We start from the raw sequence: 109,461 nt of genomic DNA on the forward strand, positions 1-109,461 counted from the left end.
CGGGGAAAGCCGGGATGTCTCGGCTGTACCTGTCAAACCCGTGTGCATTTTCTTTCGCTACAGATCGCACACGGCGATGCGGGTGCCGCCGGCACCCGGCTTTCCCTGCGCCCTCAGTCAGAGAGAGGGCCAACGAGATGCAAAGCTCAGGCGAAAATCGCGCCGTGAGAATGAGGACGCATGTCTTTCCCCGCCATTCAAGGAGCGTCAGCGACGACCCGTCTACGCTTGCTGCGCAAGCCGCGCCGGACTGGGAGTCCGCCGTAGCTCGCAGCGCGAAGGCGGAAGCAATCCATGCATCGATTCGTGGATAGATGGATTGCTTAGTGGAGCCCGTCATCGGGCGCGCGTTCGCGCGACCCGTTGGCTCGCAGTGACGGTGCTGCCCACCCCGCGGTTCCCGGCCAAGCCGATCTTTTGTCCAACCCCGGCATTTCCCGGCGCAGGAAAACCCATTATGGTGCCCGCTTCGTTCGCTTGCGGCGACGCATATTACTATAACAATCTCAAAGGCTTATGTTGTTTCCTGGGCCTTTGGAGGGCAGCTTGACGCGGTATATTTCGACCCGGGGCGAGGCTCCGGTATTGGGCTTTTGCGATGTGATGCTGACCGGGCTTGCCCGCGACGGCGGCCTCTACGTGCCCGAGGTCTGGCCGCTTTTCTCGCAGGAGACCATCGCGGGCTTCTTCGGCCGGCCCTATTGGGAAGTCGCCGTCGACGTCATCAAGCCTTTTGTGGCCGGCGAAATCTCCGATGCCGATCTCGGCCGCATGGCCAATGAAGCCTACGCCACCTTCCGCCATCCCGCGGTGGTGCCGCTCGATCAGATCGGCCCGAACCAGTTCTTGCTGGAGCTGTTCCACGGCCCGACGCTCGCCTTCAAGGACGTGGCGATGCAGCTGATCTCGCGGCTGATGGATCACGTGTTGGCGCAACGTGCGCAGCGCACCACCATCGTGGTCGCAACGTCAGGCGATACCGGCGGTGCCGCGGTCGACGCCTTTGCCGGCCTCGACAATGTCGACCTCGTCGTGCTGTTCCCCAACGGGCGCATCTCCGAGGTGCAGCGGCGGATGATGACGACATCGGGCGCCGCCAATGTGCATGCGCTCGCTATCGAGGGGACCTTCGACGATTGCCAGGCGATCGTGAAGGCGCTGTTCAACCATCACAAGTTCCGCGACGCGGTCGCGCTGTCCGGCGTCAACTCGATCAACTGGGCGCGCATCGTGGCGCAAGTCGTCTACTACTTCACCTCGGCGGTGGCGCTCGGCGCGCCCGCACGCACCGTCGATTTCACCGTGCCGACCGGCAATTTCGGCGACATTTTCGCCGGCTACGTCGCCAAGCGCATGGGCCTGACGGTGCGCTGGCTGCGCATTGCGGCGAACGTCAACGACATCCTGCCGCGCACGCTGAAGACCGGCATCTATGAAGTGCGCGACGTGCACGCCACCGCCTCGCCGTCGATGGACATCCAGGTGTCCTCGAATTTCGAGCGGCTGCTGTTCGAGGCCTGCAAGCGCGACGCCGAGACCGTGCGCCGCCTGATGGCCTCGCTGAAGCAGTCCGGCCGCTTCGTGCTGCCCGACGCCATGCTGGCGGCGATCCGCGAAGAGTTCGATGCGGGCCGTGCCGACGAAACCGAGACTGCGGCCGCGATCCGCGCCGCCTGGCGCGAGGCCGGCGATCTCGTCGATCCCCACACCGCGGTGGCGCTGGCCGTGGCGGACCGCGACACCTCGGATTCCCGGATACCCAATATCGTGCTGTCGACCGCGCATGCCGCAAAATTCCCCGATGCGGTGGAGGCGGCCTGCGGCGTGCGTCCGCAACTGCCGGCCTGGCTCGACGGGCTGATGAGCAAACCCGAGCAGATCAAGGTGATGAAGAACGATTCCGCCGAGGTCGAGCGCTTCATATCGTCGGTTAGCCGCGCCGCCAAGCAGGGAGTGGCCGGATGAGCGTCGAGATCTCAAAGCTCCCGTCCGGCCTCACCGTCATCACCGACACCATGCCGCATCTGGAGACGGCCGCGCTCGGCGTCTGGGCCGGCGTCGGCGGCCGCGACGAGAAGCCGAACGAGCACGGCATCTCGCATCTGCTCGAGCACATGGCTTTCAAGGGCACCACGAAGCGCAACGCGCGCGAGATCGTGGAGGAGATCGAGGCGGTCGGCGGCGACCTCAACGCCGGCACCTCGACCGAGACGACCGCCTATTACGCGCGGGTGATGAGGGCCGATGTGCCGCTGGCGCTCGACGTGCTCTCCGACATCCTGGCCAATCCCGCCTTCGTGCCCGACGAGCTCGAGCGCGAGAAGAGCGTGATCGTGCAGGAGATCGGCGCCGCCCAAGATACGCCCGACGACGTCGTGTTCGAGCACCTCAACGAGCTCTGCTTTCCCGAACAGCCGATGGGTCGCTCGCTGCTCGGCACGGCGAAGACGCTGAAATCGTTCAGCCGCGACATGCTGCGCAATTATCTCTCGACGCATTATCGCGGCCCCGACATGGTGGTGTCCGCGGCAGGCGCGGTCGATCACCGTCGCGTGGTCGACGAGGTCGCGCAGAAATTCGCAAGCTTCGAGGCGACGCCGGCGCCGAAGCCGCAAGTGGCGATGTTCGGCAAGGGCGGCTCGCGCGTGGTGCACCGCGACCTCGAGCAGGCGCATCTGACGCTGGCGCTGGAGGGCGTGCCGCAGAGCGACCTGTCGCTCTACTCGCTGCAGGTGTTCACCAACACGCTGGGCGGCGGCATGTCGTCCCGGCTGTTCCAGGAGGTGCGCGAGAAGCGCGGGCTGTGCTACTCGATCTACACCTTCCACGCGCCCTATGCCGACACTGGCCTGTTCGGGCTCTACACCGGCACCGATCCGGCCGATGCGCCGGAAATGATGGAGGTGATCGTCGACGTCATCAACGAGGCGGCTGCGACGCTCTCCGAGGCCGAGGTGGCCCGCGCCAAGGCGCAGATGAAGGCGGGGCTGCTGATGGCGCTGGAAAGCTGCTCCTCCCGCGCCGAGCAACTGGCCCGCCATGTGCTGGCCTATGGCCGTCCGCTGGCGGTGGACGAGCTGGTGGCCCGGATCGATGCGGTCAGCGTCGAATCCACCCGCAAGGCGGCCCAGGGCTTGCTGTCGCGCAGCCGGCCCGCGGTGGTCGCACTCGGCGGCGGCAGGGGTCTGGACACGGCGGTGGCTTTTGCGGAAGGATTGACGCGGTCGAAGGCAAAGACCCTGTTGCACTGAGGCGCGGGGATATTGCCATCGACGGGGAGGTTGGCCATGGCGCTGTTTCGATTGCCATCCAGCGGGCCGGCTGCGCTGATCCCGCGCGGCAATGGCCTCCTGCTGCGCGCACCGCAGATGTCCGACTTTCCGCAATGGTCGCATTTGCGCGAATCGAGCCGCGCCTATCTCACGCCATGGGAGCCGATCTGGCCCTCCGACGACCTGACCCGCGCGGGCTTCCGGCGCCGGCTGCGGCGCTATGCCGAGGATATCGCGGCCGACCGCAGCTACCCCTTCATCATCTTCCGCGAGGCCGACGGCGCCATGATCGGCGGGGTGACGCTCGCCAATGTCCGGCGCGGAATCGTGCAGGCTGGCACCATCGGCTACTGGATGGGCGAGGCCCATGCGCATCGCGGATACATGACCACGGCGCTGCGGGTGCTGTTGCCGACGCTGTTCGGCGAGCTCAATCTGCACCGCATCGAGGCCGCCTGCATCCCAACTAACGCGCCCTCGATCCGGGTGCTGGAGAAATGCGGTTTTGCCCGCGAGGGGCTGGCGCGGCGCTACCTCTGCATCAACGGCGTCTGGCAGGACCACCTGCTGTTCGGCCTGCTGCACGAGGATTTCAGGGGGTAGGCATGATCCCGGAAAGGATCATGCCCAAAGGTGAGGGTCCATGCCTGCCATAAAACCAAAGCGTGAATTCATGCGCATGCGCCGTGCCTTGGGTTCGCCGCCATTGCCTTGCTATAAGCCCGTCCCGGGGGGGACGTTGATGCTAGGGATATCCATGGGTGACAAACCTGTGATCGGCCGGGCGCTTGGTGCTGCAGCCGTGATCGCCGTCGGCTTGAGCCTCGCCGCGGCACCGGCGGACGCGCAGTCGCTCACCGACCGTTTCAAGGGCCTGTTCGGCGGCGGCAGCTCCGAGCAGAAGCCCGCTTCCGGTGCGCAGCCCGAGGCGACCGGCGAGAGCGATCTCACCTGCCCGCCGGTCACCGTGCGCGCCGGCGCCTCCACCTTTAAGGTGGGCGCGCCCGGCAAGGAAGCCGTCGGCAACGATTTGCGCTATCAGGCCACCATCACCAAGATCGCGCGCGAGTGCACCATCAATGGCGGCGAGATCACGGCGAAGATCGGCATCCAGGGCCGCGTGATCGCCGGGCCCGCCGGCGCGCCGCCGAGCGTGCAGGTGCCGGTGCGCGTCGCCGTGGTGCAGGCCGGCATCGGCGAGAAGGTGATCGCCACCAAGGCCTACCAGACCACGGTGTCGATGACGGAAGACGCCAGTGTCCCCTTCGTGCTGGTCGCCGAGGATCTGGTCTATCCGGCGCCGCAGGGCGCGGCTGCCGACAGCTACGTCTTCTATGTCGGCTTCGACCCGCAGTCGCTGAAGCCCGAGCCGAAGGCCAAGCCCAAGAAGAAATAGCCAACAAAAAAGCCGGCGTTGCCGCCGGCTTTGGTGTCGAGATTGATCAGACCGTCAGTTCAGCTTCGCCTTCACTTCGGCAATGCCCTTGGCCAGCAGGTCGTCCGCGACAGAACCCTTCACCGACTGCGACAGCACGGTCGAGGCGGCCGCTACCGCCGCTTCCGCCGCCGCGGCGCGGACGTCGGCCAGCGCCTGGGCTTCGGCGAGAGCGATCTTGTTCTCGGCCGTCTTGGTGCGGCGGGCGACGAAGTCCTCCATCCGCGTCCTGCCCTCGGCCGCGATGCGCTCGGCTTCGGCCCTGGCGTTGGTGACGATTTCCTGCGCCTCGCGCTCCGCGGTGGCGCGGCGCGCCTGGTATTCGGCGAGCAACTGGGCGGCTTCGTCCTTCAGGCGGCGGGCGTCGTCGAGCTCCGCCTTGATGCGCTGGGCGCGGTGGTCGAGCGCCGTCAGCACGGTGCGGTGGATGCCGAGCCAGGCAAACACCGCCATCAGGATGAAGAAGGCTATCGCGACCCAGGTTTCCGGTTGGGTGAACATCGCTTATCCCTTCAACGAGGCGTCGACGGCCTTGGTGACTGCAGCCGCATCCGGTGCAGCGCCGGTGAGGCGCTGCACGATGGCACCGACCGCGTCGGCTGCGATGCTGCGCACATTGCCCATCGCCGTGGTTCGCGTCGCCGCGATCTGCTTCTCGGCGTCGGCAAGCTTGCCCGCGAGCTTCTCTTCCAGAGCCTTGCGCTCGGCTTCCGCGGAGGCATTGAGCTTCTCGCGGGTTTCATTGCCGATCGCCTGCGCGCGGGAGCGCGCCGCTGCCAGTTCGGCTTCATAGGCCTTCAGCGCCGTGTCGGACTCGTCCTTCAGCTTCTGCGCTTGCGCCAGATCGCCCTCGATTGCGTTCGCACGCGCCTCGATCACGCCGCCGACCTTGGGCAGCGCGAAGCGCGACACGATGATATAGAGCGCGACAAAGGCGATGGCGAGCGACAGCAGCTGCGAGGCGAAATAGGTCGACTCGAACGGCGGAAAACCGCCGCCGTGATGACCGCCGTCAGCCTCGGTGTGCGCCCCGGTCTTCTGGCCTTTTGCATCGCTGGCCATGGAGTACTCCTGTTGCTGTCATGCGCGCCGCCCTTGGCAGGCGGCGCGAGGAGTTGCCGCTCAGAGCGGAACGAACAGCAGGAGCAGCGCGATCAGCAGCGAGAAGATGCCGAGCGCTTCGGTCACGGCGAAGCCGAAGATCAGGTTGCCGAACTGGCCCTGAGCGGCCGAGGGGTTGCGCACCGCTGCGGCAAGATAGTTGCCGAAGATGATGCCCACGCCGACGCCCGCACCGCCCATGCCGATGCACGCGATGCCCGCGCCGATAAGTTTTGCTGCTGCCGCTTCCATGTCTAGCTCCTTGAGAGAAAGTAAAGGTGAGGGTGGAAATTCCCCGGACCGCTTAGTGTCCCGGATGAATGGCGTCGTTGAGATAGATGCAGGTGAGGATCGCGAAAACATATGCCTGCAGGAATGCGACCAGGAGTTCGAGCGCGGTGAGCGCGACCGTCAGGGCCAGCGGCATCACGCCGCCGATCCAGCCGATGGCGCCAAGCGAGACGCCGAGCATTCCGACGAAGCCCGCGAACACCTTCAGCGCGATGTGGCCGGCCAGCATGTTGGCGAACAGACGCACGCTGTGCGAGACCGGGCGCAGCAAGAAGGAGAGGATCTCGATGAACATCACCAGCGGCAGGATGTAGCCGGGAACGCCCTTCGGCATGAAGATCGAGAAGAACTTCAGTCCGTTCTTGTAGACGCCGTAGATCAGGACGGTGAAGAACACCAGGAGCGCCAGCGCCGCGGTGACGATGATGTGGCTCGAGACCGTGAAGGTGTAGGGGACGATACCCACCAGGTTCGAGATGCAGATGAACATGAAGAGCGAGAAGATCAGCGGGAAGAACTTCATGCCCTCCGGGCCGGCGGTGGAGCGGATCGTGGAGGCGACGAACTCGTAGGAGATTTCGGCGATCGACTGCATCCGCCCGGGGATCAGCTGCCGGCCGCTCGCCAGCATCAGGAGGCCGATGATGCCCACGGCCACGAACATGTAGACGGTGGAATTGGTGATGGCGATCGTGTGCTTGCCGATCTGGCCAAGCGTGATGATGGGCTCGATGTTGAACTGATGAATCGGGTCGATTTTCATCCGCGCGGGCCTTGGTCTGCCGGCTCCTGCCGGCAATCGAATTTCAAATGTCCTGACTTCCGCCAGCGCTCAGCGGTTGCCCGGGGTCATGCGCGCCGACCTCACCACGTTGACTACGCCGGCGACGAAGCCGAGCAGAAAGAACACGATGAGACCGAACGGCGAAGTCGACAGCAACTTGTCGAATCCCCAGCCAATCGCTGCCCCGACGACAACGCCCGCGATCAGCTCCGAGGAAAGCTGGAAACCGCGCGCCATGGCCGATGCTCTGGCTGCACTGTTTCCGCTTTCGGTTCCGGATTGATCAGTCTCGATTTTGCGGTTGCCGCGAATTTCGGACAACCGCTGGTCCAGACTTCCGAGCCTTGCGGAAAGCGCGGCCTCTTCGGAAGACGTTGGATTTCCACTCGCTTTGTCGTCGGTGTTTTTGGCCATCGGCCGTACACTAAACGATGCTGCAGTAGATGGAAATTACGCCGCCACCCTCAAAAGCCGCGCGGACCATACTGACCGCGTCTTAGCAAGTCAAGATTGCGTAATAACCGTTTAAGACAATGATTTTACTCGCATTATTTCCTCGAAGGCGCGCTGCCTGTGGAGCGGTCGCCGCACTGCAGCAGCCGGCATAACGGGGATGCGTGTTGCAGCGGTCCGGCCGGTCTGTTGGGATGCGGCCAGGCATTCCGCGTCACGGTTTTCGAGGGACTTCATGCCGCGCCAGGTAGACTACTATTTCTCGTTTCAATCTCCCTGGGCCTACATCGGGCATGGTCCCTTTCGCAAGGTCGTAAGTACCTACGATCTCAAGGTAAATCTCAAGCCCGTGGTGCTGGTGGACCTGTTCTCCGAAACCGGCGGCCTGCCGCTGATGAAGCGCCACCCGGTGCGGCAGCGTTACCGGATGGTCGAATTGCAGCGCTGGCGCGACAAGCGCGGGCTCACATTCCACCTGCAGCCGAAGAACTGGCCGTTCAACGCACGGCTTGCCGATGGCGTCGTCATCGCGGCGGTCGAAGCCGGGCTCGATCCCGACAAATACATGCGGCGCGCCTTTGCGGCGGTGTGGGAGGATCAGCTCAACATGGCCGATCCCGAGACGATTGCGAAGGTCGCCGATGCAGCGGGATTGCCGGGGAAGAAGCTCGCGGAGCGCTCCGCCTCGGAAGCGATCGGCGCCGTCTATGAGCAGAACCGGCAGGATGCCATCGCCTCCGATGTGTTCGGCTCACCGGTCTATGTGCTCGACGGCGAAGTATTCTGGGGACAGGACCGCATCGAATTGCTGGCGGACGCATTGAAGTCCGGTCGCAAGGCCTATAGCTCACAGGTGTGAGGGGGCAGGTCAGGTTCACGTTGAGGCGGAGCAAGCCCATGCGCATAGCGACGTCGCCTTGGAAATCCTCGATGGCAGCGGCGGCATTCCTCGTCGTCAGCGGCACTGCGTTCGCGCAATCGAAGCCCGACACCGAGAACGGACGCTATGCGCTGTCGCCGGCCGGCGACGGCGGCGTGCTCCGGCTCGACACCAAGACCGGCACGGTCTCGACCTGCACCAATTCCGGCACAGGCTGGGCCTGCTATGCCGTGCCGGACGAGCGCGCGGCACTGGATGCGGAGATCGGCCGGCTGCAGGCCGAGAACGAGAAGCTCAAGGGCCAGCTTGCCCAGCGCGACGGCACCGTGGCCGGCAAGAGCGAGGAAGCGCTGCCGAAATCGGACTCGCTCAGAAAGCCCGAGCCGAAGGTCGCCGAGGGCGAGCGCAAGCTCGAAATCCCGCTGCCGAGCGACCGCGACATGGACCGCATGATGTCGTTCCTGGAACGCGCCTGGCGGCGGCTGATCGAAATGGCCAACCGCATCCAGAAGGACGTCTCCGGGGGCAAGATTTGATGCGGCCCGCTTCGCTGTCGCGCTCGGCGCCATCGGCCAGCGCGGGCACGATCGTTTCATCCCGGCTCGCGGTGGAGACGAGGGGAACCGGCTTCATCGACATTACAGGCGAGGTCGAAAAATTCCTGCACGAGGCCGGCGCGCGTGAGGGCGCAGTGACGCTGTTCATCCGCCACACCTCGGCGTCGCTGACGATCCAGGAGAATGCCGATCCCTCGGTGCTCAAGGATCTGACCACGGCGCTGAACCGGCTTGCGCCCGAGAATGCCGGATGGGTGCACGATACCGAGGGGCCCGACGACATGCCGGCGCATATCAAGACCATGCTGACGGCGACCTCGCTGCAGATTCCGGTGCTGGACGGCGAAATGGCGCTCGGCACCTGGCAGGGGATCTATGTCGCCGAGCATCGCGCGCGCCCGCACCGGCGCGAGGTCGTGCTGCAGTTCATGGGATCGGTCGAGGCTTGACCGGCAAGCGGGAATGAAAAAGCCGGCCGCGTATCGCTCCGCGGCCGGCAAGAGGTGAGAAACCGACAGCCTAGGTCCGTTGGATGCTCACGCCCGAACTGGTGGTGATATCGACGCCCTTGGTGTCCTTCAGGAAGATCAGGCCGACGACAAGCGTCAACACGGCTACGCCGATCGGATACCAGAGGCCGGCATAGATATCGCCCGAAGCCGCCACGATTGCGGTAGCCAGCAACGGCAGCATGCCGCCAAACCAGCCATTGCCGATGTGATAGGGCAGCGACATCGACGTGTATCGTATCTTGGTCGGGAACATCTCGACCAGGAATGCCGCGATTGGCCCGTATACCATCGTCACGTAGATCACCATGATGATGAGGATCAGCTCGGCCATGAACCAGTTGACCTTGGCCTTGTCGGCCGTCGCGGAATAGCCGGCGCTCTTGAGCGCGGCCGTCCACTTGGCGTTGTCCCAACCCTCGACCTTGGTCGTTCCCAGCGTCATGTCGACCGACTTAGAGCCGGGCGCGTTGACGGTCTTGAACGAGAGGCCCGACTTGGTCAGGAAGTCCTGGGCACGGTCGCACTGGGTGAAGTTCGACCACGGTCCCACGAAGATGTGGAAGTTGCAGGTCGATTGATCCGCCGTCACCGTGATCGGATTCTTCGTCGCGAAGGCTTCGAGATCCGGATTCACGTAGTGGGTCAGGCCCTGGAACAGCGGGAAATAGGTAACCGCCGCAATCAGACAGCCTGCGAGGATGATCTTCAGCCGCCCGATCCGATCCGACAGCCAGCCGAAGACGATGAAGAACGGCGTGCCGATGACCAGAGAGATCGCGATGAGCGAATAGGCCGAGATGTAGTCGAGCTTCAGCGTGATGGTGAGGAAGAACAGGGCGTAGAATTGCCCGGTGTACCACACCACGCCCTGGCCGGCGGTCGCGCCGAGCAGTGCGAGCAGCACGTACTTGTTGTTGGGGTAGTGCAGGAAGCTTTCGGTCAAGGGCGCCTTGGAGCCTTTGCCCTCTTCCTTCATCTGGGCGAAGATCGGCGATTCATTGAGGCGCAGCCGGATCCAGACCGAGACGCCGAGCAGGATCACCGATACCAAGAACGGAATGCGCCAGCCCCATTCGGAGAATGCCTTGGCGTCCATGTAGGTGCGGCAGAGGCCGATCACCACTAGGGCCAGGAAGAAGCCCAGCGTCGCCGTGGTCTGGATGTAGCTCGTGGTATAGCCGCGCTCGTCTGGACGCGAGTGTTCGGCGACATAGGTCGCAGCACCGCCATACTCGCCGCCGAGCGCGAGGCCCTGGGCGAGGCGGAGCGTCACCAGCAGCACCGGCGCGGTCCATCCGATGCTTGCGAAGGTAGGCAACAGGCCGACAAGGAACGTTGCGCCGCCCATCACCACGATCGTGACGAGGAAGGTGTACTTGCGGCCGACGAGATCGCCGATGCGGCCGAAGATGATCGCGCCGAAGGGGCGGACCAGGAAACCTGCGGCGTAGGTTGCGAACGCCGAGAGCAGGGCCGCTGTGTCGTTGCCGGGCGGGAAGAACAGCGCGGCAAAGAACGGTGCCAGTGTTGCGTAGAGGTAGAAATCATACCATTCGAATACTGTACCCAGCGACGAAGCGAAGATGACGAATTTCTCGTCCTTCGTCATGCCGGCTGCCTTCGCCGACCCTGCTGTCATGGTGGCCATTGTGAAGACGCTCCCTGCAAATCGTTGATTGGGATTTTATTGATGCTCCGTCGAGTTGAGCCGCGGTGCTTTAATTGACGGTAACATCGCTGTGATGTCGTCCCCAATAGAACTTTCGGAGTCGCGTTGTTTACGGAGAATTTACGGAGATGCGGCTCTGCGTTTACGTGGAAGTTACAGAGAAGTTACGGAGATGCGCATCCAAGTTATCCGCTTGCTGCACGTGCAACTGATAGAATTTCTTCCGCTGCGAAGTGCAGCGTGGTGTCCGGCGGCTGGAGTCCTGGCGTTTGCCGGCCAATCTCTGGTGCGAACCGCGTCGCGTGATTGCCATTGGGGATAGCGGAACTGATGGAACCGGAGTTGTCAGTCGCTATTGGCCCGGTTCGTGCATGTTTTGCGGGCAAGCCGGCTTGCGGTGTGTTGCCGTGATGGAGCGACGGATCATGGAAGATGTGCGCCCGTTTGCCTGTGAAACGGTGCAGCGTGCGTGCGGCCTCGCGCTGCTCGCGATTTTCTGCATCATGATCGGCCTCTCCTATGTGCCGCATGCCGCTTTCCAGGCCGGCGGATTCTTGAGCATGGCGATGACGCTCGTTCTGCTCGAGAAGGCGCACGGCGCCCGGACCAGGGATTACCGGCGAACCGAGCTGTGGCTACATCTTCCCAGGGAGCGCCGTCCGGCGCCCGCCGATGCACAGGACACTATTTCCACGATCATGCGCGAGACCTATCTGCTGTTCGCGCGATGGACAGCGTTGATATGCGTGGCAATGTGGACGATCGCCTTGCTCTGCCTCATGGTTGACCTTTAGCGTTTGGTGTCGGAGCGGGTGATTGCAACCGGCTCATTTGACGTATCGTTCCGCGCTCTCGGTCAATCCGATTCCGTCATGCCGGAGAGCCGATAGCCGACGCCGAGTTCGCTCTTGAGAAGGCTCGGGCGTTTGGGGTCTTCCTCTATCTTGCGCCGGAGCTTGCGGACCAGAATCCGCAGGTAATGCGCGTTGTGCAGATGCTTCGTTCCCCAGACCTCCTTCAGGAGAATGTTGTGCGTCACGACGTTGCCGGCGTGTTGCGCCAGCACTTGCAAAAGCTGGTACTCCTTGGGCGATAGCACGATGCGCTTTCCGCCGAGGAACACCGCCCGGTTTGCAAGATCGATGGACAGCGGCCCGATGTTGACGACTGGTTCGCCCCGCGCGCCGCGCGCCTGACGGCGAAGCGCAGCCCTTGCCCGCGCCAGCAGTTCGGCCATGCTGAACGGCTTCACGACGTAGTCGTCGGCGCCGCATTCCAGCAGCCTCACCTTGTCCTCATCGCTCGCCCTGACGGAAAGGATGATGATCGGCACCGTTGACCATGCGCGGACCCGTTCGACGACTTGCGCGCCGTCGATGTCGGGTAAATTGAGGTCGAGGACGATCAGGTCCACCTGCCGAAGCGTGGCGGCGCGCATCCCGGCATCGGCAGTCCCTGCTTCGACGACCGTGAATCCTTCGAGGTCGAACCCGGTCCGAAGGAAGCGCCTGATCTGGGGTTCGTCGTCAATGACGAGAACAGCCGGACGTATCTCAGTCATCTTCTCCCTCGTCGCGTCCCGGTTGGGATTTGATGGGCAGTTTCAGGGTCATCGTCGTACCTTGCTGCGGACCGGCGCTGGACGCTTCGACGGTGCCGCCGCAGGCGGCGATCAACGAGCGCGTGATCCAAAGCCCCAATCCGGATCCCGTAACATTGCCCGCATGGCGGGGGCTGCGGTAGAAGCGCACGAAGATGCGATCGGTCTCGTCCCTGGTGAGTCCGACACCCTCGTCCCGTATCCTGATCGCGATCCTGCCGTCGTCCTGCTCGGCGCTTATCGTGATCGGCGTGTGAGGCGGGGAATACTTGAGCGCGTTTTCGATGAGTTGACCGAGCGCACTCTCCACAAGCGTCGGATCGGTATATACGAGCGGCAGGTCGTCGGCGACCGCGAAGACCACGTGGCGTTCGACCGCGCGCTCCCGCTTCCGCGCGAATGCGCCGTTGACGATGTCTTCCGGGTCCACCCATTGCCATTTCGGCCGTATTCCCTCGTGCGTGATCTTGGTCGCATCGAGCAGATTCTGGATGTCGCCGTTGAGCCGCTCGGACTCCTTGCGGATGACGGCGACCAGCCCCGAGAGTTGATTATCCTGCCTGATCGCCGGCGATTGGGCGAGAACGGACGCCGAGCCCACGATCGAGGCCAGCGGCGAACTCAATTCGTGCGAGACCGATCCGATCAATGCCTCCCGGAGGTTCTCCGATTCCGCGCGCATCTTTGCCTTTCGCGCAATCACCCCCAGCTGACCGGTCACGACGGCCACGATGACGAACAGCACAAGGTCGACGATCTGGTCGGGATTGCTGACGCGAAGATCGTAGATCGGCGGGTAGAACAGGAAGGCGGCCGCGGCAATCCCGGCAATTGCGGCGGTCACGGCGGGAAGGGTTCCCCAGCGCAGCGCGGCAACCAGCACCGGGACCAGATAGAGGAGCATGACGTGCTCCATCCGGAAGAACAGCAGTGCAAGGTAGATCAGGCAGCTTACGCCGACGACCATCAGGATCGACAGGGCGATGCCAGCGGCCTCGCGCATGACGGCGCTTCTGGACATGTCGATCCGGCCTCTTGAGGCAACACCCGATATCAACGCGCCATTTCCATCGCGCGTGCTATCGCCGGCATGCTGCACCAACATTCCGGCATCGGCAATATCGTCGCCGGTCCGCTGCCGGGCCCGACGGACCGGACGCAAAAAAGAACCGGCCGCGGATCGCTCCGCGGCCGGTCGATTGGCGTTGGCCTTCAGGCCGTCGTCATCAGGTCTTGGTGATGTCGACGTCCTTGGTCTCCGGCAGGAAGATGAAGCCGACGACCGCGGTGATCGATGCGAAGATGATCGGATACCAGAGGCCCGCATAGATGTCGCCGGTCGATGCCACGATCGCGAAGGAGGTCGCGGGCAGCAGGCCGCCGAACCAGCCGTTGCCGATGTGATAGGGCAGCGACATCGAGGTGTAGCGGATCCTGGTCGGGAACAGCTCGACCAGCATCGCGGCGATCGGCCCGTACACCATGGTGACGTAGATCACCAGGATGAACAGCAGGCCGATCACGGCCGCCACCTGCGGACGGAAGATATCGAACGGATTCGACATTTTCACGATGCCGGCGTCGCCAGCCTTGGGATAGCCGGCCGCCGCGACCGCGGCGGTGATCGCCGGGTTGCCGCTCTTGGCGTCGGGGTAGGCGATCTCCTTGTCGTTGACCTTGACCTTCACGCCGGAGCCGGCCGCGCCGTAGACGGTCGAGTACTTGACCGACGACTGGGCGAGGAAGGCGCGGGCGGTGTCGCAAGGCGCGCTGAACACGCGGGTGCCGACCGGGTTGAACAGATCGCCGCAGCCTGCGGGATCGGCAACCACCTCGACCTTGGTGTTCTCGTAGGCCTTTTCCAGCGCCGGGTTGGCGTTGGTGGAGATCATCTTGAAGATCGGGATGAAGGTCAGCGCCGCGATCAGGCAGCCCGCCAGGATGATCGGCTTGCGGCCGATCTTGTCGGAGAGCGCGCCGAACACGATGAAGAAGCCGGTACCGAACAGCAGCGACCAGGCGATCAGCAGATTGGCGGTGTAGCCGTCGACCTTGAGGATCGATTGCAGGAAGAACAGCGCGTAGAATTGGCCGGTATACCAGACCACGCCCTGGCCCATCACGCCGCCGACCAGCGCGAGGATGACGAGCTTGGCGTTGGACCAGTTGGCGAACGCTTCGGTGAGCGGCGCCTTCGAGCCCTTGCCCTCGTCCTTCATCTTCTGGAAGATCGGCGATTCATTCAGCCGCAGCCGGATCCAGACCGAGACGCCGAGCAGCAGCACCGAGACCAGGAACGGAACGCGCCAGCCCCAGTCGGCGAAGTCCTTTTCGCCGATGGCGGTGCGGGTGAACAGGATCACCAGCAGCGACATGAACAGGCCGAGCGTTGCCGTGGTCTGGATGAAGGAGGTGTAGTAGCCGCGCTTGCCCTGCGGGGCATGCTCGGCGACGTAGGTTGCCGCACCGCCATACTCACCGCCGAGCGCGAGGCCCTGCAGCAGGCGGAGCGCGATCAGGATGATCGGGGCCGCGATGCCGATGGTGGCCGCGTTGGGCAGCAGGCCGACGATGAAGGTCGACAAGCCCATGATGAGGATGGTGACGAGGAAGGTGTACTTGCGGCCGACGATGTCGCCGACGCGGCCGAACACGATTGCGCCGAACGGGCGGACCAGGAAGCCGGCGGCGAAGGCCAGCAGCGCGAAGATGTCGCGAGTGGCCGGCGGATAGGCCGAGAAGAACTGCGCGCCGATGATGCCGGCGAGCGACCCGTAGAGATAGAAGTCATACCATTCGAAGACGGTGCCGAGCGAGGAAGCGACGATGACGAAGCGCTCCTCCTTTCCCATGCCGGTCGACTTGGCTGAAGCCGTAGTAATAGTGGACATTAGCGATCGCTCCCCATGTGTTATTTAAGAACCTGCGCGCTGTGCAAAATCGACGCACAAGGAATCCTCGGGCTCCCCCTACATGTTCGGACTGTGCGTCCCAATAGTACTTTCGGCGGGCGTTGGGCCATTGCCCGCTCTTGCTGGCGGCTCGCGGCCGCTGCAGCGCTGCCGGATTCGTGCGAGCGATTGCCGGGCAACGGCTGATTTTGCGGGAAAAATGAGCCTCGCGCGGCAGCCCGCGATCTCGGCTGCGGCGATCTGCGCTCGCGGCATCATTGAACGAAAGTTGCAACGTCTGAAATGGTGAAAACCGACCTGGATCGATGCAGCTTTCGACTAAAGTCCAAGAAGGGAGAACAGCAGCGCGGCGGTCCACATGATGATGGAAATGAGCGCGCTCGAGCGCGCGAAGGTGAGATAGGTTTCCCGCATGACGATCGAGATCGTCCGCTGCGCGTGAGCCTGCGGTGGCCGGAGCTCTTTCGGAAGGTACAGCCACATCTCCATGCGGCGGTGGTCCTTGGTCTTCGCCTCATGGGCCTTCACGACGAGCACGAGAGCCATCACCAGGCTCAGGAATCCTCCGGCCTGAAAAGCCGATCGCGGCAGGAAGGAAAGACCGATCATCACGCAGAAGATCGCAAGCGATCCGAACCCGCAGGCTCGCATCACGGTCTCGTAGGCAACGCGGCGAATGTCTTCCATATTTCGGCTCTGGTCGCCCCAAGGGGTCGTCCATGATCGAGGCGGCAAAGGTTACCCCTTGCAGGTACGGCTCTCAACCTGTCCGGTTGCCGGTCTTAAAGGCCGACCCGGATGAAATTACCGGCGGCCGGCAAGGCCGCGATGGCCGTCCCGGCGAGCCAGATCCACAGCGACACATCGCTCGATTCGGAAGCGCCGGTCACCTTCTCGTAAATGGCGGCCGGGATCCCTCCCAGGATGATCGTGGCCGTCGAGACCATCAGCGAGGCGAACATCAAGGTCAGCGAGAGGTTATCGAACAGCAGCGGTCCGGCCAGCGGCTTGACATAGAGGAGCGCGAATATCAGCGCGAGCTGGTTGAAGATGCCGTTGATCATCCCGAAGAAGGCGATGCCGATGAAATAGAACTGCCGGTTCATGAAACCGCTCCAGCCGCGCGGGGAGCAAGATTGAGCAGCAGCAGCGTGTAGTGAAAGGCGACGCGCAGCCAGAACATCCAGACAAAGCCGAACAGCCAGAGCAGCGCAGGGGGCACGACCCTGGGGGTGACGACCGAGATGACCGATATCACGGGATCGGTGAGACGGCAGAACGCGCGCCAGATGTAGTTCGGCGAATCCGCATCCACCATCAGGCCGAGCAGGAACCGGCCGAGCATGGTGTACATCAGGGCTGCCAGCACGAAATTCGGCAGGTGGAAATACCAATAGGTGGTCAACGAGGCTGCGGTATCCAAGAATCTCTCCCCTCGGTAGTGCCGACACACCACCCGCCGTTCCGCGGCGCCCTCACGATGTCAATCGCTGGGTTTTTCGGCAAGCGATATGTCGGCCGTTTGAAACGAAACGGGGCCCCGAAAGGCCCCGTTTGCCACCACGCAAAGACCTTGCGCTCAGGTCGTCTTCTCTTCGAGCACCGTCCGTCCCCGCGGCTTGCGGATTTCGTCGACGTAGTCCTGCATCTCCTTCGACGGCTCCTTGCCGAGCAGGCTGACGACATAGATAACCGCGAAGCCGAGCGGCGTTCCCAACAATCCGCAGGCGATGTTGTTGAGATTGAACCAGCCGACCTTGTTGGCCAGCGGGTGCGCCAGCGTCGGGAAGCTTTCCATCGCGTTCGGCAGCGCCATGGCCTTGGCGACGTCGACCAGCGGCGCCCCTGTCACCGGGTTGAGCAGTGACGTCATGCCGAAGAACTTCACTCCGGCGCCGGGGAAGTAGCGGCTCACCACCAGATAGAACAGGCACAGCCCGAACCCGGCAATGATGCCGCAGATGGCGCCGGTTGACGTCGTCCGCTTCCACCAGACGCCCATGACAAGCGCCGGGAAGTTGCCGGCCATTGCCAGGGAGAAGGCCCAGCCGACCATGGCCAGGATATCCGCAGGCTTGGTCGCGGCCGTCGCGGCAGAGATCACGGCGACGACCACCAGGAGGGCTCGCGCCACGGTGAGGCGGCGCATGGTCGGCGCGTTGGGGTCGATCATCTTGTAGTAGACGTCGTGCGACAACGCGTTGGCGATGGCGAGCAACAGGCCGTCGGCCGTCGACAACGCCGCAGCGAGGCCGCCGGCAGCGACCAGACCCGAGATCACATAGGGAAGTCCCGCGATCTCCGGGGTGGAGAGCACGATGACGTCCGTATTGATCACGAAGTCCTGCAACCTGACGACGCCGGGATGACCGGCGATCGCCTTACATGCCGCGACGATGGCATCGATGCTTCCCGCGTTCTTGCCGCAGATCTGGATCAGGCCCAACTCTCCCCAGTTGAAGATCCAGGGTTTGAGCGCGCTGACGTTTGCCCCGATGATGTTGGTGTAGACTTCCAACTTCGAGAACGCCGCATAGGCCGGCGCCGAGAAGTACAGCAGGAAGATGAACAGCAACGACCACGCCACGGACTGGCGTGCTTCACGCACCGACGGGGTGGTGAAGTAGCGCATCAGGATATGCGGCAGTGACGCCGTGCCGACCATCATGCACAGGATGATCGCGAAGAAGTTCAGCGGGCTGTAATTGATGAACGGCGAGATATGGGGCTTCAGGCCAGCGACCGTAGCCAGTCCAGTTGCCACCATTTGCTGTTCCCGTGCGGTGATTTCCGCGATCGCCTGACCGTAGGTGAGCTCGGGTATCGGAATCCCGTATTTCTTGGTGGAGAGGATCACGATCGGGGTCAGGTAGGCGATGATCAACACGACGTATTGGGCGATCTGCGTCCATGTCACCGCCCGCATGCCACCGAGCATCGCGCACAGCAGAATGCCGACGAGGCCCGCGAACACCGCGAGTTCGAACTGCATGCCGAGGAATCGCGAGGCGATCAGTCCGGTGCCGTAGATCTGCGCCGTCACGTAGGTGAAGGAGCAGGCGACCAGCACGATCACGCCGAGCGACCGGGCGAAATTGCCGCCGTACCGGAATGACAGGAAGTCGGGCACCGTGTAGGCGCCGAACTTGCGCAGGTACGGTCCGATCAGGATCGACACCAGCACGAAGCCGCCGGTCCAGCCGAGCACCCACGCCAGGCCGTCATAGCCGAGCAGGAACAGGGTGCCGGCCATGCCGACAAAGGATGCCGCCGACATCCAGTCGGCGCCGGTGGCCATACCGTTGTAGAAGGCGGGAACGCGTCGCCCGGCGACGTAATACTCGGACACCTGCGCCGTCCGGGTCATGACGCCGATGATGGCGTAGACCGCGAGCGTAAAGAACACGAACAGGTAGCCGAGAATCCTGTTTGGAACGCCGAACTGCTCCATGGCGGCGAGCAGGAGAATGAACAGGATAAAGCCGCCCGTATACGTGCCATACATCTTGCCCAGATTCTTGATGAAGTCCGAGCTGCTGGCAGAAGCTTCCGTGGACATGTGATGATTCCCTTCCCTCAATCGTCTTCTGCAAAGCCGAATTCGCGGTCGATGTCGTCTTGCTGCCTTGCAAAGATGAACAGCATGACGACGAACACGATGAGCGATCCCTGCGCGGCCATGTAGAAGCCGAGCGGGAAGCCCAGGATCGGGATGACGATCTTGTTGAGCGGGGTCACGAACATGTGGATGATGAAGCTGAAGAAGAACCAGATGCCGAGGTGTGTCAGCATCAGGCGCGTCGTCTTGCGCCAGTGGGCCTCTTCTCTTTGTTTCAGATTTGCAGAGTCAGGCATGGGCTGCGATTCCTCATCAAAACGCCGGCAAGCGATTGCCGGGATTGAAAACGAGGGGATGCAATCTCCCACTCCACGGCCCCCCCGTGCCGCTGCTCCAGTCGATCTTGTGCCGATCTGGGGCCTTATCCTGCCGCTCTTCTTGTGTTGTGACGGCTATGGTTACAGAGAAGTTACACTTGTATCGGCCCTGACCTAATTAGACTTTGGCCTGCGACATTTCGTACACGCCTCCAGGCCGGGAAACGCGGGATAAGGCATATTCGTCAGGCTGGATGGGGCTGCGATGAAGTGGTGGGAAAAGTTGTTGCGGCGCCGTCCGCCCGTTCGGGATCTCCATGCGCTGGCGGATTTCATCGATGCCCAATCGGCCTTTATCACCCAGAAGGGGATCTACGAGTACTCGCGAGCCCGGGCGGGTCATTACGCCAAGGTCTTGTTTGACGAGGAGGAATTCGCGCAGTCCGTAGAGCGGGCGCGCTGGCAGGCCTTCCCGCTCGGGCTGTCGATGGTCGGTGAAATGATCGAGGGCGTGATCGCCGCGGGGGCCGGGACGCGGCGTCGCGAGTTGCTCGACCGGCTGACGCCGGTCGTCCTGTCGGTCCTCGACCGCTATCCCATATCCCCGGCGGTCGGCGAGGAGGCCTGGCTCGAAGCGCGCCGCGAACTCGCGCACCGGCTCGATCTCGTGGCCGGGCACGCGCCCAAGCGTGTCATGGACATCCCCGACCCGCTGGCCCAGGCCTATTTCGCGTTGATGCCGATCCACGAGAAGCTGCGCGGCCGCGATTTCATGACCACGCGCAACTATCTCAGCGTCTGTCTGTGCAATATCCATGACGAATTCGTCGCGCGGGCGGACGTTGCTGCACTGCAGCGGGCGCTCAGCGCCGGCGATACGGCATAGCCGTACGGGACGGCGGCAATGATGGAGGGGCGATGGACCGCACGCAGGGAGGCGCACCGCTTCTGGGCCTCGACGCCGTCGTCATCGATTCCGAAACCACGGGGCTGGATCCGCGCAAGGCGCGAATCATCGAACTTGCGGCGGTGCGGCTCTCCGCCGGCAAGCTCGTTGAGGCGGGTTCGTTTCGCCAGCTGATACGACCCGGCGACGAATCGATCCCGGCCGCTACCATCGAGATTCACGGCATCGACGACGCGGCGGTTGCAGCAGCGCCTTCGTTTGCGGAGGTCTGGCCGCGCTTCAGGGAGTATCTCGGCCCGGGCGTCGTGATCGGGCACACGATCGGTTTCGACCTCGCGGTCTGGAAGCGTGAATGCGACGAAGCGGGGCTGCCATGGTCTCGCCCCCGGACGCTCGACACCCGGCTGCTGGCGGAAATCGCCGCGCCGAAACTGGCCGGATACGCGCTGGAGAAGCTTGCCGCCTGGCTCGGCATCGAGGCCACCGACCGGCACAGGGCGCTCGGCGACGCGGTCATGACGGCACGGGTGTTCCTGGCGCTTGTGCCGAAGTTGCGCGATCACGGCATCCGCACCGTTGCGGAGGCCGAGCGGGCCTGCCACGCGCTGACCGCGGTGCTCGACGACCAGGTTCGATCGGGCTGGGTGGAAGCCGTCGAGCCGCCCTCGCGGCTCGATACCGAGCGAACCCTGAGGCGCTTCGACACCTTTGCATTTCGCCGGCGCAGCCGCGACATCATGCGCACGCCGGTTGTCTTCGTGACATCGGACATTTCGACGGCGAAGGCGGTCGCCAGGATGGGGCGGGAGAAGATTTCCTCGCTTTACGTATCGGATTCGACGGGTGCGACCGATCAACCCCGGGCGGCCGATACCGGCATTGTGACCGAGCGCGACGTGTTGCGGGCGATCGATCGCCTGGGCGCCGCCGCGCTCGAGCTGCCGGTGGGCGAGATCATGGCGCGTCCGCTGATTTCGGTTCCTGCCGATGCTTTTCTCTATCGCGCCATCGGCCGGATGAGCCGCCACCGGATACGCCACCTCGGGGTCGTCGATGAGGCCGGCCGGGTGGTCGGGGCGCTGTCGGCGCGGGACCTGCTGCGGCTGCGCGCCGGCGAGGCCGCTTCGCTCGACGACGAGATCGAGGATGCCGCCGATCCGCACGGGCTCTCGGTGGCCTGGGCCAAGCTGCCGCATCTGGCGACAGCCCTCCTGGCGGAAGGTCTGTCCGGCCGCGAGGTCGCCGAAGTGATTTCCCGGGAGCTCGGCGCGCTTTCGCGCCAGGCCGCCGTGATCGCGGAACGGATCATGCGGGACAGCGGCCAGGGCGAGCCGCCGGTACCTTACGCGCTGCTCGTTCTGGGCTCGGCCGGCCGTGGCGAAAGTCTCCTGGCGATGGATCAGGACAACGCCGTCATTTTCGAACGCGGTGAGCCGGAGGGTGCCGAGGATCGCTGGTTTGCGGCGTTCGGCGGCCACGTCGCCGACATCCTGCACGAGGCCGGGGTGCCCTACTGCAAGGGGGGCGTGATGGCGCGCAATGCGGCCTGGCGCGGCTCGGTCGTAACCTGGCAAGCGCGGGTCGAGCACTGGATATCGCGCTCCAATCCGGCCGACCTGTTGAATGTCGACATCTTCTTCGACCTGCGCGCCGTGCATGGTGACGGCGCCCTGGCGTTGGGCGTGAGACAGGCGGCCTTCGACGCGGCGAAAGGGCAGGCGGCCTTTGCCAAGCTGCTCGTCGACGCCGTGAGGATTCCGGCCAGCCGAAAGCTGTTCGGCGGCATCCGCACCGAGGGCGGCCGCATCGACCTCAAGGCCGCCGGCCTGTTCGGGCTTGTTGCGGCCGCGCGCGCCATGGCGATCCGGTACCACGTGATGGATCGATCGACGCCGGCGCGGCTGTCGGGCGTCAAGGAACTCGTCCACGCCAGCGCTGCCGATCTCGATGCGCTGGTCGATGCGCACAGCGTATTCCTCGACCTCATCGCCGCGCAGCAGGTGGAGGACATCGCCCACGGCATGCCCCCCTCTAATACGGTCGCGGTGAAGCTGTTATCGGCGCGCGCCCAGGAGCGGTTGCGCGCGGCGCTCGATGCCGTGGCGCATGTGGACGACCTGGCGCGCGATCTGCTGTTTCAGGGTTGATTGTGCATTGCACAAGGGCGGGTTAACCGCTTCTGCGCGGTGGGGTATTTGCGTGCTTGCATACGAACCTGCGGCGGGGGACAATTGTCAAAGTCGCCTGACAGGCCCTCGTGGCGAGGTCATGCGTTCCGGCCCGCAAGAAGTAGATGACGACTCCAGCCAGCACCCGCCTTGTCATTGCCGACGACCATCCGCTGTTCCGCGACGCGTTGCGGCAGGCGGTCTCCGGCGTCGTGGCGTCGGCCAGGATCGACGAGGCGGGATCGTTCGACGACCTCACCGCGCTGCTGGAACGGGATTCCGACGTCGACCTGATCCTGCTCGACCTGACCATGCCCGGGATTTCCGGTTTCTCGGGCCTGATCTATCTGCGCGCCCAGTATCCGGCGATCCCCGTGGTGGTGGTCTCGGCCAGCGACGACAACGGTACCATCCGCCGTTCGCTGGATTTCGGCGCCTCCGGTTTCATTCCCAAGCGGCTTGGCGTGGAAACCCTGCGCGACGCCATCACCAAGGTGATGGCCGGCGACGTTTTCATCCCGCCGGACACCGATCTTTCCTCGGCCGCCGATCCCGACATGACGCGGCTGCGCGACCGCCTGGTGACGCTGACCCCGCAGCAGGTGCGGGTGCTGATGATGCTGTCGGAGGGGCTGCTCAACAAGCAGATCGCCTACGAACTCGGCGTCTCCGAGGCGACCATCAAGGCGCATGTCTCCGCTATCCTGCAGAAGCTCGGCGTCGAAAGCCGCACCCAGGCCGTCATTGCGGCTGCGAAGATTTCCGGCGGCCAGTGGAAGCAGGGCACCCCGACGGCTTAATCAACAATTGAATCTGCTTGCTCCGCTTCACCTCGCCCCGCTTGCGGGGAGAGGTCGGATCGCATCGTTAGATGCGATCCGGGTGAGGGGACTCTCCGCGAGTCCTCTTTGGTATCGAATATGCAGAAACAGCCCCTCACCCCAACCCTCTCCCCGCAAGCGCGGGGCGAGGGAGAGGTTTTCACCTACTCCGCCGCCACCATCTGCTGGGTGCGCCACTGCCCGAGCACGGCGCGGAGCGAGGCGGGTTTCACCGGCTTGTTGAGGATGGCGATGTTCTCCTCGCGCGCCGCGGCGCGCACATTCGGGCTGCGGTCGGCGGTGATCAGGGTCGCCGGAATATTCTCGCCGAAGCGGCGGCGGATATCGCGGATTGCGGCCACGCCATTGCCGCGGTCGAGGTGATAGTCGACCAGCAGCCCGGTGACCGTGCCGCCGACCTCCTCCATCGCCGCGATCGCGGCTTCCGGATCGGTCACGGCAATCACCTTGGCGTCCCAGGCCGTGAGCAGCGTCTTCATGCCGTCGAGGATGGCGGGATCGTTCTCGATGCAGACGATCAGCGCGCCGCTCATCGGCGTGCGCGAGGGCGTCGTGGAGATGACCGCCGCGGTATGGTTGATCGCTTCCGCGACCGGCACCGTCACCGAGAAGACCGAGCCGCCGCTCGCCACCGAATCGATGGCGATGGCGTGATTGAGCACCCGCGCCAGCCGCTCGACGATCGACAGGCCGAGGCCCAGGCCGCGCGCGATCCGCGCGCCCTGCTCGAGGCGGTGGAATTCCTTGAAGATCTCGCCGCGCTTGAACGCGGGAATACCGACGCCGGTGTCGTAGACGCCGATCTGCAGTGACTGGCCGCGGCGGCGGCAGCCGACCAGCACGCGGCCGCGCGGGGTGTATTTGATCGCGTTGGAAATGAAGTTCTGCAACAGCCGCCGGAGCAGCGCGCGGTCGGACTGCACCGGCAGCGAGCAGGGCACGAAGACCAGTTCCAGCCCCTTGGCGCGCGCGATCGGCGTGAACTCGATCTCCAGCGAGCGCATCAAATCGGCCATCTTGAAGCTCGAGATCGACGGCGACATGGCGCCGGCGTCGAGCCGGGAAATGTCGAGCAGCGCGCCGAGGATTTCCTCGATCGCCTCCAGCGAGTCGTCGATGTTCTCGGCGAGCTTGCCGTCGTCGCCGCCGCTTCTCTTCTCGACCAGGCTCGTGACGTAGAGCCGCGCCGCGTTGAGCGGCTGCAGGATGTCGTGGCTGGCCGCCGCAAGGAAGCGCGTCTTGGAATTGTTGGCGTCCTCGGCGGCGCTCTTGGCCAGCGCCAGCTCGGAGTTGAGCCGCGTCAGCTCCTCGGTGCGGTCGCGGACGCGTTTTTCCAGCGTGGCGTTGGCGCGCTCCAGCGCCTCGGCCGCCTCGAAGCTCGGCGTGACGTCGGTGAAGGTGATGACGAGGCCGCTGCCCGGCATGCGGTTGGTGCGCACCTCGATCACCATGTGGCGGTCGGGGAAACGCTCCAGATAAGGCTCGCCTACGGTGGTATAGGCCGTGAGCCGCCGTTGCAGCAGCGCATCGGCATCGGCGGCCTCCGGCGGGAAGACGGTGCCCATGTATTCGAGGATTTCCGTCAGGGGAATGCCGAGCTGCACCAGGTGCGGCGGCAGCGCCAGGATCTCGCCGAAATGGCGGTTGGAGCAGATCAGCTGCAGGTCGGCGTCGAACACCGCGATGCCCTGGCGCACGTGATTGAGCGCGGTCTGCAGGATCTCGCGGTTGAAATGCGCCGCCGCATGGGAATCGTCGAGCAGTTTCAGCGCGGCCTTCGCCGAAACGGCGCGCTTGCGCAGCAACAGCGACATCACCAGCCGCGACGAGGCCGCGCCGATCGAGGACGCGATCAGGCGCTCGGCGTGCTGCAGCAATTCGAAATCGGCCGGCGCCTGCGGCTCGAGATTGCCGGGGTGGCGCGCGGCGAAGGCCTCGAAGGCCTGGCTCGCGCGCTCCTGTCCGAGATATTGCGCGACCGTGCTCTGGATGTCCTGCACCGTGACGGTCGAGCGCCAGCGCCGGAAGGTCGGCGTGATCGGTGCGAGCGTGGGTACGAACACATCGGCCTGCAAATGCTCGATCGCCGACGGGCTCCGCGCCAGCGACAGCACGACATAGGTGAGGATGTTGAGTGCAAGGCTCCATAGCACGCCGTGCATCAGCGGCGGCAGGTCAGTCCCGAACAGGGCGCGCGGGCGCAGCGCCTCGATGCCGAGGGGCCCTTGCTGCAGCAGCACCATGCCTGCGGCCGTGCCTTCGAGGAAGCTCGGCAGGAACAGCGTGTAGGCCCACACCGCAAAGCCGACCAGCATGCCGCCCATGGCGCCGCGCGCGGTCGCCTGTCGCCAGAACAGGCCGCCGAAGAAGGCCGGCGCGAGCTGCGCGACGGCGGCAAAGGACAACAATCCGATCGCCGCGAGCTGGGCGCTGCCAAGCGCGCGATAGTAGAAATAGGCCAGCACCATGATCGCGAAGATGGCGAAGCGGCGCACCCGCAGCAGGAAACCGGTGAAATTCTCGCCCCCGGCGCGGGCTTCCCCGCTTCGCGGCAGCACCAGCGGCAGCACGATGTCGTTCGACACCATGATCGACAGCGCCACGCATTCCACGATCACCATCGCGGTCGCCGCCGACAGGCCGCCGACGAACACGATGACGCTGAGCAGAGGGGACTTGCCCTCCAGCGGCAGTGCCAGCACGAACATGTCGGGGTCGACGGCGCCGAACGGGAAGGTGACCAGTCCGGCAATGGCGATCGGGATCACGAACAGGTTGATCGCGAAGAGATAGAGCGGGAACAGCCAGCGCGCACGGCCGACCTCGGCGTCGGTGGAATTCTCCACGACGCTGACATGGAACTGGCGCGGCAGCAGCATGATCGCGCAGAACGACAGCAGCGTCATGGTCAGGAACGTGCCGATCGAGGTCGGGTGCTCGATGGCGCGCACCGCCTCCGGCGTCTTCATCGCCCGCTCGAGCAGTTCAGGGGGCGAGAACATCCAGAAGGTCACGAAGATGCCGACGGCGAGGAAGGCCACCAGCTTGACGATGGATTCGGTGGCGATCGCCAGCATCAGGCCGTGCTGGTGCTCGGTGGCGTCGGCCTGGCGGGTGCCGAATAGCACGGCGAACACCGCCATGGCCAGCATCACCACCAGCGCGATGTCGCCGATGATCGGGAGCGAGGAGAACAGCCTGTCCTCGCTCAGGATGGTCTCGAGCGAGGACGCCATCGCCTTGAGCTGCAGCGCGATGTAGGGCACGGAGCCGACGATGGCAATCAGCGCCACGGTGGCGGCCACCGCCTGGCTCTTGCCGTATCGCGCGGCGATGAAGTCGGCGATCGAGGTGATGTTCTGCGACTTGGCGAGCTGGATCACGCGGCGCAGCAGCGGCGTGCAGATGCCGATCATCAGGACCGGGCCGATATAGATCGCCAGGAAGTCGATGCTGGTGCGGCTGGCAAAGCCGACCGAGCCGAAGAAGGTCCACGAGGTGCAGTAGATCGCCAGCGACAGCGGATAGATCAGGGCGCTGGCCCGGCCGCGATTGAGCGGCGACAGCCGGTCGCCATGGCTTGCGACCAGGAACAGCAGGCCGATGTAGCCGAAGGCGGCTGCGATCACGCCCCAGTCGTGCAGCATCGTCTGTCGTCTCCCTCAGGCGGCCGGCGCGACCACCCTGGGCGAGAGTATAGACGCATCAGGCCGGCAGCGCACTGCGCAGCCGGCCCGATTTACGCGTTTCCAGCGACGTTAAGGTTATTCCGCCGCCAGCGACTTCCGGTTCAGCGGCAGTCCCAGGCGCTCCCAGACCTGCAGCAGCGCTTCGGCGAGCTGATCGATCAGGACATCGTCGTGATAGGGCGAGGGCGTGATGCGCAGCCGCTCGCTTCCCTTGGCCACCGTCGGATAGTTGATCGGCTGGATGTAGATGCCGTGCTCTTCCAGCAGCAGGTCGGAAGCCTTCTTGCACTTCTCGGGGTCGCCGACGAACAGCGGCACGATATGGGTGTCGCTCGACATCACCGGCAAGCCGGCGGCGTTGAGGATCGCCTTGACCCGGGCGGCGCGCTCCTGGTGGCGCTCGCGCTCCCAGTTCGAGGTTTTCAGGTGACGGATCGCAGCGGTGGCGGCCGAGCAGATCGCCGGCGGCAGCGCTGTCGTGAAGATGAAGCCCGCCGCATAGGAGCGCACGGCGTCGATGACCTCGGCCTTGCCGGCGATGTAGCCGCCGAGGCAGCCGAACGCCTTGGCCAGCGTGCCTTCCAGCACGTCGATGCGGTGCATGACGCCGTCGCGCTCGGCGATGCCGCCGCCGCGCGGGCCGTACATGCCGACCGCGTGCACTTCATCGACATAGGTCATGGCGCCGTATTTCTCGGCGAGGTCGCAGATTTTCGCCAGCGGCGCCACGTCGCCGTCCATCGAATAGAGGCTCTCGCAGACGATCAGCTTCGGGCGGTCACCGGCGGCGATCAGCAGCTCTTCGAGATGGGCCGTGTCGTTGTGGCGGAAGATCTGGCGCTCGCAGCGCGCCTCGCGCACGCCCTCGATCATGGAATTGTGGTTGAGCGCGTCCGAAAGGATCAGGACGTTCGGAATGAGCTTTGCGATGGTCGAGATGCCGGTGTGGTTCGACACATAGCCGGAGGTGAACAGGAGCGCCGCTTCCTTGCCGTGCAGGTCGGCAAGCTCCGCCTCGAGCTGCACCAGCGGATGATGGGTGCCGGCGATGTTGCGGGTGCCGCCGGCGCCGGTGCCGACGCGGGTTGCAGTCTCGACCATGGCGCCGACCACCTTGGGGTGCTGGCCCATGCCGAGATAGTCGTTGGAGCACCAGATCACGACGTCGCGCTTGCCCTTGGGCGAGTGCCATACCGCATGCGGGAACCGGCCCGCGATCCGCTCGAGATCGGCAAAAACCCGGTAGCGCCGCTCGTCATGCAGCGTGTTGAGGGCGTTCTGGAAGAATTGGCTGTAATCCATCGCAAAACCTGAAAACGGGAGCTGGCCGGAGCGGCAAGTTCTTTTGAAGGCTTTGCCTTTTTAGAGCGTTTCCAGCTTTGCTGTCGAGCCGGAATCGCCCGTTTTGGCGGGGGTAAGGAATGATCCGGAGGCACGACAAAACTTGATCCCGGTCAATGCGCTAGCCGGGGATTGTGGCAACCGCTTCACGCCGAAATCACGTCGTCCTGAAGCGCAGCACGCCATCGGCTTCTTCCGCCGTCAGCCGCCCCTCCACCAGCATGTAATTGACGTGGGCGATCAATTCGCCCGCGGCAAATCCCATCTGGTGCGGATCCAGCGTGTGTTTGTGGAACACCACGGGCACGAGATCCTTGGAGGTCTGCGGCACTTCCCGGCAGGCTTCCGCGATCAGCCGGCAGCGCTCCTCGTGGTGGTCGGCGAGCTGCTTGATCCTCGTCTTCAGCCCGTAGAACGGCACGCCATGGCCGGGCAGCACCATCACGTCATAGGGCAGGGTGGTGGTGAGGCTCGCCAGCGAGAACAGATATTCGCCCAGCGAGTTCTGCTCGGGCTCGACCGCCCAGACGCTGACATTGGGCGAGATCTTGCTCAGCACCTGGTCGGCGGAGAGGAACAGCTTGTCGGCGGCGCAATACAGCATCACCTGGTCCAGCGCGTGTCCGCCGCCGGTGATCACCTTGAAGCGGCGCTCGCCGATCACGATCTCGTCGCCATGCGAGATGCGCCGGTAGGACGGCGGCAGGATCGACACCCGCTTGAGATAGTCCTGGCCGCGGCCGAGCAGCTTGTCGGTCAGGTTCTCGTCCATGCCGTGGCGGAGGAAGAACTTGCGCTGCGCGTTGCGCCGCTCCTCGGTGCCGCGGTTCTGGTGATAGACCGACTGCAGATATTCCACCTGCGACATGTAGAGCGGGCAATTAAACCGCTCGGTGATCCAGCCCGCGAGGCCGACATGGTCGGGATGCGAATGGGTCACGATCAGGCGGCTGACCCTGACGCCCTTCAGCGGGCCCTCGAACAGCGCGGTCCAGGCCGCGATCGATTCCTCGTTGCCGAAGCCGGAATCGACCATGGTCCAGCCGTCGCCGTCGGCGAGCAGGTAGATGTTCACATGGTTGAGGCGGAAGGGCAGCTTCAGCCGCGCCCACAGCACGCCCGGCATGACCTCGACGACCTGGTCGTGGCCGGGGTGGTTTTCCCAAGGGTAGCGCAATGCCTCGGCGGAGGACTGGATGCTGTCGGCTTTCGTATGCATGGCTACGGCTTAGCCGCACCTGCGGCCCGGCGCCAGCCGAAAAAGCGGATGGCTCCATGCCGTCATTCCGGGCTGGCCCGCAGGGCCGGACCCGGAAATCCCGCAGTAAGGGAAAAGAATCCGGTGCGGGATTCCGGGGCGCACTTGCGCCCCGGAATGAGGTCCCAAAGGAGGGCGTTACGCCGCCCGGATATTCGACAGGAACGCGTCGATTTCCGCCCGCAGCACGTCGGCTTCCCGGCGCAGTGCGTCGGAGGCGGAGAGTACTTCGCCGGCGGCGGTGCCGGCCTCGTTGGAGGCGTTGCTGACGCCGACGATGTTGGAGGAGACCTCGCTGGTGCCGCCGGCGGCATGCTGGATGTTGCGGGCGATCTCGCGCGTCGCCGCGCCCTGCTCCTCGACGGCCGCCGCGATCGCAGTGGTGACGTCGTTGATCTCGCTGATGGTGGCGGAGATGTTGCGGATGGCCGTGACCGCCGTATTGGTCACATTCTGCATGCTGCCGATCTGCTGGCGGATTTCGTCGGTCGCCTTCGCGGTCTGGCTGGCGAGGTTCTTGACTTCGGAGGCGACCACCGCAAAGCCGCGGCCCGCTTCGCCGGCGCGCGCCGCCTCGATGGTGGCGTTGAGCGCGAGCAAATTGGTCTGCGAGGCGATGGTCTGGATCAGGTCGACCACCACGCTGATGCGCCCCGCATTGTCGGCAAGGCCCTGCATGGTGGCGTCGGTGGTGCCGGCCTCATCCACCGCCTTGCGGGCGATCTCGGCCGAGGTGACGACCTGGCGGCCGATCTCGGCGATCGAGGACGACAATTGCTCCGTGCCGGCCGACACGGTCTGCACATTGACCGAGGTTTCCTCCGCGGCGGAGGCGACTGCGCTCACCAGCGCGCTCGACTGGTCGGCGGTCGCCGACATGCTCTGCGCGGTCGACTGCATCGAATTGGCAGCGCTCGACAGGCTGTCGAGGGCGCTGCCCACGGTGGCCTCGAACTCGGCTATATGGGTTTCCATGCGGGAGGCGCGCTCGGCCTTGGCAACGCGGTCCTTGTCCTGGTCGGCGGTCAGCGCACGGGCCGCGATCATGCTCTCGCGGAACACCTGCAGCGAATCCGACATTTCCGCGATCTCGTCGCTCTGGCCGGAATGGTAGATCTCGGATTCGAGATCGCCGCTGGACAGTATCTTCATCGAGCTCTGCAGCGCGCGGATGCGGCGGATGATGCTGCGGCCGACATAGAGCCAGACGAACAGCACCGAGCCGATCAGCGTGCCGACGCCGAGCGCCAGCATCACGATGGTGGCGAGCGAAATCTCCTCGCGCGCCTGTGCGGTTGCGGTGTCGGTTTCCTTGCGCACGCCGTCGACGAGCTGCTGCACGCTGATGCCGAGACCGACATTGAGCTTGCGGGTTTCCTCCAGGATGGTTTCGCCGTAGTCGGCGGCATCGAGCTCCTTCTGGCGGATCTTGAAGATGCGCTCCTTGCCTTCGCCGAGCGCCTGCAGCTTCGCCGCGACCTCGCCCATCGTCTTGCCGCCGGCGCCTTTCGGCAGCATCTCGAGGTTGGATTTGAGGCGCTCGACCGTCTCCTTGAATTCCTTTTCGATCGCTTCCAGCGTGTCGCTGTCGGTGGCGGACAGGGCGGCGGCCAGGTTGGAGGCCATCAGGTTGCCGCTCGCGATCACGTTGCCGAGCTGCACGACGATCTGGGCCGCCTGGTTGGCGTCGTCGATCACGGGCTCGACGGCGGTGAGAACGGCATTGAGCCGGCTCTGGGCATCCACCATCTCCGGGACGGAGGCGGCGACGAATTCCCCTTGCGCCTTGCGCAAGGCTTCGTATTTCTTGTCGTGCTGGGCCGCCGCCTCGAGCCGCTCGCGCGCCGCCGAACCGAGGCTCTTGGTCATGTCCTCGATGTTCTTCACGGTCTCGGTGAGCGCTGCGGCGACCGACTTGTCGGCGCCGAGCTGGATGACCTCGTTCAGCTTGGCCAGTGCGGCGGCCTGCGTCTCGTTGACCTTCTTGGTGCGCTCGTTCAGCGACTCTTCGGAGCGCGCGGCAAGCAGCGCCGGGCCCTGGCTTGCGAGCGCCGCGCTCTGCGCCGACAGCTGCAGGCTGGTGGCCAGCCGCGGAATGTCCTTGCCGCTGAGATCGACCATGACGCCGCCGAGGTGGCCGAGCACGAGGCCGGCGCCGGCGGAGATCACGATGGCCATGCCGGCGATGACGGCGAAGGCCGAGAAGAGGTTACCCCTGACACCGAATTTCGGCAGCCGGAATTTGAGAAATCCTGGTTTGCCGACCTTGAACCGCAACGCCATTGCCCCGAGCCCCATACGCTACCTGTAGGTGGCGGCAGTATCGCGATACCCGGTTAACAAGTCGGGAAGGCCTGAGGCGGCGGCGCCCACTTTTCGCGCCGAACACAACAAAAAAGGCCGGCTGAAGCGCCGGCCTTTTCCGCGAGAAGCGAAACCTGCAATGTTTGGTTAGTACTTTGCAATCACCGGACCCGGGCCGAGGTTGAAGCGGTAGTTGATACCGGCTTTCACCGTGTGCTCGTCGTTGCGGAAGCTGCCGAACGGCGCCAGCGCCACCGGCGTCACGAAGCGGCTGTCGCCGAAGTTGTAGTACTGGTACTCGACCTTGCCCGACCAGTTCTGGGCGAACATGTATTCGAAGCCGGCGCCGACGGTATAGCCGTCGCGATGGTTGCCGTCGAAGCTGTAGGCCTGAGGCACGCCGCCGAGATACAGGCTCTCGTTGTTGTCGGCGAAGGCATAACCGCCCTTCACGTAGAGCAGTCCCGGGCCCCAGGTGTAGCCGAGGCGGCCGGTCACCGATCCGATGCCGCGGCGGTCGTTGCTGTAGACATAGCCGTTCGGGAACGCAGCGTTGATGGTGTTGCCGCTGAGCCAGGAGTACTGGGCTTCGATGCCGAGCACGAAGTTCGCCGCGAACTGGTAGTCGAAGCCGCCCTGCACGCCGCCGAGGAAACGCGCGTCGTTGTTGCCGTTCAGTACGAGGCCGTTGAAGGTGTTGTCGTTGCCGAAGGCGGCGCCGACGTGACCGCCGATGTAGAAGCCGGTCCAGTTGTAGATCGGGGCTGCGATCGGGGGCGGTGCCTTGGTGTAGGCGCGGCGCGCCTGCAGATCGGCGGCAAGGGAGGGCGCGCCGAGTGAAATGAGCGCCACGGTGGTGAGAAGAAGTTTCTTCATTCGTCTTGGTCTCCAACAGAACATTCGCAAGACGCCGTTTGCAGGCGCCCATCCGAGGGCGCGCTGATTATCGGTGTTCGCGATGAAATGCTGTCACCCGTCAGACACAGTTCCGCTCGCCCATTGCAGCCGGAAACAAGCCGGAAAGCTGCCGCATTTCGCAAGCGATTTGCGACGGATGCGGATTGATTTCGCGAAAAAGGGCCGGCGTTGTGCCGGCCCTTCAACAAGTCTTGATCGCCTCGTGAGCGCCTGGCGCATCGCGCTCCGGCAAATTCAGTAGCGTGCGACGACGGGGCTCGAGAAGTTGAAACGGTAGTTCACGCCGACCTTCAACGTGTGCTCGTCGTTGTGGAAGGCGCCGAACGGCACCAGCGCGGCAGGGGCGACGAACCGGCTGTCGCCGAAATCGTAGTACTGGTACTCGGCCTTCACCGACCAGCTCGGCGCGAACATGTATTCGGCGCCGCCGCCGATGGTCCAGCCGCTGCTGTGGCCGCTGTCGAGCGCAAAGGCGATGGGCACGCCGGCGAAGGTCACGACGTCGCGGTTGTCGGAATAAGCGTAACCGCCTTTCACATAGACCAGCGCCGCACCGAAGGAATAGCCGAGGCGGGCGGTGATGGAGCCCAGCCCGCGCTGGTCATTGCTGTAGACATAGCCGGCGGGGAACACCGCGCTGGCGTTGTTGCGGCTGAGCCAGCTGTATTGTCCCTCCGCACCGACCACCCAGTTGCCGTAGAACTGCCAGTCGGCGCCGGCCTGCACGCCGCCCATGAAGCGCGCGTCGTTGTCGGAGAGCGCAAGGCCGTTGAAATTGTAGTTGCCGCCGAAGGCGCCGCCGAGATGCGCGCCGACATAGAAGCCGGTCCAGGTCCAGATCGGCGCGGCATAGGCCGGTGCCTTGTTGTAGTTGTAGCGCGCGCCGAGATCGGCGGCGGAAGCCGGCATCGCGGCAAACGCCGCGGCGGCCGATGCGGCAAGCAGGATCTTCTTCATTTTCGCAGTCCCCGGTCATTCCAGGCGCCGCAGTCGGGCGCACATCCATGCCGGAGAGTAAGAAGGGCTTTGGCTAACATGCGGTGACCGTCCGCCCGCGGGCGCCGCGAACCCGGCGCGTTGGCAGGCAAACCATTTGTTGTGCTTAACGAGGCGTTAAAGCGGAAGCAGTCAGGTGCAGCCTTCGGCAAGCACCAGCCTGCTCGTGGTGGTGGCGTGGCGAATCCTGAACAGGTCCTGGATTTCGGGATCGCTGAGGAACGCCTGCGCCTTCTCGCGTTCCGGGAATTCGATGATGACCATGCGTTCGGGCTTCCAGTCGCCCTCGATCGTCACCGGCTGGACGCCCTGGACGATGTACTTGCCGGAGTGTTTGGCGATGAATGCCGGGATCCTGGCGATATATTCCTTGAAGCCGGCGAAGTCGTTCACCTTCAGGTCGAGCACCAGATACGCTTTCATGTCTGCTAGCCCAGCCGCTCCAGCACTTCCTCGCGCAGCTTGTTGCGGAATTGCGCACGCGCCGCCGGGCGATCCTTTTCGGCAACATCGTGGCGATCGAACACGTTGAATTTTTCCAGGATCGGGTAGCGCTCGCTCGCCATGGCGAGGATACGAAGCCGCTCGGCCACCGGTCCAATCGGTCCCCTGACCTCCCAGCGCCGGATGGTGTCGGCGCCGCCGGCCGGAGGCAGGCCGCAGAGCCTGGCCATGTCGGCGGCCGTGAGCGGCCGGCCGATCGCTTCCCCCAGATCGATGCGCAATTGCCTGAATTCCGGTCCGGTCACGATTGCTTGTTCCCCAATGTCCTAAAGTGTGAACCGCCTCACACGTCCCCGGGCTTCTACGGGCTATACCGCCAGCCAATCGTTCCATCAGGAGGCACACATGCGCCGATTGATCGAAAGCCTGACACCCGGCGAGCGCCCGATCTCCTGGACGTGGATCGGCGGAATGTTCGCCTTTTACGTCGTGGTGACGGCCGCGGCCGTTACCCTCCTTGTCGGTCACCCGACTCGCGCGAATCTCGTGCAAAAAACCGGCGCCACTGTGGCGACCGGCGCGGCATCGTCTTCCGCCGGCGAGCCCGGCATGCTGCGCAGCCTGCAGCACGTCGTGCATTATCGGGATGACGCCAGGGTGATCGGAAGCGAGTGACAAGCGAAGACTGGTGCTGCCGGACAGGATTGAACTGTCGACCTCTCCCTTACCAAGGGAGTGCTCTACCACTGAGCTACGGCAGCATATGCCCGGGAAATACAGAATCGGCCGCGTCCGGCGCCTCCGGGCGGCCGGTTCTTGCCACAAGGACCCCCCATGCGCAAGCACGCGGGAGGACGGCGGGGCCATGAAATTGGGTCGAAAACCACCGCTTTGCGCCGGCGGGCCGGACGTCGACCCCCGGGATGCCGCCTGAGCCGGTTCCGCTCCGTCCGCAATGGCAATTGCCTCGCGCGCGGCCTGCGCGCCATATTCCCGGCGACAGCAGCGGCCGATCCACCGGGAAGCGATGAAGCAGGACGACAAGGACAAGGGTTCCTCCCGGCAGGGCAGGCTGAAGCTGGCGCTGCGCGAAAATCTCAAGCGGCGCAAATCGCAGGCGCGCGGACGCCATGACACCGCCGCATCTTCCACTGATGCCAAAGTCTCCCTAGATGACCGCGAAGAAGAAGGGTCAGGCTAGAGGCGGGTAGCGACATGGCAGATGTCAGCAATGTGAACCGGCCGCGCGGTGCTGCATCCTTCACACGGTACGAACAGACCTTTCCGACGCTGACGTCGCACGAGATCGACCGCATGCGCCGCTTCGGCGAGCTGCGCCGCTTTCGCCATGGCGAGGCGCTGTTCGAGGCCGGCAAGCCCGGGCCGGGCATGTTCCTGATGCTGTCGGGCAATGTCGTCATCAGCCATCGCGACGGGCTCGGCCATGTCGCGCATATCATCGACCAGGGTCCCGGGCAGTTCATGGCCGAAATCGGCCAGCTCTCCGGCCGCGTCGCTCTGATCGACGGCCATGCCGAGGGCGCGGTCGAGACACTGCTGATCCCGCCGGACAATTTGCGTGCGCTGCTGGTCGCCGAGGCCGATCTCGGCGAACGCATCATGCGCGCGCTGATCCTGCGCCGCGTCAGCCTGATCCAGGGCGGCATGGGCGGGCCCGTGCTGATCGGGACCGAGACGCTCGGCGACATGGCGAGGCTGCAGAATTTTCTCGCCCGCAACGGACAGCCGCATCATCTGCTCGATCCCGCCGGCGACAAGGATGCCGCCGATCTGGTCGCGCGCTACGTCGCCGCGCGCACCGACCTGCCGCTGGTGGTCTGTCCCGACGGAACCGTGCTGAAGAATCCATCGGAGACGTCGCTTGCGCTGGCGCTCGGCATGATCGGCACGCATGCGCATGACAAGCTCTACGACGTCGCCGTGGTCGGCGGCGGTCCGGCGGGGCTTGCCACGGCGGTGTATGCGGCGTCCGAAGGCCTGTCGGTCGCGGTGCTGGACCAGCGCGCCTTCGGCGGGCAGGCCGGCGCCAGCATGCGGATCGAGAACTATCTGGGATTTCCCACCGGCATTTCCGGTCAGGCGCTGGCGGGACGCGCCTTCACCCAGGCGCAGAAATTCGGCGCGGAGATCCTGATTCCGGTGACCGCCAAGTCGCTCGATTGTGCTTACGGCGACGGCCTGTTCGCGCTCGAAACCGAATGCGGGCAGTTGCTGCGCGCGCGTTCGATCGTGGTGGCGAGCGGCGCGCGCTACCGCCGCCCCGAGATCGAGAACCTCGACGGCTTCGAGGGCAAGGGCGTCTGGTACTGGGCCTCGCCGATCGAGGCCAAGCTGTGCGCCGGTCAGGACGTCGTGCTGGTCGGCGGCGGCAACTCCGCGGGCCAGGCCGCGGTCTTCCTCTCCGGCCATGCGCGGAAAATCTACATGATCATCCGCGGCGGGGGCCTGGGCGCCAGCATGTCGCGCTATCTGATCGAGCGCATCGAGGCGACACCGAACATCGAGCCGATCTTCAACGCCGAGGTGATCGCGCTGGAGGGCAATGCCGACGGCGGGCTCGAACGGGTGCGCTGGAAGAGCCGCCTGGCGCCCGAAACCGACACGCTGGACGCGCGCAATCTGTTCCTGTTCGTCGGCGCCGATCCCGCAACCGGCTGGCTCGATGGCTGCGGGGTCAGGATGGACCGCGCCGGCTTCGTGCTGACCGGCGTGCCGCCGGAAGGCCATGGCGACCGGCCGGCGCCGCTTCAGACCTCGGTTCCGGGCGTGTTCGCGGTCGGCGACGTGCGCTCCGGCTCGGTCAAGCGCGTCGGCGGCGCGATCGGCGAGGGGGCGCAGGTCGTGGCGGCGCTGCACGGATATCTGGGGGAAGCGGCGAAACCTGCGCCCTGACTTCGCGTATCCGCTTCTATCGATGCGCGAACAGGAGGGATGCGCCCATGGCTGCCCAGATCATCGTGTCCTACAGGACGCCCGCCGACCCCAAGGCGTTCGACAAACATTATTTCGAGACCCATGTGCCGCTCGCCTGGAAGATCCCGGGCGTGCGCAAGTACCAGGTCAGCCGCGGCCCGGTGATCACGCCCGCCGGCCCGTCGCCGTTTCATCTCATCGCCACGCTGACTTTCGACAATCTCGCCGCCATCCAGAGCGCCTTTGGCAGCCCGGAAGGACAGGCCGCGTTGGCCGACGTGCAGAAATTCGCCACCGGCGGTGTCGAGATGAATTTCTTCGAGGCGGGCGAGGTGTGAGGCGGTGCCGGTCGCCCGTCCACCCTCTCAGGTTGTGCACATGGCTGGTTTGCGCAGGGAAATCGCCCGTCCATGTGGAAATTTATTTCCACTCGTCGTAACCTGGGCGGGTCTCAACGAGGAGCAGGCCGCATGGGTTCGCTGGTTCTAATTCATGTGGCGATCAGCCTGATCGCAATCGTCGCGGGGCTGGTCGTGATGTTCGCGATGCTCGAGTCCGGCCGCATGCCGGGTCTCACCGCGATCTTCCTGCTCTCTACCATCCTCACCAGCGCGACCGGATTCATCATCCCGCCGTTCCTGACCGACAAGCTGCTGCCGTCGCACGCCTTCGGCATCCTCTCGCTGGTCCTGCTCGCGATCGCCTGCTTCGCGCTGTACGGCCAAAATCTTTCCGGCAAATGGCGCTGGATCTATGTGGTGACCGCGCTGGTCTCGCTCTACCTCAACACCTTCGTGCTGGTGATCCAGTCGTTCCTGAAGATACCGGCGCTGAGCGCGGTGGCGCCCGGCGTGCCGCCGACCGGGCCGGTGTTCGGCGCGGTGCAGCTCGTCGTGCTGGCGTTCTTCGCCTTCATGACGTTCCGCGCGGTCAGGCGTTTCCATCCGGCCTGAGCGGGACTGGCGGCCCGGCCTTGCATCGGCGCGCGAACAGGCACATCTGGAGCGTGTCATGATCGCTCCGCTCAAACTGATCGCACTCGATGCCGACGACCTCGCGGTGATTTCGGCGCATGTCCAGGACGCCCGCGTCCAGGCCTCCGACATCGTCTGGCGCCAGGGCGAGAAACGGCTGGTGGTCGGGCTGAACCGGCTGGACTGGGAGCAGGCGCTGGCCGGCGAGGCCGCGCCGCAGCGCCTCATCGCAGCGCTGCGGTTCGACCGGGTGCTGGCCTGCAAGTCGCGCAACATCGACCCGGCCTCGGGCGAAACCCTGCTCGAGCTGGTCGGCATCGAGTTCTGTCCCGGCGAGGCGCCCGGCGGCAGCGCGCTGTTGCTGTTCAGCCATGGCGGCGCGCTGCGGCTCGACGTCGAATGCCTGGAATGCGAGCTGACCGATTTGGGCCCGGATGATCTCGGGGCGGGGGAGGTTTCGCAGGAATTGCGAGACTCCTGAGTTGTCGCCCCGGCGAAAGCCGGGGCCCATACCGCGTGATTCCTCGATTTAAGGCAGTGGCCGACGCCTTGATTCACTAACCAAACCCTGTGGTTATGGGCCCCGGCGTTCGCCGGGGCGACGTCGCCGAGGGTTGACGGCACCACCCCGACCGCGCCATTGAGGCAACAGGCCGAAAATCCCCCAAGAAAGCCGCCATGCCCGTCCGCCTCGACCGCAACAGCGCCGATTTTGACCAGCGATTCGCCGCCTTCCTGGCCGCCAAGCGCGAGGTTTCGGCCGACGTCGAGAAGGCGACGCGCGCCATCGTCGACGACGTTGCCGCGCGCGGCGATGCGGCGCTGATCGAGGCGACGAAGAAGTTCGACCGGCTCGACATCGATGCCGCGGGCCTGCGCGTCACCGCGGCCGAGATCGATGCCGCCGTGAAGGCGTGCGACCGCAAAACCGTCGAGGCGCTGTCGCTGGCGCGCGACCGCATCGAGACGTTTCACAAGCGGCAGCTGCCGAAGGACGAGCGCTTCACCGATCCGCTCGGCGTCGAGCTCGGCTGGCGCTGGAGCGCGGTCGACGCCGTCGGCCTCTACGTGCCCGGCGGCACCGCCGCCTATCCGTCCTCCGTGCTGATGAATGCCGTGCCGGCAAGAGTCGCCGGCGTGCCGCGCGTGGTGATGGTGGTGCCGGCGCCCGACGGCAGGCTCAATCCGCTGGTGCTGGCGGCAGCCCATCTCGGCGGCGTCGCCGAGATCTATCGCGTCGGCGGCGCGCAGGCCGTGGCCGCGCTGGCCTATGGCACGGCGACGATCGCGCCGGTCGCCAAGATCGTCGGCCCGGGCAACGCCTATGTCGCCGCTGCAAAACGCCTGGTGTTCGGCAAGGTCGGCATCGATATGATCGCTGGTCCTTCCGAGGTGCTGGTCATCGCCGACGACACCGGCAATGCCGACTGGATCGCCGCCGATCTGCTGGCCCAGGCCGAGCATGATGCGAGCGCACAGTCGATCCTGGTGACGAACAGCGCGCGGCTTGCCGCCGATGTCGAGCGCGCCGTGCAAGGCCAGCTCAAGACGCTGCCGCGCGCCGAGATCGCGCGCGCCTCGTGGAACGATTTCGGCGCCATCATCATGGTCGGCAATCTCGACGAGGCCGTGACGCTTGCCAATGCGATCGCCGCCGAGCATCTCGAGATCATGACCGCGGATGCGGAAGGCCTGTCGGCAAGAATCCGCAATGCCGGTGCGATCTTCCTTGGGCAGCACACGCCGGAGGCGATCGGCGACTATGTCGGCGGCTCCAACCATGTGCTGCCGACCGCGCGTTCGGCGCGGTTTTCCTCCGGCCTCGGCGTGCTCGACTTCATGAAGCGCACCTCGATCCTGAAATGTGGCCCCGATCAATTGCGCGCGCTGGGGCCTGCGGCGATGACGCTCGGCCAGGCCGAGGGCCTGGACGCGCATTCCCGCTCCGTCGGATTGCGGCTCAATCTGCCATGACAAAATCCGCCGACGAGGACGCCAACAACCGCATCGTCGCCGTCACGCTCGACGAGGAATCGATCGGCCGTTCCGGGCCCGACATCGAGCACGAGCGCGCGATCGCGATCTACGACCTGATCGAGCAGAACCTGTTTGCGCCCGAGAACGCGCCGGAGGGCCCGTTCACGCTGCACCTGGCCATCACCGGCAACCGGCTGATGTTCGACATCCGCCACGAGAACGGCACGCCCGTGGTGGCGCATCTGCTGTCGCTGACGCCGTTCCGGCGGATCGTGAAGGACTACTTCATGATCTGCGACAGCTACTACCAGGCGATCCGGACCGCTACGCCGGACAAGATCGAGGCCATCGACATGGGCCGCCGCGGCATCCATGACGAGGGTTCGCGCACGCTGCAGGAACGGCTGAAGGGCAAGGTGCGGGTCGATTTCGAGACCGCCCGCCGCCTCTTCACGCTGATCTGCGTGCTGCACTGGAAGGGGTAATTTCCGTTGGTCGGTGCGCCGCCGCGCGCGAAGACTCCGCAAGCCGTGCTGTTTGCCTGCGGCCTCAACAGCGTGCGCTCGCCGATGGCCGAAAGCCTGCTCAAACAGATGTTCCCGCAGGGGCTCTACGTGAAATCCGCCGGCGTCAGGAAGGGCGAGCTCGATCCCTTTGCGGTCGCCGTGATGGCCGAACTCGGCCAGGACATTTCCGGCCACAAGCCGCAGACCTTCGAGGAGCTCGACGACTGGGAGGGGCTGAATTTCGACCTCATCATCACGCTGTCGCCCGAGGCGCATCACAAGGCGCTGGAGCTGACGCGCACGGTCGCCGCCGACGTCGAATACTGGCCGACCCCCGATCCCACCGGCGCCGAGGGCAGCCGCGAGCAGAAGCTGTCGGCCTATCGCGAGGTCTGCGACGGCCTCATGATGCGCATCCGCCGCCGCTTTGCCAGGGTGGGCGCCGTGAGCGAGTGAATGTCGCCCCGGCGAAGGCCGGGGCCCATACGCCGCGGCGGAGCGGTTTGAGGCGGTGCCTGTCGCTCATGTCGTTTCCATGACGACCGGCTGGTTATGGGCCCCGGCTTGCCGCCTTCGCTGAAGCTTCGGCGCCCCTGCATCGCAACCCCGGCGAAGCCTTGGCGTAGACGGGTGCCGGGGCGATGAGGAACGCCACCACAATGCCTTGTTCCCCGGTTGTGAAAGCAGCCCCCATCCGATAGGTTCCGCGCGCATTCAACCCTCGATTCCCCGCCTCACCGAATCCGCATGCTCGGCCGTCCCAAATTCGTTCTTGCTTCCGGCTCGCCCCGGCGCCTGGCGCTGCTCAACCAGGCCGGCATCGAGCCCGATGCGCTGCGGCCTGCCGACGTCGACGAGACGCCGCGGCGGGGCGAGCTGCCGCGCGCCTGCGCCAATCGCCTGGCGCGCGCCAAGGCCGATGCGGCGCTTAAGAGTGTGCAGCTCGACGACGAGTTGCGCGGCGCCTTCATCCTCGCCGCCGATACCGTGGTGGCGGTGGGCCGGCGCATCCTGCCCAAGGCCAATCTGGTCGACGAGGCCGCGCAGTGCCTGCGGCTGCTATCGGGCCGCAACCACCGCGTCTACACCGCGATCTGCGTGGTGACGCCGAAGGAAGCCTTCCGCCAGCGCCTGATCGAGACGCGCGTGCGCTTCAAGCGCCTCTCCGAGGAAGACATCCAGGCCTATATCGGCTCCGGCGAATGGCGCGGCAAGGCCGGCGGCTATGCCGTGCAGGGCATCGCCGGCTCTTTCGTGGTCAAGATGGTCGGCTCCTACAGCAACGTCGTGGGCCTGCCGCTCTATGAATCGACCACGCTGCTCGGCGGCGAAGGTTTTCCGATCCGCTTCGGCTGGCTCAACGCCGCCGCGACGGGCGTATAGCGCTCGCGCGCGAGCCACCGGGCTTCATATAGATTATCGCGATGGCCGATCATCCCGCCAAGACTGGCGCTGCTGCCAAGCCTGCCAAGCCGTGCCCGATCTGCGGCAAGCCGCAGGTCGCTGCCGCAAAGCCGTTCTGCTCCGACCGCTGCAAGGACGTCGATCTGAACCGCTGGCTCTCCGGCTCCTACGCCATCCCCGCCCGCGAGGGAGAGGAGGAGGACCCGGAATAGGCGGCTCAGGTTTGGAGGTCAGTCCCAAAAAACCCTATATCCCGCAGATACTTGGGGAAACACCGAAGCCGGGCCTGCCTCGCCGAAGCCGCAGGCGAAGGCGGGTGGACAGCGCCGCCCGGCCCCACTATAAACCGCCCGCCCGCATATGGCCGAAAGGTCCTCTCCGCGGCACGCCCAGGTAGCTCAGTTGGTAGAGCATGCGACTGAAAATCGCAGTGTCGGTGGTTCGATCCCGCCCCTGGGCACCATGACTTTCTACCCACCAAATGTCGGTGGTTCGATTCCCGATCTCACGCCATATGAAGCGCTACGGAACGCGGTGAGCAACTGCGGCCGACTCTCACATGGGTAGGATTCTGGGTAGCCACGAAAATCGAACTGGCGTCCTACCCATCCGATTTGTCCGTGGTTCGATTCCCAGTTTTGACAATTCACACGTCCGTTGCAGCGCGCCTTGCGCGTTGGCGGAAGCGTGAGACAATTAATGGCATACGGACGGCGACGGTCCCTGCAAAGACTGCAGCACGCGCGAAAATCCGGTCTGGTACACTGACAATGTCTTTTGGAACGAAGTAATGGGTGAAGGGAGGGGTGCAATTCTGTGCACTTATTGCTCTGTTAGGCGGGCCGAAGCGAAATTCGCACCAAAAGCGTGGCGGGTGCTGCCAGATTGGAAATGGCAAAGTCGGTGATGCGTACGAGAACCCGGAGTTGATTTCAGCGAAAGAAGCTGACCGTCTCGCAAGCGAGACCAATTAGCATCGCTAGAATGAAGATACCGAATGTTAGCATCACCCATACTGCGGCGACGGCCGCTCCGGAATCGAACTTAATATCGTCGGTGCCGCGTGCCCGCAGCACGGAAACAATCCATAGCAGAGTAACTATTCCGGCCACGGCGAAGCCAATCACGGCGAACAGGTTTGCAAGCTCCTCTGACTGCGTGCGCGAGAACCCGCACGACCTTCCTGTTCGGATGATTGCGTCGCCGCCACCTACTGCATACGCTAGCACCATGAAGAATGCAGTTAGCGACCCGAAAACTAGCGCGAGTCCGATGTTTTTCAGCCGTTCAGCAAGTCTCATCTGAAATCACGAGACGTCATGCAGCTCGATTTCCGCCGCATTTTTCGGGTGTCTTCTGAGTGCGAACTTCTTGGAGATGTCCATGTCGTACTCGTTGACCCAGAGGACCGCCACTGTCAGTGGCTATCAGTTTAGGCGGCGTCTTTTCTTATCTTATGAGGAAGCTGAGCTCGAAGCGGAAAGTAGCTTTGTATTCTCGGGGACCGAATACCTGATTGAGGACAATCGCGGGCCGATTTCGTATCGTGTTGCTGCATAGTACACCACTGCAGCCCACGTTCTGACGGGTAGGAGTATGGGTAGGTAATTTTCTTGCGTCCGAAATTGATTGTGGTGTCAACGCGTTAGGCGATCAGATGTGGTCGGCCCCTGGGCACCATTGCCTCTCATCTCCCGTCTCATTGATTCCGCTTCATCAGTCTGATCTCGTCCGGGGTAACCCGCGGAGCGAGGCCGGATGTTTCGGATTCAGGCTCAGAGGTCACTTGTTGAATCTGTAGTCCCGAAGGTCCGTGAGGCCCGGCCTCGGCTGTGCCGCGAACGCTCTTGCAGAGTAATGCCAAGGGGAATTCTGGAATGAAACTCGTTGTGGTCCTCTTCATGTTTTTCGTGGTGCTTTGCTCCTTCACCTCGGATGCTGCAGACTCTGATACGAAAATATATGTGAACTTTGCGGTTAAATTGACGACTGCATCGGTGCTGCCGCGCGTCAGCGAAGCCATGGTCGATGTGAGGATGACATTGCGGGCCAACGGCTCGGTTGTCGAGACTTACGAGATCGCTGGCGGCGCCAAGGGCGGCAGCCAGGGTAAACTCGGGACCGCCCGGGAGCACATCACTTACCGGGTGGTCGATGCATCAACGATTGTGCGTACGGTAGACGAAGGAAACTACGTTCATCGAACGACCGTTCGTGTTAGCGGCAAGAACTGCACGGCGGACGTGGTGCGCGAGCTGAAGCCTGGCAATAGCGTGTATCGGGTATGGGTCGCCTCGCTCAAGCGCAGGGTGGAATACAAGAGCGTCGATACCGTCTGGACAACGTGCGTGATTGAGTAGGCAATCCGTGGCGAGGGGCTCGAGGTTGCGCGATCGCGCGAGGGAGAGGCGGATGAAAATCGACAGCGCCTGTCATTGCGGCAATATCCGCTACGAGGCCGAGGTCGACCCCGCCAAGGTCGTCATCTGCCACTGCACGGATTGTCAGACCTTGTCTGGCTCCGCGTTTCGCACGGTGGTGCCGACCGAGGCGAACAGTTTTCGCCTCCTGACGGGCAAGCCGAAGGTCTACGTCAAGACCGGCGAAAGCGGCAACAAGCGCGAGCAGACATTCTGCGCGGATTGCGGTGCGCCGATCTATTCCGGTCCTCCCGGTGCCGATGCGGCCGTGGTGAGCCTGCGCGTCGGCACGATCCGCCAACGCGATCAACTCGTCCCGGGCGATCAATACTGGTTCCGCTCGGCGCAGCGATGGCTTGCGGAAATGCCGGCGATGAAGCAGCGGGAGACGCAACCCGTGTTCGACGCCAAAGGCAGCTTCGGCAAGGACTGACGGCAGGATGCACGGGGATCGGCCGGTTCGCCGTCCTGCAATTCCCGCACGATCTCGCGCAAGAGAGCCATTGGCCGGTCGAAACCGGTTGATGGCCCGGCCGTATTGCAGGCTGTCGCCATGGTTTGCACCTGATGATGGCGACCGTCATACTGGAATTTCAACGGAGCCCTCTTATGACCGCCGTCGTCCCCACCCGTGTCACCGGCCGAATCGAGGGCGACTTTGTCGTCTTCCTGATCGGCATGCGCATCAACAAGCCGTGGAAGCTGCACAAATGGATTCCGGCGGCGCGGGCGATGCCGAAGATGCTGAAGGAGCTGGAAGCCGCGCCCGCGAAATACGGCTTCCTCGGCCATACCGGCCTCAGCAAGATCATCGTGCAGTACTGGCGCAGCTTCGAACATCTGGAGACCTATGCGCGCGACCGCGATTCCGCGCACTGGCCGGCCTGGGTCGAATTCAACCGGCGCATGAAGGATAGCCGCGGCGACGTCGGCATCTGGCACGAGACCTACCGCATCCGCGCCGGCGACTATGAGGCGATCTACAGCGGCATGCCGCCGTTCGGCCTCGGCCAGGCCGGCGTACAGTCGGCCATCACGGACGCCAACGACGCGGCAAGGCTGCGGATGGGGTAGGGACCAGGCGATACCTGCAGGATGGGTTGAGCATGGCGAAACCCATCATTGTTCCGAAAAGAGCGATGGGGTTCGCATGCTCAACCCATCCTGCGATCTGCTTTCCATGCCGATTGACATCACCGCCATGGAGTGGTCACGTCACCATCACCGGAAAGCGCATCGCCTGCGATCGAGATCGCGCTGCTGCTCCGCGGCCGTGAATAAATTACCGGCGCGAACCTCCTCACATCGTTCATCAAGGCCCTGCGCAATTGGCTGGCATGCAGGACCGATCCGTTTCGCAGCCGACGTCAGGAACAGCCATTGCAGGTATTCGTCCGCGACAACAACGTCGATCAGGCGCTACGCGTGCTCAAGAAGAAGATGCAGCGCGAGGGCGTGTTCCGGGAAATGCGCCGGCGCCGCTTCTACGAAAAGCCCTCGGAGCAGGCCGCGCGGAAGAAATCCGATGCGGTGCGCCGCATGCGCAAGCTCGCGCGGAAGCAGGCGATCCGGGACGGGCTGATCGCCGCTCCGCCGAAGAAGAAAAAGGAAGACTTGAAGCGGCCCGGCGCTGCGGCAGGGGCGGCGTGACGGAACCGGCCACGGCCAGCGGCTGCGCGATCGTTCAGGACTCGCGGGAGAGCCGGGCGAAATCGTCGAAGATGGCTGCAACGAGATTGCGATGGCGGGTGTCGTCCGGCGACAGGCTTGCCGCATAGAGATTGAGCACATAGCGGGCCTTGGCGGCGGCCTCCTGCCAAGTCTCCGCGGGAAGGGCGAGCAGCTGGTTTTCCAGCGCGGTCTGACGGTCGCGCAATTCCCTGGCGTGGTTCTCGACCTCCGCCAGCGTGCGGCGCAGGTCGGTGGCCTTCTGTGCGGCCATGCCGCGGTGCTTGTCGAGATCGAACGGCTCCCTACTCATTCGGCGCGCTCGCATCGATGCGCTGCGCATCCGCCAGGTCGACCGAGCCGATCGATATCATCTCCGTCGTGGAAGCCGAGGCAGCTCCCGGAACCATGATCATGGTAGCGACGCGGCGAAAGGCGGCGAACGAAAGCCCTTCGATCGACTCTTCGTCGGTGATGACGTCGTAGGTTCCCGCAGGCAGCAGGCGGTCGACGCCCCTGATCCGGAACGGATGCTTGAAGGTGACGGCCTCTCGCCGCGAGCGAACGGTCATGCGTACCTGCTTTCCTGAGCCACACGGGGCCGACGCTGACCTGATGCTGCAACGACCATGCGCCCATTCGGTTCGATTAGCCACCTGTTTCCTCCGATGGCGGAACGGCAGGGCGCTGCTGCGGACTTCGCGCTGGCTATCCCGGCAGTGGCGGCGTAGGCTTGCCCGATCACCGGCCTTTCCACGGCATATACCGGTGACTGAGGGTAACGCGCGCTCCCGCCGAACGAGAGGAGCGTCCATGTCCGGGTTCCGCCTGATCGACTGGATCGTGCCACCGGCGGTCGTGCCTCTGTTTTCCGGATTCCTGGCTCTGGCCGCGGCTTTCCTGCATGGATAGGACGACGCCTCTGCAATACCTGATCAGCGGCCGGAACCAGTCCGGCTTCGTCAATCTCGGCCGCAGCACGCCGAGTGCGGCTCTCAAGAAGGCGAGAGAGTTTCTCCAGGAAGGCTATCTGGATGTGAGAATCTGCACGCCGCGCGGCATGGTCCTGGCGCCCGAAGAGTTTTATCAGCTCGACGGATAGCGGCCGGCCGGGAGCACCTGCATGACCCGCTACTACTTTGACATCAGGGACGGCGAAGCCCTGTACAGGGATGACGAGGGCATGGAGCTGGAAGATCAAAGGGCGGCCGAGATCGAGGCCGCGACAGCCTTGGCCGGCATGGCCAGGGATCTTTCGCCGCTCGACGAGCGTCATCACATGGCGATCGAGGTTCGCACCGATGCCGGATCTGTTCTTCAAGCGGCGTTCATCTTCGAGACGGCGCCGCCGCGGCCTTGAGCGTTCGAGCGCCCGAATGCAAACCAGCGCTCGCGCGCCCATTGACTTGCAACGGCCGGGCGTGCACGTCGCACCGATCGGATACAATTGCGCCGGAGAAAGCTCAGCATGGACAGGGGTATTCGGATTGCGCCCAAGCCCGAGACCGGCAGAGGCCAGAGCGTCACTTTCGTTCTGGCGATCGGATCTGCGCGGCAAACGTGCCGGCTGAAGACGACCTTCAACACGAAGAATCAGGCCCTGAGCTATCTGCAAAAGCATCGAACCGAGTTCGAGCTCGTGGCGCGGACGCGCTTCGAACGCGGCGAGGTCGAGGATGGCGTGGTCCAGTTGAAGATGCTGTAGCGGAGGCTTCGGGACGGGGGCGCCCGGGGGGCGGAGTCAATTCCGAAATACGTAATAGCCTCTTGACAGTTCCGCAAATCAGAACTATCTTCCGCCTATCCCGTGCCCCTTCGAGAGGGGCGTATCGCGATCGTCACGGCACGTTGGGCGCGGGGAGCGATGGACGCGGCAATCCCAGGCGTAACGGCTTGATCCCGTGAGGGGTCGGGGCCCGCCGCCGGACGAAGGAGCGCCGCGTACGGCGAAATCGTGTGGTCCTGGCGCCGCGACCCTGGCGTCTATCCGTCCCGCCTGTGCGGGTGCGGCAACGGGGGCAAAAGAGGCCGTTCCCCGGGGAGAGTACGTATAAGCCGTAAAGCCATTGCGCGGGGAAGGCCGGGTTGTCCCGGCTGTACCTGTCAAACCCGTGTGCATTTCTTTCGCTACTTTCAGCACACGGCGATGCGGGTGCCGCCGGCACCCGGCCTTCCCTGCGCCCTCTGATTTCAGGGGGCCGACGAAATGCAAAGCTCAGGCGAAATTCGCGCCGTGAGAACGAGAGCGCGTGTCTTTCCACGTCATTGCGAGCGACTTGTCCGCCGAAGCCTCGGCGAAGGCGGAAGCGAAGCTTGTTGTTTGAAAACTGAATCAGCAAATTCGCTGTCGCCCCGGCGTAGGCCGGGGCCCATACCCACCATCGTTAGTTGTCGAAGCGAGGTTCGAGCGCCAGCTCTGCGTAACCACGGGCATTCGTGGTTATCGGCCCCGGCCTACGCCGGGGCGACGAGTTGGGAGGATGCGCGCCGCTCCGAAAAGCCGCGCGTGGCCGTCACGGAAGATCCAGCGCGGCGGTGAGGTCGCCGGCCTTCTCGCGGACGCCCGGCAGCGGCTCGAGCGCGAAGCGGGCGGTGATCAGCTTCAGGATCGAGCCGGTGTCATAGGCGGTGTGGTCGACATGGCCGCGCTTGGCGAACGGCGAGACGACGATGGCGGGGATCCGCGTCGCCGGGCCCCAGCGGTCGCTCCAGCCGGGTCCGCTCGGCGGCGCGACATGATCCCAGAAGCCGCCGTTCTCGTCATAGGTGACGATGACGAGCATGTTGCCCCATTGCGGCGACTTCCTCAGCCGTTCCAGGATGTCGGCGATATGGGCATCGCCCGTCATCAGGTCGGTGTAGGAGGGATGCTGGTTGAGGAGGCCGACCGGCTTGTAGAAAGAGACCTGCGGCAGCGTTCCGCCCTCGATTGCCGCGAGAAAATCCGCGCCGTCTTTCAGATGCGCCGCGCGGTCGGCCGTTCCCGGGGCAAAGCGGGCGTAATAGTTGAACGGCTGGTGGTGCGGCTGGAAATTGATGGCGCCGTCGGCGCGGGTATAGATCACCTTGCGCTTGTCCGCAGGCGGCCGCATGCCGTCCTTCAGCGCCTCGTTCCATCCGCCCGAATACCAGACCCAGCCGATCGACTTCGCCGACAGCGTGTCGCCGATCGTCTTCATGGCGGAGGGCGGCAGCGGCAGGCCGATGCGCTCATTGCCCTTGGGGTCGGCCATTTCCAGCGGACCGCCCTCGGCCGGCGGCACGCCGCTCGGCTGATAGGCCGGCTGCGTGGTGTTGACGGTGTAGCCGTCCGGCGTCACCTGGCCGCCGATGCCGCCGGAATAGGTCTTGACCGCGCCGTCCCTAGCCGAGGGCGAGTCGGGTTTCTTCTTCAGCCGGCCCTTGTCGTCGAGCACCGCGCGCATCGATTCCGGCGCGTCCTTGTAGGCCGGCGCGCAGGCGCAGATCAGGTACTGGTGGTTGAGGTACGATCCGCCGAAAGCACCCATGAAGAAATTGTCGGCCAGCGTGTATTCCTTCGCCCACTGCCACAGCTTCATCCCGCTGCCGTCGAAGTAGCCCATGGTGTAGCCGCCCACCGTCGACATCGCCGCGAACATGTCGTTCTTGCCGCCGTTGATCTGCTCGATGTTGTGATAGTAGGCGTGGATCGGGCTGAGCAGCACGTCGGTCGCAAGCTTGCTCACCGGCGGCGCGTCGATCCGGAAGGGCGCGTTCGGCAGCGGCGGATAGCCCGGCTCCGGTTCGCCCTTGCTGTTCCAGACGCGAAGGGAAGGCAGCTCGGAGCCGTCGTGATCGCGCTGGACGGATTGTTCGGGCTTCGCGTTGGCGATGCCGTTGGCGCCGGGAAACAGCCCGTAGAGATGATCGAAGCTGCGGTTCTCGGCGTAGATGACGACGATATTCGCGATCTTGGACAGATCGGCGGCGTGACCGGCGCCGCCGCCCGCCAGGGCAAGCGCCGCCGCCGCCAGTCCAGTATCAATCCGCAGAATACTCTTCCAGCCGCGATCTGCCCGCATTGTACGCCCCTTCCTGCCAGCGATGTGCCGCATGGCCTCGCAAGGGATTACGTATCATGCGGCGCGGCCATCCTAGCCGCCGTACAGATATCTCGGCAACCACAGCGTCATGCCGGGCCAGAGATACATGATGACCATGCACAGGATCACGATCAGCATGTAGGGCATCATGCCCGCGAAGATCTGGTTCAGCGTGACGTGCTTCGGCGCGACGCCCTTGAGGTAGAACGCCGACATCGCCACCGGCGGCGACAGGAAGGCGGCCTGCAGGTTCACGAACACCAGCGTGCCCCACAGGATCGGGTCAATGCCGAAATGCTTCAGCATCGGCAGGAAGATCGGCACGAAGATGATGATGATCTCGGTCCATTCCAGCGGCCAGCCGAGCACGAAGATGATCGCCTGCGACAGGATCATGAACTGCACCGGCGACATGTTGAGCGAGAGCACCCAGCTCTCGAGCAGCGCTTGGCCGCCGAGGATGGCGAACACCGCCGAGAACAGCGCCGAGCCCACGAACAGCCAGCACACCATCGCGGTGGTCTTGGCGGTGAGGAACACAGCTTCCTTGGTACGCTTCCAGTCCAGCGTGCGGGCATGCAGCGCGAGCAGGAAGGCGCCGGCCGCGCCGACGCCGGCGGATTCGGTCGCCGTCGTGATGCCGAACAGGATCACGCCGAGCACGACTACGGTGAGGATGCCGAGCGGCATCACCGACGACGTCAGGAGCCGCAGCACCTCAAAGCGCTCGCCGTCCATGCGCAGATACGATCGCAGGCTCCATGCCGCCATCAGCAGTGCGACGATCGCAAAGCCGATATAGAACTGCGAGCCTGGTCCCTTCTGCGCCGCCGATGGCTCCGGCGTCGCCGCGGCACTGCCGAGTTGTTGCAGGCCTTCGACCGCCTCCGAGGCGGCGCCGGCCTGCTGATGGATGACGACGTACCACCAGATGATTCCGAGCGTCACGGCGGTGAGCAGGAACGGGACGAGAGAGATGGCGAAGTTCTGCAGGATCGCGCCATAGCTCATCGGCTTGCCGTCGATCTCGAGATTCCTTGCCTGCGCGGGCGAGACCAGCGCCTTCGACAGCGCGACAAACAGATTTGGCGAGTAGAGCGTCTGCAGCTTCCTGACCCATTCGGGCACCTTGACCCGGGTCTGCTCCTCCGGCAGCGGCGGGGCGATCTTCGGATTGATCATCGCCCAACCGACGACATAGACGAGGTAGAGGAAGGCGAGGAAGAAGCCCGGCAGCATCGCCGCCGCGTAGAGCTTGACTACCGATTGGCCGGCCACCGCCGCATAAACGATGATCATCACCGACGGCGGGATCAGGATGCCGAGCGTGCCGCCGGCAGTGATGACGCCGGAGGCGAGCCTGACGTCATAACCTGCGCGCAGCATCGGGTTGAAGGCGATCACGCCCATCAGCACCACCACGGCGCCGACCAGGCCCGAGGCGATGCCCCAGAATGTGCAGACGATCAGCGTGGCGACCGCAAGGGACGCCGGAAGGCGGCGGAACGCGAGCTGGATCGAGTAGAACATCTTGTCGACCAGCGCGCCGCGCTCCATCACGTAGCCCATCAGCACGAACAACGGGATGGATATCAGCACGTCGTTGGTCATCGCGCCGTAGGTGCGCTGGACCATCAGCTCGAACACCTTGTTGTGGGTCCAGAGCTGCGACGGGTCGTAGAAGGCGATGAAGCCGAAGAACATGCCAAGGCCCATCAGAGTGAAGGCCGTGGGGAAGCCCATCAGGATGACGATGACGATGAGCGTCAGCATCAAGAGGCCGAGTGCCGGATCGCTCATGTATTCAGATCCCCGCCCATGCCGCGCTGCCGCGCCATTTCGTCGATGCGAGCTGCGCCTTCGATGGCGATCTTGCGCGATTCCTCGTCGACATATTCGCTGTGTGCCAGCTGTTCCTCGATCACGTCGATTTCGGCGACGTCGTGGAGCCGGCTCGGCCATTCGCCGGTCTTCAGACACACGATGCAGCGCACGATCTCCGCGATGCCCTGCAGCATGATCAGCGCGCCTGCGAGCGGGATCATGGATTTGAAATGATAGACCGGAGGGCCGTCCGCCGTGACGTTGGAGTGCTCGTTGATGTGCCAGGAATCCGCGGCGTAGAAATAGCCGGCATAGACCAGTGCCGCGATGCCCGGAATGAAGAAGACGACGTAGAGAATGAGGTCGAGCGTGGCCTGCGTGCGCGGCCGCATCGAGGAATAGAGGAAGTCGCCGCGGACATGGGCGTTCTGCGCCAGCGTATACGCACCGCACAGCATGAACAGCGTGCCGTACATCATGTTCTCGGCATCGAAAATCCACGCCGTCGGCATGTTCACGGCGTAGCGCTTGAACACCTCGATGCAGACGACGCTCATCAGGAGGATCATCAGCCAGGCGGCGGCCTTGCCGGTCCAGGTGGATATCTCGTCGATCGTGTACAGTATTTTCTGGACGCTCATGCGATGCGGCCGCTTCGAGTGGGAAGAGGGAGGTTGAACATAACACAAGGCACCGTCCGGATATGCTGCCGGACGGTGCCTTGGCAGGATTTTATTTCGGCGTCAGATCTTCTTCGCCGCGGCGTTGGGCCCGAAGTAGTGGTCGTAGGCCATGCGACGGCCCACCACCGTGTCCTGCTCCCACTGCGTCGCGCGCTTGGCGAACGCGATCTGCGACTGCACGATCTCCTTGAACAGCGGATTTTCCGCCGACTTCTTCTTCGCCACCTCGTCATAGATCTCGAGCTGCTGCTTGAGGATGGCGTCGGGCGTCTTGTAGAACTTGACGTTGTCCTTGGTCTGCAACTCGATGTAGTCCTTCGAGTAGCGGTCGATCGCCTTCCAGGACATGTCGGCAGAGGCCGCGTCCACCGCATTGGCGATGATCGCCTTCATCTTGTCCGGCAGCGCGTTGTACTTGTCCTTGTTGAACATGATCTCGAATTGCTCGGCGTTCTGGTGATAGCTCTGCAGCATGCAGACCTTGGAGACGTCGGCGAAGCCGAGGATGCGGTCGGAGGTGGCGTTGTTGAACTCGGCCGCGTCGAGCAGGCCGCGATCCATGGCGGAGACGATTTCGCCGCCCGGCAGCGCGTTCACTGCGGCGCCCTGCGCCGTGTACACGTCGATGGAAATGCCGACGGTGCGGAACTTCAGGCCCTTGATGTCCTCGGCCTTCGCGATCGGCTTCTTGAACCAGCCGAACGGCTGGGTCGGCATCGGGCCATAGGGGAAGGAAACCACGTTGGCGTTGATCGACGCATAAAGCTTCTCGAGCAGCTCCTTGCCGCCGCCATAGCGGTGCCACGCCAGCAGCATGTTGGCGTCCATCGCAAAGCCGGGGCCCGAGCCCCATAGCGCCAGCGCGGTCTGCTTGCCGTAGTGATAGACCAGCACGCCGTGGCCGCCGTCGAGCACGCCCTTGGAGACGGCGTCGAGCAGGCCGAAGGCCGGCACCACCGCGCCCGCCGGCAGCACTTCGATCTTCAACTCGCCGCCGGTCATGTCGTTGACCTTCTTGGCGTAGTCGAGTGCGTATTCGTGGAAAATGTCCTTGGACGGCCAGGTGCTCTGCCAGCGCATGCTGATCGGGCCGGTCTGGGCAATCGCGGCCGGTGCGGCCACCGTCGCGGCTGCGCCTGCGGCCGTCACCTTCAGAAACCGACGGCGCGATGTCCGCTTGTCCTTAGTCGATTTGGTCATCGTCTCTCTCCCGTGATGCGGCCGTCCCCTTATTGAGCGGCCCGTTAATTATTGTCGGCAAGACAAAGGCTTGCGTAGTCCTTTGGCAACTAGACTTCGCGGTAATGCGACCCTTGGACGCAGCTATGATGGCCCAAACATCAAGGACGGCCCAAGCGAATTATTCCGTGCGTGCCGAAATAAATCTGGCGGTGGGCACCGACCCCATTGGCAGGTTGCTACGCCGCCTGTTGCATCGCGCGCGCGAACGCCGGATAGGTCTCGCCAAGCTCCTCCATGATCCGTCCGCGCAGCAGCGCCAGCGTCTCGGCATCAGGCGCCGGCGTCGCCGGAATGCTTGCAGGCTCGACATAATCGAAGCCGGTATTGGCGCGGATATCGGCCGGCGAATAGCCCGGATGCACCGAGCGCAGCGCAAAACCGCCGCTGATACGGTCGAAATCGAACAGCGCCATGTTGGTCAGCAGCGCATGGGGTCCGCCGCGGCGCCTCACCTCCGGCGTGGTCGCCGCCGCGCTGACGAAATCGACCTTGGGCACGAAAACGCGTGGCGAGTGCTCTTCGCGGAACAGGATGACGCGCGGCACGAGGTGGTAGAGATAGGCCGAGCCGAACGACCCCGGCCAGCGCACGTCGGTCGCGGGATATGTGCCGGTGCCCACCAGATTGATGTTGCCCGCCCCGTCGATCTGGCCGCCACCGAGAAAGAAGGCATCGACCCGGCCTTGTGCAGCGCAATCGAACACCTCGACGGCGCCGTTGGTGAAGAAATTGTGCTCCTGCGAACCGAGGATCGATATCCGCACGGGCGGTTTGCCGGCGCGCTCGTTGCGGGCGCGCAGCAACATGGCGCCGGCGGCCGGGATCGGCGACGAGGCGCCGACCGCGACATGGCGGATGCCGTCCAAGAGCCCGGCAATGACGTTGATCAGGAGCTCGCGGCGCTCGCGCTCGCCGGACATGGCTCAGGCCACCTGTTTGCGCTGCGACAGGAAGCCGGAGAGATAGGCGCGAAAGCCTTCCTCGGAGCGAGCCATGGCGGCATAGCGGGCGACCTCGACGTCGTCGCCGGGATATTCGTCCCACAGGGGCAGCGGCCAGGCGCCGCGCGGGGCCACCGCGACCTTATCGACATAGAGCGAGGGCAGCACGCCCGCGGCGGAATCCTCGGTTGCCATGAGATTGCGGTCGACGATGCGCTCCACGGTGACGAAGGTTCTCTTGGCGGCATAGGCCATCGCCGCCAACTCACGATGCCGTCCGATCCTTATGTTGCCGGCACGGTCGGCCTCGGGGGCATGGAAGAGGGCGACGTCCGGCGCAATCGCCGGCACCACCACGACCTTGCCGGGCTCGCCGACCGGGCTGTCGATCACCTTCCAGTCTGGCCGCACCCGCAACAGATCGCTGCCGACGATGCCGGCGATCGGCATGAAGGGCACGCCCTTCTGTGCGGCGAGCAGACCGGCCAGGATGGCGGGGCAGGTGGAATCCCGCAGCGCAAAACTGCCGGCGCGGACGGCGGCGTTGAAGCGCGGCGCGCCGCCGGCCTCTCCGAGCGAGACGGCGCTGGTTTCGATCGCACTGACGGCGCCGGCGCCGATCAGGAGATCGGCCTGCATGCTGCTGATGGGAACGCAAATCAATTTCAGGTCGCGGGCGCCCGCCTCGATCAGCGCCGCGGTCCCCGCCATCGACACGCCGGTCACGGGAATGGCCAGCGATTGCCCCGGCTGGACATCGGCCGCCAATGCCTCGAGCGAAACGATCTCCGTCATCCGCCGTCCTCCCGGAATCTCCTCTTGCGATCCAGTGTAACAGCGTTGCCGGGATGCGGTAGCCGTCATCTGCCGGCGCCGGCCGCGCGGCAGAGATGCGGCCCCGGCATGGCGGTCCGGCCATCAGCGAAACAGCGCGTCGATCTTGTCCGCGCCGAGGCCGACCTTGACGTAGTGCGCCCGGCACATCGCGATGTAGTCGTGGACGTCGAAATGGCCGGCGGAAGCGCCGTTCTCGTCGAGCCAGATCAGGGGACCGGTGACGATGAAAAACACCCGCATCGGATCCTTGTGCTCATAGGCGACCAGCGTGTGGCCCTCGCCGGGGGACTCGTAGATGAAGTCGCCGGCCGTCGCAGTCCAGCTGTGCTCGAGATAGCCCCACTTGCCGGAGATCGTGTAGGCGAACACCTCGTGTGGATGGTAGTGGCGGTTCACCAGCCCCGCGCCCTTCGCCATCAGGATGTCGCACCACTTGTTCTGCGACGGCGAGATCCACAGCGGCCGCGAGGAAACGGTTTCGGTGAACGGCACGTAATAGCGCTCGTCCTCGGTGGCGGCGTTTCCGATATAGACCTCGGGCAGCGCGTCGGCCTTGAAGACCTGGGCGATCGGCTTCAGCTCCTTCCAGAATTCGTTTCGTGCGAGCTCGGGCATCGGATTCTCCGTCGGTTGGATTCAGATGGACATGCCGCCGTCGGCCATGAACACGCCGCCGGTGGAGAAGCTGGATTGGGCGGAGGCGAGATAGAGCACGAGCTGGCCGATTTCCTCCGCGCGGCCGTGGCGGCCGAGCGGAATCAGGCCGTCGAGGAATTGTTTGGCATTGCGGCCGATGGCGCGGGACAGGCCGGCTTCGACGTTGCGCTGGAAGTCGTTTTCGATTGGGCCGGGCGCCACCACATTGACGCGGATGCCTCGCGGCGCGGCTTCCTTGGCGACCGTTCGCATCAGACCGATCACGGCATGCTTGGAGGCGGCATAGGCGGCGATGCCGGGATCGCTGGTCGTGCCGACCACGCTGGAGGTGATGACGATGCTGCCGCCGTCGCGCATTTTCGGCAGCGCATATTTGCAACCCAGAAAGGGTCCGCGCACGTTGACCGCCATGACGCGGTCGAACACGTCCTCAGGATAATCCACGACCGGGCAGATGTCGCCGCTGACCCCTGCATTACAGAACAGCACGTCGAGCCCGCCCCAGCGCGCCAGCGTCGCCTCGACAAAGGAAGCAGTGGCGCCGGCATCCGCCACATCGGCGGTCTGCACCATCAAGCGATCCGCGTGCTCACCGAAGAGGGATACGGCCGCTTGCAGCGCCGCGGCATCGCGATCGACCAGCGTCACCTTGGCGCCTTCGCGCAGGAACAGCCCGGCGGTGGCAAGGCCGAGGCTGCCGGCGGCACCCGTGACGATGCAGATTTTGCCGTCGAGGAGCTTCATGGGCCGTCCGCTCCATCCTGCAGGGACACGGAGAGGCCCGGCTCTGCCGCCCCGAGATACGCACGCTGCACGGCGGGATCGTCGCGCAGCGCATCCGCTCGCCCTTCGCCGACAATCCGGCCATTGGCGATGAGGTATCCGCGGTCGGCAATGGCGAGGCTGCGTTTGGCGTTCTGCTCCACCAGCAGGATGCCGAGGCCCCCGTCGCGAATCCGCGCCAGCGCCGAGAACAGTTCCCTGCACATCAGTGGCGACAGGCCGAGCGAGGGTTCGTCGAGCAGAAGGATATCCGGCGCCGACATCAGCGCGCGGCCGACCGCGACCATCTGCTGCTCGCCGCCGCTCATGGTGCGGACCTGCTGGGCGAGCCGCTCGCCGAGGCGGGGAAACAGCTCCAGCACGTGGCGCAGGTTCGCAGCCTCCGCGGGCCGGGCGCGCCTGGCGAAGGCGCCTAGCTCGAGGTTTTCGCGGACGGTCAATTCGCCGAACACGCCGCGCCCCTCGGGCACCAGCGCAAGGCCGGCTTCGACGATGACATGCGCGGGCAGGCCCGAGAGCTCGCGGCCGGTCAGCCGGACCGAGGCGCCCGCAGCCGGCTGCATGCCGGCGATCGCCTTGAGCAGCGAGGTCTTGCCGCTGCCGTTGGCGCCGAGAATGAGCACGATCTCGCGAGGGGCCACGCTCAGCGTGATGCGATCGACCGCGAGATGCTTGCCGTAGGCAACCGATATGCCGGAGACTTCAAGCATCGTCGTCTCCGAGATAGGCGCGGATCACTTCCGCTTCCGCCAGCACGGCGTCGGGCGCACCTTCCGCGATCTTGCGGCCGGCATTCATGACGACGCAGCGGTCGCAGAGCGAGCGGATCGCGTCCATGACATGTTCGACCAGCAGGATGGTCATGCCTTCGCCGCGCAGCGAACGCACCAGCGCGATACCTTCCTGCAACTCGGTCGGGTTGAGGCCGGCCAGCCACTCGTCGAGCAGCAGCAATTGTGGGTCGAGCGCCAGCGCGCGCGCGAGCTCCAGCCGCTTCTGGTCGATATAGGTCAGCTCGGTCGTTGCCGTGGCGGCGCGGGTGGCCAGCCCAACGCGCGCGAGCAGGGCGTCGGCACGCTGCTCCGCCGCCTGACCCCACAGCGCGTCGCGGCCGAAGGCGACGCCCGCGAGCACGTTTTCGCGGCAGTTCAGCGACGGCAGCACGCGGACCAGCTGGAAGGTGCGCGCCACACCAAGGCGCGCGATGTGATGTGGCGCAGCGCGGGAGATATCGCCGCCATTGAACCGGACGCTGCCGCGGTCGGGCCGCAGCGCGCCCGAGATCAGGTTCAGCACCGTCGATTTGCCGGAGCCGTTGGGGCCGAGCAGGCCCATGATCTCGCCGGGCTGCAGCGAGAGGGAAATGTCATCAACTGCCACGAGCCCGCCGAAGCGGCGCGTGAGGCCGGAGACATCGAGCATGGGCGCGCTCATGCCGCATCTCCCCTGCGCCGCAGGATACGCTCGACAAAGCCGACGATGCCTTGCGGAATGGCGTAGACGATCAGCATGAAGGCGAGGCCGACGAGAATGGAGAAATGGTTCGGAAACCTTGCGAGCAGGAATTCGAACAGCAGCACCAGCGGCACCACGCCGAACAAGGGGCCGTAGAGCCGGTGCACGCCGCCGAGCAACGCCATGATGAGCACCTGGAACGATACCACCGGGCTGAACGCGATCGCCGGATCGATGTAGGTCCAGCGCGGCGCCATGACAGCGCCGCACAGCGTCATGAAGGCGGCGGAAAGCGCAAACAGCGCGACCTTGGCGATGGTGGTGTTGATGCCGATATGGCGCGCCACGGTCTCGTCGTCGCCGATCACGCGCAGCGCCAGTCCCAAGCGCGAGCGGCGGATCAGGATGCCGGCGGCGAACACCAGCACGGCAAGTCCGAGCAGCTGCCAGTAGATGTCGGCCGGATCGATGCCGACGAAGATGTAGCGGCCGAGCGTGCGGGTGACGTTCACCTCGTACCAGGTGACGATCTGGCGGATCAACTCGGCAAGGCCAAAGGTGAAGATGACGAAATAGACGCCGGAAAGCCGCAGCGTCGAGAGGCCGACGATCAGGGCCACGGCCACGCCGACCGCAAGCGCGATCAGCAGTATCCATGGCCAGGCCATCCGTTCCGCCAGCACCGCCACGGTGTAGGCGCCGATGCCGAAGAAGGCAACGGTGGCGAGCGACACGTAGCGTGTCGGCCCGGAGAACAGCGTCCAGGCCGTGGCGAGCACCGTGTAGTTCATCAGCGTGATCGCCAGCGACAGCTCATAGCCGTTGGCATAGAGCGGCACCGTGGCGAGGATGGCGACCGCGATGGCGCTGGCTGCGAGCAGGAATGCCGGCTTCATCGCGATGCCGTTCCGAACAGGCCCTGCGGGCGAACCAGAAGGATGATGAGGAAGAGGGCGTAGGTGGTCGCCAGCGTAAGACCGGGGTCAACGAAGGTGGCGACGAAGGTTTCGGCAAGACCGAGAATGAGCCCCGCCAAGAGGCAGCCGAGCAAATTGCCGACGCCGCCCATGATGACGACGATCAGCGCCTTCATGGTGAAGACGACGCCGATATTGGCGTTGAAGGTGAGGAACATCGAGACCAGCACACCGCCGGCCGCAACCAGCGCACCGCCGAAGGCGAACGCAAGCGCTGCAGTAGCGCGGACGTCGATCGCCACCAGGGGTGCGGAGTTCGGATCGACGGCGACGGCGCGCACGGCGGTGCCGAGGCGCGTGCGCGTCAGATAAAGATAGAGACCAAGCCCGATCACGGCGGCGAACGCCAGCGCCAGCAGGCGGTTGGCGGCGACGGTGGCGCCGGCAATGGTCACTGGAAAGGCGAGGAAGCTGTAGCTGTAATAGGCGCCGCCGAACATCACCAGCATCACGCCCTGGATCACGAACAGCATGCCGAAGGTCGCCAGGATGCTGTCGACCTCGAGCGCGTCGCGGTTGGGTGCGCGGCGTACCAGCGGCGTCAGCAGCAGGCGGTAGATCGCCCAGGAGATGGCGAAGGCCGCGGGCACGACAAGGAGGAGACCGAGCAGCGGGTTCACCGCGGCGGAGGAGAACAGCCAGAGCGCTGCGAACGCCGCGGCGATCATCAGCTCGCCATGGGCGAGATTCATGATGCGCGCGACGCCATACTGGAGCGTCAACCCCATGGCGATCAGCGCATACATGCCGCCCAGAACGAGCCCGGACGTGACTGCGGCAACGAACATCTGTTTACCGAAAATGGTTCCGGGCCGCCGCGAGGGTGCGGCGGCCCGAAATCCAGTCTACCCCAACCTTACTGCTTCCACGCCGGCTTCGGCACGACCACCGCCGCCATGCCGGGACCTGCCGGCGCCACGCCGGTGTAGAAACCCTTCTGCCACTGTCCGATCAGCGGGAAGGCCTTCACCGGCATGTTGTTGTCGAGCTTGATCTTGCCGATCACGGTGTCGAACGTGCCGGTCTGCAGCTCCTTGATGATGGCCTCGCGGTCGATCTTGCCGACCCTCTCGATCGCCTGTTCGAGCATCTGCAGCGATGAATAGCCGACCTGGCTGCCCCAGTAGTCGGGATCGCGGTTGTGCATTGCCTTGTGCTTGGCCCGATAGTCGGCGGTCGCCTTGTTGTCGGCCTGCCAGCCGCCCAGCGACATGATGCCTTCGGTGTTCTCACCGAAGCGCTGCGGGTAGAGCGGGAAGCCGACGCCGACGCCGAGGAACATCACCTTGGGCGCAAAGGAGGCGACCTTGGCCTGGTCGGTCAGGGCCACCGTGTCCGGCGGGTAGCTGAAGGCGACGAAGGTATCGGCGCCCGAGCGCTGCGCCTCGCCGAGCAGCGGCGAGAGATCCTGGGTGCCGATCGGATAGCTCTTGTCATAGGCGAGCTTGAATTTCGCCTTTTCGAAGCCCTCGCGCGCGGCCTTCGACAGGTCGATGCCGAAACCGTCGGCGATGCTGACCATGGCGATGCTGTCGTTGATCTTGCCGTCCTTGCGCATCTGCGACAGCAGGTCGACCAGTGCATCGACATATTGCTTGCTGGTGCCGAGGAACCAGAAGCTGTTGGGCCAGCGCTTGGCGAGCTCGGGCGCGCGGTCGGTCACCGCGCTGAAGGCGAGTTGCGGATAGCCGTATTTGTTGAAGACCGGTCCGACCGCGAGGTTGAGGCCGGTGCCCCAGGGCGGAAACAGCAGGTCCACCTTGTCCTGCGTGATCAGGCGCTCGACGGCGCGCACGGCTTCTTCGGAGTTGGAGCGGTCGTCGTACTCGATGACCTCGATCTTCACCCGCTTGCCGATGCTCTTGAGCATCAGGCCGCCCTTGTCGTTCACCTCCTTCACCCAGAGCTGGTAGTTCGGGATCTGGGTGATGTTGGCGCCGCCTGCGTTAGGCCCGGTCTTGGAGATGGCGTAGCCGACCTTGATCGAGGCCGGTTCCTGCGCGGTAACCGCTCCTCCCAAGCCGAGCGTCAAAATGGCGCACGCCAGTGTCCCCGCAAACAGGCTTCGACCTCTGTTCATTTGCGTCCTCCCCGAATTTCGGTGTTAACTCATTGGCCGGCCAATCTTTGCCGGCCCGGTTGCCTTGCATCTTGCGCTGCCCGTCGTGCGGGTTCTTGCCCAAGAGCGAACTCCGGTGCGGTGCGGATGACAATGCGCCAATGCAGCGCACAAAGCGGGAGAGGGCGCTGGCTTCGGGAATGGCCCCTCGCTAGAGTCAGGCAAGGGGTAAGGAGCGGGTACCTTGCAGAACAATCTGGCCGTCGTTTCCACTGCCGATGCCGCGCCGGGTGAGCGGCTGGGCATGTGGGGCGATTTCGTCGGTCGCCATATCGGGCCGCTGCGCGCCGACACTTTTGGCGATCCGCAATTCGCCGGCCGGCTGGAGCTCGGCGATTCCAGCGGCGTATCGGTGGCGCGCATCGTCGTCAGCCGCCACCGCGTGCAGCGCACGCCGGGCTTGATCCGCAGGGACAGCCGCGACTACGTCAAGCTGGTGGCGCAGATCGAGGGCGCGGCCTGTTTCGAGCAGAACGGCCGCAAGGTGGTGCTGGCTCCGGGCGAATGGAGCCTCTACGACATGACCCGGCCCTATACGGTGTCGAATTCCGAGCCGATCAACCAGGTCATCATGCTGTTGCCGCGCGACGAGCTGGTGCGCCTGGGGCTCGATCTCGACGACCTCGTAGTGCGCCGCTTCGCGGGCCGCGCCGGCGTGGGCCGGCTGACCTACGGATTGCTGGTGTCGGCCTTCGAGTCACTGCGCGGCGATACGCCTGCGCCCGCCGGCGGCGATCTTGCGCAGACGATTGCGAGCCACATAGAGCTCGCCGTGCTCGATCGCGGCGGCACCTCCAGCGATGTCTCCGTGCGGGAGCTGACGCGCGACCGGGTCAAGCGGTACATCGACGTCAATCTCGACGATCCGCTTCTGTCGCTCGATCGCATAGCCGCGGCGATCGGATGCTCGAAGCGCTACCTGCACAAGCTGTTCGACGGTGAGGCTGAGACGCTGAATGCCCATATCTGGCGCGCCCGGCTGGAGCGCATCCGGCAGGATCTCGCCGATCCCTCGCAGGACGGCCGCTCGATCACCGAGATCGCGTTCAGCCGCGGCTTCAGCTCATCAACCCATTTCAGCCGGAGCTTCCGCGAGAGCTGTGGCACCAGTCCGCGGGCCTATCGTCTCCTGACGCAGGGCACCGGTCCGCTACGCCGTCGCGACGCGCACCGGCAGTGGGCCGGGCAAACGCGGCGGCTCGGCGTCGCCGAATAGCGATCAGTTCTGCCGCGCCAGCCAGCGCGCGTCGCGGGGCGAGGGACGGCGATGCAGCCTTGCATCCAGCAAGGTGCGGGCCCGCGCAAGATCGCCGCTCTTCATCAGCGCGACGATGAAGGTGTCCTCGATCAGCGTGCGCTGTGCATGGCTGCCGCCGATGCGTACGACCTCGTCGAGCACGGGCGAAAGATGCGTGACGCAGCCGCGATAGTCGCCGTCGGCAAACGCACTCATGGCGCGGAACAGCTTGGGCACCACGGCGCCCGCCGGCAGCTTGCCATCGGCGAGCCGCTTCTCGATCACGGCAAGCCGCTCCTCCAGCGCCGCCTGGTTGCGCGTTGCAGCAGCGAACAGCGCCATGTGCACGTCGGCAAACGGAATGCTCGACCGCGGAAAAGCGCGCTGCGCGTACTCATCGGCCTCGGTCCAGAGGCTGTCGGGCACGGCATGGCCGTAGGCCTCCAGCCGCCACAACAGCGAGGCGCCATCGGTGACCGCATTGAGCGGCGGCGCGTGGGTGACGCTGGGCTGCAGCACTTTGGTATAGATCGACAGCGCGCGCGCCGCATCGCCATGCTCAAGTGCGCCAAGCGCCTGGTGCCAGCGGATATGGCCGTGCAGGATGCCGGCGCGGTCGTAGGTCGGTATCCAGCGATCCACCAGCGCATCGGCTTCGTCGACCGAGCCGTCCTCGAACATGGCATGCAGCAGCGCATGCACGGCGTTGGCGTTGGCCTCGCGCAGGGCAAAGGCGCGTTCGGTCATGGCGCGGCCGCGTGTGACGTCGTTGTTCTCGGTCAGCGCCCAGCCGTGATTGTAGAGGTACCACCAGTCGTCGCCGTAGTGATGTGCATAGCGCCCGCAGAGGTCGACGCGCGCCTGGTCGTGATCGGCCATGCCGGAGAAGGCGAACAGCCCGAACGCGCCCATCGGCAGCGACATCACGATCGCATCGCGCGGGTGCGCTTCGAGGTGCTTCAGCGTGGAGGCAAGTGCAGCCGGAAGCTGCCCCTCGATGGCAAGCGCCAGCGTTTCGACGTGGCTCCGCTCGCGCTCGCTACCATTGCGTGCGGCGAGCTCGCGCGCCAGCGCCGCCTTCTTCCGCGCCACGTCGCCCTGTTGGTAGAAGGTGTGGATGCGGGCGCGGGCGATATGGGCCAGCGCAAAATCGGGATCGGCCGCGATCGCCTGCTCGAACGCCTCCGCTGCGCCGGTCCAGGCCGCGAGCAGCAAGTCCACGCCTTCGCGATAGGCGCTGGCCGCCTCGGAGGAGGTGGTGGAGAGAGAGAGGCCGTAGCGGTCCTCAAAGGCCATGGATGCCTCGCAATCGGTCCAAACCAGCCAATGATGATCGGAAAATAGGCGTTGGGGAAGATATTTGGTAAAGTGCCCTTGTAATCGCCCGGAAATGCTATATGTGGAGCACATTCGATTTGAACGCGTTACCTTGTTGATCGCGGCCCTGGCGCCACCTTCCCCGAGAAATCGTTACGATTGAATTCGGAGCCTGCACGGAGGTCGTGCGGGCGTTTGGCGCTTTTGCGCCTTTGGAGAGCTAGATGGCTACAGGTGTTGTGAAGTGGTTTAACGGCCAAAAGGGTTTTGGCTTCATTCAGCCGAATGACGGCGGGAACGACGTGTTCGTTCACATCAGCGCGGTGGAACGGGCGGGCCTGACCGGCCTCGGCGAAGGGCAGAAAGTGTCCTTCGAACTGAAGACCGACAAGATGCGCGGCAAGACCAGCGCGGAAAATCTCGCGCTGATCTGATCTGCCGGCTGCGTTTTCAGGCGAAACCGATACCGGTTCGCGTGAGGAAGACGCGCAAGGCAAAAGGATTGAAGGCCCGGTTTCGATTCAATCGGAACCGAACCTTCACGACGAAAATTTCACGGATGTACTGAAGTCTTTGTCGAAGAAGGGCCCTGCCGGGAACGGTGGGGCTCTTTGCGTTGAGGTGCCGTCGACCTCCCGCGAGCGATGAGATCCCGTTGCCCGTCAGGCCTCGGTAGCGGCCCGCTTCTTCCTCGGCTTCTTGACGGGCTCGGGCGGAAGGGCCGCCTGGGCTTCGCGATCGGCGGCCTCCTTGGCGAGCCGCAATTCCCTCAGCCGGGCCGTGTTCTTCGCAATGAAGGCGTTGCGCGAGGCGATCTCCGCCATGGCGGACCTTCCCTCCGCGGCGAGGCGATCGCGCTTTTCCTGGGCCAGTTCCTTGCGGGAACGCTCCTCGTCCGGGTTCTTGCTCAAGATCGATCCTTTACGGCTGCGGCGCGTCCCCAACAAATAATGCCTTTTTCGGCCTATTGTAAGGGCAGTTCCGCGGTTTCGACGGCACGGTTAACCCGTCCGCGCCCTCCGTCCCTCGATCGGATATGCCGGATCGTTGAACCCCGGCGTCGAGGGATGGCCGCTCGTGACGAGCCGGTCGATCAGCGCCTCGTCCTCCGCCGTGAAACGATAGTCCAGCGCGCGGATGTAGTCGTCCCACTGCTCCTCGGTGCGGGGGCCGGCAATCACGCCGGTGACGAAGGCGGAATTCAGCACCCAGGCAACCGCAAACTGGCCGGCGGTGATGCCCTTGCTCTCGGCGTGGCGCTTGATCTCCTGCGCGAGTCTCAGCGACTCCGGCCGCCACTCGGTCTGCATCATGCGCTTGTCGGCACGTCCGGCGCGCGTGTCCTTGTCCGGAGCGGCGTCCACCCTGTATTTGCCGGTGAGCACGCCGCGCGCCAGCGGACTGTAGGGCACGATCCCGAGCCCGTAATAGCCGCAGGCCGGAAAATGCTCGACCTCGGGCATGCGGTTCATTGCGTTGTAATAGGGCTGGCTGACGATCGGGCGGTCGATGCCGTTGCGATCGCAGATGTTGCAGATTTCGGCGACGCGCCAGGCGCGGTAGTTGGAAACGCCGAAATAGCGGATCTTGCCCTGGCGGATCAGGTCGCCCATCGCGCGCACGGTCTCTTCCAGCGGCGTGGCGTGATCCTCCTTGTGCAGATAGTAGATGTCGATGTGATCGGTGCCGAGCCTCCGCAGGCTTTCTTCGGCCGCCTGCATCACCCAGCGCCGCGAAAGCCCGCCGCGATTGGGATCGTCGCCGATCTGGTTGGCGAGTTTCGTTGCCAGAATCCAGCTCTGCCTGACGTTGGAAATGGCGCGGCCGACCACGACCTCGGACTGCCCGCCGTTATAGGCGTCCGCCGAGTCGATGAAATTGACGCCGGCCTCGCGCGCCTTCGCGATGATCCGCGAGGAGGTCGCCTCGTCCGTCGGCCCGCCGAACATCATGGTGCCCAGGCAAATCGGCGAGATCTTCAGGCCGCTGCGGCCGAGCTGGCGGTATTGCATCGTCTTTCTCCCTTCCTCCCTTCCTGCCTTCCCCCCTCGTGGGAGAAGGTGGCGCGTACAGCGCGTCGGATGAGGGGTCTCTATCCGCGGAGACAGACCCCTCACCCCGCTTCGCTTCGCGAAGCGACCCTCTCCCACAAGGGGAGAGGGTGCAATCACTCGCTCTTCAAGATCTTGAACACGCCGTTCGCCATGGCGAGGACGCGCTTGTCGACCGTCACTTCGGTGGTGATGAAGATCAGGCTTCGCGTTGAACGTACCACGCGGGGCCTCGAAATCAGCACCTCGCCGATCTTACCGGCCTCGACGAAGTGGGTATCGAGCTGCACCGTCGCCAGCGTCGGCTTGCCCGAGACGTGGCGGGCCGTCATGCCGCAGGTGCGGTCCGCAAACGTCATCAGCACGCCGCCCTGCACCAGGCCGCGGCGGTTGTGGTGCTTGTCCTCGGTGACAAGCGCAAACTCATGATGGCCGTCGACGAGGCGCTGCCAGAGCGGGCCGATCAGATGCAGGAATCCGCTGGTTTCGACGATGGTCCAGCCGTCGGACTTGAGCTTTGCGGCGGCCTTCTGGGGCATGTCGTTCGGTCCGTCCCCTGCATGAGGTCATGTGTTCTCCGGCATTTCATCGAACGCGGACCTGTTGTAGTCAAGCGGCATGACCCGCGTTTTCGACGATACCACCCGGCGGAAAATCGCAGAGCTTTGCGCGGGATTTTCGCGCGTGGCGACGCAAGAGGCCGCCCCTGCGCTGAAGCGGGCCGCCGTGGTGATCGCGCTCACCGAAGCCGATCGCGGCGACGGCACGGCGTTCCTGCTGACCCGCCGCGCCGAGGGGCTGCGCTCGCACAGCGCGCAATGGGCACTGCCGGGCGGCCGTTGCGACGCCGGCGAGACGCAGGTGCAGGCCGCGCTACGCGAGCTGCACGAAGAACTCGGTCTCGAGCTCGCCGAGACGGAAGTGCTGGGACTGCTCGACGACTACCCGACCCGCTCCGGCTATCTGATCACGCCGGTCGTTGTGTGGGCGGGGCCGGGCGTCTCGATCGTGCCTAATCCGGCGGAAGTCGCCTACGTCCACCGCGTCGCGCTCGACGACATCGAGCGACAGGACGCCTTCAGCTTCACCAGCATCCCCGAGAGCACCCGCCGCGTCATCCGTTTCCGCCTGCAGGACGGGCACATACACGCGCCGACGGCGGCCCTGATCTACCAGTTCAGCGAAGTGCTGGCGGGCCGTCAAACGCGCGTCGCCGAGCTGGAACAGCCGGTCTTCGCCTGGCGCTGATCCCGGCGGCGGGTTGCGCGGGGCGGGCGTTTCGGCAACCATGCTGCGCAACAAGCACAACGATGCCGGGAGTGCGCCCATGCCGATCCGCAAATGCCTTCTTGCCGTCCTGGCGGCATTCGCCGCCGCGGTCGCGCCTGCGCAGGCGCAGAATTTTCCCACCCGGCCGATCACGCTCATCATTCCCTTTGCGCCCGGCGGCAGCACCACCATCGTCGGCCGCGGCGTTGCGGAGAAGATGAGCGAACTGCTCGGCGAGAAGATCATCGTCGACAACCGGCCGGGCGCCGGCGGCACGGTCGGCACACGCGCGGTGGCGAAAAGCGAGCCCGACGGCTACACGCTCGTGCTCGGCTACACCGGCACGCTCGCGATCGGCCCCTCGCTCTACAGGAATGTCGGCTACGATCCGCGCAAGGATTTTGCGCCGATCGGCATGATCGGCAACGCACCGAATTCGCTGGTCGTGAATCCCTCCTTCGCGCCGAAAACCGTGGCCGAGCTGATCGCCTACGCCAAGGCCAATCCCGGCAAGGTCAATTTCGGCTCGGCCGGCGCCGGCACCGCCAGCCACATCACCGGCGAATATTTTGCGCGCGCCGCCGGCATCACACTGGTGCACATCCCCTACAAGGGCACGGGCCCGGCGCTGACCGATCTGCTCGGCGGCCATATTCCGATGGCGTTCGCGCCGATTCCGGCATCGCACAGCAATGTCACCGCCGGAAAGTTGCGTGCGCTTGCGGTGACCAGCACCACGCGGTCCGGACTTTTGCCCGACGTGCCGACCATTGCCGAATCCGGCATCGCCGGTTTCGATGCGTCCCTCTATTACGGCCTCGCCGCGCCTGCCGGGACGCCGCGGCCGATCATCGACAAGCTCAACAAGGCGCTGCGCGACGCGCTCGCCTCCGACGAGGTGAAACGTCAGCTCGGCAATGACGGCACCGAGATTACGCCCGGTTCGCCCGAGGACTATGCGGCGCTCATCGACAAGGACGAAAAGAAGTGGGCGCAACTCGTGAAAGCGAGTGGCGTCGAGCCGGAATAGGGCGAGACGCCGCAGCATTTGATGGCTAACTTGCCGGGTACGCTTGCTACAAGAAGCGCATGCGCTCTGGATTGATTCGTCCCGATCTTGGCCTTTTCGCTGCCCTCGCGCTTCTTGCGGGCGTGCCGTCGTCCGTCGCAATGGACATGCCCGCGCTTCCCGATTCCGTCAGCGACGCGATGGCGCAGGCCTCGCCGCAAGCCATGGCGGAATATCGTCGCAAGCTCAGGGAATGGGAGGAGGCGCAGGCGCCTTTCAATGCCTATTGGAATTCGATCGCCGAGAAGCGGCGCGGCCGCAACGCCAAGCGGCGTGCCGGACAAAAGATCACGCTCGACGATTATGTGCTGACGCATCCGCCCGTCTATACCGGGCCCAGGAAGCCGGTCGATCCATCGGCGCCTGATCGGCCGCGCAAGACGATCCCGATGGTCCCCGATCTCATCCAGGCGGCGGCCGAGCATTTCCAGTTCGCGCCGCAGCGCCCGGCAAGCGAGATCGAATTCAAGCGCGCCTATGCGCAGGTGGCCGCCGCCGCCGGGCTGACGCGCGAACAGGCTGTGCGCGTCTATTCCTTCGAGACCGGCGGCAACGGCAATTACGACATGCAGTCGGGCTATCGCGGTCCGGGCACGCGTCCGATCTCGACCGCGATCGGCTACAACCAGCTGCTCACCACCAACAGCGTCGAGTTGTTCGCCGAGCAGGGCGATGCGATCCTGAGGGCGCTGCAGGAGAAGGCCGCGACGTTGTCCGGTGCTGCGCGCAAGGCAATGGATAGCAAGATTGCCGTCACGAGGAAGATGGTCGCATTCGCCCAATCGGTGCCGGACACCTGGGCGGAGCACGAAAAGCTCGCCAACACCGAGAAGGGCTGGGCGCTGCATGCCATGGTGCTCGACATCGACGTCGGCCCGCATCTGCAGACCCACAAGCTGCTGACCTCGGTGCACTTTGCGCGCGCCAAGGGCCACGCCAGGCCACTCACCGCCGCCGAGCTCGAGATGATGAACCTGACCGGCGACGGCACCGGCCTCGACATGGTGACCATGCCGCAGGCGATGCGCGAGCAGGTGCCGACCTCCAATTTCTTCCAGCGCGGCGGCTACGAGCGCAACCCGGTCGCAAGCCGCCACAACACGGTGGCGAAGCTGCTCGCCGTCACCGACGAGCGGATGGAAGTCAACGGCCGCAAGCCCGGCGCGCAGGAACTGGCGGCGGCATTCTAGCTTGCTTCGACGCTTGCCCAAATTGTCATGCCCCGCCAAAGCGGGGCATCCAATACGCCGAGGCGGTGAATGAATTTCAGAGGTCCCGGCATACTGGATCATCCACCTTCGCGGATGATGACAGCCTTCGCCGGGCGCGCAGGGATCGCAGCCTCAATTCGCGCCGAACATGAACTTGCCATCGCCCTCGAGATAGGGGCCGGTGCGCATGTAGAGCTGGCCGTTCTGGCCGATGAAGAACAGCGTGCCTTTCGGCACCTTCTTGGCGCCCTTCAGCAGCGTGCCGGCATTGTTGGTGCCCATCTTGTAGGAAAAGGTCTTGCCTTCCTTGTCATAGGCGTAGCCGGTGTCCGGCTTCAGCTCCCAGGCCGTGGCTTGCGCGAAGGCGGAGGTGGAAAGCGCCGTCAGCGCGGTCGCGATCAAAAGGGTCCTGGTCGAAAATACAGTCATGGTCATGCTCCCCGGTCTGCAAACATACGGCGCCCCATTGCCTTGAACAAATCACGAACGATGTTATTCCGTCAATATGGCCTGCGTTCGCACTGCATCACGCGTACCTTGCCACTTTGTGATTCCCCGCATGACGCTTCGCGACTATCTTGCCGATCAGGCCAAAAGCCAATCCATTGCCCAAAACCTTACAGGATGATTCGAATGATCCCCGTCATGAAAACCTGCCTTGCCGCCGCGCTGTCCTTCATGACGCTGGCTTCGGCCGCTGCGGCCGACGATTTCAAGCTGGTCAGCAACCAGCGCATCGCCTGCGGCCGCGGCCTCGCCCCGGGCAAGCTCAACACCGCAACCTGCAAGTCCTACGCCTACCTTTTCAACACCAAGACCTCCGAATTTTCGCGCTGCCAAATCACGCTGGCGCTGACCCGAGACAACAAGGAAGTCATCAACGTGCAGGCCGACGGCAATTGCGTCAAGAAGCCGCGCATCTTCGAATCCGACTCCAGCTACTCCTTCGACGCCACCGAGACCGAGCCGCCGAACACCAATTCGTTCTTCGGCCCCGGCGGCTTCGCGGTGTGGGCCAGCGACAACACCAAGCAGAAGGTGCGCGGCTGCATCACGATCGCCTCCGGCCTTGGCACGGACGTGTCGAAATGCGTCGACATGACGTTCCAGTGAGCCACGCCTGAAGCGGCCATGCCGCCGCGCCGGCCCGCCAATCTCTGCCGTTCCTGGCTGTTCCTCGAAGGCGCCAACGAGGCGGTGCTGCAGCGCGCTGCCGGCAGCGGTGCCGACGTCCTGATCCAGGAGCTGGAAGACTTCACGCCGCCCGCGTTGCGGCCGAAGGCGCGCACGCTTGCGCCCGAACTCTACGCCGCCTGGCGCGCGGCGGGCGCCGTCGTCGCCGTCCGCGTCAATCCGCTGGAGCAGGACGGCATGGACGACCTCGCCGCCGTCATGCGCGGCCGCCCCGATATCGTGGCGCTGCCCAAGGTGGCCGAGCCGAACCACGTTGCGCGGCTGGAAGCGGAAGTATCCCGCTTCGAGCGCGATTACGGCATCCCCGCTGGCACCACCGCGCTGCTGCCGAACATCGAGCTTGCCCGCGGCCTGGTGCAGACGGGTGCGATCGCGGCCGTCAGCCGACGCACGGTCGGCTGCCTGCTGGCATCCGAAGATCTCGCCGCCGACCTCGGCGCCGAGCGGGGCAGGGACGGACTCGAGCTCGCTTATTGCCGGCAGCGATTCATCGTCGAGTGCCGCGCTGCCAATGTCGTCGCGGTCGACTGTCCCTACACGTTCAGCGATGCCGAAGGTGTCGAGCGCGAGACGCGCTGGGCGCGGCGGCTCGGCTACACCGCGAAAAGCCTTGTCGATCCCGCGCACGTTGCCGTCATCAACGGCGTGCTCACGCCCGGCGAGGACGAACTGCGGCGTGCGCGCAAGATCGTCTCCGCCTTCGAGGCGTCGCGCGCGGGCGGCGGCGGCCGCGTCGAGCTCGACGGTGCGCTGGTCGAGATGCCGGCCTATTCCAATGCAAAGCGGCTGATCGCGCGCGCCGAGGCGCTGCTTCAGTTCGAGCGTTCCGGCAATTGAGGCAGGCTCACCCGCCGACGCCCTTTTCCTTGAAATATTTCAGCGCGCCGGGATGGAAGGGTACCGGCGAGCGATCCTGCACCTGATTGTCGAGCGAAAAGCTCTCCGCCTCCTTGTGCACCTTGACGATATCGTCCTTCTTCTCGACCAGTGTCTTCGCGATGGTGTAAGCGTCCTCGTCGCTCATCCGGCTGCCGGTGACGATCAGATTCCACACCTCGGCAACGTCGCAATCGGTCCGGTAACCGGGATAGGTGCCGCCCTTGATCCGGCTCCTGCTGTAGAGCTTGCCGAATTTCTCGTTCATCTTCTCGACGATGTCGGCGTGATCGATCAGCTTCATCTTGACGCCGGTAGTGGTGGCAAGCCTGCTGATCGCAGCGGTCGGGATGCCGCCGACCCAGAAGAACGCGTCGATCCGGCGGTCGATGAGGGCGTTGACGGATTCGGCGACGCCAAGCCGCTCGCGGCGCATGTCCTTGTCCTTGTCGAGGCCGATCACGTCGACGGCGCGCGAGGCCATGATCTCCGTGGCGCTGCCGGGCGAGCCGGTCGAGACGCGCTTGCCCTTGAGGTCGGCGAGCGTCTGGATTCCCGTGCCCTCGATGGTCACCACATGCATGCGATTGGGATAGACCACGAGCAGCGTTCGTAGCGCGACCTTGTTGTTCCGGAACTTGTCCTGGCCCAGCATCGCATCGGCGGCCGCATCGGCCATGGTGAAGCCGAGATCGCTCTGGCCGGTTGCGATCAACTTGATGTTGTCGACCGAACCGCCGGTCACCTCGACGGTGGCGTGCAGGTTGGGCAGGGCTTTTGCCAGCACGTTGGCGACCGCGCCGCCGAGCGGGAAATACACCCCGGACGGATCGCCCGTGCCGATCGACAGTTGCTTTTGTTTTTGCTCGGCCTGCACGATGCCGGCCAGCGCCACTCCCGCGGAAAGCGCCAGGGCGAGGGCGGCGGCCGCCTTCTTCATGGTCTTCGCTGATGCCATGTTCGCTTTCTTCCAGACTGCCTGAGCGCCGGACGGGGCGGCATCCATGTTCCGGCCGGCTGCAATAGGCATGCCCGAACTCAGACTGGGGCTCGATTGCGGCCTATTGACGCCTGTTTGGACAACGGTGGCAAGGGCCGTCGCCGCGGCGGTCGCAAGGAAATGACCGCGGTCCCGGGGAGCCGCGGTCATTCAAAAGCGAAATGAACAGAAGGCCTTAGCCGCCGATACCTTTCTCCTTGAAGTATTTCAGCGCGCCGGGATGGAAGGGGATCGGCGAGCGGATCTGCACCTGGTTGTCGAGCGAGAAGCTCTCGGCCTCCTTGTGTACGGCGACGATGTCGGCCTTCTTCTCCACCAGCGTCTTGACGATGGCGTAGGCGTCCTCGTTGCTCATCTTGTCGCCGGTGACGATCAGGTTCCAGACCTCGGTGATCGAATTGTCCTTGTCGTAACCGGGATAGGAGCCTGCCTTGATCTTGCCCGGCGAATAGAGCTTGCCGTATTTGGCGTTCATCTTCTCGGCCAGGTCGCCATGGTCGATCAGCTTCAGCTTGACGCCGGGCGTCGCTGCGAGATCGGTGACGGCGGCGGTCGGAATGCCACCGACCCAGAAGAAGGCATCGATCTTGCGGTCCTTGATGGCGTTGACGGATTCGGAGACGCCAAGCCGTTCGCGCTTCAGATCCTTGTCCTTGTCGAGACCGGCCGCTTCGATGACGCGGAATGCCATGACCTCGGTGGCGCTGCCGGGCGATCCGGTCGAGACGCGCTTGCCCTTCAGATCGGCCATGGTTTCGATGCCGGAGCCTTCCACGGTCACGACGTGCATGCGGTTCGGATACACCACGAGCAGCGCCTGCAACGGCACCTTGCCGCTCTTGAACTTGTCCTCGCCCTTGAGCGCGTCGAGCGCGGCGTCCGCCATGGTGAAGGCAAGCTCGCTTTTTCCCGCGCCGATCAGCTTGAGATTGTCGACCGAACCGCCGGTGACTTCGGCGGTGGCCTGCATGTTGGGAAGGTTTTTCGAAAGCACGTTGGCCACCGCGCCGCCGAGCGGGTAGTAGACGCCGCCGGTGCCGCCGGTTCCGATTGACATGGTCTTCTGCTGGGCATGGGCTGCGCCCGCAAGGGCGAGACCAGCGGAAATCGTCATGGCCAGTATGGCTACCGTCTTCTTCATTCTTTTCATCCTCGATCGCTTCCTACTAGGTTGTGAGCGCCGGCCGCGTTGGCGGCCGTGTTCTCGCCTGCCATAGCACTACACCGAGACCGATGATCAGGCCCGGCAGATAGGTGTAGCTGATGTCGCGCCCGATCAGCCATTCGACGATCGCCTCGATCAGGCTCGGAAATACCAGCAGCAACCCCGATAGCAGAAGCAGGCCGCGCTCGATCGGCGTATTTTGTCGCAGCGCCCAGTTCTGGGCACAGGCCGCCAGGGCCATCAGGCCGAAGGTGGTCTTGATCGTAATCTCGACGATGTCGACCCATGAGCCGCCCTTGGGGATGTTCAGCAGCAGGCCCGCGCCTTGCGGATCCAGCACGAACACGAACGGCACCAGGAAGGCGGGCAGCGTGTATTTCCAGGATTGCAGCGTGGTCTTGTAGGGATCGCCGCCGGTGATCGCGGCGGCCGCAAACGGCGACAGCGCGGTCGGCGGCGACACTTCCGACAGCACCGCGTAGTAGAAGATGAACATGTGGGCGGCGTAGTCGGGCACCCCCAGCTTGATCAGTGCGGGCGCGGCGATGACGGCACAGATGATGTAGGACGCGGTCACGGGAACGGCGAGGCCGATGATCCAGACGATCAGCGAGGTGTAGATCGCGGTCAGCAGCAGACTGCCGCCGGCATAGCTGATGACGATCGAGGAGAATTTCAGCCCCAGTCCCGTCAGCGTCACGACGCCGACGACGATGCCGGCGCAGGCGCAGGTGGTCGCGGCGTTGAGTGCGCCGATCGAGCCGTCAGCGAGAGCCTTCACGAGCTTTTTCGGCACCAGCGCAGTCTCCTTGCGCAGGAAGCTCAGCGCAAAGGTGACGGCGGTGGCGTAAAAGACCGACAGCGTGGCCGAATACCCGACCATCATGAACACGACCACGGCCAGCAGCGAGATGAAGTGGAAGCCGTAGCGCATCGTCATCTGGCCAAGCGTCATGTCGGGCTTGAATGAAACGTCCCTGGCGCCAAACTTCTTGGCGTCCAGCTCCACCATGATCAGCAGCGACAGGTAGTAGAGACAGGTCGGAATCGTCGCCATCCAGATCACGTCGAGATAGCTGATCTTGAGAAACTCGGCGATCAGAAACGCGGCCGCGCCGAGCACCGGCGGCGACAGGATGGCGCCGAGACCGCCGGCCGCGAGCAGGCCGCCGGCGGCGTTCTTCTCGAAGCCTGCCTTGGCCATCATCGGATAGGCCACGGTGCCGATCATGACGGTCGTGGCGACGCCGGATCCGGAGGGGCCGCCGAGCAGGAACGACGACAGCACCACGGTACGGCCGGCGCTGTTCGGCTTGCCGCCCATCAACGCAAGCGAGAAGTCGATGAAGAATTTTCCTGCGCCGGAATGCTGCAGGAAAGCGCCGTAGATCGTGAACAGGATGATCAGCGTCGCGGACACGTCCACCGCGACACCAAAAATGCCTTCGAGGGTGATGAAGAGATGGCCGACCAGCCTCGACACGTCATAGCCGCGGTGGGTCCAGGGCGCCGGCAGATGCGGACCCAGCATCGCATAGGCGATGAACAGCAGCGACACCACCGGCATGATCGCGCCGGTGGTGCGGCGTGTCGCCTCCAGCAGCAGAACGATGAAGACGATACCGACGATCACGTCCCAGCGGTCGGGCAGGGTGGCGCGGTCGGTGAAGTCTTCACCGCCCCACAGCGCATAGCCGATGGTCGCAACAGCAACGATGCCGGGCACGACATCCCACCAGCGCACGCGGTTTCGGAAGCGCGTCGCCAGCGGAAACAGCAGGAAGCTCAGGATCAGGGTGAAGGCGACGTGGGTGTAGCGCAGTTCCTGGGTCGGCACGATCGCGTAGGCCGCATAAAGGTGGAACAGGCTCATCGCAACCGCGATCGCGGTCGAGATCCGTCCGGGCCATCCCATCAGCCGGTTGGCGGCGCCTTCCTCGGCTTCGACGAAGGCTTCCGCCTTCTGCAGCGCCTCGTCGGAGACGGCGACGATCTCGTCGTCGGGCTTGCCCTGCGATGGTTGGTTTGCCGCCATGCTCCCCCCAAAAGCTGAGGGCCTCGGCCGGCCCCTCTCGGAGCGCATTGACCCTACTTTGGGCAATCGTGGCAAGAGGCTTGCGGTTGGCAACCTTCAGACAAGGCGGAACCGGAGTGCCTTGCAGAAAAGCCGGCCGGCCCTTCGCCGGCCGGTCATGTGAAGCGGTTGACCGCGGCCCCCCGTGCAGTCAATTTCCGGCACATTCCTGGGGGGATTCGAATGCCAATTTGCACGAGACTCGCCGCGCTTGCGATGGCTTCCGCCGTCCTGCTGCCTGCACCCGCCGCCATGGCGCAGGGGTTCATCAACATCCTCACCGGCGGTACTTCCGGTGTCTATTATCCGCTCGGCGTGGCGATCGGAAAGATTTACAGCGACAGGATTCCGAACGTCAAAACCCAGGTGCAGGCCACCAAGGCCTCGGTCGAGAATCTCGTGCTGCTGCAGCAGGGCCGCGGCGAACTCGCCTTCACGCTCGGTGACTCCCTGAAGGCGGCCTGGGACGGCGACGAGGAAGCCGGCTTCAAGAGCAAGCTCGACAAGCTGCGCGCTATCGGTGCGATCTATCCGAACTACATCCAGATCGTCGCCACCGCCGAAAGCGGCATCAAGACGCTGGCCGACCTCAGGGGCAAGAGCCTGTCGGTCGGGGCGCCGAAATCCGGCACGGAACTGAATTCGCGCGCGATCCTTTCCGCCGCCGGGATGACCTACAAGGATCTCGGCAAGGTGGAATATCTGCCCTTCGCCGAATCCGTCGACCTCATGAAGAACCGCCAGCTCAATGCGACGCTGCAGTCGGCGGGCCTTGGGGTTGCTTCGCTGAAGGATCTGAGCACGGCCAGCCAGATCATGGTGGTGTCGGTGCCCAGGGCGGTCGTCGACAAGATCGGGCCGCCTTTCGTTGCGGCGACCATTCCCGCCAACACCTACACCGGCCAGGACAAGGATGTGCCGACCGCGGCAGTGATCAACTACCTCGTGACCTCCTCGGCGGTGTCGGATGACCTTGCCTACCAGATGACCAGGCTGATCTTCGAATCGCTGCCGGAACTCGTCAACGCGCACGCCGCCGGCAAGGAGATCAAGCTTGAGACCGCCGCCGGCGGCAGTCCGGTTCCGCTGCATCCCGGCGCGATCCGCTTTTACAAGGAAAAGGGCCTGATCAAGTAATCGGGCCCGCCATGTCATGCCTGGGCTTGCCGCCGTAGCTTTAGCAAAGGCGGCCAGCCCGGCCACGACGAATCAGGGATATAAGCGGGCGGGGGCAGGGGAACGCGCCATGCAGCAGGCCGAGGCAACGGAAGGTCCCGTCAAGGTCGAGTTCGGCAATTTCGAGCACGGGTTTCCGGAAGGGTTCGGCCCCGGCGTGTGGGGTCGTCTCGCCTATGCCGTCGGCATCCTGTTTGCGCTGTTCCAGCTCTATGTCGCAGCCTTCAACTATTTTCCGAGCCAGGTGGTGCGTGGCGTCCATGTCGGATTCCTGCTGCTGCTCACCTTCGGCCTGATCGGCAATTTTGCCGCGAGGACCGATTTCGGCCGCGCGGTCGCCTGGATGACCGGCGCGCTCGGTTTCGCCTGCGGGCTCTACCAGTGGATATTCTATGCCGACCTGATCGCGCGCGACGGCGATCCGACCCATGCCGATCTCGCGGTCGGCACGTTGCTTGCGATCCTCATCTTCGAGGGCACGCGTCGCCTGATGGGGTTCGCGCTGCCGCTGATGTGCGGCGCGTGCCTGCTCTACTGGTTCTTCGGCCAGTATCTGCCGGCGCCGTTCAACCATCGCGGCTATGACTACGACCAGGTGGTCACGCATCTGTCGTTCGGCACCGAGGGATTTTACGGCGTGCCGATCTACGTGTCGGCGACCTACATCTTCCTGTTCATCCTGTTCGGCTCGTTCCTCGAACGCGCCGGCATGATCCAGCTCTTCACCGATGTCTCGCTCGGCCTGTTCGGCCGCACCCGCGGCGGACCTGCCAAGGTCGCGGTGTTCGCCTCCGGCATGATGGGCACGATCTCCGGTTCCGGCGTTGCCAATGTCGTGACCGTCGGCCAGTTCACCATTCCCTTGATGATCAAGTTCGGCTATCGCCGCGCCTTTGCCGGGGGCGTGGAAGCCACCGCCTCGATGGGCGGGCAGATCATGCCGCCGGTGATGGGCGCGGTCGCCTTCATTATGGCCGAGACGCTCGGCGTGCAGTATTCGGAGATCGTCAAGGCGGCGGTGATCCCGGCCGTTCTCTACTTCGCCTCCGCCTTCTGGATGGTGCATCTGGAGGCCGGCAAGCACGGCCTTGTCGGCATGAAGAAGTCGGAGATCCCGAGCGCCTGGAAGGCGCTGGTGGCGCGCTGGTATCTCGTGCTGCCGCTCGCCGCGCTGGTCTACATGCTGTTCGAGGGCTTTACGCCGCTTTATGCCGGCAGCATGGGCCTTGCGCTCACCGTGGCGTTGATCCTCGGTGCCTCCATCACGCTCGGTTTCTCCGGTACTGCGCTTCGCTACATCTTCTGGATCGGGCTTGCGCTGGTCACCGCCGCCGTGTCGCGCAACGGGCTCGAGATCGTGCCTGTCGCCGGCGTCGTCGGCCTGTTGATCTTGATCGCGTTGATCTCGCGCGGCGGCCGCAGCACGCTCTCGGCCTGCCGGGACGCGCTCGCCGACAGTGCCAAGTCGGCGCTGACCGTCGGCATGGCCTGCGCCATCGTCGGCACCATCATCGGCATGATGACGCAGACCGGCGTCGGCACCATCTTCGGCACCTGGATCATCGGGCTTGGCGCCAAGAGCCTGTTCCTGGCGCTGGTCATGACCATGCTGCTGTCGATCCTGCTCGGCACCGGCATTCCCACCATCCCGACCTACATCATAACCGCGGCATTGGCCGCGCCGGCGCTGGCCAAGCTCGGCGTGCCGCTGATCGCGAGCCACATGTTCGCGTTCTACTACGGCATCATGGCCGACCTCTCGCCGCCGGTGGCGCTCGCAGCACTCGCGGCAGCGCCCATCGCCAGGGAAAACCCCGACAGGATCGGCTGGGAGGCGATGCGGATTGCGCTCGCGGGCTATGTCATTCCCTTCATCTTCGTCTACTCGCCGGCCCTGATGCTGCAGGCCGGCGATCCCGTGGCTGCCAAGCTCGGCTTCTACGGCGCGGTTGCGCTGGCGACGCTGAAGGCGCTGGTCGCCATCGGCCTGTTCGGCGTGGTCGCCATCGGCTTCCTCTTCGTCCGCTTGCACTGGATCGAGCAGCTCATTGCTTTCATTGCCGCACTCTGCCTGCTCGGCGAATTCCAGTACAGCGACACCGCGGGGTTCACGCTCGCCGTCCTCGTCGCGCTCTGGCAATGGCGGCAGCGCTCGCGCAACACGGTGGCGCCGGCTTGAGCCTGTGCCTCGCCTCTGCCGGCGCCGTGAAGGCACTTGCCATCACAGCCTTCACCCTGGTCTGGACCCATTCGATCGAGAAGGTCGAATGGCAGGAAGATTGGCGTATCTCCCCTGATGGCCTCGAACTGGTCGAGGCGCGCGTCAAGGGCACGGGTGCCGGCATGGAGCCGCCGCCGGAAGCGCAGCTTGCGGAGGGGTGGTTTCGCTGGAAACCCGCGCGCCCCGCCATGGGCGAAGTGACGCTCGGCAATTCCGGCGCCGCCGGCGAATGGCGGTTGTGCGCGGACGGCAAATGCCGGACGCTGTCGGATATTCTGGGCCGGCCGGTCGGGGCCGACGCCACGGCCATGCGCGCGTGCCAACCATGACAACAACTGGGAGAATTCGATGAACCGGCTCAAGGGCAAGACCGCGATGGTGGTGGGCGCAGGCTCGATCGGACCCGGCTGGGGCAATGGCAAGGCGACCGCGGTGACCTTTGCGCGCGAGGGCGCGCAGGTGTTCTGCGTCGACCGCAACGGCGCCGCCGCGGAGGAGACCGTCAACATCATCAAGTCCGAAGGCGGCAAGGCGACGGCGTTCACCGCCGACGTCTCGCGCGCCGCAGACGTCGAGGCGATGGTCGCGGCCTGCATGAAAGCCTACGGCCGCATCGACGTGCTCGACAACAATGTCGGCATTGCGGAAATGGGCAGCGTGGTCGAGGTGAGCGAAGCGGAATGGGACCGCGTGTTCGCCGTCAACCTGAAGAGCGCGTTCCTGGCGATGAAGCACGTCATCCCGGTGATGCAGAAGCAGGGCGGCGGCTCCATCATCAACATCTCCTCCATCGCCTCGATCCGCCATCTCGGCATTTCCTATGTCACCTACGGTACCTCGAAGGCCGCGATGAACATGATGACGCGCACCACGGCCGTGCAGTTCGCGCGCGACCATGTCCGCGTCAACGCCATCCTGCCGGGCCTGATGAAGACGCCGATGGTGGAGCATTCCGCGGGGCTGGCCGCCAGCTATTCCGGCGGCGACGTCGAGGCGATGTGGCGCGCCCGCGACGCCCAGGTGCCGATGGGGCACATGGGAGACGCATGGGACGTCGCCAACGCCGCGCTGTTCCTGGCATCCGACGAGTCGAAATACATCACCGGCATCGAACTCGTCGTCGACGGCGGGATCACGGTGAAGAGCTGAGCCTGAGCGTGATCCCGCAAAGCAGGATCGGTCACGTGCCGATCAGATGAGAGGCGATTGCGACAGCGCCAGGATGCCGCCTGCGAACGCGTGCCAGGCGTGGGTGGCGCTGATCGGCAGGTTGAGCAGCTTCACCGCCACCAGCACGATGCCCCCGACCACATAGACCGCATGCGGCCGTCCGCGCGTGCGCCAGTCGTGCACCATCGCGACCACCAGCAGGAGATAGGCGACGAAGGCGGGCGGAATTGTCACCGCGACCGGCGGCGGGCCGGGCGGCCCGGGAGGCGCCAGGAAGGTCAGGAACCAGCGTGCGACGGCCGCATCGAGAATCGAGATGCCGGCCAGCAGCATCAATCGCTTGTGCACCTCCGGCCGGCGCACCATGGCGATGCCGGTCGCAAGGACCACGGCGAAGAACAGGATGCCGCTCCACGGCACGATCGCGAACGCGATCCCTGCATCGGTCTGGCCGACCGCCGCCGAGCGCTGCATCGAGGTGACGCCCGCCAGGAATCCGAAGATCGTCATCGCAGTCGCCAGCGACACGCCGATCAGCCCGACGGAGCGATGCCGTTCGGTCTGGCCCGATACCGGAAGCCACGCCTGGTATACGAAGTACAGCGACCAGGCAAAGAACACGATGCCGTGGACGTGGACTGACGGCGGCGCCGAAAACTTTCCTGTCGCGAGCGGCAGGAAAAAGGTCGGAGCAAAGCCCAGGAAAGCGACGGCCGCGCAGGCCAGCGCCATGTGAAAATAAAAATGCCGCGCAGGCGACGCCACTACGGCGCTTGCGCGACGATCATCGGTAAGCGTTGTCATAGGGTTTGAGTCTTTCGAACTTGCAATAGGTTCATCGATTTTTAGCGGTCAATTTCCGTTCTTTTCAGTGAGCTGGATCACGATGACCCTTGCGTGCCATGCTTCTGCCGGAATCTGCCGCTGTGCGTATTCGCCGCTGGTTGTTACGATCGGTCGATGTCGATGGCGTGCAGGATTGCCGGAAGGATTGTGGTGGTCGCGTTGGCGCTGTTCGCGCCGGCGCATGCGGCATACGCCGCCGGTGCCGAGCCTGGCAAGCAGCTGCAGGCCGATCCGGCACCCTGTCTTGCGGCAGCGGCGGTTAACGACGACGACAGGATCGCCTCGCTGTGCAGCACGCTGCTCGACAACGACAAGACAGCCAAGCCGGACCGCATCAAGGCGCTGATCGCGCGCGCCGGCGTGTACGAGCGCAGAGCGGCTCTCGACGCTGCGATCGCCGACTATGATTCGGTGCTGTGGCTCGATCCGACGCTCCCCGACATCTTCAATGCCCGCGGCGAGCTCTGGCGCAGGAAGGGCGAGCGGCCCCGGGCGGTCGCGGATTTTGGCGCCGCGTTGAAGCTCAACCCGGATCATGCCGCAGCCAGGGCCAACCATAGATCGCTGGCGCAGGAGCTGGAGCGGGCCGGCGTGCTGAAGGCCGTCGCCGGCAAGCCGAGCTTCAATTGCGCCACCGCGCGCCTTCAGGTGGAAAAGGCGATCTGCGCCAGCCCCCTGCTGGCCGATCTCGACCGCGAGATTCACGGGTCTTATGTCCGGGCGGTCCAGCAGGCCCGGGACCCGCGCGACGCGCGTACGACCAGGCGCGAGCAGGAGCAATTCATCGCCAGCCGCAACGCGCAGTTCGGCAAGCCCGGCTACGACCTGCAAAAGGCCATGCGCGAGCGCCTGCAGCGGATCAACGGGGTAGATGGATACTGACCCAGTAGCCCAATAGCCTAACGTCGCAGCCGTTTCGGCTTGAAACCCAACGCCATCCCGTGACAATGACGGGCAAGAAAATGCGTCTGAATTGATCCCGATCATGGCCGGACGCGCCGCGGCCGTTCAGCTGTCCGGGACATCGGAGGGAGCGAGCCCATGAACATTCACGAGAAAAGCCGGTATCACGAAGTCCACGCGCGCTCGCTCAGGGATCCCGAGGGCTTTTGGGCGGAAGCGGCGCGGGAGATCGACTGGATCGAGCCGGCGAAGAAGGTCTTCGATCCCTCCATCGGCGCCTATGGCCGCTGGTTCACCGGTGCAGTGGTCAATACCTGCCATAACGCGCTCGACCGTCATGTCGCAGGCGGCCGCGCCGATCAGGTCGCGCTGATCCACGATTCCCCGCTCACCAACAGCGTCACCAGATTCACCTATGCCGAGTTGCTGGCCGAGGTGAAGGCGCTCGCCGCCATCATGCAGGATTTTGGCGTGGCGAAGGGCGACCGCGTCATCCTCTATATGCCGATGGTGCCGGAAGCCGTCGTGGCCATGCTCGCCTGCGCGCGCATCGGCGCGGTGCACAGCGTGGTGTTCGGCGGCTTTGCCGCCAAGGAGCTCGCCACCCGCATTGACGACGCCAAGCCGAAGCTGATCTTTACCGCGAGCTGCGGCATCGAGCCCGGCCGTATCGTGCAGTACAAGCCGCTGCTGGACGAGGCGATCGAGCTTTCGAGCAGCAAACCGTCCGCCTGCATCGTCCTGCAGCGCCCGCAACACGGCTGCGGTCTCATCAATGGCCGCGATCATGACTGGGCGACGCTGCGCAGCAACGCGATCGCCGCGAAGAAATCGGCGGATTGCGTGCCGGTGCTCGCCACCGACCCGCTCTACATCCTCTACACCTCGGGCACCACCGGCATCCCGAAGGGCGTGGTGCGCGACAATGGCGGGCATCTGGTCGCGCTGAAATGGTCGATGTTCAATCTCTACGGCGTCAAGCCGGGCGAGGTGTGGTGGTGCGGTTCCGACATCGGCTGGGTGGTCGGCCACAGCTACATCGTCTACGGCCCGCTGATCCATGGCGCGACCACGATCATGTATGAGGGCAAGCCGGTCGGCACGCCCGATGCAGGCGCGTTCTGGCGGCTGATTGCCGAGCACAAGGCGGTGGCGCTGTTCACGGCGCCGACCGCGTTCCGCGCCATCCGCAAGGAGGACCCGGAAGGCAAGTTCATCCGGCAATACGATCTGTCGAAATTCCGCACGCTGTTCCTGGCCGGCGAGCGCGCCGATCCGCCGACGGTGGAATGGGCGGAGCAGCAATTGAAGGTGCCTGTCATCGATCACTGGTGGCAGACCGAAACCGGCTGGTGCATCGCCGGCAATCCGGTGGGGCTCGGCATGCTGCCGGTCAAGCACGGCTCGCCGACGGTACCGATGCCGGGCTACCAGGTCGACGTCGTCGACGAGGCGGCCAAGCCGGTGCCTGCGAACACGATGGGTTCGATCGTCATCAAGCTGCCGATGCCGCCGGCCTGCCTTCCGACGCTGTGGCAGCAGGAGGAGCGCTTCAAGGAAGCCTACCTCACCGAATTCCCCGGCTACTACAAGACCTCGGATGCCGGCTACAAGGACGAGGACGGCTATGTCTGGGTGATGGGTCGCACCGACGACATCATCAATGTCGCCGGCCACCGCCTCTCCACCGGCGGCATGGAGGAAATTCTCGCATCGCATGCGGACGTCGCCGAATGCGCCGTGCTCGGCATCAAGGACGCGATCAAGGGCGAGGTGCCCTGCGGCTTCCTGGTGCTGAAGGCCGGCGTGACGCGCAAGCCCGCCGAGATCGAGAAGGAGATCGTGGCGCTGGTGCGCGAGAAGCTCGGGCCCGTCGCCGCCTTCAAGCTCGCCATCACCGTCGGTCGCCTGCCGAAGACGCGCTCGGGCAAGATCCTGCGCGGCACCATCAAGAAGATCGCCGACGGCGAAAGCTGGACCATGCCGGCGACGATCGAGGATCCCAAGGTGCTCGACGAGATCGGCGACGCGCTGAAGGGCAGGGTGTGAGGGGCCCCGTCGTTCCCCCGGCAAGGACGTAAACCATGGGGCGCAATTGCGCCCCGCTTGCCTTTATTTCGATGGATTGTCGGCTCAATCCGGCGACGGCGAATTCAATGCACGGCCAAAAAATGCGACCGCTTCTGGTTCTGCTGCTGATTGCCACCATGCTCGCCGGCTGCTTCGAGCGCGGCCAGACGGTGGCGGTCGACAGCCCGCCGCCGCCGGATGACGACGCCATTTGCCGCGCCAACAACGTCCAGCCCGGCTCGCCCGCCTATATCGTCTGCCGCAAGGAGCGCGACGCCATGCGGGCCAAGTCCGAGGCGCGCGCCGACCGTGCCCAGCGCAATCTCGGCGAATACATGCTCAATAACCCGACCAGACCGTAGCACCTGGAGAATCATCATGAACGAAGACAGCTTCAACAGCAGCCTGCGCGGCTTCCTCAAGAAGGTCGGCATCACCTCGCAGCGCGAGATCGAGAAGGCCGTGCGCGACGCGGTCGCGGCCGGCAAGCTCAAGGGCAACGAGAAATTGCCGGCGAAAATGGTGCTCACCATCGGCGGCGTCAGCCTGACGCACGAGATCACGGGCGAGATCGAGTTGGGGTAATTATTCGATCGGCCGGCGAATGTGCGTGCTTGGATAGCGCAGCGAGTGATCGGCACTAGCTTCAATCGCCTTGAGAATTGTTGGCATTGGCGTCAGACGTGGCGCGATTGCAACAATGTGACAACTTCGCACGAAACTGACTGAGATCAGTTTTTGTCCGGCCGCTTTCCTGTCCCTTGCCGCGGTGCGGCACGACATGTGTTCGTGCTGATTTGGCCTAAGGGAAAATCCCATGAAGAAATATATCTCGAACGCATTGTCGCTGCCGATACTGGCAGCGGCGCTGTTCGGAGCTGTGCAGTCCGCGCAAGCTGCCGACCTTCCAGTCTACAAGAAAGCGCCGCCGGTCGAAGCCTGGAATCCCTGGATGATCCGCCTTCGCGTGCTCGGCGTTCTGCCGGATACCGGCGGTAGCACGGTGAATGTCGGCAACCCGCTGATCCCGGCGCTGTCGTCGCCGAATTCCGGTCTGTCGATGAACAATCAGGTCGTGCCGGAACTCGATATTACCTACTTCTTCACCAAGAACATCGCGGCCGAACTAATCCTCGGCGTCACCCGGCATTCGATCACGGGCAACGGCTCGCTCACCCCTCTGCCGATCGGCAAGTCCTGGCTGCTGCCGCCGACCCTGACGTTGCAATATCACTTCACCGGCCTTGGCGCGTTCAAGCCGTATGTCGGCGCCGGCGTCAATTACACCGTGTTCTTTAGCCAGTCTGCCGCCAACGCGCCGACCTTCGTGCCGGGTGCCGCTGGGGTTCTGGCGACCACCAATCTCAACGTCAGCAATGCCTTCGGTGCGGCGGTGCAGTTCGGCTTCGACTACATGCTCGACCGTCACTGGGGCCTGAACGTCGACGTCAAGAAGCTGTGGCTGCGTCCCGACTATACCGCCGTCGTGAACGGCGGGATTCCGGTCTCCGGCCGAGCCAACATCGATCCGTGGCTGGTCGGTGGTGGCTTGACCTACAAGTTCTGACCGCTGTCTCTCAACGAAGAGGCCGTGCCCGCTATTCGGGCACGGCCTCTCTCCGGACAAATGGGCAGAGTGATCGGGCGCCGCAGCGGCAAGGCCGGCGGCGCTACTCTTCCTCGGCCTTCTTGCCGCCGATCGTCTTCAGCTTGGCGAACACGGCATCGACGTTGAGGTCGTCGCGCTCCTTTTCAGTCGTCTCCAACTCCGGCTCCTTGCGGGTGGTCTCGGAGGCCGGCAGCAGCGTGGCGCCGCCGTAATTGGCCGGCACCGGCTTTTCCTTGGCCGCGCGCTGCACCTCGAAATCGAGCTCGATCTGCGAGCACAGGCCGAGCGTCACCGGATCCATCGGCGTCAGCGTGGAAGCATTCCAATGGGTGCGGTCGCGTACGCTCGCGATCGTGGTCTTGGTGGTGCCGACCAGGCGCATGATCTGCGCGTCCTTCAACTCGGGATGGTTGCGCACCAGCCAGAGGATCGCGCTCGGGCGCTCATGGCGGCGCGACACCGGGGTGTAGCGCGGGCCCTTGCGCTTGGCGGCCGGCGGCAGCACCACCTTGCTCTCTTCCAGCCTGAGACGGTACTCGGGATCCTTCTCACCCTTTTCGATCTCCTCGCGGGTCAACTGCCCGTTGGAAATCGGGTCCATGCCCTTGATGCCCTGGGCGGCGTCGCCGTCGGCAATGGCGCGGATCTCCAGCGGGTGCATCTTGGTGAAATCGGCGACCTGGTCGAAGGTCAGCGCGGTATTATCAAGCAGCCAAACGGCCGTCGCCTTCGGCATCAGCGGCGCGTTGCTCATGGCAAATCTCCTTTGCGCTTCGCCCACCTCTTCGGAGGCGAAGCCTTTGGTCATCAGCGATGACGGGAATTCCGCCCTATATAAGCCCTCAGGGGTAAAAGGCGCAATGCCCAAGGAAAAGTGCCTTGACATGGCTCAAAACCGGTCCCAAGTCCTTATTCAAACAGGCCGTTCCCCGCCCGCCGGCAGGGGGTGATTCGGTCCCGGGAATTGCCCGCAATGTCAGCGAAACCAGACCCAAAACCTGACCTTAGGATCGTGCTTTGTTCTCCCCGCGGCTTCTGTGCCGGGGTGGTTCGGGCCATTGATACCGTGGAACGGGCGCTCGCCATCTATGGCGCCCCCGTCTATGTCCGTCACGAGATCGTCCATAACAAATATGTCGTCGACAGCCTGAAGACCAAGGGCGCGATCTTCGTCGAGGAACTGGAAGAGATTCCGGACAATACCAACGCGCCGGTGGTGTTCTCGGCCCACGGGGTTCCGAAGGCGGTTCCGGCCGAAGCCAAGCAGCGCAATTTCTTTTCGCTGGATGCGACCTGCCCGCTGGTGACCAAGGTGCATCGCGAGGCGGCGATCCACTTCAAGCGCGGCCGCGAGATACTGCTGATCGGCCATTCGCATCACCCGGAAGTGGTCGGCACGCTCGGTCAGTTGCCGCCGGGCGCGATCACGCTGATCGAGACCGCGGACGATGCGAAAACCTTCACGCCGAAGGACCCGACCAATCTTGCCTTCGTGACGCAGACGACTCTGTCGATCGACGACACCAGGGAGATCGTGGAAATCCTGAAGGGCCGTTTCCCCAGCATTTACGGTCCGCACAAGGAAGACATCTGCTACGCCACCACCAACCGCCAGCTCGCGGTGAAGAAGGTCGCGCCCGTCGTCGATGCGCTGATCGTGGTCGGCGCGCCGAACTCGTCGAACTCGCAGCGGCTGCGCGAAGTCGCCGAGCGCGAGGGTTGCCCGATTTCGGTGCTGGCGCAGCGCGCCGGCGATATCGACTGGAAGCGCTTCGAGGGCATCAGGAGCCTCGGCATCACCGCGGGCGCCTCCGCCCCGGAAGTGATCGTCGAGGAGATCATGGGCGCCTTCGCCGAGCGTTACGCGCTGCATGTGGAGACGGTCTCGGCCGCGGAAGAGAACGAGTTCTTCCCGCTGCCGCGTTCGGTACGGCCTGACGCAGCGTAAGGCCGTGCCATGGCGGTTTACACCGACGTCGCCGCCGAAGAGCTAGCGGAATTCCTCAAAGGCTACGACATCGGCGAATTGCTCTCCTACAAGGGCATCGCCGAGGGCGTGGAGAATTCCAACTTCCTGATGCACACCAGCAAGGGCGCCTACATCCTCACGCTCTATGAGAAGCGCGTGGCGGAGGACGACCTGCCGTACTTCCTGTCGCTGATGGCGCATCTCGCCCAGCACGGGGTGAGCTGCCCGCAGCCGGCGAAGAATCGCAACGGCGCAGTTTATTCGACGCTCGCCGGTCGGCCTGCCGCGATCATCAATTTCCTCGAAGGCATGTGGCCGCGCCGGCCGAACGCAGCGCATTGCGCCGGGGTCGGCGAGGCGCTGGCGAAGATGCATCTTGCAGGGCACGACTTTCCGCTGTTCCGCGCCAATCCCCTGTCCGTTTCCGGCTGGCGGCCGCTGTTTGAGCGCGCCGCCGATCGCGCCGACAGCGTGCAGGCCGGCCTTCGCGACTTCATCGCCCGCGAGCTCGACTATCTCGAGACGCGCTGGCCGAACGATCTGCCGGTCGGCGTCATCCATGCCGACCTGTTTCCCGACAACGTGTTCTTTCTCGGCGACAAGCTGTCCGGCCTGATCGACTTCCCGTTTTCCTGTAATGACATCCTGGCCTATGACGTTGCGATCTGTCTCAACGCCTGGTGCTTTGAGCCCGATCATTCCTTCAACGTCACCAAGGCGCGCGCGCTGCTCAACGCCTATGGCCGCACACGCCCGCTGTCGGCGACGGAGCAGAATGCGCTGCCGCTGCTGGCGCGCGGCGCGGCACTGCGTTTCCTGCTGACGCGCCTTGTCGATTTCCTCAACGTCCCCGCGGGCGCGCTGGTCAAGCCGAAGGATCCGCTGGAATATGTCCGCAAGCTGCGCTTCCAGCAGGGCGTAGCCAGCCTCAATGATTATGGCGTGACGCCTGCGGGATGCGCGGCGTGAGCGAAAAGCCGCACGTCACGATCTTCACCGACGGCGCCTGCTCCGGAAATCCCGGCCCCGGCGGTTGGGGCGCGATCCTGCGCTTTGGCGACGTCGAGAAGGAACTGAAGGGCGGCGAGGCGCACACCACCAACAACCGCATGGAATTGATGGCAGCGATCTCGGCGCTGGAGGCGCTGAAGAAATCCTGCGTGGTCGATCTCACCACCGACAGCCAGTATGTGCGCCAGGGCATCACCGGCTGGATCCACGGCTGGAAGAAGAACGGCTGGCGCACCGCCGACAAGAAGCCGGTGAAGAACGCCGAGCTGTGGCAGCGGCTCGATACCGCGCTGAAGCCGCACGAGGTGCGCTGGCACTGGATCAAGGGCCACGCCGGCCACGCCGGGAACGAGCGCGCCGATCAGCTGGCGCGCGAGGGTGTGGCCATGGCGAGGTTGAAAAGCTGATGGAATCGTAGGGTGGGTAGAGCGAAGCGAAACCCACCATCTTCGTGGCGATGGGTTTCGCTACGCTCTACCCATCCTGCAAACTATCTTTCCCGATCTCAAGAACGTGGATGCCCGGGACAAGCCCGGGCATGACGTCATTCGTTGATGCAGCCTGACGCTACGCGATCAGAGCTGCCCCAGCAGCGTCTCGCCGCCGGAAACCTCGACCTTGCCCGGCGCCGGCTCGAGGTTGAGCTTCTTCACCGTGCCGTCCTCGACCAGCATCGAGTAGCGCTTGGAGCGGATGCCGAGCCCGTTGCCGGAGGCGTCGAGCTCCATGCCGATCGCCTTGGTGAAATCGGCATTGCCGTCGGCGAGGAAGACCGCCTCGTCGCGCTGGTCGGTGTCGCGCTTCCAGGCGTTCATCACGAAGGCGTCGTTGACCGAGACGATGGCGATGGTGTCGACGCCCTTGCCCTTCATGGCATAGGCGTTGAGGAAGATGCTCGGCAGATGCATCTTGTGGCAGGTCCCGGTATAGGCGCCGGGCACCGCGAACAGCGCCACCTTCTTGCCCTTGAAAATGTCGTCGGTGGTTTTGACCTGGGGGCCCTCCGCCGTCATCACGCGAAATTTCGCTTCCGGCAGCTTGTCGCCAACTTGGATCGCCATCGTATTCCTCCCTGAATGAGCGGTGTGCTTCTTAGAGCATTTTTGTACCGGTGGGAAACCACCTCACCATGGTGTGATGGGCGGTTATCCGATCTTGGCCGTCATTGCGAGGAGCGAAAGCGACGAAGCAATCCATCTATCCCCGCGGGGACCCATGGATTGCTTCGCTGACGCTCGCAATGACGGGGAGGGGCCGTGGCTTACGCGGCGGCCGCCTTCTTCTCGTCGCGCAGCTCGCGGCGCAGGATCTTGCCGACATTGGTCTTCGGCAGTTCGGTTCTGAACTCGATCTGCTTGGGCACCTTGTAGGCGGTGAGCTGCGTGCTGCAGTACTTGATGACGTCTTCCGAGGCGAGGTTCGGATCCTTGCGGACGATGAAGGCCTTCACCGCCTCGCCCGACTTGGAATCCGGCACGCCGATCACGGCGCATTCCAGCACGCCCGCGTGGCCCGCGATCACTTCCTCGATCTCGTTCGGATAGACGTTGAAGCCGGAGACGAGGATCATGTCCTTCTTGCGGTCCACGATCTTGGTGTAGCCCTGTTCATCCATCACGCCGATGTCGCCGGTGCGGAAATAGCCGTCCGCCGTCATCACCTTCGCGGTCTCGTCCGGCCGGTTCCAGTAGCCGGCCATCACCTGCGGGCCCTTGGCGCAGATTTCGCCGGCCTGGCCGAGCGGCAGTTCATTGCCGTCGTCATCGCGGATCGAGAGATAGGTGGAGGGTACGGGAAGGCCGATGGAGCCCGAGAACTTGTCGGTGTCCGCAGGGTTGCAGGTCAGGGTCGGCGCCGTCTCGGACAGGCCATAGCCTTCCGACAGAGCGCATCCGGTCACCGCCAGCCACTTCTCGGCGACAGGCTTCTGCGTGGCCATGCCGCCGCCGAAGGATGTCTTCAGCTTGGAGAAGTCGAGCTTGTCGAAGCCGGGCGTGTTCAACAGGCCGTTGTAGAGCGTATTGACCGCCGGGAACGAATTGACCTGGTACTTCTGCAATTCCTTGACGAAGCCCGGCATGTCGCGCGGGTTCGGGATCAAGAGATTGACGCCGCCGGCGCGCATCGCGAGCATGAAGCACGCTGTCAGGGCGAAGATATGGTAGAGCGGCAGCGCGCAGACGATGAAGAGCTGGTCGACCTGCGGCGGCTTCTTCAGCGCCGGCTGTAGCCAGGCGTCGTTCTGCAGGATGTTGGCGACGATGTTGCGGTGGAGCAGCGTCGCTCCCTTGGAAACGCCGGTGGTGCCGCCGGTATATTGCAGGAAGGCGACGTCGTCGGGGGTGAGCTTCGGCTTGTCGAGCTTCATGCCGCGGCCGGCCGCGACCGCGTCGTTGAAGGCGATCGCGCGCGGGATCGACCAGGCCGGCACCATCTTCTTCACCCTGCGCACGACAAGGTTGACGATTACGCCCTTGAAGCCGAGCAGGTCGCCCATGCTGCCGACGATAACGTGCTTGACGGAAGTCTTGCCGAGCACCTGCTGCACGGTGCTGGCAAAATTCTCCAGCACGATGATGGCCTCCGCGCCGGAGTCCTTGAGCTGGTGCTCGAGTTCGCGCGGGGTGTAGAGCGGGTTGACGTTGACGACCGAGTAGCCGGCGCGCAGCACGGCTGCGGTCGCGATCGGATATTGCAGCACGTTCGGCATCATCAGCGCGACGCGGGCACCTTTGGGCAGCCCCTTGCTCTGAAGGAAGGCCGCGAGCGCGCGCGACATCTCGTCGAGGTCGCGATAGCTGATCGACTTGTCCATGCAGATGAACGCCTTGCGGTCGGCAAATTTCGCAAAGCTTTCCTCGAGCAATTCAACCAGCGATGAGTACTGGCTGACGTCGATGTCGGACGGCACGCCGGCCGGGTACTGCTTGAGCCAGATACGCTCCATGGGTCTCTCCCTCGAATTTCTCGGATTTGTTGTGTTCGCTGCCGGCTGAGTGGCCCGGGCCGCCTTGTTTTAGGCAGTATTGGCAATGCGGCACAATATGGCAAGCGGCTGCGCGCTATCGACGCATTGGCAGGGCCACGCGCAAGCGAGGTTAACGGCGGCAAAGCCGCTCAAATCGCGGGCAGGGTGTGCGGGGTCAGCCGGCCGGCTTGGCTTCGGGTTTGGGCTTGGCGGTGGAGGCCGGCTTGGCGGACGCCGCGGGCTTGGCAGCCGTAGCCGGTTTGGCAGCAGGCTTTGCCGCCGTCGCCGGCTTGTCGGCGGGCTTTGCCGCGGCCGCTTCCGGCTTGGCCAAGGCATGCTGCACCTTTGGCTTTGCAGGCTTCTGTTCCGGCCTGGCCGCGGTCCTGGTCTCGGCGGCTTTCGGCTCGGCTGCGCCATCGGGCTTCTTCGCCGCGACGCGCGAACGCTTGCCGCGCCGGCTGGTCTGCTTCTCCGAATCCGTCGCCACTGCCGCGATCAGGCCTGCGCCGCTCTTCTTCGGGCCGGTGTAGACGACCATCGGTTCGCCGACCGGGTAGTCCGCCAACAGCAATTCGGATGGCTTCGGCATCGGCGCTTGCAAGCCTGCCGTGAAGAAGCTCACGCCGGTCTCGCCGCCGGATGCGCCGCCATTGGCGGCGAGCGTCACGGAGTCCGAATCCTCGTCTGTCGCCGGCCGCCTGCGCTTGCCGTTGCACATCTCCTCGCGCAGGTTCGGCGGCGTGGCGTCGATCGGGGCAAGGCTGTCGACCGAGCCGAGCGAGGGCCGCAGCCACGACAGGCCGGTGTTGCCGAAGCCGCGCTCCAGAAGCTGTGCGGCGCGCACCGCGCGCGCCTGGCCCGAGGACGAGCCGAGCACGACGGCGATCAGCCGCTTGCCGTTGCGCGTGGCCGAGGCCACCAGGTTGTAGCCGGAAGCGCAGATGAAACCGGTCTTGAAGCCGTCGGCACCGGGATAGCGGCCGATCAGCCGGTTGAAATTGGCGGTCGTCCTGCGGCCGAAACGAATGGCCGGGATGTGCATGAAATATTCGTATTCCGGCAGGTCCCGGATCACGGCGCGGGCGAGGATCGCGAGGTCGCGCGCGGAGGTGACCTGGCCGTCGGCCGGAAGGCCGTTCGGATTGACGTAGGTCGACTGCGTCATGCCAAGCCGCTGCGCGGTCTGGTTCATCATCGCGGAGAAGCCGTCGACCGAGCCGCCGACGCCTTCGGCGAGCACAACGGCCATGTCGTTGGCCGACTTCACCATCATCATGGCGAGCGCGTTCTCGACGGTGACCAGCGTGCCCGGCCTGAAGCCCATTTTCGAAGGCGACTGCGAGGCCGCCACCGGCGACACCGTCAGCGTCCGTTCGAGCGAGAGGCGCCCTTCCTTGACGGCCTTCAACGTCACATAGGCTGTCATGATCTTGGTGACGGAAGCCGGATACCACGGCATCGTCGCGTTGTCGGCCTGCAGCACGCGGCCGGTATCGGCTTCGACCACCAGCCACGCCTCGGCCCGCGCAATGCCAGGCAAGGTCAGGGCAAGCGCCGCGACGGCAATGAATTTCAGCGGCGAGTTGCCGAGCAACGAACGAATAAATTGCACAATCCGATTCCGGTTCTTTGAGAACCCGCCTCGATCGATCGAGGAGGTCCCTGAATGTGACTTCTCGGGTTTCAAGCGTGTCCGGCGCCGTGGCTTGCGGCCGATCGCAACCTATACCGGCTTGCCGTGTGAGAACAGAGGCTTGCGCGGCTAATTCGTGGACGAAATGGGCTGAATTTCGGCAGGTTCAGCCGGGAATTTTCGCGTTACCGGGATTTGCGGCCTCGACCGCGGTCCGTGCCTGTTCCTGCACCATGAACTGCGCGCGCGCGAGTTCCGCAAAGCGGCCGCCTTTTGCGACGAGTTCATCGAAAGTTCCGCTTTCGATCACGCGCCCGTTGTCGAAAACGAGGATTCGCGTCGCATTGCGGATGGTCGACAGCCGGTGCGCGATCACGAAGGTGGTGCGCCCCTTCATCACTTCGTCGAGTGCGGCATTCACCTTGGCCTCGGTGACCGCGTCGAGCGCGCTGGTCGCCTCGTCGAGGATCAGGATCGGCGGGTCCTTCAGGAGCGCGCGCGCGATCGACAGCCGCTGGCGTTCGCCGCCCGACAGCATGCGGCCGCGCTCGCCGGCATGGGTGTCGAATTTCTTCTCGCCGCGCTCGATGAATTCAAGCGCCTGCGCGCGCGATGCCGCAAGGCGCAGTTCTTCATCCGTCGCATCGGGCTTGCCGACGCGCAAATTGTCGGCGATCGAGCGGTTGAACAGCAGCGCCTCCTGGAACACCACGCCGATGTTCCGCCGCAGCGCCGTGAGCTTCAGCGCGCGGATGTCCATTCCGTCGATCTTGATGATGCCCGACTGCGGATCGAAGGCGCGGTGCAGCAGCGCAATCGCGGTCGACTTGCCGGCGCCGGTCGGGCCGACCAGGGCGATCGTCTGGCCGGGCAGCGTGGTGAAGGAGAGATCCTCGATCGCCGGCCGCTTGCCGTCATAGGAGAACGAGACGTCGTCGAATTCGACGAGGCCGGACAGGCGCCCGGTGTCGACCGCGCCCGGCCGGTCGCGCACCGCAGGCACCGCGTCCAGCACGTCGAAGAACTGCTGCAGGCGCGGCGCTTCCATGAAGACGCTGTTGATGAAGCCCACCACCTGCTCGAGCTTCTGGATCAGCATGGTGGCGAACGAGACGAACATCACGATCTCGCCCACGGTGGTGAGCCCCTGGCTGTGCAGCGCGATGCCGACGGTGAAGATCGCGAGCACCGTGATGGTGGTGGAGGCACGGGTGATCACGGTGACCAGCGCCCACCACGACAACACGGGCATCTGCGCGGCGAGCAGCTTGTCGGCGACGAAGCGCAGTCCCTGCACCTCGGAATCGATCCGCACGAAGCTCTGCACCAGCGCGACATTGCCGAGCGCATCGGAGGCCCGCGCGGAGAGATCGCTGTAATGCTCCTCGACCTCCATCTGCATGCCGTAGGTCTTGCGCACCACGAGCGTGGTCAGCACAGTGAAGATGACGCAGAGCAGGAACAGCAGCGCGGCAAGCCGCCAGTTGATGTAGAGCGAGAGCGGCAGCAGCACCACCAGCGACATGATTGCGGCAAAATGCTCGCGGAAGAAGCCCAGCCACACCCGCCACAGCGCATCCGTGCCGCTGAGCATGGTCTTCATCAGCGTGCCGGAATGCGTGCCGGTGTGGAAGGTCAGCGGCAGCTGCAGGATATGCTCGAAATAGTCGGTCAGCACCGCCTGGCGCTGGCGGTGCGCCAGCCGGTCGGCATGCAGCGCGACCGCCGCGCTGCAGACGATGGTGAACAGGCCGAACGCCGCCCAGGCGGCCAGCAGCGGCCAGGGCGAAGAGGTGGCGAACAGGCCGGTCACCGGCCGCCCCGACATCACGTCGATGATCTTGCCGAACAGCACGGGTTCGGCGAATTGCGCGCCCGCCAGCAGCAGGTTGGCGACGGCGAGGATCCAGCCAAGCCGCGCCTCTTTCCCAAGGAGTTCGAGCACGCGGGTATAGAGGCGGAGCATGGACATGCGACGGGCACTCGGGCGACGGACTTGAACGGAACTGCAATCTAATCAGGCTTCGCCGGGGTGACACAAGCGCCGCTTGCGGTTTTTGCTCAGTTGATCAGCCGGCCGTCGAGCGGGGGCAGAAAACTGCCGTCGAAGATATCCGCAGCCGTCGGTCGCTTGCTGAACTTGAAATCCTCGGCGATCTGCTCGATCGACTTCTCGAACCTGGCGGCATCGATGCCGCCGAGCCCGTTGCGCCGCACTTCCGGTGTCAGGACGTTGTCGCGCAGGATCGCGCGCAGCCGCTCCAGTTCCAACTCGCGTGTGCCACCGTCCATCTGGCTCACCACTTGCGCGACGGTGAGGGTGGGCTCCTTGATCGCAAGCTGAAGGCCGCCGATCGCGGCGCGGATAAAGGCCTTCACGGCTTCCGGCTTTGCTGCGGCGAAGCCAGGGTTGACGACGATCGCATAGCCATAGGCCTCGCTGCCGTAATCGGCGAATTTCAGCAGCAGGAGATCGTCCGCCGGCACGCCGCGGTCCTTCAGGTTGATCGCGGACAGGAACGAAGAGCCGGTCACCGCGTCGACCTGGCCGGCCGAGAGCATCGGCTCGCGCACAGCCGGGCTGACGGTGCTTTGTTTGATGGTGGAAAGCTTGATGCCGTTCTGCTTTGCCACCGCCGGCCAGAATTTTGCGGCGGGATCGCCCTCGACGACGCCGAGGCTCTTGCCGGAGAGGTCGGCGAGCGCCTGGATGCCGCGGCTCTTGCGCGCGATGATGGAATAGCCCGCCTGGTTGAACAGCACGAATACCGCCCTGGCATGCGGCGCGTCGGGCTTCTCCTTGTCGCGATGGCGGATCAGCGCGTTGATGTCGACCAGCGCAAGGTCGGTTGCGCCGGAAGCAACCCGCGCGATCGCCTCGTGCGTGCTTGCGGCAATGCCGGTGGTGACGTTGAGCCCCTCGGCGCTAAACAGTCCTCCCGCCTGCGCCATCACAAACGGCGCTGCGACTGCGTCGATCGGCCGATCGAGGGTGAACTGCACCGCGACCGGTTCGGCTGCGCGTACGGGTAGGCACACCGCACCGGCCAGGCCCGCCAGGAGGGCCAGCATGACACGGAGTGTGGTGGACCGGTTTACACGCATCGGGACTGGAACCACGGGACGGGTCGCAAGCGGCAATAGTGACGCCGGCGCCATGCAGGATTCATAATACCTCGGCGCATCTTCCATTCTCTCCCCTTTAATCTGAACGGGCGATGAGCGCCATGATTTCGTCACGGATCGTTCAGCTTGCATTCGGGTTCGGGAACCCAATATCGGCCTGGTGGTTAGTATCAAAGGGCCTGCTGTCAGGCCGGCTACCACGGAGGACATGAATATGTTCGCGGACAAGGGTTTTGTTTCCCGGCTGGGCCGCACGGCCATGATCGCCGGTGTCGCGGCGACCGTGCTGACGTCGGTCGGGCCATCGGCGGCGGTTGCCGCGCCGGCTGCGAAGGAGAAGGGCGTGACGGCGGCGGCCGGGACCAGCGGCGCCACCGACTTCAGCTCCCGCCGCCGCTACTATCGCGGAGGTGGCCCTGCCGCAGCAGCGCTGTTCGCCGGTGTTGTCGGGACGGGGATCGCAATCGCGGCCGCCAATGCCCGCCGCGACTATTACTATGACTCCTACGGCTACTACGGCGGTCCCGCCTACTATCCGGCGCCGACCTATTATTATGGCGGCGGCCCCTATTACGGCGGCTATGGCTCCAGTGTGCCCCATTACAGGGGCCATCCGCTCGCCGGCTGGTAACCGGATTGGTCGAACGCCCGCCGCCGGCCGCTTCAGGCCGGCGGAAAATAAGGCTTTTAACCCCGTATGTTAACGCGTTGTCGCAGGCTTTCGACTAAGTTCGAGCCATGAGTGATTCGCTCGAGCGGCTCTATCAGGCGGTGATCGCGGCCAAGGATCTCGATCCGGCAACGTCGCGCACGGCCAAGCTGTTTCAGCGCGGCCCCTCCAGGATGGCCAAGAAGCTCGCCGAAGAAGCCATCGAGGTCGTCATCGACGCCGTCAATGGCAAGGCGGACGCCGTGGTCCGCGAGAGCGCCGACCTCCTCTACAACCTGACCGTCCTGTGGGCTGCCGCCGGCGTGCGGCCGGAGGATGTGTGGCGCGAAATGCAGCGCCGCGAGCACCTGCTCGGGATCGCCGAGAAGATGCCGAAGTCGGCGGCCAAATTGCCCAAGGCGGTGCCAGTGCCGGCCGCTCGGCGACGAATTGTCGCGCTGGAAGGCCGTTCTTTCCGCAAACGGCACTAATTCCTTCGTTTTCCGGCGATTCCCGGCATGGACAAATCGGCGCCATGATGGTTCATCGCGCCACATGCTGAAGCGAATTTACGACTGGTGCATTGCCGCCGCCGACAAGCCCTATGCGCTCTGGATCATGGCGGCGGTGTCGTTTGCGGAGAGCTCGTTCTTCCCGATCCCGCCCGATGTGATGCTGCTGCCGATGTCGCTGGCACGGCCGCAGCGGGCCTGGTTCTTCGCCGGCATCTGCACGGTTGCCTCCGTCGCCGGCGGCGTGGTCGGCTACGGCATCGGCGCGCTGCTCTACGACTCGCTTGGGCAGTGGCTGATGCACATCTACAATCTCACCGACAAGGTCGAGACGTTCCGCCAGTCCTATGCCGAATGGGGCGCGGTGATCATCCTGCTCAAGGGGCTGACGCCGATCCCCTACAAGCTCGTTACCATCACCTCGGGCTTTGCCGGCTACGACATCTGGCTGTTCATCCTGTGCTCGATCGTGGCGCGCGGCGGCCGCTTCTTCGTGCTGGCGGTGCTGCTCAACCGCTACGGCGATTTCATCCGTGCGGAACTGGAAAAGCGCCTGACGACTTGGGTGGTGATCGGCGCCGTGGTGCTTGTCGCCGGATTTTACATCGCCTATCGATTGGTCTAGCGCTCGATTCCCCGGGCCCCTGCGGGCTCGCACCTCTGGCGGTCGAATGCACGATCTGACGGATCATCGCTCAGCAAGCCGCGCCGTCGGCGCCGCAGCCGCGCTGTCGCTGCTGCTGGTCGCGGCGGGTCCGGCCTGGCCGCAAGGCACGCCGCCTGCGCTCGGCGTGCAGTCGCCCGCCCCGCAATCGGTTCCCAATCCGCCGCCACCGCAGCAGCAGCCACAGGCGGAACCGGCGCCGCCCGCGCGCGAGGAAAACCCGGGCCTGATCAACGAGCTCGGAAAACTCTGGGACAAGTCGATCTCGGTGCTGCCGAAGATCAAGAGTCCATCCGAGACGCTGGACGATCTGACCAACATGGCCAAGCCTTCGACCATGGTGAGCGGGCGCATGGCCTGCGCGGTTTCGCCGAACGGCGCTCCGGATTGCAAGACGGGGGCCGACAGGCTGTGCCAGAGCAAGGGCTACAAGGAAGGCAAGAGCCTCGACACGGACGCAGCCGAGAAATGCTCGCCCAAGGCCTATATCCCCGGCCGCAGGCGCGAGCCCGGCGACTGCAAGACCGAAAACTTCGTGATCAAGGCGCTGTGCCAGTAGGCGACGGCTGACACCGCGCGTTCCCCCATGCACCAAGGAGCGCTCATGAGCCGGATCGAACAGGATTTTCTCGGAACACGCGAGATCGGCGACGACGTCTATTACGGCGTCCAGACCATTCGCGGCAAAGAGAACTTTCACATCACCGGCATTCCGATGAGCCAGGAGCCCTATTTCGTCAAGGCGCTCGGCTATGTGAAGAAGGCCGCCGCCATGGCCAATCGCGACCTCGGCGTACTCGACGCAAGGGTAGCGGATGCGATCGTCAGCGGCTGCGACCGCGTCATTGCCGGCGATATGATGGATCAGTTCGTCACCGACTTCATCCAGGGCGGCGCCGGCACGTCGACCAATATGAACGCCAACGAGGTCATCGCCAATCTCGCGCTGGAATCGCTCGGCTTGCGGAAGGGCGACTATCAGCAGGTCAGCCCCAACGACCACGTCAATTACGGCCAGTCGACCAACGACACCTATCCCACCGCGTTCCGGCTTGCGCTGATCCTGCGGCTCGATAGCTACATCACGGCGCTGCGCCAGTTGCAGGATGCGTTCTTCGTCAAGGGCCGGGAGTTCGACCGCGTGCTGAAGATGGGCCGCACCCATCTGCAGGACGCCGTGCCGATGTCGCTCGGCGCCGAATTCCGCGGCTGGGGCACTACCATCGGCGAGGAGGTCGACCGCATCACCGAGGCGCGCTCGCTGCTGCGCGAGATCAATCTCGGGGCCACCGCGATCGGCACGTCAGTCACGGCGGCGCCCGGCTACCCCAAGGTCGCGGTGCGCCACCTCAGCGCGCTGACCGGCGTCGAATTCATCCTCGCCGGCGACCTGGTGGAGGCAACCTCCGATACCGGCGCCTATGTGCAGCTCTCCGGCGTGCTCAAGCGCACCGCCAGCAAGCTCACCAAGATCTGCAACGACATCCGCCTGCTGGCGTCAGGGCCGCGCTGCGGCTTCAACGAGATCAACCTGCCGCAATTGCAGCCGGGCTCCTCGATCATGCCGGGCAAGGTCAACCCGGTGATCCCCGAAGTGGTCAACCAGACGAGTTTCCTCGTGATCGGCCTCGACACCACGGTGACGCTGGCCGCTTCCGCCGGCCAGCTCCAGCTCAACGTGATGGAGCCGGTGATTTCGTTCGCGCTGTTCTTCTCGATCCGCACCATGGAGCGCGCGGTCGACAGCCTGCGCGAGAACTGCGTCGTCGGCATCACCGCCAATGACGAGCACACCCGCAACATGGTGCTGAATTCGCTGGGGATCGTGACGGTGCTGAAGCCGCTGCTCGGCTACAAGCAATGCGCCGAGATCGCGCGCGAGGGTTACACGCAGGGCAAATCGCTGCACCAGATCGTGGTGCTGGAGCGGAAATTGCTCACCCAGGAGAAATGGGACGAGATGTTCTCGTTCGAGCGGCTGATCAATCCCGACCTGCTGCAGTAGCCGGCGTTCGCGCCGGAAATCCAGGCTGGACCGAGGGCGTCACGCGGATAAATCATTCTCCGCTGCACCCGGCGCATGGCAGCTTGAAAACGCAATACTTGACAGTGGAAAGATAGCCTTGTTGGTATGACGCCCGGCATCCAAGCCGCCGCCAATGAAGGATCGTCCGTCAATGTCCATGCCCAGCCTGTTCAAGGGCCGCCTGTCGATACCCGTGATCGGGTCGCCGCTGTTCATCATTTCCGTGCCCGATCTCGTGATCGCCCAGTGCAAGGCCGGCGTGGTCGGCTCCTTTCCGGCGCTGAACGCGCGCCCCGCCTCGCTGCTCGACGAATGGATCGCGCGCATCAAGGAAGAGCTCGCCGCCCATGACAAGGCGCATCCGGATCGCCTGTCGGCACCGTTCGCGGTGAACCAGATCGTGCACAAGTCCAACAACCGGCTCGATCACGACCTCGCCGTCTGCGAGAAGCACAAGGTGCCGATGCTGATCACCTCGCTCGGTGCGCGCGAGGATCTGAACCAGGCCGCGCATAATTGGGGCGGCATCGTCTTCCACGACGTGATCAACCAGAAATTCGCGCACAAGGCGGTCGAGAAGGGCGCCGACGGCCTCATTCTCGTTGCGGCCGGCGCCGGCGGCCACGCCGGCACCATCTCGCCGCTCGCTTTCGTCGCGGAAACCCGCGCCTGGTTCGACGGGCCGATCGCGCTGTCGGGGGCGATCGCCAACGGCCGCGCCATCCGCGCCGCGCGCGTGCTCGGCGCCGACTTCGCCTATATCGGTTCGGCCTTCATCGCGACCAGGGAAGCCAATGCGGTCGAGGCCTACAAGGAGATGATCACCTCCTCGTCGGCGGAAGACATCGTCTATTCCAACCTGTTCACCGGCGTGCACGGCAATTATCTGAAGCCGTCGATCGTGAAAGCCGGCCTCAATCCCGACGAGCTGCCGACGTCGGATCCCTCCAAGATGAGCTTCGGCACCGACGCTTCAGGCGAGCGCGCCAAGCCGAAGGCGTGGAAGGAGATCTGGGGCAGCGGCCAGGGCATCGGCAACATCGGCCAGGTCCTGCCCGCCGCCGAGCTGATCGCGCGCTTCAAGAAGGAATACGAGGAAGCCGTCGACCCGGCGCTGGCGTAGCGCCGTCTCGGCTTGCCGCTCGCTCGGTTCTGTCACAAAAAAATGCCCGGGACACGCCCGGGCATTATTGTTTGAGAGGAAGTCGCGGCAGCCTATTCCAGCTCGATCGCCTGGTATTTGCCTTTCTCGTCGATCGCCGTGCCCCAGATCTTGTGCGATGCCTGGTGCTCGGCGCGGCCGAAGCCGAGCTTGGTGCCCAATCCCAGATCGAGTTCGCGCATGGCCTCCAGCGTGTCGACGAGCTTTTCGGTGTCGAACTGCGGGCCGGCCTTCTTCAGGCCCTGGATCAGCACGCTGGCGGCGACATAGCCCTCGAGCGAGACGTAGTCCGGCGCCTCGCCGGGGAAGTACTTGGCGAGCGCGTTCTTGTACTCCAGCACGATGCTGGAATAGCCGGACACCGCCGGCACCACCTGGGTGACGATGACCCCGGTGGCATATTTCGGTCCGAGCAGCATCAATTCGTCGGCGAGCGCGGTGGAGCCGACGAACGACACGTTGGTGTAGGTGATGCCGGGGACCAGGTCTTTCGTCTTCTCGATGAACTTGGCGCAGGCCCGGTAGGTGCCGACCATGACCACCGCTTTGATCGGCGTCTTCTGGGCCTTCAGAGTGTTGACGGCCTCGTCGACGTCGACGGTGTTGCGCTTGTAGCCGAGCCGCAGGATCCCGGCGTCGTTGGCGCCCATCACCCGGAAGGCCTTGGCGACCCCCATGAAGCCGGCATCGCCGTAGGAGTCCTGCTGCGCGAACACCGCGATCTGTTTCAGCGGGATCTTGCGCATCTTGACCAGATAGCGCACGACCGCATCGGTCTCCTCGACATAGCTGGCGCGATAGTTGAACACGTAGCGATCCGGCGGATCGTTGCGCAGCACGTTGGCGCCGGTGAACGCGCCGAAGAACAGCATCTTCCGCTCCAGCGAATAGGGGATCGCAACCACCGCCGTCGGCGTGCCGACATTGCCGATGATCCCGAACACCTGGTCCTTCTCGTAGAGCTGCTTCATCGCCTCGGGCGTACGCGACGGCTCGTAGCCGTCGTCGGCGGCGAAAAGCTTGAGCATGCGGCCGTCGACGCCGCCGGCCTCGTTGACGCGGCTGAAAGCCGTGTCGACGCCGAGCTTCATCTGGCGCCCGAGCTCTCGCGCCGCGCCGGAGAAGGGAGCCGCGATGCCGAAGCGGATCTCGCGGTCGGTCATGCCGCGAACCACGGGCGGCGGGAAGGCTGCGCCCGGCGCCGGGTTCGGCGTCGTGGCGGCGAAGGCCGGTCCCGGTGCGGGAGCGGCGGCCGCCGGCGCGGGGGCCGGAGCCGCGGGGGCGGCATTGGCGGGTGCGGGCCCGATCACGGCCGAAAGGCTGGGGCCGGCGACCGAGCGTTCGAGATCGGCGAGCTGGCGATCGGCCGCCCTGCAATCGGTCCGTCCGACGGCTACTGCCGTGCGTCCCTCGGTGACGCCGCGGTCGAGCGCCTGCGTCAGGTCGGTACGCTCGGCCTCGCTGGTGGAGGCTTCGCGAATGACGGAGGTGAACTTGTCGACGACCACTTGCACGCGTGGCCGTGCGATGTCCTTGCAGGTGAGCGCGGAGCCGACCACCGCGCCGACGCGGTTGGCGAGATCGCGCAGCACTTCGAACTTGTCTCCCGGCGCGGCGCCGGCGGGGCCGGCAAGGAGGACGCCGATCAGGAGCGCGGCGTGGAACGGGGGACTGCACTTCCAATGCATGATCGGCCGAAACCGGCGGTGAGGCATTTTCATAGTTTCCCCCTTTCGGGTCGAGCGTGGTTCAAGGTTCAATGTTCTCTCACTGCTTCCGGTCAGTTCTTCTCTTGGGTTTCCGCCGGCCTTTGCTGCCATTGCATGAACTGCTTCAGCAGCGTTTCCGTCTCTTGATGGCTGACCGGTGCGCCGCCTTCGGAGGATGCCAGGGTCGGCTGCAATTCCTGCGACGGCTGCGGTTCGCGGGGTCTTGCGACCTGTTCGGATCGCGAAATCGCGGCCTTCATCGAATCGATCAATTCGGCGGCCGACGGCTCCGCGCTCGGCTGCTGCCGCAGCGAGGGAATCACGATGACGAAGAGCAGGGCGACGAAGGCGGCGGCGCCCACCGCTGCGGCGAAGCGGCCGACGACGCCCAACAGCCCTCCGCGCCGGTCCAGTTCCGGTGGCTCTTCGACGGTTTCGGGATCGAGCGGATGCCGCAACGACTCGCGGACCGCGTTCTCGAGCTGCCCGTCGAGCGAGGTATCCGTGATCGAGGTCGCGGGAGGCCGGAATGCCCGTGTCTCGCCCAGTCTGGGAAGCCGTGACGCTTCGGCATCGCGCGGCACGCGCGGCGCGTAATAGGCGGGATCGTTGGGACCCAAGGGAGCTTTTTGGTCGATTGTCTCACTCATACGCTACTCCTCTGACGCGTTACTCTTACTCATTCATCGAGCGGGTAGATAAAATTCTCGGCTGCAGGGGTCCGCGCACGCACCACCTGTCGACGTCCTGATCGATCTGAAAACCCGGAGAGGAGAAGTTGAATCAAAACATCGCCGGCGATTGCAGCATCGTCCGGCGGAACTGATCTCAAGGTCCGCGAGATATCGCGCGACCGCATCCCCACTGCTCCCCATTGCCCATCCCCTGGCAAGAGCCGCGCATGGCGCGGAGGTTTCGCTGCCGACAGGCAGGCGTCACTGAACTGTGATGGAACATGCGCTGGACATTAATGTGCCGAGATAGCGGCAAATTCGCGTTGAGTTGTGGCCGGCCTGCAACTTTCCGCCATCCGGCTGACACACCGCGGGCTCGTCTCGGCAGAGGAGAGTCATCGTGAGTCGCCGCGGAGGCCAGCGCCTTTTCGCGGAAAAACAATGGCCTCCGAGATGCCCAATTGCCGCCACAGCGGATTAAGCTTTCGTTAACCACGCGGCTCGATTGCTAACCATTCAATAAGAAAGGTCGAGTCGAGCCATGGACCGTGATGTGGACGCTGCTGTCGAGCCCACCCGCCAACTGGTCCGTCTGCGAGGCCGCTCCTACCTCGCTTTCGTCTTCTCCCCGGTCGTGCCGATCATGGAATGGCTGGAGGATATCGATGCGACGGTTTCGAGATCGCCCGGCTTCTTCGTCGGCAAGCCCGTGGTGCTCGATCTCTCCACCGTCGATCTGTCCGGCTCGGCGATCACCCATCTCGTGATGAGCCTCGAGAAACGATCCATCCGCGTCCTCGGCATCGAGGGCTGCGACGCTGCGCGGCTCACCGTGAACATGCCGCCATTGCTCACCGGCGGCCGCCACGCGCCGGTCCAGCAGGTCGAGCCGGAAAAACCCGAAGTCAAGCTGCCGCCGAACTCGCTGCTGCTCGACAGCCCCGTGCGCTCCGGCCAGTCGATCGTGTTTCCCGACGGCGATGTGACGGTCGTGGGCTCGGTCGGTTCCGGCGCGGAGATCGTCGCCGGCGGCTCCATCCACGTCTACGGCACCCTGCGCGGCCGCGCGATGGCCGGCGTCAACGGCAATTCGACCGCGCGGATCTACTGCCACAGGATGGAAGCCGAACTGCTTGCGATCGACGGCTATTACCAGACCGCTGAAGAAATCCCCGAAGCGTTGCGCGACCGGCCGGTGCAGGCCCTGCTCGACGGCAATGTCATGCGGATCACCCCGCTTAGTTAAGTAGCTTAATTGAACAGTATGGAGGTTTCGAGATGGCCAAGGTTCTGGTTGTGACGTCGGGCAAGGGCGGGGTGGGCAAGACCACCACGACGGCCGCCATAGGCGCCGCGCTGGCGCAGAGCGGCAAGAAGGTCGTCGTGGTCGATTTCGACGTGGGCCTGCGCAATCTCGATCTCGTCATGGGCGCCGAGCGGCGCGTCGTGTTCGATCTCATCAACGTCGTGCAGGGCGTCTCGAAACTGTCGCAGGCGCTGATCCGCGACAAGCGGCTGGAAAATCTCTGGCTGCTGCCGGCCTCGCAGACCCGCGACAAGGATGCATTGACCGAGGAAGGCGTCGGCCGCGTCATCGCCGAGCTGCGCGAGACCTTCGACTGGATCATCTGCGACAGCCCGGCCGGCATCGAGCGCGGCGCCACGCTTGCCATGCGCTATGCCGACGAGGCGATCATCGTCACCAACCCCGAGGTTTCCTCGGTGCGCGATTCCGACCGCATCATCGGCATGCTCGATGCCAAGACCGTGAAGGCGGAAAAGGGCGAGCGGGTCGAGAAGCACATCCTGATAACCCGCTTCGACCCGGTGCGCGCCTCGCGTGGCGAGATGCTGTCGATCGAGGACGTGCTGGAAATCCTCGCGACGCCGCTGCTCGGCATCGTCCCGGAAAGCCAGGACGTGCTGCGCGCCTCCAATGTCGGCTCGCCGGTCACGCTGAACAGTCCCGCCAGCGCGCCGGCCCGTGCCTATCTGGACGCCACGCGCCGCCTGCTCGGCGAGAAGATCGACATGAGCGTGCCGGCCGAGCGCGTCGGCCTGATGAACCGCCTGCTCGGACGGAGGGCTGCATGAGCGTGAGATTCCTGCGGCTGTTCGGCAGCCGCGAAGCTTCTGCGCCCGTCGCCCGGGAGCGGTTGCAGATCCTGCTGGCGCACGAGCGTGGGTTGCTCGGCCAGCAGCCCGACCTGCTGTCGCGGCTGCGCGAGGAAATCCTCGCTGCGGTATCGCGCCATGTTGCGCTCGACCCCGACAAGGTTATTGTCCGGATGGACCGGGGAAAGAACGTCTCGACTCTCGAAGTCGATATCGAGCTCCCCAACGGGCTCGAACCGGCGCTCGCGGCCGCGGGCTGAACCGAACCTGCCTCGCCGCGAAGATGCAGTTCCTGCCTTGATGGAAGCCATTTTTCGCGTCGACGGAGCCAATGTCGTCACCAGCCCCCATGCCGCCGGCCCCTGGGATCCCAACATGCAGCACGGCGGGGCGCCGTCGTCGCTGGTGGTATGGGCCGCCGAGCGGATTCCTGCGCCGGTGCCGATGCAGGTCGCCCGCGTCACCATCGATTTGATGCGCCCGGTGCCGGTGGCGCCGCTGACGATCGAAACCGAGGTGCTGCGCGAGGGACGCAAGATCCAGCTCTGTGCCGTCAGGCTCAAGGCCGACGGCGTGCTCACCGTCGGCGCCACCGTGCTCAAGATCAAGAAGCAGGCGCAGCCGCTGCCTGACGATATCGTCGAGCCGCCGCTCGATGTCGCAGCGCCCGAGCAGTCGCGGATCGAGCCGCAGAACAGCCCGTTCGGGCTCGGCATGACCATCCGCGCCGCGCGCGGCCGGTTCGGCGGACCGGGGCCGGGCGCGATCTGGTACCGCGCCGACCGGCCGCCGGTCGAAGGATCGCCGATCTCGCAGGCGATGCGCGTGGCGGCCGCTTCCGATTTCTGCAACGCCTCGAGCGCGCTGGATTTCCGGCAATGGACCTTCCTCAACGCCGACCTCACCGTCAGCATGGCGCGCGAACCGGTCGGCGAATGGATTTTGCTCGACGCCGTCTCCTGGATCGGCCCCGACGGCGCAGGCCTCGCCATGGCGCGGCTCGCCGACGTGAAGGGTTATTTCGGCCGTTGCGCGCAAAGTCTCGTCATCGAGAAGCGGTGAGCTTCGGCCTCCTCGCGGCGCTCGATTGCTCGACCAGTTCAGCCGCGACGTCGCCCGCCGCTTCGACATAGGCCGTGTCGCGATGAATCAGCATCACGGTAGCCGCGCCGTCGAGCAGGATCACGATCTGCCGTGCGATCTTTGCGGCATCGTGCACGCCGTCGCGCGCAAGTGTGTCCGCCATCCAGGCCTCGAACTTCTTCTTGTGCGCGGCGCCGGCCTTGATCGCGGGATGGCCGGGCGTCGACGCCAGTTCCGCAATGGTGCGCAGGAAGCCGCAGCCGCGCCAGTGTGGCGTGTCGGCGGATTTCCCAAACGCGCGGAACAGCCCGCGCACTTTGTCCGCGGTCGAGCCCCTGGTCTCGGCGAACCAGCGTTCGTACCAGGCCAGCGTCGGCTGGTCGCGCGAGGCGAGATAGGCCGCGATCAGCTCGTCCTTGGTCCGGAAGTGATAATAGAGCGTCTTCTTGGTCACGCCGGCCTTCTCCGCGACGGCGTCGACGCTCGTGGCGCGCAGCCCCTCGCTGTAGAACAGCTTTGTGGCGGCGGCGACGATGCGGTCGCGGGTCGGATTTCCGTTCGGCGGCATGCCGGCAATGTATACTGCCTAGTGAGTATACGCAATCGGCGCGATCTCCTAAGCCTGCTTCCAGTTGGCTACGGAGGTTTCGAAATGTCCGACCTGGTGCTGATGGAAGTGCACAGGAGCGTCGCCGTGCTCACGCTCAATCGTCCCGACAAGCTGAACGCGCTGAGCTACGCGCTGGTCGACCGCCTGATGCATCTGCTCGACATGATCGAGGACGATGCCGCGTTGCGCGCGGTGATCCTGACCGGTGCGGGGAGGGCGTTTTCGGCGGGCGCCGACATCAAGGAGTTTTCCGAGAGCGTGCGGCAGGGGCCTGACGTGGCGGTGCGCGCCTTCGTGCGCCGGGGCCAGGCGCTGACCGCGCGGATGGAAGCCTTCCCGAAGCCGATCATCGCCGCCGTCAACGGCATCGCCTTCGGCGGCGGCTGCGAGATCACCGAGGCCGTGCATCTGGCGGTCGCAAGCGAGACGGCGGTGTTTGCCAAGCCCGAGATCGCCATCGGCATTCCCCCGACGTTCGGCGGCACGCAGCGCCTGTCGCGCCTTGCGGGGCGCAAGCGCGCGCTGGAACATCTCCTGACCGGCGATACCTTCTCAGCCCAGCGCGCCTGTGAGCTCGGCGTCGTCAATCGCGTGGTGCCGCCGGATGAGCTGTTGCCGGCCGCCTTCGATCTCGCCGGCCGCATCCTGCGCCATTCGCCGCTCACCGCCTCGCGCATCATCGCCGCTGTGACGCGCGGCCTCAACGCCTCGATCGCGGAAGGTCTTGCCATCGAGAGCGAGCAGTTCGCCCGCATGGTGCCGACCCATGACGTTCGCGAGGCGCTGGATGCCTGGATCGGCCGGCGCAAGCCGGAATATCGGGGTTGCTGACGCGCATGTCTTGACGGCGACGTGGCTCACCGTCCGGCTCCGTGGAGCCCGCGTTCAATCCACCCAGAGAAACTCGAACTCCCGGATGCTGAACGGCACTTCTCGCGCGAGAATCCGTCGAATGAATCCGGGACCGTGATTCGCTTCCGTAAAGAGATACGCAGAGACTCCGAATTCATCGGGGTCGGCGGCATAAACCACAGGGTTGACGCTCTCAGGGAACTGGAAGGGCTTGGCATCCGGGTAATTGGCGAGAACCTTGCTCTTGAGCTCGGGATCCATGACGGCGAACTGGACGGAATAGGCGATGAACTCGTGCCACGCCTTTGCGAACTTTTGATACTCGCTGCCGAGCAGGCCGGCGACGATGGCATGCGCCAATTCGTGCTGGAGTATCGAGTAGGCAATCGGCTGGCCCCACTCGATGCCCCATGGACTGCGGTCCCTGCGGATTTGCCGCCGTCCGGAAGTGACCTGGAGTTCCCGGCGGCGAAAATCGTAGCTCCCCGATACCTGGCTCTTGCCAACGGACTCCTTGCCGGCGGGCTTGTAGGTTTGCGGGAACATGTCGATCTCGACTTGATCCC

Annotated in this window: 116 protein-coding genes and 2 tRNA genes (1 of these 118 only partly in view); 60 read left to right on the plus strand and 58 right to left on the minus strand. The window is 64.7% G+C overall.

Features of this window, described 5'->3' with window-relative positions; translation table 11 throughout:
• The first annotated feature begins 546 nt into the window (after positions 1–546).
• From thrC to HZB49_RS03550, 4 genes are all read left to right on the plus strand, one after another.
• The gene (thrC, locus tag HZB49_RS03535; protein WP_291609108.1) at positions 547–1,965 is read left to right on the plus strand and encodes a threonine synthase; all 1,419 of its coding nucleotides are present in this window, start codon (positions 547–549) and stop codon (positions 1,963–1,965) included.
• Positions 1,962–3,251 carry a pitrilysin family protein gene (locus HZB49_RS03540; RefSeq protein WP_291609109.1) on the plus strand — a complete coding sequence of 430 codons (1,290 nt, stop codon included), beginning with the start codon at positions 1,962–1,964 and terminating at the stop codon, positions 3,249–3,251. Before thrC ends, HZB49_RS03540 begins: the two co-directional genes overlap by 4 nt.
• A 36-nt stretch (positions 3,252–3,287) precedes the next feature.
• Complete coding sequence (locus HZB49_RS03545; protein WP_291609110.1) at positions 3,288–3,875, plus strand: GNAT family protein; 588 nt, start codon at positions 3,288–3,290, stop codon at positions 3,873–3,875.
• Between the two features lie 154 nt (positions 3,876–4,029).
• Entirely contained in the window at positions 4,030–4,668 is a 639-nt protein-coding gene (locus tag HZB49_RS03550; protein ID WP_291609111.1) for a hypothetical protein, read from the plus strand.
• A 54-nt stretch (positions 4,669–4,722) separates the two neighbouring features.
• On the opposite strand, the gene HZB49_RS03555 is transcribed toward HZB49_RS03550, so the two are convergent.
• From HZB49_RS03555 to HZB49_RS03575, 5 genes are all read right to left on the minus strand, one after another.
• Positions 4,723–5,208: an ATP F0F1 synthase subunit B gene (locus HZB49_RS03555; protein WP_291609113.1), complete on the minus strand. Its 486-nt coding sequence runs from the start codon at positions 5,206–5,208 to the stop codon at positions 4,723–4,725.
• Positions 5,209–5,211: 3 nt separating this feature from the next.
• On the minus strand, positions 5,212–5,769 hold the full coding sequence (locus tag HZB49_RS03560; RefSeq protein WP_291609114.1) for a F0F1 ATP synthase subunit B: 558 nt from the start codon (positions 5,767–5,769) through the stop codon (positions 5,212–5,214).
• 60 nt (positions 5,770–5,829) lie between these two features.
• On the minus strand, positions 5,830–6,060 hold the full coding sequence (locus HZB49_RS03565) for a F0F1 ATP synthase subunit C (protein ID WP_291602905.1): 231 nt from the start codon (positions 6,058–6,060) through the stop codon (positions 5,830–5,832).
• A 52-nt stretch (positions 6,061–6,112) separates the two neighbouring features.
• The gene (locus HZB49_RS03570; RefSeq protein ID WP_291609115.1) at positions 6,113–6,862 is read right to left on the minus strand and encodes a F0F1 ATP synthase subunit A; all 750 of its coding nucleotides are present in this window, start codon (positions 6,860–6,862) and stop codon (positions 6,113–6,115) included.
• A 69-nt stretch (positions 6,863–6,931) separates the two neighbouring features.
• Complete coding sequence (locus HZB49_RS03575; protein WP_291609116.1) at positions 6,932–7,297, minus strand: AtpZ/AtpI family protein; 366 nt, start codon at positions 7,295–7,297, stop codon at positions 6,932–6,934.
• A 274-nt stretch (positions 7,298–7,571) separates the two neighbouring features.
• On the opposite strand from HZB49_RS03575, the gene HZB49_RS03580 reads away from it, so the two are divergent.
• From HZB49_RS03580 to HZB49_RS03590, 3 genes are read left to right on the plus strand one after another with little or no spacing between them, the layout of a single operon-like run.
• Entirely contained in the window at positions 7,572–8,195 is a 624-nt protein-coding gene (locus tag HZB49_RS03580; protein WP_291609117.1) for a 2-hydroxychromene-2-carboxylate isomerase, read from the plus strand.
• 38 nt (positions 8,196–8,233) lie between these two features.
• On the plus strand, positions 8,234–8,752 hold the full coding sequence (locus HZB49_RS03585; RefSeq protein ID WP_291609118.1) for a hypothetical protein: 519 nt from the start codon (positions 8,234–8,236) through the stop codon (positions 8,750–8,752).
• A complete protein-coding gene (locus HZB49_RS03590; protein ID WP_291609119.1) occupies positions 8,752–9,222 on the plus strand; it encodes a secondary thiamine-phosphate synthase enzyme YjbQ in 471 nt (156 codons plus the stop codon). Before HZB49_RS03585 ends, HZB49_RS03590 begins: the two co-directional genes overlap by 1 nt.
• Positions 9,223–9,292: 70 nt before the next feature.
• Here the strand turns inward: HZB49_RS03590 and HZB49_RS03595 are convergent, their stop codons facing one another.
• Positions 9,293–10,933, minus strand: coding sequence for an MFS transporter (locus HZB49_RS03595; protein WP_291609120.1), 1,641 nt, complete (start codon positions 10,931–10,933; stop codon positions 9,293–9,295).
• A gap of 446 nt (positions 10,934–11,379) precedes the next feature.
• On the opposite strand from HZB49_RS03595, the gene HZB49_RS03600 reads away from it, so the two are divergent.
• Positions 11,380–11,748 carry a hypothetical protein gene (locus tag HZB49_RS03600; RefSeq protein WP_291609121.1) on the plus strand — a complete coding sequence of 123 codons (369 nt, stop codon included), beginning with the start codon at positions 11,380–11,382 and terminating at the stop codon, positions 11,746–11,748.
• 62 nt (positions 11,749–11,810) lie between these two features.
• On the opposite strand, the gene HZB49_RS03605 is transcribed toward HZB49_RS03600, so the two are convergent.
• The 8 genes from HZB49_RS03605 to HZB49_RS03640 all read right to left on the minus strand — a co-directional run bounded on the left by HZB49_RS03605 (position 11,811) and on the right by HZB49_RS03640 (position 19,321).
• Positions 11,811–12,515: a response regulator transcription factor gene (locus HZB49_RS03605; protein ID WP_291609122.1), complete on the minus strand. Its 705-nt coding sequence runs from the start codon at positions 12,513–12,515 to the stop codon at positions 11,811–11,813.
• Entirely contained in the window at positions 12,508–13,557 is a 1,050-nt protein-coding gene (locus HZB49_RS03610; protein WP_291609123.1) for an ATP-binding protein, read from the minus strand. Before HZB49_RS03610 ends, HZB49_RS03605 begins: the two co-directional genes overlap by 8 nt.
• A gap of 223 nt (positions 13,558–13,780) precedes the next feature.
• The gene (locus HZB49_RS03615; RefSeq protein WP_291609242.1) at positions 13,781–15,406 is read right to left on the minus strand and encodes an MFS transporter; all 1,626 of its coding nucleotides are present in this window, start codon (positions 15,404–15,406) and stop codon (positions 13,781–13,783) included.
• A gap of 378 nt (positions 15,407–15,784) precedes the next feature.
• Positions 15,785–16,153 (minus strand): hypothetical protein, encoded by a 369-nt coding sequence (locus tag HZB49_RS03620; RefSeq protein WP_291609124.1) that lies wholly within the window; start codon positions 16,151–16,153, stop codon positions 15,785–15,787.
• Positions 16,154–16,248: 95 nt separating this feature from the next.
• Positions 16,249–16,572: a hypothetical protein gene (locus tag HZB49_RS03625; RefSeq protein ID WP_291609125.1), complete on the minus strand. Its 324-nt coding sequence runs from the start codon at positions 16,570–16,572 to the stop codon at positions 16,249–16,251.
• A complete protein-coding gene (locus HZB49_RS03630; RefSeq protein WP_291609126.1) occupies positions 16,569–16,889 on the minus strand; it encodes a hypothetical protein in 321 nt (106 codons plus the stop codon). The genes HZB49_RS03625 and HZB49_RS03630 overlap by 4 nt, the downstream gene beginning before the upstream one ends.
• Positions 16,890–17,045: 156 nt before the next feature.
• Positions 17,046–19,025, minus strand: coding sequence for a sodium:solute symporter family protein (locus tag HZB49_RS03635; protein ID WP_291609127.1), 1,980 nt, complete (start codon positions 19,023–19,025; stop codon positions 17,046–17,048).
• A 17-nt stretch (positions 19,026–19,042) separates the two neighbouring features.
• A complete protein-coding gene (locus HZB49_RS03640; protein WP_291609128.1) occupies positions 19,043–19,321 on the minus strand; it encodes a DUF4212 domain-containing protein in 279 nt (92 codons plus the stop codon).
• Between the two features lie 286 nt (positions 19,322–19,607).
• Here HZB49_RS03640 and HZB49_RS03645 point away from each other — a divergent pair, with 286 nt between their 5' ends.
• The 3 genes from HZB49_RS03645 (at position 19,608) to HZB49_RS03655 (ending at position 23,217) form a co-directional block, all read left to right on the plus strand.
• Positions 19,608–20,228, plus strand: a complete 621-nt coding sequence (locus HZB49_RS03645; protein ID WP_291609129.1) for a hypothetical protein — start codon at positions 19,608–19,610, stop codon at positions 20,226–20,228.
• Positions 20,229–20,260: 32 nt separating this feature from the next.
• The gene (locus HZB49_RS03650) at positions 20,261–22,396 is read left to right on the plus strand and encodes a DUF294 nucleotidyltransferase-like domain-containing protein (protein ID WP_291609130.1); all 2,136 of its coding nucleotides are present in this window, start codon (positions 20,261–20,263) and stop codon (positions 22,394–22,396) included.
• A gap of 146 nt (positions 22,397–22,542) precedes the next feature.
• The gene (locus HZB49_RS03655) at positions 22,543–23,217 is read left to right on the plus strand and encodes a response regulator transcription factor (RefSeq protein ID WP_291609131.1); all 675 of its coding nucleotides are present in this window, start codon (positions 22,543–22,545) and stop codon (positions 23,215–23,217) included.
• Positions 23,218–23,402: 185 nt separating this feature from the next.
• Here the strand turns inward: HZB49_RS03655 and HZB49_RS03660 are convergent, their stop codons facing one another.
• The 8 genes from HZB49_RS03660 to HZB49_RS03695 form a co-directional block, all read right to left on the minus strand.
• Complete coding sequence (locus tag HZB49_RS03660; RefSeq protein ID WP_291609132.1) at positions 23,403–26,906, minus strand: PAS domain-containing hybrid sensor histidine kinase/response regulator; 3,504 nt, start codon at positions 26,904–26,906, stop codon at positions 23,403–23,405.
• Positions 26,907–27,023: 117 nt separating this feature from the next.
• Positions 27,024–28,250 carry a 5-aminolevulinate synthase gene (hemA, locus tag HZB49_RS03665; protein WP_291609133.1) on the minus strand — a complete coding sequence of 409 codons (1,227 nt, stop codon included), beginning with the start codon at positions 28,248–28,250 and terminating at the stop codon, positions 27,024–27,026.
• Positions 28,251–28,446: 196 nt separating this feature from the next.
• Positions 28,447–29,508 (minus strand): MBL fold metallo-hydrolase, encoded by a 1,062-nt coding sequence (locus HZB49_RS03670; protein WP_291609134.1) that lies wholly within the window; start codon positions 29,506–29,508, stop codon positions 28,447–28,449.
• A gap of 177 nt (positions 29,509–29,685) precedes the next feature.
• Positions 29,686–31,830, minus strand: a complete 2,145-nt coding sequence (locus HZB49_RS03675) for a HAMP domain-containing methyl-accepting chemotaxis protein (protein WP_291609135.1) — start codon at positions 31,828–31,830, stop codon at positions 29,686–29,688.
• Between the two features lie 168 nt (positions 31,831–31,998).
• Positions 31,999–32,727: an outer membrane protein gene (locus tag HZB49_RS03680; RefSeq protein WP_291609136.1), complete on the minus strand. Its 729-nt coding sequence runs from the start codon at positions 32,725–32,727 to the stop codon at positions 31,999–32,001.
• Positions 32,728–33,003: 276 nt separating this feature from the next.
• Positions 33,004–33,726, minus strand: coding sequence for an outer membrane beta-barrel protein (locus HZB49_RS03685; RefSeq protein WP_291609137.1), 723 nt, complete (start codon positions 33,724–33,726; stop codon positions 33,004–33,006).
• Between the two features lie 171 nt (positions 33,727–33,897).
• A complete protein-coding gene (locus HZB49_RS03690) occupies positions 33,898–34,188 on the minus strand; it encodes a DUF1330 domain-containing protein (RefSeq protein ID WP_291609138.1) in 291 nt (96 codons plus the stop codon).
• A gap of 5 nt (positions 34,189–34,193) precedes the next feature.
• On the minus strand, positions 34,194–34,514 hold the full coding sequence (locus tag HZB49_RS03695) for a hypothetical protein (protein ID WP_291609139.1): 321 nt from the start codon (positions 34,512–34,514) through the stop codon (positions 34,194–34,196).
• A 100-nt stretch (positions 34,515–34,614) separates the two neighbouring features.
• Here HZB49_RS03695 and HZB49_RS03700 point away from each other — a divergent pair, with 100 nt between their 5' ends.
• Positions 34,615–34,884 carry a hypothetical protein gene (locus HZB49_RS03700; RefSeq protein WP_291609141.1) on the plus strand — a complete coding sequence of 90 codons (270 nt, stop codon included), beginning with the start codon at positions 34,615–34,617 and terminating at the stop codon, positions 34,882–34,884.
• A gap of 11 nt (positions 34,885–34,895) precedes the next feature.
• Here HZB49_RS03700 and HZB49_RS03705 read toward each other — a convergent pair.
• Positions 34,896–34,970 (minus strand) — tRNA-Thr (locus HZB49_RS03705).
• 266 nt (positions 34,971–35,236) lie between these two features.
• Here HZB49_RS03705 and HZB49_RS03710 point away from each other — a divergent pair.
• The 11 genes from HZB49_RS03710 to HZB49_RS03760 all read left to right on the plus strand — a co-directional run bounded on the left by HZB49_RS03710 (position 35,237) and on the right by HZB49_RS03760 (position 42,467).
• Positions 35,237–35,410 carry a hypothetical protein gene (locus tag HZB49_RS03710; RefSeq protein WP_291609142.1) on the plus strand — a complete coding sequence of 58 codons (174 nt, stop codon included), beginning with the start codon at positions 35,237–35,239 and terminating at the stop codon, positions 35,408–35,410.
• A 14-nt stretch (positions 35,411–35,424) separates the two neighbouring features.
• Positions 35,425–37,122 carry an FAD-dependent oxidoreductase gene (locus HZB49_RS03715; RefSeq protein ID WP_291609143.1) on the plus strand — a complete coding sequence of 566 codons (1,698 nt, stop codon included), beginning with the start codon at positions 35,425–35,427 and terminating at the stop codon, positions 37,120–37,122.
• Between the two features lie 47 nt (positions 37,123–37,169).
• The gene (locus HZB49_RS03720; protein ID WP_291609144.1) at positions 37,170–37,481 is read left to right on the plus strand and encodes an EthD family reductase; all 312 of its coding nucleotides are present in this window, start codon (positions 37,170–37,172) and stop codon (positions 37,479–37,481) included.
• 132 nt (positions 37,482–37,613) lie between these two features.
• Positions 37,614–38,096, plus strand: coding sequence for a hypothetical protein (locus tag HZB49_RS03725; RefSeq protein WP_291609146.1), 483 nt, complete (start codon positions 37,614–37,616; stop codon positions 38,094–38,096).
• Positions 38,097–38,154: 58 nt separating this feature from the next.
• Positions 38,155–38,598 carry a DUF2948 family protein gene (locus tag HZB49_RS03730; protein WP_291609147.1) on the plus strand — a complete coding sequence of 148 codons (444 nt, stop codon included), beginning with the start codon at positions 38,155–38,157 and terminating at the stop codon, positions 38,596–38,598.
• A gap of 197 nt (positions 38,599–38,795) precedes the next feature.
• Positions 38,796–40,091: a histidinol dehydrogenase gene (gene hisD / locus HZB49_RS03735; protein WP_291609148.1), complete on the plus strand. Its 1,296-nt coding sequence runs from the start codon at positions 38,796–38,798 to the stop codon at positions 40,089–40,091.
• Positions 40,088–40,579, plus strand: a complete 492-nt coding sequence (locus HZB49_RS03740; protein WP_291609150.1) for a UPF0262 family protein — start codon at positions 40,088–40,090, stop codon at positions 40,577–40,579. The genes hisD and HZB49_RS03740 overlap by 4 nt, the downstream gene beginning before the upstream one ends.
• Before the next feature lie 6 nt (positions 40,580–40,585).
• Positions 40,586–41,056 carry an arsenate reductase ArsC gene (locus HZB49_RS03745; protein ID WP_291609152.1) on the plus strand — a complete coding sequence of 157 codons (471 nt, stop codon included), beginning with the start codon at positions 40,586–40,588 and terminating at the stop codon, positions 41,054–41,056.
• Between the two features lie 291 nt (positions 41,057–41,347).
• On the plus strand, positions 41,348–41,983 hold the full coding sequence (locus HZB49_RS03750) for a Maf-like protein (RefSeq protein WP_291609153.1): 636 nt from the start codon (positions 41,348–41,350) through the stop codon (positions 41,981–41,983).
• Between the two features lie 41 nt (positions 41,984–42,024).
• Positions 42,025–42,216, plus strand: a complete 192-nt coding sequence (gene yacG, locus HZB49_RS03755) for a DNA gyrase inhibitor YacG (protein WP_291609154.1) — start codon at positions 42,025–42,027, stop codon at positions 42,214–42,216.
• A 175-nt stretch (positions 42,217–42,391) separates the two neighbouring features.
• Positions 42,392–42,467: transfer RNA gene (locus HZB49_RS03760), tRNA-Phe, on the plus strand.
• Positions 42,468–42,936: 469 nt separating this feature from the next.
• On the opposite strand, the gene HZB49_RS03765 is transcribed toward HZB49_RS03760, so the two are convergent.
• Entirely contained in the window at positions 42,937–43,305 is a 369-nt protein-coding gene (locus HZB49_RS03765) for a hypothetical protein (RefSeq protein WP_291609155.1), read from the minus strand.
• Between the two features lie 576 nt (positions 43,306–43,881).
• Between HZB49_RS03765 and HZB49_RS03770 the strand changes: the two genes are divergently transcribed.
• The 4 genes from HZB49_RS03770 to rpsU all read left to right on the plus strand — a co-directional run bounded on the left by HZB49_RS03770 (position 43,882) and on the right by rpsU (position 46,074).
• Positions 43,882–44,364 carry a hypothetical protein gene (locus HZB49_RS03770; RefSeq protein WP_291609156.1) on the plus strand — a complete coding sequence of 161 codons (483 nt, stop codon included), beginning with the start codon at positions 43,882–43,884 and terminating at the stop codon, positions 44,362–44,364.
• A 52-nt stretch (positions 44,365–44,416) separates the two neighbouring features.
• Positions 44,417–44,857 (plus strand): GFA family protein, encoded by a 441-nt coding sequence (locus HZB49_RS03775; protein ID WP_291609157.1) that lies wholly within the window; start codon positions 44,417–44,419, stop codon positions 44,855–44,857.
• A gap of 176 nt (positions 44,858–45,033) precedes the next feature.
• The gene (locus HZB49_RS03780; RefSeq protein WP_291609158.1) at positions 45,034–45,498 is read left to right on the plus strand and encodes a DUF4188 domain-containing protein; all 465 of its coding nucleotides are present in this window, start codon (positions 45,034–45,036) and stop codon (positions 45,496–45,498) included.
• Between the two features lie 306 nt (positions 45,499–45,804).
• Positions 45,805–46,074: a 30S ribosomal protein S21 gene (gene rpsU / locus HZB49_RS03785; RefSeq protein WP_291609159.1), complete on the plus strand. Its 270-nt coding sequence runs from the start codon at positions 45,805–45,807 to the stop codon at positions 46,072–46,074.
• A 34-nt stretch (positions 46,075–46,108) separates the two neighbouring features.
• Here rpsU and HZB49_RS03790 read toward each other — a convergent pair whose 3' ends face one another.
• Together HZB49_RS03790 and HZB49_RS03795 are read right to left on the minus strand one after the other, a co-directional pair.
• A complete protein-coding gene (locus tag HZB49_RS03790) occupies positions 46,109–46,405 on the minus strand; it encodes a hypothetical protein (RefSeq protein ID WP_291609160.1) in 297 nt (98 codons plus the stop codon).
• On the minus strand, positions 46,398–46,664 hold the full coding sequence (locus HZB49_RS03795; RefSeq protein WP_291609161.1) for a hypothetical protein: 267 nt from the start codon (positions 46,662–46,664) through the stop codon (positions 46,398–46,400). The genes HZB49_RS03790 and HZB49_RS03795 overlap by 8 nt, the downstream gene beginning before the upstream one ends.
• A 332-nt stretch (positions 46,665–46,996) precedes the next feature.
• Between HZB49_RS03795 and HZB49_RS03800 the strand changes: the two genes are divergently transcribed.
• The 3 genes from HZB49_RS03800 to HZB49_RS03810 all read left to right on the plus strand — a co-directional run bounded on the left by HZB49_RS03800 (position 46,997) and on the right by HZB49_RS03810 (position 47,797).
• Positions 46,997–47,194, plus strand: a complete 198-nt coding sequence (locus HZB49_RS03800) for a hypothetical protein (RefSeq protein WP_291609162.1) — start codon at positions 46,997–46,999, stop codon at positions 47,192–47,194.
• A gap of 21 nt (positions 47,195–47,215) precedes the next feature.
• Positions 47,216–47,452: a hypothetical protein gene (locus HZB49_RS03805; RefSeq protein ID WP_291609163.1), complete on the plus strand. Its 237-nt coding sequence runs from the start codon at positions 47,216–47,218 to the stop codon at positions 47,450–47,452.
• 108 nt (positions 47,453–47,560) lie between these two features.
• Positions 47,561–47,797: a hypothetical protein gene (locus HZB49_RS03810; RefSeq protein ID WP_291609164.1), complete on the plus strand. Its 237-nt coding sequence runs from the start codon at positions 47,561–47,563 to the stop codon at positions 47,795–47,797.
• Positions 47,798–48,605: 808 nt separating this feature from the next.
• Here the strand turns inward: HZB49_RS03810 and acpA are convergent.
• The 13 genes from acpA to HZB49_RS03875 form a co-directional block, all read right to left on the minus strand.
• Entirely contained in the window at positions 48,606–50,135 is a 1,530-nt protein-coding gene (acpA, locus tag HZB49_RS03815) for an acid phosphatase (RefSeq protein ID WP_291609165.1), read from the minus strand.
• A 72-nt stretch (positions 50,136–50,207) separates the two neighbouring features.
• Positions 50,208–51,956, minus strand: coding sequence for a TRAP transporter large permease subunit (locus HZB49_RS03820; protein WP_291609166.1), 1,749 nt, complete (start codon positions 51,954–51,956; stop codon positions 50,208–50,210).
• Complete coding sequence (locus HZB49_RS03825; protein ID WP_291609167.1) at positions 51,953–52,621, minus strand: TRAP transporter small permease subunit; 669 nt, start codon at positions 52,619–52,621, stop codon at positions 51,953–51,955. Before HZB49_RS03825 ends, HZB49_RS03820 begins: the two co-directional genes overlap by 4 nt.
• A 102-nt stretch (positions 52,622–52,723) precedes the next feature.
• Positions 52,724–53,863: a TRAP transporter substrate-binding protein gene (locus tag HZB49_RS03830; protein ID WP_291609168.1), complete on the minus strand. Its 1,140-nt coding sequence runs from the start codon at positions 53,861–53,863 to the stop codon at positions 52,724–52,726.
• A gap of 218 nt (positions 53,864–54,081) precedes the next feature.
• Positions 54,082–54,825 (minus strand): CoA-transferase, encoded by a 744-nt coding sequence (locus HZB49_RS03835; RefSeq protein ID WP_291609169.1) that lies wholly within the window; start codon positions 54,823–54,825, stop codon positions 54,082–54,084.
• Between the two features lie 3 nt (positions 54,826–54,828).
• Positions 54,829–55,641 carry a CoA-transferase gene (locus HZB49_RS03840; protein WP_291609170.1) on the minus strand — a complete coding sequence of 271 codons (813 nt, stop codon included), beginning with the start codon at positions 55,639–55,641 and terminating at the stop codon, positions 54,829–54,831.
• A 123-nt stretch (positions 55,642–55,764) separates the two neighbouring features.
• Positions 55,765–56,298 (minus strand): 2,4'-dihydroxyacetophenone dioxygenase family protein, encoded by a 534-nt coding sequence (locus HZB49_RS03845; RefSeq protein WP_291609171.1) that lies wholly within the window; start codon positions 56,296–56,298, stop codon positions 55,765–55,767.
• 21 nt (positions 56,299–56,319) lie between these two features.
• On the minus strand, positions 56,320–57,084 hold the full coding sequence (locus HZB49_RS03850) for an SDR family NAD(P)-dependent oxidoreductase (RefSeq protein ID WP_291609172.1): 765 nt from the start codon (positions 57,082–57,084) through the stop codon (positions 56,320–56,322).
• Complete coding sequence (locus tag HZB49_RS03855; protein ID WP_291609173.1) at positions 57,081–57,833, minus strand: ABC transporter ATP-binding protein; 753 nt, start codon at positions 57,831–57,833, stop codon at positions 57,081–57,083. The genes HZB49_RS03850 and HZB49_RS03855 overlap by 4 nt, the downstream gene beginning before the upstream one ends.
• Positions 57,826–58,557 carry an ABC transporter ATP-binding protein gene (locus HZB49_RS03860; RefSeq protein ID WP_291609174.1) on the minus strand — a complete coding sequence of 244 codons (732 nt, stop codon included), beginning with the start codon at positions 58,555–58,557 and terminating at the stop codon, positions 57,826–57,828. Before HZB49_RS03860 ends, HZB49_RS03855 begins: the two co-directional genes overlap by 8 nt.
• Positions 58,554–59,474 carry a branched-chain amino acid ABC transporter permease gene (locus HZB49_RS03865; protein ID WP_291609175.1) on the minus strand — a complete coding sequence of 307 codons (921 nt, stop codon included), beginning with the start codon at positions 59,472–59,474 and terminating at the stop codon, positions 58,554–58,556. The genes HZB49_RS03860 and HZB49_RS03865 overlap by 4 nt, the downstream gene beginning before the upstream one ends.
• Positions 59,471–60,343 carry a branched-chain amino acid ABC transporter permease gene (locus tag HZB49_RS03870; protein WP_291609176.1) on the minus strand — a complete coding sequence of 291 codons (873 nt, stop codon included), beginning with the start codon at positions 60,341–60,343 and terminating at the stop codon, positions 59,471–59,473. Before HZB49_RS03870 ends, HZB49_RS03865 begins: the two co-directional genes overlap by 4 nt.
• A gap of 68 nt (positions 60,344–60,411) precedes the next feature.
• Positions 60,412–61,635, minus strand: a complete 1,224-nt coding sequence (locus HZB49_RS03875; RefSeq protein WP_291609177.1) for an amino acid ABC transporter substrate-binding protein — start codon at positions 61,633–61,635, stop codon at positions 60,412–60,414.
• Positions 61,636–61,858: 223 nt separating this feature from the next.
• Here HZB49_RS03875 and HZB49_RS03880 point away from each other — a divergent pair, with 223 nt between their 5' ends.
• A complete protein-coding gene (locus HZB49_RS03880) occupies positions 61,859–62,890 on the plus strand; it encodes a helix-turn-helix domain-containing protein (protein ID WP_291609178.1) in 1,032 nt (343 codons plus the stop codon).
• A 3-nt stretch (positions 62,891–62,893) separates the two neighbouring features.
• Here the strand turns inward: HZB49_RS03880 and HZB49_RS03885 are convergent, their stop codons facing one another.
• Positions 62,894–64,207, minus strand: coding sequence for a tetratricopeptide repeat protein (locus HZB49_RS03885; RefSeq protein ID WP_291609179.1), 1,314 nt, complete (start codon positions 64,205–64,207; stop codon positions 62,894–62,896).
• A 245-nt stretch (positions 64,208–64,452) separates the two neighbouring features.
• Between HZB49_RS03885 and HZB49_RS03890 the strand changes: the two genes are divergently transcribed.
• Positions 64,453–64,662: a cold-shock protein gene (locus HZB49_RS03890; protein WP_291609180.1), complete on the plus strand. Its 210-nt coding sequence runs from the start codon at positions 64,453–64,455 to the stop codon at positions 64,660–64,662.
• A 228-nt stretch (positions 64,663–64,890) separates the two neighbouring features.
• On the opposite strand, the gene HZB49_RS03895 is transcribed toward HZB49_RS03890, so the two are convergent.
• The 3 genes from HZB49_RS03895 to HZB49_RS03905 form a co-directional block, all read right to left on the minus strand.
• A complete protein-coding gene (locus HZB49_RS03895) occupies positions 64,891–65,139 on the minus strand; it encodes a transcriptional regulator (protein WP_291609181.1) in 249 nt (82 codons plus the stop codon).
• A 90-nt stretch (positions 65,140–65,229) separates the two neighbouring features.
• On the minus strand, positions 65,230–66,240 hold the full coding sequence (locus tag HZB49_RS03900; protein WP_291609183.1) for an aldo/keto reductase: 1,011 nt from the start codon (positions 66,238–66,240) through the stop codon (positions 65,230–65,232).
• 155 nt (positions 66,241–66,395) lie between these two features.
• Entirely contained in the window at positions 66,396–66,818 is a 423-nt protein-coding gene (locus HZB49_RS03905) for a PaaI family thioesterase (RefSeq protein WP_291609185.1), read from the minus strand.
• A gap of 79 nt (positions 66,819–66,897) precedes the next feature.
• Between HZB49_RS03905 and HZB49_RS03910 the strand changes: the two genes are divergently transcribed.
• The 3 genes from HZB49_RS03910 (at position 66,898) to HZB49_RS03920 (ending at position 69,807) form a co-directional block, all read left to right on the plus strand.
• Complete coding sequence (locus HZB49_RS03910) at positions 66,898–67,527, plus strand: CoA pyrophosphatase (protein ID WP_291609186.1); 630 nt, start codon at positions 66,898–66,900, stop codon at positions 67,525–67,527.
• Positions 67,528–67,606: 79 nt separating this feature from the next.
• A complete protein-coding gene (locus HZB49_RS03915; RefSeq protein WP_291609187.1) occupies positions 67,607–68,578 on the plus strand; it encodes a tripartite tricarboxylate transporter substrate binding protein in 972 nt (323 codons plus the stop codon).
• Between the two features lie 146 nt (positions 68,579–68,724).
• Complete coding sequence (locus tag HZB49_RS03920; protein WP_365856574.1) at positions 68,725–69,807, plus strand: hypothetical protein; 1,083 nt, start codon at positions 68,725–68,727, stop codon at positions 69,805–69,807.
• 153 nt (positions 69,808–69,960) lie between these two features.
• Here the strand turns inward: HZB49_RS03920 and HZB49_RS03925 are convergent, their stop codons facing one another.
• Positions 69,961–70,257 (minus strand): hypothetical protein, encoded by a 297-nt coding sequence (locus HZB49_RS03925; protein WP_291609188.1) that lies wholly within the window; start codon positions 70,255–70,257, stop codon positions 69,961–69,963.
• A gap of 204 nt (positions 70,258–70,461) precedes the next feature.
• On the opposite strand from HZB49_RS03925, the gene HZB49_RS03930 reads away from it, so the two are divergent.
• Both HZB49_RS03930 and HZB49_RS03935 read left to right on the plus strand, forming a co-directional pair.
• Complete coding sequence (locus HZB49_RS03930) at positions 70,462–70,941, plus strand: hypothetical protein (protein ID WP_291609189.1); 480 nt, start codon at positions 70,462–70,464, stop codon at positions 70,939–70,941.
• An 18-nt stretch (positions 70,942–70,959) separates the two neighbouring features.
• Positions 70,960–71,859 (plus strand): CoA ester lyase, encoded by a 900-nt coding sequence (locus HZB49_RS03935; protein ID WP_291609190.1) that lies wholly within the window; start codon positions 70,960–70,962, stop codon positions 71,857–71,859.
• Between the two features lie 7 nt (positions 71,860–71,866).
• On the opposite strand, the gene HZB49_RS03940 is transcribed toward HZB49_RS03935, so the two are convergent.
• The 3 genes from HZB49_RS03940 to HZB49_RS03950 all read right to left on the minus strand — a co-directional run bounded on the left by HZB49_RS03940 (position 71,867) and on the right by HZB49_RS03950 (position 76,098).
• Positions 71,867–72,856 (minus strand): TAXI family TRAP transporter solute-binding subunit, encoded by a 990-nt coding sequence (locus tag HZB49_RS03940; RefSeq protein ID WP_291609191.1) that lies wholly within the window; start codon positions 72,854–72,856, stop codon positions 71,867–71,869.
• Positions 72,857–73,073: 217 nt separating this feature from the next.
• Positions 73,074–74,039: a TAXI family TRAP transporter solute-binding subunit gene (locus HZB49_RS03945; RefSeq protein ID WP_291609192.1), complete on the minus strand. Its 966-nt coding sequence runs from the start codon at positions 74,037–74,039 to the stop codon at positions 73,074–73,076.
• 25 nt (positions 74,040–74,064) lie between these two features.
• On the minus strand, positions 74,065–76,098 hold the full coding sequence (locus HZB49_RS03950; RefSeq protein ID WP_291609194.1) for a TRAP transporter fused permease subunit: 2,034 nt from the start codon (positions 76,096–76,098) through the stop codon (positions 74,065–74,067).
• Between the two features lie 222 nt (positions 76,099–76,320).
• Between HZB49_RS03950 and HZB49_RS03955 the strand changes: the two genes are divergently transcribed.
• The 4 genes from HZB49_RS03955 to HZB49_RS03970 all read left to right on the plus strand — a co-directional run bounded on the left by HZB49_RS03955 (position 76,321) and on the right by HZB49_RS03970 (position 80,683).
• Positions 76,321–77,274: a TAXI family TRAP transporter solute-binding subunit gene (locus HZB49_RS03955; protein WP_291609195.1), complete on the plus strand. Its 954-nt coding sequence runs from the start codon at positions 76,321–76,323 to the stop codon at positions 77,272–77,274.
• Between the two features lie 109 nt (positions 77,275–77,383).
• Positions 77,384–79,492, plus strand: coding sequence for a TRAP transporter permease (locus HZB49_RS03960; RefSeq protein ID WP_291609196.1), 2,109 nt, complete (start codon positions 77,384–77,386; stop codon positions 79,490–79,492).
• Entirely contained in the window at positions 79,453–79,863 is a 411-nt protein-coding gene (locus HZB49_RS03965; protein ID WP_291609197.1) for a DUF1850 domain-containing protein, read from the plus strand. The genes HZB49_RS03960 and HZB49_RS03965 overlap by 40 nt, the downstream gene beginning before the upstream one ends.
• A gap of 19 nt (positions 79,864–79,882) precedes the next feature.
• Positions 79,883–80,683, plus strand: a complete 801-nt coding sequence (locus HZB49_RS03970; RefSeq protein ID WP_291609198.1) for a glucose 1-dehydrogenase — start codon at positions 79,883–79,885, stop codon at positions 80,681–80,683.
• A gap of 42 nt (positions 80,684–80,725) precedes the next feature.
• Here the strand turns inward: HZB49_RS03970 and HZB49_RS03975 are convergent, their stop codons facing one another.
• Entirely contained in the window at positions 80,726–81,508 is a 783-nt protein-coding gene (locus HZB49_RS03975) for a hypothetical protein (RefSeq protein WP_291609199.1), read from the minus strand.
• 162 nt (positions 81,509–81,670) lie between these two features.
• On the opposite strand from HZB49_RS03975, the gene HZB49_RS03980 reads away from it, so the two are divergent.
• From HZB49_RS03980 to HZB49_RS04000, 5 genes are all read left to right on the plus strand, one after another.
• Entirely contained in the window at positions 81,671–82,432 is a 762-nt protein-coding gene (locus HZB49_RS03980; RefSeq protein WP_291609244.1) for a hypothetical protein, read from the plus strand.
• 159 nt (positions 82,433–82,591) lie between these two features.
• Positions 82,592–84,502: a propionyl-CoA synthetase gene (locus HZB49_RS03985; protein ID WP_291609200.1), complete on the plus strand. Its 1,911-nt coding sequence runs from the start codon at positions 82,592–82,594 to the stop codon at positions 84,500–84,502.
• Positions 84,503–84,624: 122 nt separating this feature from the next.
• Positions 84,625–84,885 (plus strand): hypothetical protein, encoded by a 261-nt coding sequence (locus tag HZB49_RS03990; RefSeq protein ID WP_291609201.1) that lies wholly within the window; start codon positions 84,625–84,627, stop codon positions 84,883–84,885.
• Positions 84,886–84,901: 16 nt separating this feature from the next.
• The gene (locus HZB49_RS03995; protein WP_291609202.1) at positions 84,902–85,108 is read left to right on the plus strand and encodes a DUF6494 family protein; all 207 of its coding nucleotides are present in this window, start codon (positions 84,902–84,904) and stop codon (positions 85,106–85,108) included.
• A 232-nt stretch (positions 85,109–85,340) separates the two neighbouring features.
• Positions 85,341–86,090, plus strand: coding sequence for an OmpW family outer membrane protein (locus HZB49_RS04000; RefSeq protein WP_291609203.1), 750 nt, complete (start codon positions 85,341–85,343; stop codon positions 86,088–86,090).
• A gap of 103 nt (positions 86,091–86,193) precedes the next feature.
• On the opposite strand, the gene HZB49_RS04005 is transcribed toward HZB49_RS04000, so the two are convergent.
• Complete coding sequence (locus HZB49_RS04005) at positions 86,194–86,886, minus strand: cell cycle transcriptional regulator TrcR (protein ID WP_291609204.1); 693 nt, start codon at positions 86,884–86,886, stop codon at positions 86,194–86,196.
• Between the two features lie 219 nt (positions 86,887–87,105).
• On the opposite strand from HZB49_RS04005, the gene ispH reads away from it, so the two are divergent.
• The 3 genes from ispH to rnhA are packed head-to-tail and all read left to right on the plus strand — an operon-like array spanning position 87,106 to position 89,519.
• A complete protein-coding gene (gene ispH, locus HZB49_RS04010) occupies positions 87,106–88,080 on the plus strand; it encodes a 4-hydroxy-3-methylbut-2-enyl diphosphate reductase (protein WP_291609205.1) in 975 nt (324 codons plus the stop codon).
• A gap of 9 nt (positions 88,081–88,089) precedes the next feature.
• Positions 88,090–89,070 carry a homoserine kinase gene (locus HZB49_RS04015; RefSeq protein ID WP_291609206.1) on the plus strand — a complete coding sequence of 327 codons (981 nt, stop codon included), beginning with the start codon at positions 88,090–88,092 and terminating at the stop codon, positions 89,068–89,070.
• On the plus strand, positions 89,058–89,519 hold the full coding sequence (rnhA, locus tag HZB49_RS04020; RefSeq protein ID WP_291609207.1) for a ribonuclease HI: 462 nt from the start codon (positions 89,058–89,060) through the stop codon (positions 89,517–89,519). Before HZB49_RS04015 ends, rnhA begins: the two co-directional genes overlap by 13 nt.
• Before the next feature lie 168 nt (positions 89,520–89,687).
• Here the strand turns inward: rnhA and HZB49_RS04025 are convergent, their stop codons facing one another.
• The 5 genes from HZB49_RS04025 to HZB49_RS04045 all read right to left on the minus strand — a co-directional run bounded on the left by HZB49_RS04025 (position 89,688) and on the right by HZB49_RS04045 (position 96,785).
• The gene (locus HZB49_RS04025) at positions 89,688–90,173 is read right to left on the minus strand and encodes a peroxiredoxin (protein WP_291609208.1); all 486 of its coding nucleotides are present in this window, start codon (positions 90,171–90,173) and stop codon (positions 89,688–89,690) included.
• Between the two features lie 200 nt (positions 90,174–90,373).
• A complete protein-coding gene (locus tag HZB49_RS04030) occupies positions 90,374–92,059 on the minus strand; it encodes a long-chain fatty acid--CoA ligase (RefSeq protein WP_291609209.1) in 1,686 nt (561 codons plus the stop codon).
• Between the two features lie 196 nt (positions 92,060–92,255).
• Complete coding sequence (locus tag HZB49_RS04035) at positions 92,256–93,656, minus strand: D-alanyl-D-alanine carboxypeptidase family protein (protein ID WP_291609245.1); 1,401 nt, start codon at positions 93,654–93,656, stop codon at positions 92,256–92,258.
• A 223-nt stretch (positions 93,657–93,879) separates the two neighbouring features.
• Entirely contained in the window at positions 93,880–95,685 is a 1,806-nt protein-coding gene (locus HZB49_RS04040) for a glucan ABC transporter ATP-binding protein/ permease (protein ID WP_291609210.1), read from the minus strand.
• A gap of 89 nt (positions 95,686–95,774) precedes the next feature.
• Positions 95,775–96,785, minus strand: coding sequence for an ABC transporter substrate-binding protein (locus HZB49_RS04045; RefSeq protein WP_291609211.1), 1,011 nt, complete (start codon positions 96,783–96,785; stop codon positions 95,775–95,777).
• Positions 96,786–97,053: 268 nt separating this feature from the next.
• On the opposite strand from HZB49_RS04045, the gene HZB49_RS04050 reads away from it, so the two are divergent.
• From HZB49_RS04050 to HZB49_RS04075, 6 genes are all read left to right on the plus strand, one after another.
• Complete coding sequence (locus HZB49_RS04050) at positions 97,054–97,470, plus strand: hypothetical protein (protein ID WP_291609246.1); 417 nt, start codon at positions 97,054–97,056, stop codon at positions 97,468–97,470.
• 107 nt (positions 97,471–97,577) lie between these two features.
• On the plus strand, positions 97,578–97,979 hold the full coding sequence (gene hisE / locus HZB49_RS04055; RefSeq protein WP_291609212.1) for a phosphoribosyl-ATP diphosphatase: 402 nt from the start codon (positions 97,578–97,580) through the stop codon (positions 97,977–97,979).
• Between the two features lie 64 nt (positions 97,980–98,043).
• Positions 98,044–98,625: a YqaA family protein gene (locus tag HZB49_RS04060; protein WP_291609213.1), complete on the plus strand. Its 582-nt coding sequence runs from the start codon at positions 98,044–98,046 to the stop codon at positions 98,623–98,625.
• A 46-nt stretch (positions 98,626–98,671) separates the two neighbouring features.
• Positions 98,672–99,223 (plus strand): hypothetical protein, encoded by a 552-nt coding sequence (locus tag HZB49_RS04065; RefSeq protein WP_291609214.1) that lies wholly within the window; start codon positions 98,672–98,674, stop codon positions 99,221–99,223.
• Between the two features lie 45 nt (positions 99,224–99,268).
• Positions 99,269–100,669, plus strand: a complete 1,401-nt coding sequence (locus HZB49_RS04070) for an aspartate ammonia-lyase (RefSeq protein WP_291609215.1) — start codon at positions 99,269–99,271, stop codon at positions 100,667–100,669.
• Between the two features lie 172 nt (positions 100,670–100,841).
• Entirely contained in the window at positions 100,842–101,813 is a 972-nt protein-coding gene (locus HZB49_RS04075; RefSeq protein WP_291609216.1) for a nitronate monooxygenase family protein, read from the plus strand.
• Positions 101,814–101,905: 92 nt separating this feature from the next.
• Here the strand turns inward: HZB49_RS04075 and HZB49_RS04080 are convergent, their stop codons facing one another.
• Together HZB49_RS04080 and HZB49_RS04085 are read right to left on the minus strand one after the other, a co-directional pair.
• Positions 101,906–103,540, minus strand: coding sequence for an ABC transporter substrate-binding protein (locus HZB49_RS04080; protein ID WP_365856612.1), 1,635 nt, complete (start codon positions 103,538–103,540; stop codon positions 101,906–101,908).
• 92 nt (positions 103,541–103,632) lie between these two features.
• Positions 103,633–104,145: a hypothetical protein gene (locus HZB49_RS04085; RefSeq protein ID WP_291609217.1), complete on the minus strand. Its 513-nt coding sequence runs from the start codon at positions 104,143–104,145 to the stop codon at positions 103,633–103,635.
• Between the two features lie 643 nt (positions 104,146–104,788).
• Here HZB49_RS04085 and minC point away from each other — a divergent pair.
• Genes minC through HZB49_RS04105 form a run of 4 tightly spaced genes read left to right on the plus strand, consistent with a single transcriptional unit; the run spans position 104,789 to position 107,412 of the window.
• Positions 104,789–105,481 carry a septum site-determining protein MinC gene (minC, locus tag HZB49_RS04090; protein WP_291609248.1) on the plus strand — a complete coding sequence of 231 codons (693 nt, stop codon included), beginning with the start codon at positions 104,789–104,791 and terminating at the stop codon, positions 105,479–105,481.
• Positions 105,482–105,513: 32 nt separating this feature from the next.
• Positions 105,514–106,329 carry a septum site-determining protein MinD gene (gene minD / locus HZB49_RS04095; protein WP_291609218.1) on the plus strand — a complete coding sequence of 272 codons (816 nt, stop codon included), beginning with the start codon at positions 105,514–105,516 and terminating at the stop codon, positions 106,327–106,329.
• Positions 106,326–106,610, plus strand: a complete 285-nt coding sequence (gene minE, locus HZB49_RS04100; protein WP_291609219.1) for a cell division topological specificity factor MinE — start codon at positions 106,326–106,328, stop codon at positions 106,608–106,610. Before minD ends, minE begins: the two co-directional genes overlap by 4 nt.
• 40 nt (positions 106,611–106,650) lie before the next feature.
• Positions 106,651–107,412 carry a thioesterase family protein gene (locus HZB49_RS04105; RefSeq protein ID WP_291609220.1) on the plus strand — a complete coding sequence of 254 codons (762 nt, stop codon included), beginning with the start codon at positions 106,651–106,653 and terminating at the stop codon, positions 107,410–107,412.
• On the opposite strand, the gene HZB49_RS04110 is transcribed toward HZB49_RS04105, so the two are convergent.
• On the minus strand, positions 107,396–108,001 hold the full coding sequence (locus tag HZB49_RS04110; RefSeq protein WP_291609221.1) for a TetR/AcrR family transcriptional regulator: 606 nt from the start codon (positions 107,999–108,001) through the stop codon (positions 107,396–107,398). The two genes, HZB49_RS04105 and HZB49_RS04110, sit on opposite strands and share 17 nt — an antisense overlap.
• A gap of 84 nt (positions 108,002–108,085) precedes the next feature.
• Here HZB49_RS04110 and HZB49_RS04115 point away from each other — a divergent pair, with 84 nt between their 5' ends.
• Positions 108,086–108,874 (plus strand): crotonase/enoyl-CoA hydratase family protein, encoded by a 789-nt coding sequence (locus tag HZB49_RS04115; RefSeq protein WP_291609222.1) that lies wholly within the window; start codon positions 108,086–108,088, stop codon positions 108,872–108,874.
• 54 nt (positions 108,875–108,928) lie between these two features.
• Here HZB49_RS04115 and HZB49_RS04120 read toward each other — a convergent pair whose 3' ends face one another.
• A protein-coding gene (locus HZB49_RS04120) for a DUF6639 family protein (RefSeq protein WP_291609223.1) crosses the window boundary here: on the minus strand, positions 108,929–109,461 show its 3' portion. The gene runs 187 nt beyond the window's last position; only the last 533 of its 720 coding nucleotides appear in the window; the start codon falls outside the window, past its right edge — the gene reads right to left on this strand; the stop codon is at positions 108,929–108,931.

This window comes from Bradyrhizobium sp. (assembly GCF_016219575.1).
In the GTDB taxonomy this organism is placed as follows: Bacteria; Pseudomonadota; Alphaproteobacteria; order Rhizobiales; family Xanthobacteraceae; genus Bradyrhizobium.

Bases quoted from the DNA above. Each gene is read 5' to 3' on its own strand.
- HZB49_RS03610 (WP_291609123.1), bottom strand. From the start codon at position 13,557: ATGCGCGAGGCCGCTGGCATCGCCCTGTCGATCCTGATGGTCGTCGGC.
- ispH (WP_291609205.1), top strand. From the start codon at position 87,106: ATGTCAGCGAAACCAGACCCAAAACCTGACCTTAGGATCGTGCTTTGT.
- HZB49_RS04050 (WP_291609246.1), top strand. From the start codon at position 97,054: ATGTTCGCGGACAAGGGTTTTGTTTCCCGGCTGGGCCGCACGGCCATG.
- rnhA (WP_291609207.1), top strand. From the start codon at position 89,058: ATGCGCGGCGTGAGCGAAAAGCCGCACGTCACGATCTTCACCGACGGC.
- HZB49_RS03550 (WP_291609111.1), top strand. From the start codon at position 4,030: ATGGGTGACAAACCTGTGATCGGCCGGGCGCTTGGTGCTGCAGCCGTG.
- HZB49_RS03590 (WP_291609119.1), top strand. From the start codon at position 8,752: ATGCGGCCCGCTTCGCTGTCGCGCTCGGCGCCATCGGCCAGCGCGGGC.
- hisD (WP_291609148.1), top strand. From the start codon at position 38,796: ATGCCCGTCCGCCTCGACCGCAACAGCGCCGATTTTGACCAGCGATTC.
- HZB49_RS03800 (WP_291609162.1), top strand. From the start codon at position 46,997: ATGGATAGGACGACGCCTCTGCAATACCTGATCAGCGGCCGGAACCAG.
- HZB49_RS03840 (WP_291609170.1), bottom strand. From the start codon at position 55,641: ATGACGGAGATCGTTTCGCTCGAGGCATTGGCGGCCGATGTCCAGCCG.
- HZB49_RS04045 (WP_291609211.1), bottom strand. From the start codon at position 96,785: ATGCTGGCCCTCCTGGCGGGCCTGGCCGGTGCGGTGTGCCTACCCGTA.
- HZB49_RS03555 (WP_291609113.1), bottom strand. From the start codon at position 5,208: ATGTTCACCCAACCGGAAACCTGGGTCGCGATAGCCTTCTTCATCCTG.
- HZB49_RS03620 (WP_291609124.1), bottom strand. From the start codon at position 16,153: ATGGAAGACATTCGCCGCGTTGCCTACGAGACCGTGATGCGAGCCTGC.
- HZB49_RS03615 (WP_291609242.1), bottom strand. From the start codon at position 15,406: ATGGGAAAGGAGGAGCGCTTCGTCATCGTCGCTTCCTCGCTCGGCACC.
- HZB49_RS03910 (WP_291609186.1), top strand. From the start codon at position 66,898: ATGACCCGCGTTTTCGACGATACCACCCGGCGGAAAATCGCAGAGCTT.
- HZB49_RS03790 (WP_291609160.1), bottom strand. From the start codon at position 46,405: ATGAGTAGGGAGCCGTTCGATCTCGACAAGCACCGCGGCATGGCCGCA.
- HZB49_RS04115 (WP_291609222.1), top strand. From the start codon at position 108,086: ATGTCCGACCTGGTGCTGATGGAAGTGCACAGGAGCGTCGCCGTGCTC.
- minE (WP_291609219.1), top strand. From the start codon at position 106,326: ATGAGCGTGAGATTCCTGCGGCTGTTCGGCAGCCGCGAAGCTTCTGCG.
- HZB49_RS03990 (WP_291609201.1), top strand. From the start codon at position 84,625: ATGCGACCGCTTCTGGTTCTGCTGCTGATTGCCACCATGCTCGCCGGC.
- HZB49_RS03765 (WP_291609155.1), bottom strand. From the start codon at position 43,305: ATGAGACTTGCTGAACGGCTGAAAAACATCGGACTCGCGCTAGTTTTC.
- HZB49_RS03975 (WP_291609199.1), bottom strand. From the start codon at position 81,508: ATGACAACGCTTACCGATGATCGTCGCGCAAGCGCCGTAGTGGCGTCG.
- HZB49_RS03575 (WP_291609116.1), bottom strand. From the start codon at position 7,297: ATGGCCAAAAACACCGACGACAAAGCGAGTGGAAATCCAACGTCTTCC.
- HZB49_RS03730 (WP_291609147.1), top strand. From the start codon at position 38,155: ATGATCGCTCCGCTCAAACTGATCGCACTCGATGCCGACGACCTCGCG.
- HZB49_RS03825 (WP_291609167.1), bottom strand. From the start codon at position 52,621: ATGAGCGTCCAGAAAATACTGTACACGATCGACGAGATATCCACCTGG.
- HZB49_RS03605 (WP_291609122.1), bottom strand. From the start codon at position 12,515: ATGACTGAGATACGTCCGGCTGTTCTCGTCATTGACGACGAACCCCAG.
- HZB49_RS03955 (WP_291609195.1), top strand. From the start codon at position 76,321: ATGCCAATTTGCACGAGACTCGCCGCGCTTGCGATGGCTTCCGCCGTC.
- HZB49_RS04005 (WP_291609204.1), bottom strand. From the start codon at position 86,886: ATGAGCAACGCGCCGCTGATGCCGAAGGCGACGGCCGTTTGGCTGCTT.
- yacG (WP_291609154.1), top strand. From the start codon at position 42,025: ATGGCCGATCATCCCGCCAAGACTGGCGCTGCTGCCAAGCCTGCCAAG.
- HZB49_RS03545 (WP_291609110.1), top strand. From the start codon at position 3,288: ATGGCGCTGTTTCGATTGCCATCCAGCGGGCCGGCTGCGCTGATCCCG.
- HZB49_RS03920 (WP_365856574.1), top strand. From the start codon at position 68,725: ATGCCCGCGCTTCCCGATTCCGTCAGCGACGCGATGGCGCAGGCCTCG.
- HZB49_RS03810 (WP_291609164.1), top strand. From the start codon at position 47,561: ATGGACAGGGGTATTCGGATTGCGCCCAAGCCCGAGACCGGCAGAGGC.
- HZB49_RS03970 (WP_291609198.1), top strand. From the start codon at position 79,883: ATGAACCGGCTCAAGGGCAAGACCGCGATGGTGGTGGGCGCAGGCTCG.
- HZB49_RS03710 (WP_291609142.1), top strand. From the start codon at position 35,237: ATGAAGCAGGACGACAAGGACAAGGGTTCCTCCCGGCAGGGCAGGCTG.
- HZB49_RS03960 (WP_291609196.1), top strand. From the start codon at position 77,384: ATGCAGCAGGCCGAGGCAACGGAAGGTCCCGTCAAGGTCGAGTTCGGC.
- HZB49_RS03900 (WP_291609183.1), bottom strand. From the start codon at position 66,240: ATGCAATACCGCCAGCTCGGCCGCAGCGGCCTGAAGATCTCGCCGATT.
- HZB49_RS03715 (WP_291609143.1), top strand. From the start codon at position 35,425: ATGGCAGATGTCAGCAATGTGAACCGGCCGCGCGGTGCTGCATCCTTC.
- HZB49_RS04030 (WP_291609209.1), bottom strand. From the start codon at position 92,059: ATGGAGCGTATCTGGCTCAAGCAGTACCCGGCCGGCGTGCCGTCCGAC.
- HZB49_RS03740 (WP_291609150.1), top strand. From the start codon at position 40,088: ATGACAAAATCCGCCGACGAGGACGCCAACAACCGCATCGTCGCCGTC.
- HZB49_RS03640 (WP_291609128.1), bottom strand. From the start codon at position 19,321: ATGCCTGACTCTGCAAATCTGAAACAAAGAGAAGAGGCCCACTGGCGC.
- HZB49_RS03985 (WP_291609200.1), top strand. From the start codon at position 82,592: ATGAACATTCACGAGAAAAGCCGGTATCACGAAGTCCACGCGCGCTCG.
- HZB49_RS03660 (WP_291609132.1), bottom strand. From the start codon at position 26,906: ATGCTGCACGACTGGGGCGTGATCGCAGCCGCCTTCGGCTACATCGGC.
- HZB49_RS04105 (WP_291609220.1), top strand. From the start codon at position 106,651: ATGGAAGCCATTTTTCGCGTCGACGGAGCCAATGTCGTCACCAGCCCC.
- HZB49_RS04060 (WP_291609213.1), top strand. From the start codon at position 98,044: ATGCTGAAGCGAATTTACGACTGGTGCATTGCCGCCGCCGACAAGCCC.
- HZB49_RS03835 (WP_291609169.1), bottom strand. From the start codon at position 54,825: ATGTCCGGCGAGCGCGAGCGCCGCGAGCTCCTGATCAACGTCATTGCC.
- HZB49_RS03850 (WP_291609172.1), bottom strand. From the start codon at position 57,084: ATGAAGCTCCTCGACGGCAAAATCTGCATCGTCACGGGTGCCGCCGGC.
- HZB49_RS03995 (WP_291609202.1), top strand. From the start codon at position 84,902: ATGAACGAAGACAGCTTCAACAGCAGCCTGCGCGGCTTCCTCAAGAAG.
- HZB49_RS03875 (WP_291609177.1), bottom strand. From the start codon at position 61,635: ATGAACAGAGGTCGAAGCCTGTTTGCGGGGACACTGGCGTGCGCCATT.
- HZB49_RS04065 (WP_291609214.1), top strand. From the start codon at position 98,672: ATGCACGATCTGACGGATCATCGCTCAGCAAGCCGCGCCGTCGGCGCC.
- HZB49_RS03540 (WP_291609109.1), top strand. From the start codon at position 1,962: ATGAGCGTCGAGATCTCAAAGCTCCCGTCCGGCCTCACCGTCATCACC.
- HZB49_RS03845 (WP_291609171.1), bottom strand. From the start codon at position 56,298: ATGCCCGAGCTCGCACGAAACGAATTCTGGAAGGAGCTGAAGCCGATC.
- HZB49_RS04070 (WP_291609215.1), top strand. From the start codon at position 99,269: ATGAGCCGGATCGAACAGGATTTTCTCGGAACACGCGAGATCGGCGAC.
- HZB49_RS03600 (WP_291609121.1), top strand. From the start codon at position 11,380: ATGGAAGATGTGCGCCCGTTTGCCTGTGAAACGGTGCAGCGTGCGTGC.
- HZB49_RS03885 (WP_291609179.1), bottom strand. From the start codon at position 64,207: ATGGCCTTTGAGGACCGCTACGGCCTCTCTCTCTCCACCACCTCCTCC.
- HZB49_RS03680 (WP_291609136.1), bottom strand. From the start codon at position 32,727: ATGAAGAAACTTCTTCTCACCACCGTGGCGCTCATTTCACTCGGCGCG.
- HZB49_RS03595 (WP_291609120.1), bottom strand. From the start codon at position 10,933: ATGGCCACCATGACAGCAGGGTCGGCGAAGGCAGCCGGCATGACGAAG.
- HZB49_RS03675 (WP_291609135.1), bottom strand. From the start codon at position 31,830: ATGGCGTTGCGGTTCAAGGTCGGCAAACCAGGATTTCTCAAATTCCGG.
- HZB49_RS04040 (WP_291609210.1), bottom strand. From the start codon at position 95,685: ATGTCCATGCTCCGCCTCTATACCCGCGTGCTCGAACTCCTTGGGAAA.
- acpA (WP_291609165.1), bottom strand. From the start codon at position 50,135: ATGCGGGCAGATCGCGGCTGGAAGAGTATTCTGCGGATTGATACTGGA.
- hisE (WP_291609212.1), top strand. From the start codon at position 97,578: ATGAGTGATTCGCTCGAGCGGCTCTATCAGGCGGTGATCGCGGCCAAG.
- hemA (WP_291609133.1), bottom strand. From the start codon at position 28,250: ATGGATTACAGCCAATTCTTCCAGAACGCCCTCAACACGCTGCATGAC.
- HZB49_RS03795 (WP_291609161.1), bottom strand. From the start codon at position 46,664: ATGACCGTTCGCTCGCGGCGAGAGGCCGTCACCTTCAAGCATCCGTTC.
- HZB49_RS03690 (WP_291609138.1), bottom strand. From the start codon at position 34,188: ATGAAAGCGTATCTGGTGCTCGACCTGAAGGTGAACGACTTCGCCGGC.
- HZB49_RS03670 (WP_291609134.1), bottom strand. From the start codon at position 29,508: ATGCATACGAAAGCCGACAGCATCCAGTCCTCCGCCGAGGCATTGCGC.
- HZB49_RS04025 (WP_291609208.1), bottom strand. From the start codon at position 90,173: ATGGCGATCCAAGTTGGCGACAAGCTGCCGGAAGCGAAATTTCGCGTG.
- HZB49_RS03855 (WP_291609173.1), bottom strand. From the start codon at position 57,833: ATGCTTGAAGTCTCCGGCATATCGGTTGCCTACGGCAAGCATCTCGCG.
- minD (WP_291609218.1), top strand. From the start codon at position 105,514: ATGGCCAAGGTTCTGGTTGTGACGTCGGGCAAGGGCGGGGTGGGCAAG.
- HZB49_RS03775 (WP_291609157.1), top strand. From the start codon at position 44,417: ATGAAAATCGACAGCGCCTGTCATTGCGGCAATATCCGCTACGAGGCC.
- HZB49_RS03805 (WP_291609163.1), top strand. From the start codon at position 47,216: ATGACCCGCTACTACTTTGACATCAGGGACGGCGAAGCCCTGTACAGG.
- HZB49_RS03650 (WP_291609130.1), top strand. From the start codon at position 20,261: ATGGACCGCACGCAGGGAGGCGCACCGCTTCTGGGCCTCGACGCCGTC.
- HZB49_RS03770 (WP_291609156.1), top strand. From the start codon at position 43,882: ATGAAACTCGTTGTGGTCCTCTTCATGTTTTTCGTGGTGCTTTGCTCC.
- HZB49_RS03725 (WP_291609146.1), top strand. From the start codon at position 37,614: ATGGGTTCGCTGGTTCTAATTCATGTGGCGATCAGCCTGATCGCAATC.
- HZB49_RS03655 (WP_291609131.1), top strand. From the start codon at position 22,543: ATGACGACTCCAGCCAGCACCCGCCTTGTCATTGCCGACGACCATCCG.
- HZB49_RS03685 (WP_291609137.1), bottom strand. From the start codon at position 33,726: ATGAAGAAGATCCTGCTTGCCGCATCGGCCGCCGCGGCGTTTGCCGCG.
- HZB49_RS04075 (WP_291609216.1), top strand. From the start codon at position 100,842: ATGTCCATGCCCAGCCTGTTCAAGGGCCGCCTGTCGATACCCGTGATC.
- HZB49_RS03945 (WP_291609192.1), bottom strand. From the start codon at position 74,039: ATGAAGAAGACGGTAGCCATACTGGCCATGACGATTTCCGCTGGTCTC.
- HZB49_RS03560 (WP_291609114.1), bottom strand. From the start codon at position 5,769: ATGGCCAGCGATGCAAAAGGCCAGAAGACCGGGGCGCACACCGAGGCT.
- HZB49_RS03980 (WP_291609244.1), top strand. From the start codon at position 81,671: ATGGCGTGCAGGATTGCCGGAAGGATTGTGGTGGTCGCGTTGGCGCTG.
- HZB49_RS03720 (WP_291609144.1), top strand. From the start codon at position 37,170: ATGGCTGCCCAGATCATCGTGTCCTACAGGACGCCCGCCGACCCCAAG.
- HZB49_RS04110 (WP_291609221.1), bottom strand. From the start codon at position 108,001: ATGCCGCCGAACGGAAATCCGACCCGCGACCGCATCGTCGCCGCCGCC.
- HZB49_RS03780 (WP_291609158.1), top strand. From the start codon at position 45,034: ATGACCGCCGTCGTCCCCACCCGTGTCACCGGCCGAATCGAGGGCGAC.
- HZB49_RS03635 (WP_291609127.1), bottom strand. From the start codon at position 19,025: ATGTCCACGGAAGCTTCTGCCAGCAGCTCGGACTTCATCAAGAATCTG.
- HZB49_RS03645 (WP_291609129.1), top strand. From the start codon at position 19,608: ATGAAGTGGTGGGAAAAGTTGTTGCGGCGCCGTCCGCCCGTTCGGGAT.
- HZB49_RS03860 (WP_291609174.1), bottom strand. From the start codon at position 58,557: ATGAGCGCGCCCATGCTCGATGTCTCCGGCCTCACGCGCCGCTTCGGC.
- HZB49_RS03700 (WP_291609141.1), top strand. From the start codon at position 34,615: ATGCGCCGATTGATCGAAAGCCTGACACCCGGCGAGCGCCCGATCTCC.
- HZB49_RS04080 (WP_365856612.1), bottom strand. From the start codon at position 103,540: ATGCATTGGAAGTGCAGTCCCCCGTTCCACGCCGCGCTCCTGATCGGC.
- HZB49_RS03750 (WP_291609153.1), top strand. From the start codon at position 41,348: ATGCTCGGCCGTCCCAAATTCGTTCTTGCTTCCGGCTCGCCCCGGCGC.
- HZB49_RS03950 (WP_291609194.1), bottom strand. From the start codon at position 76,098: ATGGCGGCAAACCAACCATCGCAGGGCAAGCCCGACGACGAGATCGTC.
- HZB49_RS03865 (WP_291609175.1), bottom strand. From the start codon at position 59,474: ATGAAGCCGGCATTCCTGCTCGCAGCCAGCGCCATCGCGGTCGCCATC.
- HZB49_RS03585 (WP_291609118.1), top strand. From the start codon at position 8,234: ATGCGCATAGCGACGTCGCCTTGGAAATCCTCGATGGCAGCGGCGGCA.
- HZB49_RS03570 (WP_291609115.1), bottom strand. From the start codon at position 6,862: ATGAAAATCGACCCGATTCATCAGTTCAACATCGAGCCCATCATCACG.
- HZB49_RS03915 (WP_291609187.1), top strand. From the start codon at position 67,607: ATGCCGATCCGCAAATGCCTTCTTGCCGTCCTGGCGGCATTCGCCGCC.
- HZB49_RS03565 (WP_291602905.1), bottom strand. From the start codon at position 6,060: ATGGAAGCGGCAGCAGCAAAACTTATCGGCGCGGGCATCGCGTGCATC.
- HZB49_RS03925 (WP_291609188.1), bottom strand. From the start codon at position 70,257: ATGACTGTATTTTCGACCAGGACCCTTTTGATCGCGACCGCGCTGACG.
- HZB49_RS03890 (WP_291609180.1), top strand. From the start codon at position 64,453: ATGGCTACAGGTGTTGTGAAGTGGTTTAACGGCCAAAAGGGTTTTGGC.
- HZB49_RS03935 (WP_291609190.1), top strand. From the start codon at position 70,960: ATGCCGCCGCGCCGGCCCGCCAATCTCTGCCGTTCCTGGCTGTTCCTC.
- HZB49_RS04000 (WP_291609203.1), top strand. From the start codon at position 85,341: ATGAAGAAATATATCTCGAACGCATTGTCGCTGCCGATACTGGCAGCG.
- HZB49_RS04015 (WP_291609206.1), top strand. From the start codon at position 88,090: ATGGCGGTTTACACCGACGTCGCCGCCGAAGAGCTAGCGGAATTCCTC.
- HZB49_RS03940 (WP_291609191.1), bottom strand. From the start codon at position 72,856: ATGGCATCAGCGAAGACCATGAAGAAGGCGGCCGCCGCCCTCGCCCTG.
- HZB49_RS03580 (WP_291609117.1), top strand. From the start codon at position 7,572: ATGCCGCGCCAGGTAGACTACTATTTCTCGTTTCAATCTCCCTGGGCC.
- HZB49_RS03930 (WP_291609189.1), top strand. From the start codon at position 70,462: ATGATCCCCGTCATGAAAACCTGCCTTGCCGCCGCGCTGTCCTTCATG.
- HZB49_RS03965 (WP_291609197.1), top strand. From the start codon at position 79,453: ATGGCGGCAGCGCTCGCGCAACACGGTGGCGCCGGCTTGAGCCTGTGC.
- HZB49_RS03820 (WP_291609166.1), bottom strand. From the start codon at position 51,956: ATGAGCGATCCGGCACTCGGCCTCTTGATGCTGACGCTCATCGTCATC.
- HZB49_RS03625 (WP_291609125.1), bottom strand. From the start codon at position 16,572: ATGAACCGGCAGTTCTATTTCATCGGCATCGCCTTCTTCGGGATGATC.
- HZB49_RS03870 (WP_291609176.1), bottom strand. From the start codon at position 60,343: ATGTTCGTTGCCGCAGTCACGTCCGGGCTCGTTCTGGGCGGCATGTAT.
- HZB49_RS03830 (WP_291609168.1), bottom strand. From the start codon at position 53,863: ATGACCAAATCGACTAAGGACAAGCGGACATCGCGCCGTCGGTTTCTG.
- HZB49_RS03905 (WP_291609185.1), bottom strand. From the start codon at position 66,818: ATGCCCCAGAAGGCCGCCGCAAAGCTCAAGTCCGACGGCTGGACCATC.